The sequence below is a fragment of the Vibrio sp. PID23_8 genome, from assembly GCF_003584965.1.
Classification (GTDB): Bacteria; Pseudomonadota; Gammaproteobacteria; order Enterobacterales; family Vibrionaceae; genus Vibrio.
In genome coordinates, this window is sequence record NZ_LIXE01000001.1 from 230685 (window position 1) to 346027 (window position 115343).

The 115343-nt window shown below is 44.5% G+C and carries 98 protein-coding genes, 1 tRNA gene, 3 pseudogenes and 1 riboswitch (2 of these 103 cut by a window edge); of the genes and pseudogenes, 44 read left to right on the forward strand and 58 right to left on the reverse strand.

The genetic code is table 11. The features are described from left to right. Together AK966_RS01030 and lrp are read right to left on the reverse strand one after the other, a co-directional pair. Positions 1-220 carry the 5' portion of a DNA translocase FtsK 4TM domain-containing protein gene (locus tag AK966_RS01030; RefSeq protein ID WP_099080529.1) on the reverse strand. The gene continues 2912 nt to the left of window position 1, outside the view, so the window shows 220 of its 3132 coding nt (coding positions 1-220); the start codon lies at positions 218-220; its stop codon lies off the left edge, out of view. A gap of 153 nt (positions 221-373) precedes the next feature. Beyond that, complete coding sequence (lrp, locus tag AK966_RS01035; RefSeq protein ID WP_099080528.1) at positions 374-868, reverse strand: leucine-responsive transcriptional regulator Lrp; 495 nt, start codon at positions 866-868, stop codon at positions 374-376. 156 nt (positions 869-1024) lie between these two features. Here lrp and ald point away from each other — a divergent pair, with 156 nt between their 5' ends. Then, positions 1025-2149 (forward strand): alanine dehydrogenase, encoded by a 1125-nt coding sequence (ald, locus tag AK966_RS01040; RefSeq protein WP_099080527.1) that lies wholly within the window; start codon positions 1025-1027, stop codon positions 2147-2149. Between the two features lie 86 nt (positions 2150-2235). Here ald and AK966_RS01045 read toward each other — a convergent pair whose 3' ends face one another. Continuing rightward, positions 2236-3438, reverse strand: a complete 1203-nt coding sequence (locus tag AK966_RS01045) for a methyltransferase (RefSeq protein ID WP_119463375.1) — start codon at positions 3436-3438, stop codon at positions 2236-2238. 56 nt (positions 3439-3494) lie between these two features. Further along, positions 3495-4469, reverse strand: coding sequence for an HTH-type transcriptional regulator CysB (gene cysB, locus AK966_RS01050; protein ID WP_119463376.1), 975 nt, complete (start codon positions 4467-4469; stop codon positions 3495-3497). A gap of 344 nt (positions 4470-4813) precedes the next feature. Between cysB and AK966_RS01055 the strand changes: the two genes are divergently transcribed. The 4 genes from AK966_RS01055 to AK966_RS01070 all read left to right on the forward strand — a co-directional run bounded on the left by AK966_RS01055 (position 4814) and on the right by AK966_RS01070 (position 7634). After that, positions 4814-5578 carry a DNA repair protein gene (locus tag AK966_RS01055; RefSeq protein ID WP_119463377.1) on the forward strand — a complete coding sequence of 255 codons (765 nt, stop codon included), beginning with the start codon at positions 4814-4816 and terminating at the stop codon, positions 5576-5578. Positions 5579-5700: 122 nt separating this feature from the next. Then, positions 5701-6471 (forward strand): tRNA isopentenyl-2-thiomethyl-A-37 hydroxylase MiaE, encoded by a 771-nt coding sequence (miaE, locus tag AK966_RS01060; protein WP_099080523.1) that lies wholly within the window; start codon positions 5701-5703, stop codon positions 6469-6471. 69 nt (positions 6472-6540) lie between these two features. Continuing rightward, positions 6541-6807, forward strand: coding sequence for an IS6 family transposase (locus tag AK966_RS20035; protein WP_119463378.1), 267 nt, complete (start codon positions 6541-6543; stop codon positions 6805-6807). A gap of 287 nt (positions 6808-7094) precedes the next feature. Beyond that, positions 7095-7634, forward strand: coding sequence for a redoxin domain-containing protein (locus tag AK966_RS01070; protein WP_119463379.1), 540 nt, complete (start codon positions 7095-7097; stop codon positions 7632-7634). Between the two features lie 82 nt (positions 7635-7716). Here the strand turns inward: AK966_RS01070 and AK966_RS20385 are convergent, their stop codons facing one another. Continuing rightward, positions 7717-7851 carry a hypothetical protein gene (locus tag AK966_RS20385; RefSeq protein WP_409119913.1) on the reverse strand — a complete coding sequence of 45 codons (135 nt, stop codon included), beginning with the start codon at positions 7849-7851 and terminating at the stop codon, positions 7717-7719. A gap of 158 nt (positions 7852-8009) precedes the next feature. On the opposite strand from AK966_RS20385, the pseudogene AK966_RS01080 reads away from it, so the two are divergent. Continuing rightward, positions 8010-8312, forward strand: a pseudogene (locus AK966_RS01080) (integrase core domain-containing protein); the annotation flags it as partial. A 162-nt stretch (positions 8313-8474) separates the two neighbouring features. Here the strand turns inward: AK966_RS01080 and AK966_RS01085 are convergent. Further along, entirely contained in the window at positions 8475-10052 is a 1578-nt protein-coding gene (locus AK966_RS01085; protein WP_119463380.1) for a DNA cytosine methyltransferase, read from the reverse strand. 413 nt (positions 10053-10465) lie between these two features. Here AK966_RS01085 and AK966_RS01090 point away from each other — a divergent pair, with 413 nt between their 5' ends. Next, the gene (locus AK966_RS01090; protein WP_119463381.1) at positions 10466-11914 is read left to right on the forward strand and encodes an MvaI/BcnI family restriction endonuclease; all 1449 of its coding nucleotides are present in this window, start codon (positions 10466-10468) and stop codon (positions 11912-11914) included. A 10-nt stretch (positions 11915-11924) separates the two neighbouring features. Further along, entirely contained in the window at positions 11925-12608 is a 684-nt protein-coding gene (locus AK966_RS01095) for a hypothetical protein (protein WP_119463382.1), read from the forward strand. Positions 12609-13037: 429 nt separating this feature from the next. On the opposite strand, the gene AK966_RS01100 is transcribed toward AK966_RS01095, so the two are convergent. The 7 genes and pseudogenes from AK966_RS01100 to AK966_RS01130 all read right to left on the reverse strand — a co-directional run bounded on the left by AK966_RS01100 (position 13038) and on the right by AK966_RS01130 (position 26224). Then, the gene (locus AK966_RS01100) at positions 13038-15047 is read right to left on the reverse strand and encodes an AAA family ATPase (RefSeq protein ID WP_119463383.1); all 2010 of its coding nucleotides are present in this window, start codon (positions 15045-15047) and stop codon (positions 13038-13040) included. Continuing rightward, positions 15044-20497, reverse strand: coding sequence for a DEAD/DEAH box helicase (locus AK966_RS01105; protein ID WP_119463384.1), 5454 nt, complete (start codon positions 20495-20497; stop codon positions 15044-15046). The genes AK966_RS01100 and AK966_RS01105 overlap by 4 nt, the downstream gene beginning before the upstream one ends. Next, positions 20445-23474, reverse strand: a complete 3030-nt coding sequence (locus tag AK966_RS01110; RefSeq protein WP_119463385.1) for a hypothetical protein — start codon at positions 23472-23474, stop codon at positions 20445-20447. The genes AK966_RS01105 and AK966_RS01110 overlap by 53 nt, the downstream gene beginning before the upstream one ends. Before the next feature lie 465 nt (positions 23475-23939). Further along, on the reverse strand, positions 23940-24431 hold the full coding sequence (locus AK966_RS20390; protein WP_119463386.1) for a very short patch repair endonuclease: 492 nt from the start codon (positions 24429-24431) through the stop codon (positions 23940-23942). Positions 24432-24598: 167 nt separating this feature from the next. Beyond that, positions 24599-25039: pseudogene (locus AK966_RS01120) on the reverse strand (IS5 family transposase); the annotation flags it as partial. An 87-nt stretch (positions 25040-25126) separates the two neighbouring features. Then, positions 25127-25779 (reverse strand): annotated as a pseudogene (locus AK966_RS20040) (helix-turn-helix domain-containing protein); the annotation flags it as partial. A gap of 70 nt (positions 25780-25849) precedes the next feature. After that, positions 25850-26224 carry a hypothetical protein gene (locus AK966_RS01130; RefSeq protein WP_119463387.1) on the reverse strand — a complete coding sequence of 125 codons (375 nt, stop codon included), beginning with the start codon at positions 26222-26224 and terminating at the stop codon, positions 25850-25852. A 348-nt stretch (positions 26225-26572) separates the two neighbouring features. Here AK966_RS01130 and AK966_RS01135 point away from each other — a divergent pair, with 348 nt between their 5' ends. Both AK966_RS01135 and AK966_RS01140 read left to right on the forward strand, forming a co-directional pair. Further along, a complete protein-coding gene (locus AK966_RS01135) occupies positions 26573-27829 on the forward strand; it encodes a tyrosine-type recombinase/integrase (protein WP_119463388.1) in 1257 nt (418 codons plus the stop codon). A 117-nt stretch (positions 27830-27946) separates the two neighbouring features. Beyond that, on the forward strand, positions 27947-28330 hold the full coding sequence (locus AK966_RS01140; RefSeq protein WP_119463389.1) for an AlpA family transcriptional regulator: 384 nt from the start codon (positions 27947-27949) through the stop codon (positions 28328-28330). Between the two features lie 52 nt (positions 28331-28382). On the opposite strand, the gene AK966_RS01145 is transcribed toward AK966_RS01140, so the two are convergent. The 3 genes from AK966_RS01145 to AK966_RS01155 all read right to left on the reverse strand — a co-directional run bounded on the left by AK966_RS01145 (position 28383) and on the right by AK966_RS01155 (position 30599). After that, the gene (locus tag AK966_RS01145; protein ID WP_119463390.1) at positions 28383-29606 is read right to left on the reverse strand and encodes an integrase arm-type DNA-binding domain-containing protein; all 1224 of its coding nucleotides are present in this window, start codon (positions 29604-29606) and stop codon (positions 28383-28385) included. 312 nt (positions 29607-29918) lie between these two features. After that, positions 29919-30006, reverse strand: a tRNA-Ser gene (locus AK966_RS01150). A gap of 143 nt (positions 30007-30149) precedes the next feature. After that, positions 30150-30599: an L-alanine exporter AlaE gene (locus AK966_RS01155; RefSeq protein ID WP_099078650.1), complete on the reverse strand. Its 450-nt coding sequence runs from the start codon at positions 30597-30599 to the stop codon at positions 30150-30152. Between the two features lie 506 nt (positions 30600-31105). Here AK966_RS01155 and AK966_RS01160 point away from each other — a divergent pair. Then, positions 31106-31717 (forward strand): YecA family protein, encoded by a 612-nt coding sequence (locus AK966_RS01160; RefSeq protein WP_099078676.1) that lies wholly within the window; start codon positions 31106-31108, stop codon positions 31715-31717. A 126-nt stretch (positions 31718-31843) separates the two neighbouring features. Here the strand turns inward: AK966_RS01160 and AK966_RS01165 are convergent, their stop codons facing one another. The 17 genes from AK966_RS01165 to aspS form a co-directional block, all read right to left on the reverse strand. Beyond that, the gene (locus tag AK966_RS01165; protein WP_099078649.1) at positions 31844-32887 is read right to left on the reverse strand and encodes a potassium channel family protein; all 1044 of its coding nucleotides are present in this window, start codon (positions 32885-32887) and stop codon (positions 31844-31846) included. A 118-nt stretch (positions 32888-33005) separates the two neighbouring features. Next, positions 33006-34067 (reverse strand): quinolinate synthase NadA, encoded by a 1062-nt coding sequence (gene nadA / locus AK966_RS01170; protein ID WP_119463391.1) that lies wholly within the window; start codon positions 34065-34067, stop codon positions 33006-33008. A gap of 203 nt (positions 34068-34270) precedes the next feature. Beyond that, entirely contained in the window at positions 34271-35026 is a 756-nt protein-coding gene (gene ybgF, locus AK966_RS01175) for a tol-pal system protein YbgF (RefSeq protein ID WP_099078647.1), read from the reverse strand. A 15-nt stretch (positions 35027-35041) separates the two neighbouring features. Then, positions 35042-35563 (reverse strand): peptidoglycan-associated lipoprotein Pal, encoded by a 522-nt coding sequence (gene pal / locus AK966_RS01180; RefSeq protein WP_099078646.1) that lies wholly within the window; start codon positions 35561-35563, stop codon positions 35042-35044. Between the two features lie 33 nt (positions 35564-35596). Beyond that, entirely contained in the window at positions 35597-36949 is a 1353-nt protein-coding gene (gene tolB / locus AK966_RS01185; RefSeq protein ID WP_099078645.1) for a Tol-Pal system beta propeller repeat protein TolB, read from the reverse strand. A 13-nt stretch (positions 36950-36962) separates the two neighbouring features. Next, positions 36963-38030 carry a cell envelope integrity protein TolA gene (tolA, locus tag AK966_RS01190; RefSeq protein WP_119463392.1) on the reverse strand — a complete coding sequence of 356 codons (1068 nt, stop codon included), beginning with the start codon at positions 38028-38030 and terminating at the stop codon, positions 36963-36965. A 13-nt stretch (positions 38031-38043) separates the two neighbouring features. Beyond that, positions 38044-38487: a protein TolR gene (tolR, locus tag AK966_RS01195; RefSeq protein WP_099078643.1), complete on the reverse strand. Its 444-nt coding sequence runs from the start codon at positions 38485-38487 to the stop codon at positions 38044-38046. Between the two features lie 3 nt (positions 38488-38490). Then, entirely contained in the window at positions 38491-39189 is a 699-nt protein-coding gene (gene tolQ / locus AK966_RS01200) for a protein TolQ (RefSeq protein ID WP_099078642.1), read from the reverse strand. Then, on the reverse strand, positions 39179-39598 hold the full coding sequence (gene ybgC, locus AK966_RS01205) for a tol-pal system-associated acyl-CoA thioesterase (RefSeq protein ID WP_099078641.1): 420 nt from the start codon (positions 39596-39598) through the stop codon (positions 39179-39181). Before ybgC ends, tolQ begins: the two co-directional genes overlap by 11 nt. Positions 39599-39769: 171 nt before the next feature. Further along, positions 39770-40072, reverse strand: a complete 303-nt coding sequence (gene ybgE / locus AK966_RS01210; protein ID WP_099078640.1) for a cyd operon protein YbgE — start codon at positions 40070-40072, stop codon at positions 39770-39772. After that, positions 40065-40172, reverse strand: a complete 108-nt coding sequence (gene cydX / locus AK966_RS01215; protein ID WP_099078639.1) for a cytochrome bd-I oxidase subunit CydX — start codon at positions 40170-40172, stop codon at positions 40065-40067. Before cydX ends, ybgE begins: the two co-directional genes overlap by 8 nt. Before the next feature lie 12 nt (positions 40173-40184). After that, entirely contained in the window at positions 40185-41321 is a 1137-nt protein-coding gene (gene cydB / locus AK966_RS01220; RefSeq protein ID WP_099078638.1) for a cytochrome d ubiquinol oxidase subunit II, read from the reverse strand. A gap of 17 nt (positions 41322-41338) precedes the next feature. After that, positions 41339-42925 carry a cytochrome ubiquinol oxidase subunit I gene (gene cydA, locus AK966_RS01225; protein WP_099078637.1) on the reverse strand — a complete coding sequence of 529 codons (1587 nt, stop codon included), beginning with the start codon at positions 42923-42925 and terminating at the stop codon, positions 41339-41341. Positions 42926-43385: 460 nt separating this feature from the next. After that, positions 43386-44390: a Holliday junction branch migration DNA helicase RuvB gene (ruvB, locus tag AK966_RS01230; RefSeq protein WP_119463393.1), complete on the reverse strand. Its 1005-nt coding sequence runs from the start codon at positions 44388-44390 to the stop codon at positions 43386-43388. 21 nt (positions 44391-44411) lie between these two features. Then, the gene (gene ruvA, locus AK966_RS01235; protein WP_099078635.1) at positions 44412-45023 is read right to left on the reverse strand and encodes a Holliday junction branch migration protein RuvA; all 612 of its coding nucleotides are present in this window, start codon (positions 45021-45023) and stop codon (positions 44412-44414) included. 143 nt (positions 45024-45166) lie between these two features. Continuing rightward, the gene (gene ruvC, locus AK966_RS01240) at positions 45167-45688 is read right to left on the reverse strand and encodes a crossover junction endodeoxyribonuclease RuvC (RefSeq protein WP_099078634.1); all 522 of its coding nucleotides are present in this window, start codon (positions 45686-45688) and stop codon (positions 45167-45169) included. A gap of 174 nt (positions 45689-45862) precedes the next feature. Beyond that, positions 45863-47638, reverse strand: a complete 1776-nt coding sequence (aspS, locus tag AK966_RS01245) for an aspartate--tRNA ligase (protein ID WP_119463394.1) — start codon at positions 47636-47638, stop codon at positions 45863-45865. A 273-nt stretch (positions 47639-47911) separates the two neighbouring features. Between aspS and AK966_RS01250 the strand changes: the two genes are divergently transcribed. From AK966_RS01250 to AK966_RS19860, 7 genes are all read left to right on the forward strand, one after another. Next, complete coding sequence (locus tag AK966_RS01250) at positions 47912-48778, forward strand: DUF72 domain-containing protein (RefSeq protein WP_119463395.1); 867 nt, start codon at positions 47912-47914, stop codon at positions 48776-48778. Positions 48779-48882: 104 nt separating this feature from the next. Further along, the gene (cmoA, locus tag AK966_RS01255) at positions 48883-49620 is read left to right on the forward strand and encodes a carboxy-S-adenosyl-L-methionine synthase CmoA (protein ID WP_099078631.1); all 738 of its coding nucleotides are present in this window, start codon (positions 48883-48885) and stop codon (positions 49618-49620) included. Between the two features lie 67 nt (positions 49621-49687). Then, positions 49688-50659, forward strand: coding sequence for a tRNA 5-methoxyuridine(34)/uridine 5-oxyacetic acid(34) synthase CmoB (gene cmoB, locus AK966_RS01260; RefSeq protein ID WP_099078630.1), 972 nt, complete (start codon positions 49688-49690; stop codon positions 50657-50659). A 221-nt stretch (positions 50660-50880) separates the two neighbouring features. Beyond that, positions 50881-51627 carry an ATP-dependent zinc protease gene (locus AK966_RS01265; protein ID WP_119463396.1) on the forward strand — a complete coding sequence of 249 codons (747 nt, stop codon included), beginning with the start codon at positions 50881-50883 and terminating at the stop codon, positions 51625-51627. An 11-nt stretch (positions 51628-51638) separates the two neighbouring features. Further along, entirely contained in the window at positions 51639-53144 is a 1506-nt protein-coding gene (locus AK966_RS01270; RefSeq protein ID WP_099078628.1) for an inactive transglutaminase family protein, read from the forward strand. A 3-nt stretch (positions 53145-53147) separates the two neighbouring features. Then, positions 53148-54116 carry an alpha-L-glutamate ligase-like protein gene (locus AK966_RS01275; protein WP_099078627.1) on the forward strand — a complete coding sequence of 323 codons (969 nt, stop codon included), beginning with the start codon at positions 53148-53150 and terminating at the stop codon, positions 54114-54116. A 196-nt stretch (positions 54117-54312) separates the two neighbouring features. Next, entirely contained in the window at positions 54313-54465 is a 153-nt protein-coding gene (locus AK966_RS19860; RefSeq protein WP_182852552.1) for a hypothetical protein, read from the forward strand. A 121-nt stretch (positions 54466-54586) separates the two neighbouring features. Here AK966_RS19860 and mukB read toward each other — a convergent pair whose 3' ends face one another. From mukB to cmoM, 4 genes are read right to left on the reverse strand one after another with little or no spacing between them, the layout of a single operon-like run. Further along, a complete protein-coding gene (gene mukB / locus AK966_RS01280; protein WP_119463550.1) occupies positions 54587-59050 on the reverse strand; it encodes a chromosome partition protein MukB in 4464 nt (1487 codons plus the stop codon). A 2-nt stretch (positions 59051-59052) separates the two neighbouring features. Continuing rightward, a complete protein-coding gene (mukE, locus tag AK966_RS01285) occupies positions 59053-59778 on the reverse strand; it encodes a chromosome partition protein MukE (protein WP_172438072.1) in 726 nt (241 codons plus the stop codon). Further along, positions 59759-61096: a chromosome partition protein MukF gene (gene mukF / locus AK966_RS01290; RefSeq protein ID WP_119463397.1), complete on the reverse strand. Its 1338-nt coding sequence runs from the start codon at positions 61094-61096 to the stop codon at positions 59759-59761. The genes mukE and mukF overlap by 20 nt, the downstream gene beginning before the upstream one ends. A 2-nt stretch (positions 61097-61098) precedes the next feature. Next, positions 61099-61890, reverse strand: a complete 792-nt coding sequence (cmoM, locus tag AK966_RS01295; RefSeq protein WP_099078674.1) for a tRNA uridine 5-oxyacetic acid(34) methyltransferase CmoM — start codon at positions 61888-61890, stop codon at positions 61099-61101. Between the two features lie 114 nt (positions 61891-62004). Between cmoM and elyC the strand changes: the two genes are divergently transcribed. Beyond that, positions 62005-62790 (forward strand): envelope biogenesis factor ElyC, encoded by a 786-nt coding sequence (gene elyC / locus AK966_RS01300; protein WP_099078623.1) that lies wholly within the window; start codon positions 62005-62007, stop codon positions 62788-62790. Positions 62791-62860: 70 nt separating this feature from the next. Here elyC and torR read toward each other — a convergent pair whose 3' ends face one another. Next, complete coding sequence (gene torR / locus AK966_RS01305) at positions 62861-63574, reverse strand: two-component system response regulator TorR (protein ID WP_099078622.1); 714 nt, start codon at positions 63572-63574, stop codon at positions 62861-62863. A gap of 267 nt (positions 63575-63841) precedes the next feature. Here torR and torD point away from each other — a divergent pair, with 267 nt between their 5' ends. The 5 genes from torD to AK966_RS01330 all read left to right on the forward strand — a co-directional run bounded on the left by torD (position 63842) and on the right by AK966_RS01330 (position 68132). Then, positions 63842-64489, forward strand: a complete 648-nt coding sequence (gene torD / locus AK966_RS01310; protein ID WP_099078621.1) for a molecular chaperone TorD — start codon at positions 63842-63844, stop codon at positions 64487-64489. 434 nt (positions 64490-64923) lie between these two features. After that, on the forward strand, positions 64924-65928 hold the full coding sequence (purR, locus tag AK966_RS01315) for an HTH-type transcriptional repressor PurR (protein WP_099078620.1): 1005 nt from the start codon (positions 64924-64926) through the stop codon (positions 65926-65928). 279 nt (positions 65929-66207) lie between these two features. After that, positions 66208-66297: riboswitch (cyclic di-GMP riboswitch) on the forward strand. A gap of 116 nt (positions 66298-66413) precedes the next feature. Beyond that, the gene (locus AK966_RS01320; RefSeq protein WP_099078619.1) at positions 66414-67004 is read left to right on the forward strand and encodes a TfoX/Sxy family DNA transformation protein; all 591 of its coding nucleotides are present in this window, start codon (positions 66414-66416) and stop codon (positions 67002-67004) included. A gap of 118 nt (positions 67005-67122) precedes the next feature. Further along, positions 67123-67815 carry a TVP38/TMEM64 family protein gene (locus tag AK966_RS01325; RefSeq protein ID WP_099078618.1) on the forward strand — a complete coding sequence of 231 codons (693 nt, stop codon included), beginning with the start codon at positions 67123-67125 and terminating at the stop codon, positions 67813-67815. Continuing rightward, a complete protein-coding gene (locus AK966_RS01330; protein WP_099078617.1) occupies positions 67815-68132 on the forward strand; it encodes a DUF2007 domain-containing protein in 318 nt (105 codons plus the stop codon). Before AK966_RS01325 ends, AK966_RS01330 begins: the two co-directional genes overlap by 1 nt. Positions 68133-68166: 34 nt before the next feature. Here AK966_RS01330 and AK966_RS01335 read toward each other — a convergent pair whose 3' ends face one another. From AK966_RS01335 to topA, 4 genes are all read right to left on the reverse strand, one after another. Continuing rightward, positions 68167-68970: an alpha/beta fold hydrolase gene (locus tag AK966_RS01335; protein ID WP_099078616.1), complete on the reverse strand. Its 804-nt coding sequence runs from the start codon at positions 68968-68970 to the stop codon at positions 68167-68169. Positions 68971-69089: 119 nt separating this feature from the next. After that, a complete protein-coding gene (gene glgA / locus AK966_RS01340) occupies positions 69090-70547 on the reverse strand; it encodes a glycogen synthase GlgA (RefSeq protein ID WP_099078615.1) in 1458 nt (485 codons plus the stop codon). Then, positions 70537-71754 (reverse strand): glucose-1-phosphate adenylyltransferase, encoded by a 1218-nt coding sequence (gene glgC / locus AK966_RS01345; RefSeq protein ID WP_099078614.1) that lies wholly within the window; start codon positions 71752-71754, stop codon positions 70537-70539. Before glgC ends, glgA begins: the two co-directional genes overlap by 11 nt. Before the next feature lie 518 nt (positions 71755-72272). After that, entirely contained in the window at positions 72273-74903 is a 2631-nt protein-coding gene (topA, locus tag AK966_RS01350; protein ID WP_099078613.1) for a type I DNA topoisomerase, read from the reverse strand. A 552-nt stretch (positions 74904-75455) separates the two neighbouring features. On the opposite strand from topA, the gene AK966_RS01355 reads away from it, so the two are divergent. After that, positions 75456-75704, forward strand: coding sequence for a YciN family protein (locus AK966_RS01355; RefSeq protein WP_119463398.1), 249 nt, complete (start codon positions 75456-75458; stop codon positions 75702-75704). A gap of 65 nt (positions 75705-75769) precedes the next feature. On the opposite strand, the gene aroA is transcribed toward AK966_RS01355, so the two are convergent. After that, entirely contained in the window at positions 75770-77050 is a 1281-nt protein-coding gene (gene aroA, locus AK966_RS01360) for a 3-phosphoshikimate 1-carboxyvinyltransferase (protein WP_119463399.1), read from the reverse strand. Between the two features lie 160 nt (positions 77051-77210). Further along, on the reverse strand, positions 77211-77687 hold the full coding sequence (locus tag AK966_RS01365; protein WP_099078610.1) for a glycine zipper 2TM domain-containing protein: 477 nt from the start codon (positions 77685-77687) through the stop codon (positions 77211-77213). Between the two features lie 40 nt (positions 77688-77727). Here AK966_RS01365 and aat point away from each other — a divergent pair, with 40 nt between their 5' ends. The 3 genes from aat (at position 77728) to infA (ending at position 79435) form a co-directional block, all read left to right on the forward strand. Continuing rightward, complete coding sequence (aat, locus tag AK966_RS01370) at positions 77728-78438, forward strand: leucyl/phenylalanyl-tRNA--protein transferase (RefSeq protein ID WP_099078609.1); 711 nt, start codon at positions 77728-77730, stop codon at positions 78436-78438. After that, positions 78435-79136, forward strand: a complete 702-nt coding sequence (locus tag AK966_RS01375; RefSeq protein WP_099078608.1) for an arginyltransferase — start codon at positions 78435-78437, stop codon at positions 79134-79136. The genes aat and AK966_RS01375 overlap by 4 nt, the downstream gene beginning before the upstream one ends. Positions 79137-79216: 80 nt before the next feature. Then, the gene (infA, locus tag AK966_RS01380; protein WP_001040192.1) at positions 79217-79435 is read left to right on the forward strand and encodes a translation initiation factor IF-1; all 219 of its coding nucleotides are present in this window, start codon (positions 79217-79219) and stop codon (positions 79433-79435) included. Positions 79436-79851: 416 nt separating this feature from the next. Here infA and clpA read toward each other — a convergent pair whose 3' ends face one another. Both clpA and clpS read right to left on the reverse strand, forming a co-directional pair. Beyond that, positions 79852-82122 carry an ATP-dependent Clp protease ATP-binding subunit ClpA gene (clpA, locus tag AK966_RS01385; RefSeq protein WP_099078607.1) on the reverse strand — a complete coding sequence of 757 codons (2271 nt, stop codon included), beginning with the start codon at positions 82120-82122 and terminating at the stop codon, positions 79852-79854. A gap of 47 nt (positions 82123-82169) precedes the next feature. After that, positions 82170-82490, reverse strand: coding sequence for an ATP-dependent Clp protease adapter ClpS (clpS, locus tag AK966_RS01390; RefSeq protein WP_099078606.1), 321 nt, complete (start codon positions 82488-82490; stop codon positions 82170-82172). Between the two features lie 693 nt (positions 82491-83183). Here clpS and cspD point away from each other — a divergent pair. After that, complete coding sequence (cspD, locus tag AK966_RS01395; protein WP_172438071.1) at positions 83184-83402, forward strand: cold shock domain-containing protein CspD; 219 nt, start codon at positions 83184-83186, stop codon at positions 83400-83402. A gap of 316 nt (positions 83403-83718) precedes the next feature. On the opposite strand, the gene AK966_RS01400 is transcribed toward cspD, so the two are convergent. After that, a complete protein-coding gene (locus AK966_RS01400; protein ID WP_119463400.1) occupies positions 83719-85941 on the reverse strand; it encodes an NADP-dependent isocitrate dehydrogenase in 2223 nt (740 codons plus the stop codon). A gap of 359 nt (positions 85942-86300) precedes the next feature. On the opposite strand from AK966_RS01400, the gene AK966_RS01405 reads away from it, so the two are divergent. Then, positions 86301-87011, forward strand: coding sequence for a pseudouridine synthase (locus tag AK966_RS01405; RefSeq protein WP_119463401.1), 711 nt, complete (start codon positions 86301-86303; stop codon positions 87009-87011). A 109-nt stretch (positions 87012-87120) separates the two neighbouring features. Here AK966_RS01405 and AK966_RS01410 read toward each other — a convergent pair whose 3' ends face one another. After that, entirely contained in the window at positions 87121-88125 is a 1005-nt protein-coding gene (locus tag AK966_RS01410) for a porin (protein WP_119463402.1), read from the reverse strand. A 518-nt stretch (positions 88126-88643) separates the two neighbouring features. Between AK966_RS01410 and dinG the strand changes: the two genes are divergently transcribed. The 5 genes from dinG to xthA all read left to right on the forward strand — a co-directional run bounded on the left by dinG (position 88644) and on the right by xthA (position 93134). Then, positions 88644-90719 carry an ATP-dependent DNA helicase DinG gene (dinG, locus tag AK966_RS01415; RefSeq protein ID WP_119463403.1) on the forward strand — a complete coding sequence of 692 codons (2076 nt, stop codon included), beginning with the start codon at positions 88644-88646 and terminating at the stop codon, positions 90717-90719. Positions 90720-90733: 14 nt separating this feature from the next. Continuing rightward, the gene (locus AK966_RS01420) at positions 90734-91519 is read left to right on the forward strand and encodes a TSUP family transporter (RefSeq protein WP_099078600.1); all 786 of its coding nucleotides are present in this window, start codon (positions 90734-90736) and stop codon (positions 91517-91519) included. Further along, positions 91516-92061, forward strand: coding sequence for a primosomal replication protein (locus tag AK966_RS01425; protein ID WP_099078599.1), 546 nt, complete (start codon positions 91516-91518; stop codon positions 92059-92061). The genes AK966_RS01420 and AK966_RS01425 overlap by 4 nt, the downstream gene beginning before the upstream one ends. Then, a complete protein-coding gene (gene rsmS / locus AK966_RS01430; protein WP_099078598.1) occupies positions 92061-92228 on the forward strand; it encodes a pleiotropic regulatory protein RsmS in 168 nt (55 codons plus the stop codon). Before AK966_RS01425 ends, rsmS begins: the two co-directional genes overlap by 1 nt. 99 nt (positions 92229-92327) lie before the next feature. Beyond that, a complete protein-coding gene (gene xthA, locus AK966_RS01435) occupies positions 92328-93134 on the forward strand; it encodes an exodeoxyribonuclease III (protein ID WP_099078597.1) in 807 nt (268 codons plus the stop codon). A 79-nt stretch (positions 93135-93213) separates the two neighbouring features. On the opposite strand, the gene AK966_RS01440 is transcribed toward xthA, so the two are convergent. The 5 genes from AK966_RS01440 to AK966_RS01460 form a co-directional block, all read right to left on the reverse strand. After that, on the reverse strand, positions 93214-93891 hold the full coding sequence (locus AK966_RS01440; RefSeq protein ID WP_099078596.1) for an ABC transporter permease: 678 nt from the start codon (positions 93889-93891) through the stop codon (positions 93214-93216). Positions 93892-93894: 3 nt separating this feature from the next. Next, positions 93895-94635 (reverse strand): ABC transporter permease, encoded by a 741-nt coding sequence (locus AK966_RS01445; protein ID WP_099078595.1) that lies wholly within the window; start codon positions 94633-94635, stop codon positions 93895-93897. Positions 94636-94715: 80 nt separating this feature from the next. Further along, positions 94716-95486: an ABC transporter substrate-binding protein gene (locus AK966_RS01450; RefSeq protein WP_182852554.1), complete on the reverse strand. Its 771-nt coding sequence runs from the start codon at positions 95484-95486 to the stop codon at positions 94716-94718. A gap of 97 nt (positions 95487-95583) precedes the next feature. Beyond that, positions 95584-96354, reverse strand: a complete 771-nt coding sequence (locus AK966_RS01455) for an ABC transporter ATP-binding protein (protein WP_119463405.1) — start codon at positions 96352-96354, stop codon at positions 95584-95586. 260 nt (positions 96355-96614) lie between these two features. Further along, positions 96615-98099 (reverse strand): 54K polar flagellar sheath protein A, encoded by a 1485-nt coding sequence (locus AK966_RS01460; RefSeq protein WP_119463406.1) that lies wholly within the window; start codon positions 98097-98099, stop codon positions 96615-96617. A 461-nt stretch (positions 98100-98560) separates the two neighbouring features. On the opposite strand from AK966_RS01460, the gene AK966_RS01465 reads away from it, so the two are divergent. The 9 genes from AK966_RS01465 (at position 98561) to AK966_RS01510 (ending at position 111483) form a co-directional block, all read left to right on the forward strand. After that, complete coding sequence (locus AK966_RS01465) at positions 98561-100108, forward strand: DUF3360 family protein (RefSeq protein ID WP_119463407.1); 1548 nt, start codon at positions 98561-98563, stop codon at positions 100106-100108. 305 nt (positions 100109-100413) lie between these two features. After that, positions 100414-102690 carry a formate C-acetyltransferase gene (pflB, locus tag AK966_RS01470; RefSeq protein ID WP_099078590.1) on the forward strand — a complete coding sequence of 759 codons (2277 nt, stop codon included), beginning with the start codon at positions 100414-100416 and terminating at the stop codon, positions 102688-102690. 152 nt (positions 102691-102842) lie between these two features. Continuing rightward, complete coding sequence (locus AK966_RS01475) at positions 102843-103814, forward strand: lipid A deacylase LpxR family protein (protein ID WP_172438069.1); 972 nt, start codon at positions 102843-102845, stop codon at positions 103812-103814. Positions 103815-103969: 155 nt separating this feature from the next. Then, positions 103970-104710, forward strand: a complete 741-nt coding sequence (gene pflA / locus AK966_RS01480; RefSeq protein WP_099078588.1) for a pyruvate formate lyase 1-activating protein — start codon at positions 103970-103972, stop codon at positions 104708-104710. 99 nt (positions 104711-104809) lie between these two features. Then, the gene (locus tag AK966_RS01485) at positions 104810-105475 is read left to right on the forward strand and encodes an energy-coupling factor ABC transporter permease (RefSeq protein WP_099078587.1); all 666 of its coding nucleotides are present in this window, start codon (positions 104810-104812) and stop codon (positions 105473-105475) included. Positions 105476-105680: 205 nt separating this feature from the next. Continuing rightward, positions 105681-106181 carry a YfbU family protein gene (locus tag AK966_RS01490; RefSeq protein ID WP_099078586.1) on the forward strand — a complete coding sequence of 167 codons (501 nt, stop codon included), beginning with the start codon at positions 105681-105683 and terminating at the stop codon, positions 106179-106181. Positions 106182-106657: 476 nt separating this feature from the next. Next, complete coding sequence (locus AK966_RS01500; RefSeq protein ID WP_099078672.1) at positions 106658-108592, forward strand: PrkA family serine protein kinase; 1935 nt, start codon at positions 106658-106660, stop codon at positions 108590-108592. A 48-nt stretch (positions 108593-108640) separates the two neighbouring features. Continuing rightward, a complete protein-coding gene (locus AK966_RS01505) occupies positions 108641-109912 on the forward strand; it encodes a YeaH/YhbH family protein (RefSeq protein ID WP_099078671.1) in 1272 nt (423 codons plus the stop codon). A gap of 11 nt (positions 109913-109923) precedes the next feature. Then, positions 109924-111483, forward strand: a complete 1560-nt coding sequence (locus tag AK966_RS01510) for a SpoVR family protein (RefSeq protein WP_099078585.1) — start codon at positions 109924-109926, stop codon at positions 111481-111483. Positions 111484-111599: 116 nt separating this feature from the next. Here the strand turns inward: AK966_RS01510 and kdsB are convergent, their stop codons facing one another. The 5 genes in view from kdsB to AK966_RS01535 are tightly spaced (at most 31 nt apart) and all read right to left on the reverse strand, a layout consistent with a single transcriptional unit that may run on beyond the window. Continuing rightward, complete coding sequence (gene kdsB, locus AK966_RS01515; protein WP_119463408.1) at positions 111600-112358, reverse strand: 3-deoxy-manno-octulosonate cytidylyltransferase; 759 nt, start codon at positions 112356-112358, stop codon at positions 111600-111602. After that, positions 112358-112537, reverse strand: coding sequence for a Trm112 family protein (locus AK966_RS01520; protein ID WP_005378451.1), 180 nt, complete (start codon positions 112535-112537; stop codon positions 112358-112360). Before AK966_RS01520 ends, kdsB begins: the two co-directional genes overlap by 1 nt. After that, a complete protein-coding gene (gene lpxK, locus AK966_RS01525; RefSeq protein ID WP_119463409.1) occupies positions 112518-113525 on the reverse strand; it encodes a tetraacyldisaccharide 4'-kinase in 1008 nt (335 codons plus the stop codon). The genes AK966_RS01520 and lpxK overlap by 20 nt, the downstream gene beginning before the upstream one ends. 5 nt (positions 113526-113530) lie before the next feature. Beyond that, positions 113531-115279 carry a lipid A ABC transporter ATP-binding protein/permease MsbA gene (gene msbA, locus AK966_RS01530; protein ID WP_099078582.1) on the reverse strand — a complete coding sequence of 583 codons (1749 nt, stop codon included), beginning with the start codon at positions 115277-115279 and terminating at the stop codon, positions 113531-113533. A gap of 31 nt (positions 115280-115310) precedes the next feature. Next, positions 115311-115343 carry the end of a DNA internalization-related competence protein ComEC/Rec2 gene (locus tag AK966_RS01535; protein WP_119463410.1) on the reverse strand. Its footprint extends 2226 nt past the window's final position, so the window shows 33 of its 2259 coding nt (coding positions 2227-2259); its start codon lies beyond the right edge, outside the window; the stop codon is at positions 115311-115313.

Sequence of the window (115343 nt, forward strand, 5' to 3'; positions counted from 1 at the left end):
GACCACCAGCGTTATCAATTTCACCGCCCCAAGCAGTTTGAGACCAAGACGGATCGGCTGGGCTAAAAGTGAATAGTGCGACGGCAAGCAATACCGAGCTAAGAACGCCAACGATAAAGCAGCACTCTTTTAAACGTTGGAAGCCATTTAAACGTGAAGTCTGAGGCTCTTCACTTGTTTTGATGATGGTTTCGACTTTCTTTTCGTTCTCTTTGAACATAAATCAACTTGAGTATGGAAATGAATTAGGAATAAATAAAAACATGCCGAGCGGCACTAAGCCGCTCGGTAAATTGATTTAACCATATCAAAGAGAAAAACCCAATTACTCTATAGCGAAAGCGGAAGGATATTCCGCTTTCTTTGCAATAAATTAACGAGTTTTGATCACAAGCTGGTTAGATTGCTTCACTTCTTCCATTACTACGTAAGTACGTGTGTCATTAACACCTGGTAAACGCAGCAACGTATCACCTAATAGTCGGCGGTAAGCCCCCATATCTGATACACGGGTTTTAAGAAGATAGTCGAAATCACCTGACACAAGATGACACTCTTGAATGTCGTCTAGTTTTTGAACAGCCGCATTAAACTGTTCGAATACATCTGGCGCACCACGGTTAAGCGTAATCTCTACGAATACTAATAGTGATGCATCAAGAAACTGCGGGTTAAGTAGCGCAGTGTACCCTGTGATATAGCCTTGACGCTCTAAGCGACGCACACGCTCCAAACACGGCGTTGGAGAAAGTCCTACACGCTTAGAAAGCTCAACATTTGAAATACGACCATCTTTCTGCAACTCATTTAAGATATTGCGGTCGATACGGTCTAGTTCCTTGGACGGCTTTTTATAGTTGTCTGCCATTTTTTATTCCACCTTTTTACTTCCTTGCAAATAAATATACTACAACTTTTTAATATTTGGTGCCAAATTTTACAAATATGCAACTATACTAGTTGTTAATTCGACAATAACACCCTACAAACAGTTAATACAACCATTTTATGAAGAGGATACAGGATGATCATTGGCGTACCAAAGGAAATCAAAAACCACGAATACCGAGTGGGCATGATCCCAGCTAGCGTGAGAGAACTTATCTCACATGGTCACCAAGTTTTTGTTGAGACCAATGCTGGTGCCGGCATCGGTTTTTCAGACGATGATTACATCGCTGTAGGTGCATCCATTCTCCCTACTGCTGCTGACGTCTTCGCGCAAGCAGACATGATCGTAAAAGTAAAAGAACCTCAAGCTGTCGAAAGAGCAATGCTCCGCGAAGGACAGATTTTATTTACTTATTTACACCTTGCACCAGATTTTCCACAAACTGATGAGCTAATCAAGAGCAAAGCTGTCTGTATAGCATATGAGACTGTAACAGATAATATGGGTCGTTTGCCACTGTTGGCACCAATGTCAGAAGTGGCAGGTCGGATGTCTATCCAAGCTGGCGCGCAAACATTGGAAAAATCACACGGTGGCCGTGGTTTACTATTAGGTGGCGTCCCTGGTGTTGAGCCTGCGAAAGTCGTTGTTATTGGCGGAGGCGTCGTTGGCGCGAACGCCGCTCGTATGGCAGTCGGCCTTCGTGCAGATGTTACCATCCTAGACCGAAACGTTGATACGCTACGTAAACTTGACGAGGAATTCCAAGGCCGAGCTAAAGTGGTTTATTCTACTGAAGACGCGATCGAGAAGCACGTTCTGGAAGCCGATCTCGTGATTGGCGCAGTCCTTATCCCTGGCGCCGCAGCACCTAAACTGGTAACAAAAGCGCACATCGCGAAAATGAAGCCAGGCGCAGCAGTGGTTGACGTCGCAATCGACCAAGGTGGTTGTTTCGAAACGTCACATGCAACCACTCACGCAGAACCAACTTACGTGGTTGACGAAGTAGTACACTACTGTGTGGCGAACATGCCAGGTGCGGTTGCTCGCACTTCAACATTCGCCCTGAATAATGCAACACTGCCTTACATCGTGAAGCTAGCGAATAAGGGTTACCGTGAAGCCCTCCTTGACGACAAAGGCTTCTTGGAAGGTTTAAACGTTATCCACGGTAAAGTGACTTGTAAAGAAGTGGCTGAGAGCTTCGATCTAGAATACGTTGAGCCTGCACTAGGGATTGCAATGTTCAACTAATGACAAAATAGCTCATAAAATGTCACGTTTTGTTTACAAAAGCCCATCTTAGGATGGGTTTTTTATATAGAGCATTTAGCTATTAGTTATGCAAAAACCTTATAAGATGAAATTAAAATATTTCGAGGCGTGATCGATTTAGCGCAAAATTCTGCCAACCTGACACGATAACCACGTTCTTCAAGATAAAGTGCTTTGTCCAAAGCAAGCCAAACTTCTAGCGGTCGTTGAAACACTAACTGAACCAAACTCATTCGCTCCATCTGCCAGAAGCGTTGTTCAGCTAGCTTTTCAACCTCCTCAAAATCGATTGCTTGATTGAACTCGATCCCTTTTTGCTTCGCAGCCCAACGACATAAAGATTCGAAACCATCACTTAACTGAGACTTACGAATACTCGGCACTGGTTGGTAGCCCTCTAAGCCAAGCCATTGACGAGTAATTAAATCAAAACCAAGTCTAAACACCATTTCCTGCTGGCGATGACGACGCACGCGTTCACCACCCGTTACTGTTTGTTGCAAAGGAATACGTAGTTCTTGCTTAGAAAGCGTAAGTGAAGATGCTTTACCCAGCTCTGATAACGGCTGGTATTGCGCTTCTTGAATCAGATGATAGCAACACGGTGAAATCGTCATTGCTGCCACACCGCGTTCGCAGCCGTATTGCATTAAACGGACATGAAGATCACCACAGGCATGCAAAGCGACTGCGTGTTGGGTGGGCTTGAACACTGCTTTTGCTTTGGCATCAAACGCATCACCTTGAATAAAGGTCATCTTCCATTGCTGCTCATCGGCGGCTTGCTGCCCAGATTCACAGAGCGCTTGTTGAAACTCAAAACTTGTCACCGGCTGGTTAGTTTGTGTTGTTAAGATTCGGCCTAAATAGCCTTTACCGGAACACCATTCCAACCACTCTTCACCGTGATGGTGTTGAATCGCCGCCTCACCCATCGCGCTGATTTGCTCTAACTTACGGCCTGGGATCCCACTCTCTAGCCCCCGCTGAAGTTCGAGCCCGTTTAAAGACATCACTTCAAGATTGGCGTATTTATAAAGCGACTGGATACCGGGCAGAAACGCACTGATCTCAGCGAAAACCTGTTCTGGTTCAGCTTTAAGCTGTTCAATTTGAGAAGGGGAAAGACAGTCCAACCATTGGCAAAGCTCTGGGTGCATTTCTTGCCAAGGTAATGATGAACGCAAACTACATTTAAACGGCTCAAATCGCCATAACGATTGGTTTTCGATTAAGCAGTCATTAATGAATTGAAATTGCGTTTTCATAGTTCCCCCTACACTGAGAACCGGATTGTAGAGGGAATCAATACATGAATGAAGCGTTATCTGACTGGCAGCTCGATGTCTTTAAACATCTCTTCAATTTCAGAGTTGGACTTTAACGAGATCGCTTGCTCTACCACAGGGCGAGTTAGGTGCGGCGCAAAACGTTCCATAAAATCGAACATGTAAGAGCGAAGGAAAGTGCCTCGGCGGAAGCCAATACTGGTTGTACTTGCACCGAACAAGTGGCTTGCATCGATTGCAACCAAATCGCTATCTTGCTCTTCATCGACCGCCATGCTCGCAATCACGCCAACACCAATACCCATACGAACGTATGTTTTTATCACATCAGCATCGGTCGCCGTGAATACCACGCGTGGTGTTAGCCCTTCACGATTAAACGCCGTATCTAGCTCAGATCGGCCAGTAAAACCGAAGACATATGTCACTAACGAATAGCCCGCCAAATCATGAATCGTTATCGTATCCTTTTTCGCTAACGGATGATCTTTTGGTACCACGATGGAACGATTCCAGTGATAACAAGGCAGCATGATTGCATCTTGATAAAGGTGGAGAGCTTCTGTCGCAATGGCAAAATTGGCCGTGCCCTTTGCAATCGCTTCAGACATTTGTGATGGTGTACCTTGATGCATATGCAGAGACACTTTCGGGTAACGCACTGTAAAACCCTTAATCACATCTGGCAGAGCATAACGCGCTTGAGTATGCGTGGTAGAAATATTCAGCGTCCCCATCTCTGGATGAGTATGCTCTCCCGCTACTGCTTTAATGCTTTCCACTCGTGCCAGGACCTCTTGAGAGATTCGTATAATCTCTTCACCTGCAGGCGTTACCTGAGTTAAGTGCTTGCCACTTCGCTCAAAAACTTGAATGCCTAACTCATCTTCTAGCAAGCGAACTTGCTTACTGATCCCTGGTTGGGACGTATAAAGACTTTCTGCCGTGGCCGATACATTCAAGTTATGATTTACAACCTCAACGATATACTTCAGTTGTTGCAGCTTCATCGTAATCCCTTACTCATGTTGTCGAGATAAAACGTCATATTTACCGTGAAGTTAGGTGTACAACAACACACATCAAAACACTCACCGATATAATGATAAGTTATAACGTTTTCGAAACTAAATGAACAGTAATTTCTAACTTATAGCTCAATGCTATTGGACGAGCTCATTAACCACATATGCGCCTTTTGGTCATCCGTTTGCATCAATCTGGTGACCTTTTTTCGCTCTTTGCGCAACAAAACGTGTTTAAGACTAAATAATCAAATAAATATGGTGCCGAGCATGATAAGAATCATGTATTCTTCAACGCTAGCCGTAAAGTAACAAGCAGACACAAAGATATGAATATTGGTTTAATAATCGCTTTGGTAGCCATCCTATTGGTTTTGATCCTTGGCTATAATATTATGTTGCAGCACAAGGTAAAAGTAGAGACCGCGAAACGACAGGAATCCGCTCGCTATGTAGCACTGATTGACGGTACTGAAGAACTTATTAGTCACGCCCACCATATTCCTTTTAGCAAGGAGCTACTGCTGTGTCTCAATAACCGCATTTTAGACGCGCTAGAAAACATGCGAGATCTCGACCCAAGGAATAAACAATTGGTTCAGCGCGTGAGCAATATGAAACAACAAATTGAGCAACTTCAGGATAATGACCAAGGCGGAGAAAGTACCACTTTCAAATTACCAAGTAGTGATAAACAAGCCATCGTAATGCTTAAGTTGGTTAAGCGCTTGCGAGACACTATCCGTAATGAACACAATAAAGGTCGCCTTGATACGCAGACTTACGTTACTGAAAATGCACGCCTAGAAACCATACAAATTCGCATCAACATTGAGAACGTGATTAAGCGGGCTAATGACTCAATCGCTCGCGGCCAACCTGGTACGGCTCTGCAATTGCTCCGAAAAGGGATTGATGCGCTAAGCACCAAGAGTGACGCTTACTCAATTAAAGCAAAACAAAAGCTTGAAGAACTGCTAGGCGATTTAGACAAAAAACGCCAAGATAAAAGCGATGCGGAAAAGCAGCAGATTGTCGATAAAGAACGTGACAATGATATGGATGTGCTCTTCGGCGAAAAGAAAAAGTGGTAATATCCTCCACTAGTTTCCGATGAAAAGGCTGCTTTTGCAGCCTTTTTTCTATCCTACTTTTCTTTCAGTCTAAGACCTGAGTTGGATAAACCCATTTATAATGTAAAGTACCAGAAATAAAAATGATTAATCTCGATGCCTATCAGGATCTTCTTGCTCCAATTAACCGATTTTTGCAATGCAGCACCCCAGATGAATGGGTTGAGGAAGCAAAGAAGCCTGAAAACCTTCAAACCATTTTATTAGACCACCTACTGTGTGAACTCAAAGCGGGCCAGTCCGCCATGTTCTTAATCCGTAAGTACGCAGTCGACAAAGCCAGCTCACACACCCTACTCGATTGGTTCAAACCATACGAAGACTTTGCTTACCGTAAAACAGGATCGCTAGAGACATTAAAAGGTAAGAGCAATATTTCCAAGGCCATCATCGCCAAATCAGATTCACCATACAGCCAAGATCTGATTGATAAAATGGTATTGCTGATAAAAGAAGAGTTGCACCATTTTTACCAAGTATTAGAAATCATGGATAGTCGCGGCGTAGAATACAAAAACATCCCAGCAAGTCGCTATGCGAAGGGATTAATCTCGCACATGAAAACCCATGAGCCAGACACCTTAATCGATAAGCTCATCATCGGTGCGTATATTGAAGCGCGTTCTTGTGAGCGCTTTGCGAAGCTTGCACCACATATGGATGAAGACATCGCCAAGTTCTATGTTTCGTTGCTGCGTTCAGAAGCCCGTCACTACCAAGACTACTTGATTCTGGCAGAGCAAATCGCAGGGAAAGACATCAGCGAACGGGTGGCTTATTTTGGCCGCATAGAGGCGGATCTGATCGCCACGCCAGACCATGATTTCAAGTTCCATAGCGGCATTCCGATTTAAGGGAACTATCGAAAATAACGGTGATTTAGGTTAGATTTCGTCCAAAACTCACTAACAGTCTGTATTTTAATGTTTAAAGGCTGCCATTTTCCCTCTGAAGCTATTCGTTACTATCTCGCTTACAAGCTCAGATATCGAGAGATTGAAGAGATACAACTTGAGCACGGAGTGATGGTGGGCCATACCACCATTCACTGGTGGGTTACTAAATTAATGGGCGTATCTAGTGTGCCAACGGTGATTTTCAACAGAGAACATTATGTTTCTAGCGGACATCCAGTAGAAGGTTACCAACTGATCTTAACTGAGTTAATGGCTCAGGCGAATGAAGACTAGTAGGTTTTGGCTTTTGTTCTAATCATGTAACGGTTTCACACTATTTATCACAAGTAGACTGGATAAGCGGCTTGAACGCATGACCAAGAGCGATGCCAAATTCAATGCCGAGATGCCTTGGTTAAGCTTGTTCAAAGCACCTTTAAATTGTGCAAAACCCTTCTTCTCTCTCAGTGAAAAAGTATTTGATTACAAAGCTAGGTTACTAAAAGCATACTGGTTGCAACTTGTTTTTTAGTATCCTATCTTTTTTCTAATCAGTTGTGACTTCAATCCTAGGAGCCGAGATGACATACTCACAAAAACTCAAAGCGGGTGACACGTTCCCTACATTAGAGGCAACAAAGCTGGATGGAAGCAAAGTCAAGCTAGGCCAGCCTCAAGGTGATGCAACATGGCAAGCGGTGTTTGTCTATCGTGGTAAGCATTGCCCACTCTGCACTAAATATCTGAATGAAGTTGAGAACTATAAACAAGCATTTAGTGATTCAGGCGTTGATATTTTGGCGGTCTCTGGCGATTCAAAACAGCAATTAGAGCAGCATCTGGAAAAACTCGATATCAGCTTTCCAATCGCCTATGGTCTTACTGAGCAACAAATGAAGACGTTAGGGCTTTATATTTCTCTACCACGCTCTGAAGCCGAAACCGACCATAACTTTGCAGAGCCGGGGTTGTTTGTCGTCAATGAACACGGCAACTTACACGTGGTTGATCTATCCAATAACCCATTTGTAAGACCAGAACTCGGTGCACTGACCCGAGGTTTGGCATGGATTCGTAACCCAGAGAACCACTACCCTATCCGTGGCACGCTAGACTACTGAACCTCCAGTTCGAAAGACAACAAGGCAACCGTTTTGGTTGCCTTGTTACGTTACAGAGGGGAATTGATGGATGTTGCTCACACTATTTAAGCTGGACATTGTTGCTTTCAGACCATTTTCTCAACTCATCAAGAATCGTTAACGCACTGTGCCCAAACTCGGTGAGGTCGTTACTGACTACCAGTGGTTTTCCATTGAGCACACAATGTATTACCATTTTTTCACTTTCTAGTTCTTTTAAACGCTGGTCGCCATCTTCTTGCTTGCACGTGACATAAAACTGTTAACTACCGAAAAAAATCACATCGTATTCATAGGGTAACTTCTTAATAGTTAGCGGTATTTGCTAATCTTTTTAAGCAACTATATTCTTATGGCCCCGAATTTATCTCAACAACTCTGGCTGAGTGGGCGGACGAAAATAACGTACAGCTCGAATTCATTCGGCCAGGCAAGCCGACAGAGAACTCATATATTGAGCGCTTTAACCGAACTTATCGGACAGAAGTACTGGATATGTACGTGTTTAAAACACTGAGTGAAGTCCGAGATCTGACAGAAAACTGGATGAGGGAATACAACGATGAACGGCCTCATGACTCACTGGATGATCTGACTCCCTGGGAATATTTAGCAAGACACGAAAGCAGGAAAAACTCTAATTTAGAGTGCCACTAAAACAGGGAGGGTTACAGAAGCGTTCGCAGATGCCGTTCGTTTGTGGCGACATGTGCACAATGTTTGTTTTGGAATTGCTTTAATTGGGGCGTATTGAGAAGGGAATAGAGGTAAGTTAGGGAGAAATGATTAGGAGGGAAAATCCCTCCTAAAAAAGTAAAACTAGACAAGTAATGTTTGTATGCAATTACCAAGAGCTAAGCCAAGCAAAGGGGGAACAGCATTACCAACCTGAGTATATTGAGGTACCTCAAATTTACGCATTTGACCACCAGTAGTAACTTTTGAGCGGAATACAAAGTTATCAGGAAATGATTGTAATCTTGCCATCTCACGAACAGTTAATACTCGAAGTTCATTCTCATCATAGTGGCAAGCGTCGTCTGGTATCGATAACGCAGCTGGTGCTTGGGCATTAGCTACCAAGGCTTTTTGTGTCTGCTTTTTAGTCGGATGTGCTTTGAGATAGTCTATAAATTGCTGAACAGATTCAAATTGTTCCAATTGCCCATTTGTTTGACGAAATCTGTAATCGCGACATGTTTCCCACACACTTTCTGGAAGCTCTGTTGCATCCCCCTTAAGAACAGAGAAAATAGCTTTAGTTACTGAGCGATCATCAATGCTTTGTAAGATTTGATATAAGCGAAAACGTCTGCGAACAACTTCACCATTGCTTCGCAAATCGTGGTTTGCTAAAGAATTACGCAGAGGAAGACGGAAAAATGTATCGTTTAGTGTTCTGATGAACTGTGATTGTTCTGCTGGATTATTTTTCTTTAAGTCATCCAAAGCTTCACGAACAGTGACAGATTCAGCGTTTACTAGTGGCGCGAGGAATGATTCTCTAAACAGATGAATATGTTGTGCTTTCGTCGCATCAAAATAGTTCAGATGTCCAAACTCCAACGCACTACCTTTTTCTTCAACTAAGTTATAAAAATTTAGCGAAGGAGCGAATAGTTGTTCATTAGCGCTTCCAGTTTCGAAGCGAGTCGCAATATTTTGATAGTGGTCAAAACGCACCGCAATCATTATAAAACGAGGTCGGTTTTGAGGTATTCCAACTAACTTAGCATTAACGTGAAGGCATAAAGGAATGTAGCCAATAGAAGCAAATACTTTAGCTACTTCATACCAAGCATGAAAGCTATTGCCATCATCATCTTTGAAAGCTCTTAAGATGCCTGTCACGTTCTCTAGCATCGCGATTTTAGGTTGAGTGTGCTGTACAAATTTAGCGAACTCCCAAGGTAGAGTGTTTTTATCACAATCACGTCTACGTAATCCCGCCATACTAAAACTTTGACAAGGTGGCCCTCCAGAAACTAAATCAAGTCCACCTTCTGCGTCAAATCCACTCTTGAGGTTGGCAACCAGCGCTGAATCGTCGTCCATTAGACGATTTAACTCTACGATACTGCCGACGACAAGTTTACCTTCCAACTCTGCACTATCTTTAGGCAGGTCACTATATTTCTTTCTATCGATAGGTGGGAAAGTAAAAGGGTTCTCTCTTAATCTAGATTTCAGATCAGCGAAGTTACTGTTTAACCAAAGAACATTTCTTGGAAGCTCTTCATTTTGAGCTTGCTGCTCTAAATCTTCTCCAAAGAAGTTATAAGCGAAAGATTCGGCAGCCATTGGAGAAAGCTCGTTGGCCATTGTTAATTCGAAACCACTGTGCTCTAGCCCAAGAGATAAGCCACCACAGCCAGAAAATAGCTCTATATGATTCACAAGAAAAACCAGTCCTTAAAAATTGTAAAAGCGATTCTATTCAATCAGACGTCAAATGTCCAGGACTATTTTCTATAAGAGCGTTGACACATATTATCAATGTATTGTACCTTTCGTTAAAGGCTATCGAGAGTAGCTAACCGCATAAGTAAAGACCTTGTCTGGTCCTCTCTGTAGATAAATCAACATGTATGTTGGTGTTATTTGCAGTTGAGACAAACTCTAATAACTCCCCTCATTGTGATTCATCTACCTAGACATGTGTATAGGTGGTTTTCTCTCTGTGTCCTCCAAATGCCCGTGTCGCAAACGATGCTATCGATTTGGGCTACAAGGGGAGCCTCGAAGTAAAACGCCTAAGCGTCCCGTAATTGTTTTATTTACACAGATAAACATAGCTCGGGATCTACCCAATGAAGACTACACCCCAAAAGTCACTAATTTCTGTTAAAACAGCAAAAAAAGACGCCAAAGATAAAAAAAAGAAACTTGGAATCAAGCATGCTGAAGCGCTGGATATCGTAGCTAAAGAGCATGGTTTTGAAAACTGGAAAGCCTACCTAAAAGAAGCAACCGCTAATCAACAAGCACAAATTTCTATTCCATCACCTTCAACGACATTCGTTGAATACGAAGATGTAGAGATGAGTGAAGATGACTATGAAATCCTCGATAGCGAACGTGAGGATGACCTTTCATTTGAAGTAAAAAAGCGAGTATCTGCTAACAAAAAGCAGTTAACAAAAGTTGGTGTGGAATTCTCTATTTTCGAGCCAACAATGACAGGCTTAAACAAATCCATTCTTGATGCGACGCAACCTGTAAGAACTCACTTTGAGATTGAAAACTTCCACTTCTATTGGGAGCAAGGCCAAGGCCCAGAACATAAAGTGGTGCAAAAAGCTTATTTCGTCTCTGACAGTGCACTTACCCCTTCGAAAGCAAGCTTATATCGACCTAAAACAAAAAATGGTGATCCAAGAATGTGGTTTAGAGGGTTACCTAGTTTTGCTAAACCTGGAGACCAAGTCGCTATCGTAATTAAAGATGGTCATCCACATCTTTTAAATCTCAGCGAGATTGATATTGAAATTTCACTGACGAAAGAAACCTCCTTCGTAACTCAGTTCATTTCGAGTTTAAGAGTTGGCCCAACAGATACGGCAATGGAGTTGCTTGCGCTATTGAAAAAACTAGCAAAGGCACCTTATCCAGCGCAACGTAAAGGTGACACGGCAGTTGGTTATACATTAGAAACCAACCTCGGAATTACCGCTAACTCAAGTAAGCTCCCTGACTACAAAGGGATTGAAATCAAGTCTGGGCGAGGTGTTAAAACCCGAACAACACTTTTTGCTCAGGTAGCTGATTGGGAACTCAGTCCTTGCAAGAAAAGCGCAGAAATTCTGAACAAGTATGGTTATGAGCGTGACGATGACTTCAAGCTATACTGCACCATTTCAACGAAACAAGACAACCAGCAAGGGTTGAGCTTCATATACGACCAAGCGAAAGATGAATTGCAGGAGTGGTATAAAAAAACGGATTTAGTGGCTGTGTGGCCGGGCAAACTGCTACGTAGCCGATTGAAAGAAAAACATGCCGAAACATTCTGGGTAGAAGCTAAGAGTGAAGTCATTGATGGTGTTGAGCATTTTCAATTAGTGAAAGTCACCCATACAAAGTCTCCGATTATCAGTCAGTTAATGCCATTGATTCAATCTGGTGTTATTACCATGGACCACTTAATTAAGAGAAATGGTAAAACCAACAGAGTGAGTGAGAAAGGGCCGTTGTTCAAAATTCATAAGAGCAACCTGGACCTACTATTCCCTGAATCTGTTGTTTATTCATTGGTATAAGGAGTTGATCATGAAGCGTAATACTACCTATACCCGAGTAACAAACATTCCAGCGTCAGTGTACGAAGAAGCCAGACAACGCGCGATTGACAACCCAATTTATGAAAAGTCACATCGCAAAGAGGAAGCGAACAAGGTAGGGTGCCTTGGAGAAGTGATCGCAGAATATTGGATGCGCCAGAATGGTATTGAGTTTACAGCCCAGCTAGAGAAAAAAACACACGACTATAAGCTTAAAAATGGTAAAAGCTTTGATGTGAAAACCAAAGACAGAAGGTTCAGGCCTCGAATCAATTATGACTGCAGCGTTCCTGTGTATAACCACACTCATCAGAAGTCAGATTACTTTCTTTTCATCTCTCTAGAGAGAAATAAAGATGATTATTCACGTGATATTAGGCGCTTTCATACAGCCTACATTTTAGGTTGTATGATTTATGATGAGATTGACAGAGTCGGCATAAAATTTCTGGCAGAAGAGCAAGATGACCGTAACGGTACAGGATTTTGGACTGATTGCTTAAACGTAGAAATGTGGCAATTAATACCGATTAAAGAAACCATTGAGATTTTTAAAGGGCTTAGGGAACTACCATCTCAAGAGGTGGCTGTGAATGTTTATCAAATCAACAAAATGAAAGCACAATTAGCTAGGAAAGAGATTAAGGACATAATTTTTCCTGTAGGGTATTGAGGGTAAAAAAGCGGCATAATGCCGCTTTTTTCTTGTTTAGGTTAATAGGTAGCTTTATTTATTAAACCTAACATCTTAACTCTAACAGATATATACAAATCCCTCTCTACATAACCTTTAAAAAATGATTAAACGCTCATCCGTTCTAAGTAGTTAATCTCTTCTTGGGCATTCCTTGATGACAAATTTGAATTTTTGTTTACCCGTTTAACCAGAACTTCCGGTAGCTTCTCTAAAAGTGTCTTTCTCTGTCATGGATCGAAACTAATCTTAAATGCTTTAGCGAAGTCATATATTAATTTTACCATAACATCTAAATAAGGCAGGGTTCAGTTTTGTGGAGGAGCATTAAAAGATTCATTGGGACACCGGGAGTTAAGGTGGGCCGAAGTGAATAGGCCCACTGTTAATCTGGCAACTATCACAACTTTATTCAAATACACGACTAGGGCAACAATGTTGCCGAGGCTTGCCATTTATGGTGTCAACAAACTCTGATAGTCCATGAGAGATTTCCAGTAACTTTTTCGAGAAGTAGGATTGTTCGTTATAAAGAGTTACGACCAATGTATCGATAGGACGAGTCAACGGTATAACTACTTGTTGCCAAGCATATAGTTCAGCTACTTCATCAATTTCCTCGAACGCCAATTCTTGGCCTGAGGTCAACCCTTGCCCCTTTCTCCTTTGGAAACAGTACTCCCAATACTCATCAAGTCCGTCGAGGATGACAGTCCAACCTTCTAGACCCCTTGTGCTCGCATACTGAACAACCCTGAACTGCCGCTTCTGTCTGGGAAAATCTTTCCGCAATGTACCGTCGACACCGTCCCATACCTGAAAACCTTGTTCGGAAAAAACTTCGCTGATCCGGCTTACTTTCCTTCCCCCTACCTCCTTTACCATTGAAGGCGGGACGCAAAACAAGAAATCAATTTCATCATTGCCACTGTGCTTTGCAGAGTCGAGCAAGTTTTGGTGCAAGGCCATGTTGTTTGCATACGGGGTTAGCAATAGCTTCACTTTTCCCCCGCCAGCAAGGTTATTGGGCTCAACTTGCCACGGTAGCCTGTTGGCATTTGCAATAGCGTTGATGAAAACCGATAAGTTACGCTTCATCCGCAGGCATTTTTTGAGTGGGAGGAGTTTACGAGCTTCCTTGGGGACACCCCTACTCCATTCTGGCCGTTCGCCTCGGATCATCTGATCAATGCCATCAGCTATGCAAAAGTTTGTCGAACCATATAACTGTTTGACAAGTTCAACTTCTGCTTGTGGCCAATCTTGAGCTTCGTCAATGAAAATCAGGTCAAAATCGAACGTGTCGTCATCACTGTTTCGGACTGCATCGATATCCTCTTCAGTGATAGCTTTGCCCGTCAACATATCCAATGCCGTGGAGCAGTGTATCCCATAATTGTCTAAGAAATCATCCTCTGTTTGGTCGATGACTTCGAATTTGGTAAGCCACCTGTATATGAAAGACATTACCGTACTTACGACAACCCCACCTTGATCCGGGTCTGTAGGGATGCGGAGGAGCGTCAGGAGCCGCCGTATATCTGCCGCAAGTGCATGGTTATATGTCAGTACAACAGAACGTTTCCCTTCCTCATTGAATGCCTTCCAGGCTGCTTGCAAGAACATGATAGTTTTGCCAGTGCCTCCGTGCCCCCTTAAGCAAACCATTTTATTGCCTAGTTCACTGAAAAGGCTGGAGCTTTCCTTGGTAGTGGTCGTAATAAGGTCCATCCTGCGCCGGTCGAGCGCGCTCGGGACGACTAGGTTGAACAGGGGCGAATTTTGAATTTGCTTTAATGTCGTTTCATTGGTAACGGAACGTAATACATAGTTTTGGCCAATGTGCATTAGCTGGGTGGCTGCCGCAACAGCACTCAAGAAATCTTTTCCATCAAAACTACATCCTATGGCACCTGGAATCCTTATCCTGTGCAAGCCACGCATAAATAGACATCTGTGTACAAAAGTTTCATGGCCATGGTCCTTGAAATAGCCCGATAGGGCGTGGAGTTGCTTGATATTCTGGTCTGTTGCGCTTTTCTGCCCTTGCTTCGCTCCTCTGGTGTATGAAACTAGTATATTATCTCCATTGAATGCTACTTTAGACTCGTCATGGTCTTTTACCTCGACCGCTAGGACCAGATTCTCGACCTTTACTGGTTTATCGATCCTTTTACCATTTTTGTCTTTAAGCAAACGGGTAGGCTTGAAATACCGCTTGTCTCTAAAGTGGGCGCAAACAACCACATCGATATCAGATACACAGTATCCAGACAACTTCGCACTGGCGATAATTTTGACCAACTCTTCAGATGCTGGTGTTTTATCAATACCAGTAAACTGTTCCTTTAAAGCATTAGCGATCGCAATAGCGGCTTCGTATTCGCTTGTCCCACTTTCTCCAATAATTTCTATCATTCAAGCTCTCCAATTGCGGCCAGATAACGTGCCGGGCGCTGGGCAAACTCCCTGATATCCACGAACTTGACCGTTATACCGTCACCATACAGGGTCTTGAGCTCTAACTTGGCTTCTATTTGTCTTTCTGTCGCTAACCCTTCTCTGTGGTGCCAAAGGGGATGGCACAAGACATAAGCTTGCGAATTGCCAGTTGTAATTGCATATAATTCTCCGCAAGGAACCAGTTCAGCTGGTAAATCCACCCCCAGACAAAGGTCAACAAAGTTTTTCCCTATATGGTTAGCTAGGGCCAGCCAGCGCTCCTGATCCAGAGGAATACCTAAAACGAGCTCCGCCATGTCCAGAGCCAGTCGCCAGTCTAATAGGTGGTGCTCCATTCGGTTACCATAATTCCGCAAACAGTCAGGGCAGGATTGATCGCAGTCTGAATGCGAGGTACCTTCCCACTTGTCCTTCACCGTGCAGTAGTATGTGTGTAGGGCCTCTTTTAGCCTGCGTGTGTCGTAGAGCCGGTTTGCATACCCAGCGCCATTTTCGAGCGTATCTGCGAGGAAAACTAACTCGGTTTTGCAGTGTGCTACCTGATATGTTTGCCTACCAACCCTAAGTTCCGAGGGATCTATATCTAGGTAGGTTGCTGCTGCCATCCTCAGGAACTGGGCAAATGAGGCAATTGCCGTTCTGGTTGAATGTTGCTCTATATCTAGGGTGCCGTTGTTGCCCACCCCCTTAGCACCATCAATTAACATGCTGAGCACGTCGGTCTTGAAAACGGCACCGATAGCGCCGGTTTCGAATGGTACACCGGTGACATTCAGGTCGCGGATATTCTCGGCGTTCCTGTATAGGCTATCGTCCTTGACGATTGCCTTGCCGTGAGAATTAAAGAATTCAAACATCTTTCCACGGTTATCATTAATTAAACTGATTGGCTTATGGTTAGTCAGGGCGACCTTCATCGCACCAACAGAAACGTTTCCTTCAAAGGTGGGCTGGAATGCCAATTTCGGTGGGGAAATAGCAGGCCCCGGTTGCCTCTGCCCCGAATAGTCCTGTGGGTTACTAGAGCTGACAAAACCTTTTGGCTGAAACAGCTTAAATTCTTCGGTAGGCAGCGAGCAAACCCCGCATTCTTCGTGTATCCCCATTGCTATTGAGCCGCAGTCCGGGTCTGCACATTTGCTGAAAATCAGGGGTTTGCCCAGAGGTTCTGGATCCCAGGCAAACCCTTTGTATGTTTCTTTAAGCAAGCCAAAACCAACGGCGGTATATATTTGCTTATCCTTGGGAAGTTCAGCTCCAGGGGAAAAAGACCAAACGGCATGGTCAATTGGCCGGTCGCTTATCGAGGCATTGGAATAGTCTTTTGGGTAGCCGCTATACAATGCCCTAACTCTTGTAGGGAAGCCAAACATTGGCAGTACTCCTGCCGTGGCCAGTCGTTCACTGAGCTCATCCTGGATAAAGCTGCTATCACTGACAATAGTGGAAACACGTTCGCATAGACCGTGCCGGCAATAGCTGGCGAGTGCCTGCTTCTCGTCATCAGAAAGAAGGGTATAGCTTGTTAAACTTTCGCAGACCTCCTCTATTTCCTCAGAGGTATTAAGCCAGCGGCCGATCCGCTCTCGGTAACGCGTCTCCCACTCGTCCGTTAAACCGAAAGCCCCATGAGTGCTCGCTGCACTTGAGGTTGGTGCGTCTTCTTCAAGTTTCCTGAATGCTCGGCGTAACACTTCTGCTGCAGCAACTCGTTCGATAATTTCAATTCTCCGCAGGTCTAGGTATGGCTGGGGCGGTGTATCTCCAGTAATCCTCTCTGGGTGGTTGAAATAGTAATCATCGTGAGAGTTACCCTTACACAAGGTCATTGCATAAGAGAATGCCTGCCCTGCTCGCCCGGCACGGCCAACCCGTTGTTGGTAGTTGAATCGTTGGGGAGGCATATTTGCCATCATTACAATCTTCAGTGAGCCGATATCTACGCCAACTTCCATGGTGGTAGTAACGCTTAATACATCGATGGCCTGCGTCAGCTCACACTCTTTTTCTACCAAAGCCTTTTTGAAATGTCTTTGCCGCCGCCGTTGCTCTTCTAGAGGCTTGGTTTGCCCGGTTAATTCTTCCACCCGAAGGCGGTGTGCCTGTTCTTTTGCTACCCAACGATAATAGTTGTCTTCAATTCCTTGGGTTTCTATAAATTGCCGGGAGTCGCAGCTTGCGGTAATACAGGCATCGTACGGTTGGTTAAAGCTAACCGTTGAGCACTTACTGCATTGCCTTAGACGGTTATTGCTGTCACAAAGGTGCAACCGTATCGGTAGGTTGGCGTTAGTACTGCTCATTAACAGCCAGTTGCTGTTAATAATTTTCTGCCTCCTGAATGCTTGCCCAAATTTGTCTGCCAGCTCTTTGGCAGTGGACCCTACAGACGGAGAAATTTTCTCTAGATAGTCGAGGATTACTCTGGGCGCAGTTTCCCCATTCCGGGTCCGTTCTCCTTCGAAATAGCGTTTTTGCCCTAGCAGGCGGATAATGTTGGATGCTACTTCAATTGCTTTGTCCGGAGCAATTGGGCTAAGAGCTCTCTCCGGGATATCTGGTACGGCATAGGCAATTCCCATAGATTCGAGGCCTCGTCGTCCGCCGTCAAAGACCGCATTGATGAGCTCCCTTGTTAGTTCGCTTTTTAAAACACGCTTGAAATCAACAGCAGTTTCCGGTGGAACCTCTTCCCATAAGTTAGCCTGCGGAGGGGTATAAAACCGCCACCAAGGAACACCGTTTTCGGTTTGCAGTTTCACTTTGGTACCTGCAGGATTCACTCCAATGGCAACCAGAGCATTTTCGACCCTTGCTACAAGAGCCGGCCATGGCAATACGCCACTTTGCAGGTGATCCCGTTCATAGCTACAAAGTTCCGCTTCTTCTTCTTCACCGGTAATTCCGAGGGCTTTCATCTTGAAGGCGACATAAACGTCCGGGTGAGTCTTCTTCAATTCATCGATATATTTTTTTTCTTCGTCGTTGAGGTCATTGAGGCGGCCGAAAAATTCAATGACCTTCTCTATGGTAAAAGAGCTATTTTTAGTTAGGGTCTGAAAGAGCACCTGCCTAACGACGTCGCGGTAATGGTTTAGTTCTAGGCCAGCGGCTACGTCCGCTGCGTCATCCCGGCTATCGGTAAAAGAGATCATCTGGGCAGCCTTCCCATCTTCACCTAAGTGGGCAACCGAACGGTCGGCAATAAGCTGCGTAGTGACGTTTAGACCAGTTCTCAGCCCCCGGATGGGCGAATTTACATTTGATGAGAAAAAGTCTTTAAGTTCGCCCTGAAAACGTGTGGCCATGCAGCATGGGCACTTTTCCGGTAAGGCTGCGATCTGATTTGAATTATTTCTATTTGGAACTGAGTATGTATACATAGTCCCGGTAGGGGTTTCTCCAATGGCTTGGCTTAGGTACCCAAGCTTGGGGTCAAATATGGCATTTACAAAACGGAACGTTGTATCCTTATGGCCCCAATTACCAATTCCGCCGGCCTCGGCTTTGGGCCAATACCACATGTATTTCCCATATTGCCTTTGGAAGACAAGTTGGGGCTGTGTTCCTGAGAGTTCAGACTGCCCTGACTCAAGGAAGTACCCCTCCTCCATATTGGCCTCTTCGAGTGGGGAAGTGACATAGCCACCCAAATAAGCTTCGCCGCAGTCATTGCAATATAGCAGTTCTAACACCTGCCCACCGCACCCACACTTCAATGCCGGGTGCTTAAACAACTTACCGATCTTCCGCCCCGGGTACTGGTACTGGCCTTCTACTTGGTCACATTCAGGGTTGGAACAAGCCCACATGCCCTGTACCTGTCGTAGGAACATGTGTGCCCGGAATGCCGGCTGGGGCTCTTCATATGACTTTTGCTTTTCGGAGTCTGCGGCAATGAGCATGGCTTTCAGGGCTGTCTCGTCGTAACCCTTCCCAAATAAAACATCCCCGATATCCCTTAGCTTTACAGGAATGACCCTACCATCTTCCTGCTTGCCTGCTGCTATGCAAGCTGCTCCTAATGAATCTCTGGGGGAAAACTTGTCTATGAACTTCTCCGTTACCTTGTTGTTTCCAGCGATAACACTTTCAGCTAGTCCTAATACGCTTTCCTGTTCTAGTGGCAAGTTAGCCAGAGGTTGGCGGGGTTCGCCCCCGAAAATGGCAAAGGTCTCTTTGCTGACACCAAAGAACTGCTCAAGAAAAGAAAGGCCCTCTTCACCATCAAGCGATGCACTTGTCCCCAGACAGCGCAGTTGTGGCGAATCTGGGGTTAATCCCAATCTGTTTAATAAACTACGGATTACCAGAGCTACTTCTGAACCTTGAGTTCCCCGGTAACTATGTAGTTCATCAATGATTAGAGAAAAGTGATGGTCTTCTGACTCTGCTAACCATTCCTTTGTTTGTTCGAAGATAGGGTCTTCAAGATTCCTCATTAACATAACGTTCAGCATTGAAACGTTAGTAATGAGTATATCTGGAGGGGTTTCAATCATATCCCAGCGAGTTAACATTTCACCACAGCTTGGATTCGGAAACTGGCTACGGAGACTAATCTCCTTATCGCTTAAAACCTGAGCTTCCCTATCTATTTTAAGGAGTTCTTTCGCCGTATCTTCTATGCGTGCCTGGTCTTTTCGCTTTAACTCAGTTGGAGGGTAGTACATTCCGCCTGGTGTAGCCCCTGTGTATCGACCAAAATAGAATAAAGGGAACCCCTGGTTTTCACTCCCCCTTATTGCTGCCTGCCTAATACGGGAAACTTGATCCTCTACCAGTGCATTGGTTGGATAAAGCAACAACGCCCTGACTGCTGGTTTCCTTTGCGCCCTCTTATTATTCCTGACACCCTTCCACTTTTTCTCCTTGCCCCAGTCCGATTTCCACCAAGGATTAGGGCTTGATGCTGGTTTATCAAGTGCTTCTGCAACCAATCTGGTTAGTATTGGCAATAGGAAACTTTCTGTTTTTCCCGACCCTGTTCCTGATGTGACAACAACATTCCTTTTGGAAGCATTATTGGGAGCCAGAGAGCTCACTAGTGACTGTTTTTGATGTAGCCTGAGCTTAAAACTAGGATCTTGGCCAAAGACTATTTTTGCCAGTATTTTTGCAACCTCATAATCCAGCCCAAGTTCTTTGATGGCAGCTGATATTTCAACAGCTGAGGGATAGGAGAAAACCGGTTCAAGAAGCAAGTCCTGAACCGTAAGCCCTGGAGTTTCAAGCAATTCTCGGCGTTCCCGCATCAATGATTCATCGCGCATCCAGAAAGCAGTGTCATAGTATTTGTGGTATGCCTCGCTTACGTAGGAGACGATATCCAATGGGTCGGTTTGGATCATGTTATTTTCCGTATAATTTTTGCAGAAGGGTACCTGCGACAGATTTAGGTACATTGGTATAAATTAGTTCCCCACCTGCCTTCTCGGGTAGTAAACCCGAGCAGGCAACCAGAGCCCGCCGATACAAAGAGGGAGGTTGGCAACCAATCAGGCATTGGAATTCCGTCTTGTGGGGGTCATAACCAATCAATTTAAGGTTTGCAGAGGATGCCGACAGATACTTGGCAGCTTCGAATGGTAACGATTTAGCACTTCCATCGCTATCCACGTAAAAATATGTACGCCCCTTATAAGCTGTCCTATATGCTCCGGCCCCTACCAAGCCGCTTATTTTCCAACGGTTTGTTTTGGGATCGAATTTCTCTACCTTTCCGTCATCATGAACTGATATATCCCTGGCATCCCTGCACAAAGCTCTCATCGTTGGCAAGGAAGCTGCGATATCGTAAGCAGGAAAACATCTTACGTATACTGGTTGTCCATGAGGTGTACTGATGTGCTGTATAAGTGATTCAAGGTAGTCAGTGTCTAATGTATTAAGCTGCCAGCCCAACAAATCAGGGCCATCTGTTTGTTTGCACTTGAGAAACTCAAATTCGGAAAGAGCTTCTTTCAATGAATCGATTAATGTGTTGCACCTAAAGCCCGACAGGAATGAAAGACCGTTTTCGGTAATAACTAGTGTCGCGGGTGCAACAGACCACCGCCTAATCCTATTGGTTGCCGGCTCGGTTAAAATATCTATGTAACCTAAATCTGATAGGTTATGTGCCAGTTGGTATGTATGGAGAGGATCGCATACAAATCCCGAAGTAACCTTTTCAAAAGCACTCCATGTCCCGGCGCCAAGATAACAGAGCGCATCAACGATAGTATTGATATTGATAAATTGCTCTAGTCTCGGTGGGGAGGATTCAGGTACCAATGGTTTCACATCCGCTTTCCACTGGTGCCTCTGGTATTTCCTGTTCCTTATCCTGTTCATTCGAGGTTTCTTTACAAAAGCCTTGCTACCACAAGAACGGCATTGCATGAACCTTAAATCCTTAAACCTGTCCTCAGGCGTTTTCACAGCTTCGCAGTCCCAGTAGTGATAACCTCGCAAGATGCAAGATTCCTTTAAGCCTTGGTTTTCCTGCAAGTCATAAGTTACCTCTTGAGGTTCCTCCTCTCCGAAGCAGTTTATTTCATGTAAACCACAACTTACCTCTATGCTTTTTCTTGCCGGTACACCTAACGTCCAAAAACCCCTCATTATTGGGCTAGTTTCTGATTGGCCTGCAGTTTCCACACCATTCCCCTCCCAGTAATGTTTGTCCCGGTCTACATAGCGATACTCAATTACTGAATCTATAGAGAACTTTCGTGGTTTATCTGCAGTCCGGAACGCTATGTTTCGCTCGAAAACAGCTTTGCCTTCACTAATTGCCACGAGAGTCATGTTCGATGAAGAACCGATCGCTGCACTTTGTCTTTCCAGAAAATTTATTTCTTGCGGGTTTTCAATATTGCTACCAACAACCTCATCTTTAGGACCAAGACTATGCTTTCTCAACTCAACACCAAGCAACCCATCTGGCGTAGAAGCTATAACTTGCGGTGGTGAATTAGTATGCCAAATATTATGGTGTAACCAGACTCCTCCTTTTAGCTGAATCGTGTCCCCCATAGTTATAGGTACCAGACACTGTAGATTATTGTTAACGTCAGAAGGAGAAGATTTACGCAGCACCACACCTTCAAAGCAACACCAGTTGTCTGGTAGCTGTCCATGCGTATTGACTATAGAGTAACCCTCTTGGGCATGCTTTTTTAAAAAGCTCTCTACATTGCCTTTCCAATTATCATGGCATATGAGCATGTGCTCAGTGTACATCGTAACCTTTGCTACCTCCTTGAAGTAGGAACCCGCGTCGGTCCTCGCCAGGGGTATGATTGGTCTGGGGGTATTGCTGAAGAGCAAATTATTATTGGCCACCCTTAACTTAAATGGAGTGCTCAGAATCCCGTCGAGGTTCAGGCTTTCTATTGGCTCTAGATAGGCAAGGTCGGTACCTTCCAATAATTTCAAATTGTAATCATTGTTGCCGTCTGAGAATGTTTTTTGACCACCGGTGTCGGCCGGTTCTATAACTTCAACTGCACCCTGTGAGGAGTGACCAGCTGTAAGGTAAATTCGTATTCCTCTCTTTGGGAACCGATTTTTAACAGCAACCCAGTAGAGTTGCTTACAGGCACCATTCTGGGTGGATGACCTAGAGATACCATCATATGAACTTAACTCAAGCAGAGCAGCATTCGCTACCCTATCTCGTAAATCTTCTTGTTCCCATATTTTTTTAAGCCAGCTTGAAGGGGCGCTAGTTGCCATCCATTGGTGGAGGTACAACACCACATCATTGATACTCAGCCCTTCATGGTTCAATACTCCCATATCTTCAAACATAAAACGAAGCTGTTCGCGTTCAGCTTCCCTTATGAGCGACTGTGATACTGAATAGCTGACGAATTTCCACGCGTTGACCTGCCTAGCTGTCGGGATGCCATATTCATAGTCATTTTCAGTTAGCCAATTATTCAGTGCCTTCCAGAAATAAAGAGTAGTTTTCGCACAACTTCGGAGTCTGTTCTGGCGTGTTTGATCAGTTACGGAGAATAGTTCGAATAGCCTTTGGTAGTAATTTGTTGATGAATAGTGGCCATCTCGCTTCATGTGTTCTGCTGCCAAAGCTAAGCCGAGGAGCAAACCAGAAAATGGAGGGGGATTTTCCTTATCCGTTTCCCATTGGCGTAATTCGGAAAGGTGTGGGGCATAGATATCGTTACATATCCAGCATAAACTGTCGTAAACGACGGACCCTATATAAGCATCAATTTTGTCTTTATCACAACCCAATAATTCGCATAGCTGCTGTCTTTGTGCATCTTCTAGGTCAAGATACACTGGGCTGTCTTTGGACTTGCCATCAAAAAAAACTGTGTTTACAGCCTGATTAAGGCGTAGGTAATTTTCAAATCCTTCCGAGTGCATAGGAATCCCTTCTGGCACTGTACTAAATTATAAATAATAGCACCTAATGTCATATGCCACTGTGTTCACCTTCAAAAATATGGTTCGATTGGCATACCATACAGTATCCTTGCTCCTGAGCTAGATTGCGGCGCTTAATCCAGTGGAACTACATCAAGTAATCTCTGAACTCATGAAATACTTATTTCCATGTCCTCGAGACCAAATATGTCTAACTATTTATCTCGTATTCAGAGCCACTGGGACAACATACCGCTCTGTTAAATTCAGATCCAAACTACCAATGCGCAAGGGATAAGCCATTCAACACTGTAGCATCAAATAAAGTATGTGTAGCTGAGGTGTATCCATTTGAACAACACAACGATTGAGCGAATTTTTGTAGCCTGCATCTACGGAATGAATTGCCTACTGAGAAATAAAAAACTCACACGGAAGTGAATTAAATTTGATACAAAGCTTTTACTATCTACGCCCATTAAAGGGTGAACAACAACGGCAGCTTATATCAATACGAAGCAAAGGTAACGGTTCAGCGCCCACGAGCTCGCAAGAGTGAGCATTTCCGGCAAGCCAGCACTCTACAAAATCTAACAGGTCGTCGAGACTGAAATATCTGGGGGTTCTAACAGCACACTCCCAGATAGTCAGAACTCTCCAGCCATGATCCCTAAGCCACACGCGAGCCTCTTCGTCCCTCGCTCGGTTACGCTTGAACTTGGCCTGCCAGAATTGGGCGTTAGTTTTAGGAATATGAGCTATGGCACAGTTTTCATGGCAGTGCCAGAAACAGCCGTGGATAAATACCACAGCCTTGTATTTGGGGAACACTAAGTCTGGAGACCCTTTCAAGTTCCGTACATGCAGCCGATAACGGAGGCCCCGAGAAAAAATCAGCTTTCTCAGTCCAACCTCAAGCTTTGTGTCCTTGGATGGGAATTGTGACATATCGGGCATGGGACAGTACTCGTAGCAATTACCTTCTAAACTCTTTCAAATAAAGTATGGGGTAGAAAATCAAAGCCAACTAGTCTGCTCTTTTACAACGGCTGTCGGCTCTTGTATGCCCTTCACTCCGGATCAGGTGCTATTTCACCGTATCTAGTGAACCCAGCCATCTGACTACGCCAGACTCTACGCTTCCCGTCTGTACCATGCTTATTGACCTTCCATTCACCTTCGCCATAAACATTTAGACCAGTGGTATCAATCGCCAGATGTTGTATTGCTACTCTGGTTTTGGTTTTAAATAAAACCTCAACTTCCTTAGCTAGGCCACTTATACAGGTGTAATGCGGATTTACAAGCGGGATGTTAGCCAGTTTAAATAATGAGTCTATAAAACCTTGAAGCGCTCTGAATGGCATAGAGAAAACTCGTTTTACCATTAGTTCGGTAGTAATGGCTAAGTCGCTGAATCGGCGTGGTCTACCACGCTTGCCTTGTTTGTTTTGCTTCCACTCGGCGATCGCTTCCTCATCAATCCAAAGGGTCAGAGAGCCACGGTTTATGAGCGCTTTGTTGTACAGTTTCCAATTTGTTGTTTTGTAACGAGGTTGGAACATGACGCTACAACGCTTAATGGATGTAGCTGATCAGGTCGCAGCTTCTTGATTTAGTTCCATCGATTGAAGCAACAAAGCCTGCTCTAGTATGCGATTCTTACTGCGTTTGAGGGGTTTATTAATCAGCTTCAGACCCACCAGTCCTTCCTCAGCCATTATTTTCTGATAGGTGTAGAGATTGACGGGAGCAACCGAGGATATGGGCTGCTTGAGATATACTTCCCAACTGTTCAACTAGCTCTAACGCTTCTATTTCCCGCTGAACGTCTTTGCCGTATTCACTGCATAACGAGCTCCGCTATATCGAGCCGACAGTGACCAAAATAAGCATAGAATGTACCATCGAACTGACAACGGATTTCTACTTGTTGGTTTACGAACGAATAACGAACGAGCGAGTCGATGACGTACATCTTATTGTCAAAGCTGAACGTATGGTCTTGTCGTATCTTGCGATACTCTTTCTGCGCTCAGATTGTGTTGAGATCTAAATCATCAGGTAAACGCCTAAAGGCCGAGCGTAAGCTTTTACGTTTTTTGCCCAGTAATTGGGGATGAACTCCTCTAGTCAATGCCGATTTGCGCTTTCCATATCTGTGATCTTATGCAGTCGAAGTTCTGGTACTAGCCGATCTTGGAAGGTAAAGAAGGACTGCTCTATACACCCCTTATCTGGGGGAATTTGCGAAGATAATTCCTATCCCAAACTCCTCACAGGCTCGTTGCATTTGCGAAAAGTGGACTGCCACCGCCCTCCTACGCAAATGGCGTCCGTTCGTAACTAAAACAATAATCGAGAACAATTACTATCTATGGTCTCATGCGAGCCTTTGGACTTAGCCACCAGCGCTTTTTGAGAAAACTATCAAGCTTGGGCACATACATACCTGTAGCCCGCGGATGCCATGACGGGTCTTCTTCCTGCCTTTCTCTCAACCAATCGAGTAAAACAATGACTTCTTCATCAGACAATTCAGCTTTATTCCAAGCACTTTCCGCATCTAATACATCCATCCTCCTATGTTTAGGATAAGTTGAATAGAATCGTAAAAACTCCTCGTTCACAGCAGGCTCTGCTTTCACCGAAGCATCATCTGTTAATGGTTCAGCAATGCCATATGGCCTTTGCTCTGCTTGTTGTGTGGCATTGACCAATCCTTGTTGGTCATTTGAGTCTTTTTCCATGATCTTCTCCTTACAGATTTAAAATTCATGTTTCGTCACATCGCGTGATGTGCGTCGATGGACTCTTGTAATAAGTAGATGCGGATAGTTTTTAAAATCTGTTGAAACACAAAAAAAGACGATCATCACACCGAGCCCAAACACACTTGGGTCGTATATCTGTTTATATTTTACAATAAGCATTAGCTCTGTTCATGCGGCCTTCACCAAACCTAAACACATCCGTCCAGTCAAGCTATCAAAACACTATTTTCTCGAGAAATTACGCAAAAATATGACCCCGATAAGTTCCCGAATCTCTTTACGTGTACATATGTCAACGATCAAAACACAAAAAAAGGGAGCCTCATGTCTAAAAAAAATTTGCTTACTGCTATCACTATTAAAAATGCATCATGTCCTCCGGGGGGCAAATCACGACGGTTATACGATGGGGGTGGTCTCGCTTTAATGCTGTACCCGACTGGCCACAAGGTTTGGCATATGAGGATTAAAGGCTTGAACAGTAAAGAAACCATTCTAACTTTGGGCTCGCTTGATTCTGTCAGTCTGAAAGAAGCCAGAAAACTACGTGAGACACTGACTGAAGAAAGACACCAAGGCAAAGAACCGAAATATGTCCTAAATAAGATCCTTGGCAAAAGCTCGACAACTGTCGCTGAATTAATCGCTGAGTACCTGGAAGAAAAGCGTCCGACTTGGAAAGAAAATACTTATAAAAGTGAGCTTAACCGCGCGAAAAAATACCTCTTTAATGCATCTATCGGAGCGATACCTATTGCATCCTTTACTGCAGAGCCTGCTTACGACTTTGCAAGAGCCATGGATCGCCAAGGATATAAATCCCAACATCGAAAAGTAATTTCACTACTCAGTCGTGCTTTTTATATTGGAAAGTTGCGCTATGGAATTGATGAGATTGATTTCAGCGAAATTGGACACTTTCTCATCAGACATAAAACGAAAGCACATGCCTCTGTGGAGTTTGAAGAGCTCTCTGCTATTAACACACTTATAGCTAACTCAGATTGCTCATTACAAATAAAATTGATTTGGGATTATCTATTTTTAACATCACAGCGTGTTCAAGAAGCAACGCAAAATACTTGGGACAACGTCAACTTTGACGATATGACTATAACAATCCCAGCCTCGCTTTCAAAAAATGGTCTTAAAAACATTATTCCAATGTCATCCCAAGCTCAGCGAGTTTTGAAGCTAGCTAAGATCGTCTCGAATGGAAGTACTTATATTTTTCCTTCTCCTCGTTTGACTCTAAATCAACCGATTAGTAAAGATGCTTTAGGAAAACTGCTTCGAAGTAAGGGCCTAAAAGGGACAATGTCAGCACACGGTATTCGTTCTATTTTCAGTAGCGAAATGCACGAAGAGCTCGACATCACTGAATCATTTATCATCGAAATGATACTGTCTCACACAGATAAAGATCACATTCGAGAAATCTACAATCGCAGTAAGTTTATAAGCAAGCGTCGCGATGTCCTCGAGCGTTGGGGAAACATGTACGAAGAAATCACAAAAGATTGCAGCTGCACTGATGTTGTTGAAAATGAGCTCGTACGACTCAAACTTTTACCATCTTAGGAAAAGCAGCCTAACTTCTCCAATCCCATATCTGTTACCGAGCGCTAGCATGAGCTTTTGTGTCTAGCTCTCATTTATTTCACCACTCTCTTATTAATGAAATTGGAATTTATTGATATGTTCACAAAGCATCAAATTAGCGAAATATTGTCTATTTCGGAAGGAACGATAGCCAAGTTGCCGAACTTTCCCGAGAAAATTGACAGTCCATATCTAAGTAATCTGGTGCTCTACAAAAAAGACGACGTATTCACTTGGCTTTGTAACGTGATAAACACAAGAGAGGGTTGCAAACACTATCAAGGTGAAATTGAGAAAGAACGCGTGATCAGACTGTCAGAGCTGACCGGTATCTTAAACGTCTCCAAATCACATATTTACGCTCAAATAGAGAAAAGTAACTTGCCACGCCCTATCAAACTGGGCAAAAGGGCTTCCGGTTGGCTGTTGAGCGAAATCAACGACACTCTTTTGCAAAGTGGCTTAGACGAGATAGCCTAATAAAAACCAAGGGCACTATACCTGTAGTGCCCTTTACTTTACTTCATTTTGCTTACAACTCGATAGTTGAGTAACTTGTTAGACCATGCGTCAAGCCCACAATATGTTTGCTCCACCACTCTAGCGCACGTTTTCTTTTCTGAAAAAACTTATTGCGGTTATAGGCATCCCGAATACCATCTCTGTCGGTATGAGAAAGCAGCGCTTCTATAACTACCGACTCAAAGTCTGTGCGCTCATAGAGTGTTGTACTGCCGAGCGAACGCGTACCGTGGGATGTCATCTTCCCTCCCAGCCCCATCCTTTTAAAAGCAGCATTTACCGTCTCACTATGCACAGGCTTTCTTAGAGAGTTTCTTGAAGGAAATACGTACTCGCTGCCGCGACATAGATGCTTAGCAGCTTTCAGAATAGCGATAACCTCGGGTGTAAGAGGAATTTTATGCATTAACCTATTTTTCGCACGCTCCGCTGGCAAGTACCATATTTGCTCCTCAAAAGAGATTTCTTCCCAACGAGTACCGGTAGCTTCTTTAGAGCGAGTGAGCGTGTGCAATTGGAACTCGAAAAGCAACTTATTGGCGGGTCGCATCGTCGACTGTACGACCATGGTCAATAAGTCGGGCAACTCGCTGATATCAATACAAGCAAAATTACCCCGCTTGGGCTTCTCAAATACGTCAGCCATGCTACCTATCGGATTATGGTCAATGTATTCATTATTTACGGCATAGTTCATGAGCCGACGAAACAGCGCGATAGTACGAGTCACTGTCTCCAACTTCCCTTTCTTTTCCAGCGTTCGCATCGCATCAATCAGCATCGCAGCCTTGATTTCGGAAACCGGGATAGAGCCTAATTTAGGGTAAATATGTTTATTGAGCTTTTGCCGATAACCCTCAGCGGTTTTGTGCACAACGCGTGTAGCCGCTTTTTCTAGCCACATCTCACCTATTTGTTTAACCGTATTACTGGCGCTACGTTTTAATTCTATTTTGCGATTGCGCTGCACCACACTTGGATCTAAGCCTTGTGCTCTGAGTTTTCTAAATTCCGCTACGGTTTTGCGTGCATCCAACAACGTGATCTCTCGGTAGCGCCCTAGCCCTAGATTTGCATCCCGTCCGTCGGGCTTAACAAACCGAAATTGCCACGTTTTGGTTCCCGAGGCCCTCACAACCAGAGTCAGTCCATCACCGTCGCTGAATCTTTGAAAATCTTTGCCGTTTGTGACCTTGGCATTTTCAACAAATTTACTTGTTAACTTTCGCTTCATAGCCGCCTCATTTCTATCAAAAATGTATAACTTTTTCTGACTTCATTGAGCTCAATTTTCGTTATACGTTTTTTCGAAGAAACGAGATGTAAACCAAAACGTTACCGTATTCTAACTCGCCCTTTCGTTGTATACGTTTGGTATACGATTTCTCGAAAAAAATGTATAACGCTGTCGACTAGGAAAGTAAACTATACATTTTCTTATACATCAAATGCGTGGATTTAGTTGAGGCGTACGGACGTTAATGATGGGTAATTATTTGATTTATAAAACAAAAAAGACGTCCTAGGACGTCTTTTTGAGGGAATGTGGCGGTGAGTGAGAGATTCGAACTCTCGATACGTTGCCGTATACACACTTTCCAGGCGTGCTCCTTCAGCCACTCGGACAACTCACCGAATCAAATTGTGGTTAGCATCATTGGCTAACGAGGCGCTAATTTAATGATTATGTGCCTGATGGTCAAGGCTAAATATAAAAAAAACACCCTTTTTCGTTTGTTTGCTCATTATCTAGCTAAATTGAGCAAAAGTGGGACAATTACGCGCCTTGATAGTAACCCGGCACACGGAACCAACGACGGCACTGATCGAGGAAGTAGCCGTAAAGTACTCCCATGCCACAAGACACCACTGCATTACTAGCGACGGCAGTGATAATTTGCTCCGTTGATGCTCCAACGGCAAATAAGATACCTGCGTAAACCGGTGACTGGAACAATACATACGCCACTAAATCAGACACGTTTTTTATAACAGACGAAGGAGATACCTTTTTACCTTGCCGCAGCACCCAATCGCGGAACATGCCGTAAGGCCAAGCAATCGCGATGTTTACTGGAATAGACAATGTACGCGATGCTAGGGACTGTTCAAACGTCATACCCGAAATCAAAATTTCAATAACCATCCCAGTGATAAAACAAAACACCACCATAGCAAAAGTATCCGCTGCAGCATTACGAATACAAAATGGTCCACGCGACTTCATTTACAACCTCTAACATCAAACACCAACATACATGGCAAACAAAAGATAACTTACTACACCATAAGGCCTATGTAGTTGTTGAGACTATTAAATCACAAGTTATTCAGTTTAAATAACCAATTTAATTGTTAAGTTGTAAATTAATAACCACATTTAGCCATTAAGATAGAGAATCTCACCAGCACTAGCAAAATCAGCCATGAAACGGCCTAAAATAAAGCTTAAAAACGTAATTTTTTTACTTTCCAAATGAGTTAGCCAATGAAAACATGCAGATTGATGGCAGAATATATGGCCATAGTCATTCAAATAAGCACACTTATGCTAACCAGGAGATGAGATTCGGCGAAAACCGGCAGCCTAGATAATTGCAGAGACAGTGAAGCACTAGCTATCAGAGCAAGAGGGGGGATTTCCAAGTGAAGGGCTAATTTACATAAATCTAAACACCCCCTACCCTTTGGAGTCGCATAGGTATATCGATTTATGCCTGATTGATTGGTAAGATAAGCGCAATCAACCAATCCATTAACAAATGGTATTTTATTTTGAAACTACAAGATATTCTTTCTCTTCCAGAGCTTGACGGAAAACTACTAAACCTGGCGAAAACTCAGGGCTTCGTGACAGCGATGGCGTCAGCACCAAACGTATTGATGCCTCAAGAGTGGCTACCATTTCTGTGGGGCGGAGAAGAAACTGCGCCATTTTCTGATGGCGAGCAACTAGAACAATACATTGATGAGATCGTACAAATGTGGAACCAGGCACGTCCTGCGCTTCTTGACGGGTCTTGGCAGTGGCCTGAAGGTTGTACTTTGGATGAGCAAGACATTATTTCTGCAACCACTCGTGATTTCTGCGAGGGTGTGCTTCAAGGTTGGCAACTTGCTCGTGATGATTGGGAAACACTGATGCCGGAAGACAGCGAAGACAACGCGTTGCTTGGGGGGGTTCTTCTTTCTCTGACCATGCTTTACGATCCAGAAACCACCATCGCGGCACTTGCAGAACAAGGCATAGAAGGTTTAGAGCAATTTGAAGAGATCTTCAATGCAGTACCAATGATGCTTAGCGGTCTGACTCAGCGTGGTGTGACGCTCGCTGAAGATCAATAATCACAACTAAAAAGCTCTCCTAGGCCTAGGAGAGCTTTTTTTTGATCACGTTGAAATAAATGTGGAACGTAACACGCCATACCTTGCTTCACTAACCAACGGCCAACAGGTTGGCAACGATATGCATTATTTGTCTTTGTTCATGTCTGTCCAAGAGAAATCTTCAATACGCTCGTCTGCAATGTAAAACAACTTGGTATTGGCTGGTACTGCTGCCTCTAGATCAGGGTTCAGTTCGATACCATTTCCAAGATCAACCGCAATCAATGTGGCTTGATGACGCTGCTTAATAAATCCGAAGATCGTTTCTACGCTTGTCGGTGGTTGGTTTTCTGGATAAATCACTGAGTATTGCGTCATTCCTCGGGTCGAGGCTAACAGTTCTTGATGCAGCGCACTTGAGCCAGGGTCGACCGCCGCTTTTGCCAACATCTCTGCACCAACGGCGGGGATACACTCGGCTTTCGGACAATGCTGACTGAGCAATCGGCCTAGTGCTTCGTCTTTGAAGTAGGCGAGCAAGTGTGCGTCAGGATTCACGGAGGCACAATACAAAGCGGCCGAGAGGGTAATATCATCACTTAGGTTATCAACAATGATACAGTTGGCACTGGTGATGTTAGCGTTCTTCATCTCCTGCGCATCGGTGTAACTGTTCACCTTGATAAAACCAATCTCACCCGGTAATGGGTTTTCTATGTCTGAGCGGCTGCATAACACGATTGGGCGCTTGCCTTCCTCTTCATGCTGCAACATACGGATAAGGTGCATGGTACGTGCGCCATTCCAACCCAATAATACGATATGATTTTCCACTTTTACTCTCCGTTTACCCAATATCCCTGCTCGCCAATAATCAATCGCCCCTCCTGCTACTCGCCCTAAAATAGCAGCGAATAAACTCAAACCACCCGGGATAATAAACAACACGACTACCCACTTGCCAATATCAGTGACCGGTGAATGGTCACCATAACCCACCGTTGAAGCGGTGACCATTAAGTAGTAGATGAAGTTTGCGAAGTTATCCGTCAGTGCGCGCTCTCCAGCAAGAGCCAACAACAACCATGAGATGGTAATATAAGCGCCACTGATGACGAGAAGGTTTCGGTTGCTCAATTTGAAAAAATGGGTGCTTAACCACTTTTTCAGTACTAGCCACACTGCCATACGTTTCCGATTCCTTTCTAATTGCGATAACTAAATACTAACCCATTGATTGTAAGAAACAAAAAAACCAGCCATATTCGGCTGGTTTTTGAGATTTAACTTAACAATTTACAAATGCTTAAGCGTTGCCTTTCACTTGCATGTTGAGCTGCTCAGCGAAATCTAGCATACGGTTCAGTGGGATAAGCGATTTCACACGTAGTGCTTCATCCACGAAAATCTCATGCTCTTCACCACCTTCACTCAACGCTTTTTCAATTGCTTTAAGGCCGTTCATCGCCATCCAAGGACAGTGTGCACAGCTACGACATGTCGCACCTGCACCTGCAGTTGGTGCTTCAATCAATTCTTTTTCTGGAACAAGCTGCTGCATCTTAAAGAAGATGCCTTTGTCGGTTGCAACGATCATTTGCTGATGAGGCAACGCTTTCGCTGCTTTGATGAGTTGACTCGTCGAGCCCACAGCATCGGCAAGCTCAACCACACTAGCAGGGGACTCAGGGTGCACTAGTATTGCGGCGTCTGGATAAACGCTCTTCATCTTACGCAGCGCATCAGCCGAAAACTCATCGTGAACCACACACTCACCTTGCCATAGCAACATGTCTGCGCCAGTTTTGTTCGCAATATACGAGCCTAGGTGACGGTCAGGGCCCCAAATGATTGGTTTATCTTCTGCATCTAGGTGTTCAACGATTTCAAGAGCGATACTTGACGTTACGACCCAGTCAGCACGAGCTTTAACAGCCGCAGAAGTATTGGCGTATACAACAACGGTATGGTCAGGGTGCGCATCACAGAATTCGCTGAACTTGTCCGCCGGGCAACCAAGATCAAGTGAACATTCTGCATCTAATGTTGGCATTAGAATGTGTTTTTCAGGTGTTAAGATCTTTGCAGACTCGCCCATAAAGCGAACGCCAGCGATGATTAATGTGCTTGCTGGATGACGATTACCAAATTTCGCCATCTCTAACGAATCGCCAACAAAACCGCCCGTTTCCTCCGCCAATGCTTGGATCTCAGGATCGGTGTAGTAGTGCGCGATAAGTACCGCATCTTTCTCTTTAAGCAGTTTCTTAATACGCTCAATGTAAAACGTTTTTTCTTCTTCGCTTAATGGAATTGGTTTTGGTGGGAATGGGTAAACGGTATCAATTTTGTCTAGTATATGGCTCATTGCTCTTGCTCTACGCAACTTCCTTTAATCCGTACATTGTAACCTTGTTAATTTTTAAAAACCAACCCGTTACAAGAATTTCTGTCACCCTAACCTTATATCTTTGTTAGACATAACAATTCTTCCATTTACGGAAGGAACAGGGATCACAAGGTAACCCAACTAAGCAAAAAAGAGAGCGTAAGCTCTCTTTTTTATCAATACTATTTCAGCTTTGAACTGGCGACTTTGGCTGAAGCACTGCCAGCGTATTCGTCCACCACTTGCTGGTAGTATTTCTTCGCCTGCTCTGCATTGTTGTTACGTTCTGCGATATCGCCCAACTTAACTAATGCATCTGCACGTTTGTTTGAGTCTTTGTAAGAGACCACAGCGGCAAAGCTTTTTACCGCATCTTTATCTTGCTTCTTAGCAAAGTACAACTGGCCAAGCCAGTAGTGAGAGTTTGCTGAGTAAGTGGAATCCGGGTAGTCCTTTTGGAACTGTGTGAACGCTGCAATCGCACCCGCGTAGTCACGCTTTTTAAGAATAAGATCGACCGCGTTTTGATAAGCCGTTTGTTCATCGGCGTTCGATGTATACTTACCAACGGTTTCTGCTGGTTTACTCGGTTCCACTGGCGCAGTTTTCATTTCACCACGCAGGCGATCAAGCTCCACAAACAACTCACGTTGACGTTGCAACATTTGCTGCATTTCGTAGCTATTGCGCTCTAACTGACCACGAAGATCACTGATCTCTTGTGACATTTGGTCAATTTGCTCTTGCATTTGAAGCTGAACGCGGTTGCGATTTTGCAGCAAGCGCTCTAAACGCTCGATATCGGTTTCGGAAGAAGATCGAGTAGATAATGATGATGTGCTGTTGAGATCTGATACTGGGGCCGGTGCAGCGAACGCGAAGTTCGCTGCACTTGCCAGCAACGTAAGCGTAACAGCGCGCTTAGTGTTACTGAACATGAGGTTTACCTCGAATTAGTATACTAGGACCGCACGACGGTTCTTAGCGTAAACATCTTCAGATTGACCTAGAAGAAGTGGCTTCTCTTCACCGTAGCTAACGATAGCGATTTGATCAGCTTGAACACCTAGCGCTTGTAGGTAGTTTGCAACAGCTTGTGCACGACGCTCGCCTAGTGCGATGTTGTACTCAGGGGTACCGCGCTCATCGGCATGACCTTCGATAGTTACTTTAAGTGCTGGATTCTTGCTTAGGTAAGAAGCATGAGCCGCTAGCATCTCTTCATAATCGCCGGCAATGGTAGAGTTATCAAATGCGAAGTAGATAGTTTGAGTTTCACGTAGCGCTTGCTCTTTAAGTTCTTGCTCCGTAAGTTGACCATTTGGATCGATCGGAGTCACTACTGTCGTTTCTGTACTACCAGTGTTAGTTGCTGCACCAGTACTTGAAGCTGCGTCATCGCTTGAGCTACACGCAGTCATAGCCATTACAGGAATCGCGATTAGTAGTCCTTTGAGAACTTTGTTCAGTTGCATCTTATTTTCCTTCATTAAAAATCAAACTTGTTACTACAAAAACGGTGACCATGCTGGCGCTCTCACGCGCCCATTTGTTGCTGGTAATCTCGCTTTAAATCGACCATCAATTGACACCATCGATAGTACGTTTTTCTTATTGTAAATCGAGCTATAAATAACCATGCCACCATTTGGGGCAATACTCGGTGACTCATCAAGCAACGTTTTTGTTAATACCTCAAGCGCGCCTGTTTCCAAATCTTGTTTTGCCAAATTGAAACCTGAGTCACTGCGATTCACCATGACGAGGAATCGGCCATCTGGTGTAATTTGACCACCTAAGTTTTGACTGCCTTGCCACGTCAAACGGCTAGTCGAACCGCTGTCCAAATTTACTTGATAAATCTGTGGTTTACCACCCCTATCCGATGTGAAAATTAACGATTTACCATCAGGATACCAGAAAGGTTCGGTATTATTTGATCTGCCACTCGTAATTTGCGTCAACTTGCGAGTTTTTAGATCCAATGTGTACACCTGTAATGACCCCGTCTTTGACAGAACCAAAGCTAATTGGCTGCCGTCCGGCGAAAATCTTGGTGCGCCATTATGGCGAGGGTATGACGTTATTTTTTCACGTTCGCCAGTGTAAATGTTCATGATGAAAATTTCCGCCTGCCCATTCTGGAAGCTCACATAAGCAAGTTTTTGACCATCTGGCGACCATGCTGGCGACATCAGTGGCTGTTTAGAACGCAGCACCAAACGCTCGTTGTAACCGTCATAATCAGCAACACGCAATTGGTAAGGGAAGCGATCTTTATCGTCCACGACCACGTAAGCGATACGTGTCATAAACGCACCACGCTCACCGGTTAGCTGTTCATATACTAGGTCGGAAATACGATGAGCATACTCTCGCATACGCGGGCCTTCAAGGGTGGCCACCTTGTTGAACAACACGTGATCTTTAGACAGCACTAACTCACCATCCCCGCCTAACGCTTTGCTTTGTCCGCCTGTTAACTGACCACGCACAACGTCCACAAGCTGGTAATTCACCACGTAGTTACCTTGCTCATTTTTCGCAATTGATCCCGTCAGTAGCGCGTCAACACCTAAGTTTGTCCATGCATCAAAGTTCACCTCCGATTCATTAAACGGTGTCTGTGGCATTTTGTTCGTCGGTACTGGGCTGAATTTACCGCTACGTTGTAAATCGGAAGCAATTACAGCAGAAATATCGGTTGGAAGTGGTTCACTGCCTTCCCATTTAAATGGAACAACAGCAATGGGGCGTGCTGAATCAATACCATCGGTAATCACCAGCTCTAATGCAGCGTGAGCTACACTCGTAAGACTGCCAAGCAGTACAAACATTCCTAGTAAAAGGCGTTTAATCACGTCTCAGTTCCTTTTAGTCCAAAGCAACAGTTAAGTTGATATCTTTTAGTCTTTCATTGACCGCATCTTCTGACGATTTAGGGAAAGTCCCTACCTGCGCAATCGCACTTTTCGCCGCGGCACATACGCGAGAGTCGCCACCTAACACGGTAATGCCCGCCACCATCATGTCTGTTCCTGTAGGGAGCAGTCTGATGTTTACCCTACACTCTTTTCCCAACAGGTAGTCATCCTTAATCAACCTTTGCTGAATATTTTGAGTATAGATAGATGACATGCGAGAGAGCTCATCGTCAATAAAACGGTTACGTGCGGCACTGTTTTGACTCGCCTCACTTTCAAGGCCAGAAAAAATATCGTTCAGCGCCGCTTCTTGCTCTTTGCGTTCTCGTTCTAAGCGTTCAAGACGCTCATTTTCTTTGCGTGCTTTCTCAGCAGCCTCTTTGGCTGCCTTTTCTTTCGCGATGCGTTCTTGCTCGGCTTTTGCTGCAGCTTCACGTTCACGTTTCGCTTTCTCTTCCGCTTCTTTCGCGGCTTTTTCACGTGTAACACGCTCCTGCTCGGCTTTCGCTATCGCCGCTTCTTTGGCTAAACGCTCCTGCTCCGCTTTACGCACTGCCTCTTCTTTGGCTTTACGTTCGTTTTCCGCTTTTGCAGCTCGCACTTTCTCTTTACGAGTCCGTTCTTCTTCTGCCTTGCGTTCTTGTTCTTTCTTCTTGCGAGCAACTTCGGCTTCACGAGCGGCTTGCGCATCTTTTGCTTGCTGCTCTTTAAGCTTACGAATCTGTTCTTCTTCTGCTTTACGATTTTTTTCAAGCTGCTCAGCTTCGCGTCTTAGTTTATCAAGACGGTCTTGCTCCTTTTTGACCGCCTTTTCGCGTTGCTGACGAATCTCCTTCGCTTGTTGCTGAACAAGTTTTGGGTCAATCACGATGGCCTGAACCATCTGTCCTGTAGGCTCAGGCTTAGACATGGTAAAGTCTGTCCCCCAAAGCAGAGCCACAACAAGAATCGCATGCAAACCAACCGATATTGCTATCGGTTTGGCGTATTCTTTGGATTTCTTCTTGTTATCTTTCATAGATATTCGATGTCTATTCTCTGATATCAGTCATCAGACCCACTTTAGGAATGCCAGCACGACTTAACTCATCTAGTAGAATGACCACGTCGGCATACGGAGTTGCCGCATCACCACCAACTGCAACGGGAGAATCAGGTTTGATAGAACGTTCAGCTTTCACATGCACAATCACATCTTGCAATGACAGACCACGTTGCATCTCTTCATCATTCACGCTTAGGCCTAAATTACCGTCACGATCAATTTCAATAATGATGAAGCTACTGTCTGTATCACCTGCGAGTTCTTGCATGGATTCAGCGGTGGATGTTTTTGGAAGATCAACATCCACCCCTTGAGTGACAAATGGTGCGGTCGCCATGAAAATGATCAGCAATACAAGCATAACGTCGATATATGGAACAACGTTGATTTCTGCTGTCATTTTGCGCTTTTTAGGTTGGTAACCCGCCATGACTTATTCCTTACTTGCGCTGTCTCGACCCGCCATTGCTTGACGGTGCAAAATGCTGTGGAATTCTTCAGAGAAAGTGGCGTAGGTGTGCTCAAGCTTGCTCACTTTGTTGCTTAATCGGTTGTAAGCCATCACGGCAGGAATCGCGGCAAACAGGCCCATTGCTGTCGCGATAAGTGCTTCTGCGATACCTGGCGCAACCATCGAAAGGGTCGCTTGCTTTACCTCACCTAACGCGATAAATGCGTGCATGATCCCCCACACCGTACCAAACAGGCCGATGTATGGGCTGATAGAACCCACTGTTGCGAGAAAAGGTAAACTGGTCTCCAGTTCATCAACTTCACGAGCAACCGCAACACGCATTGCACGACCGGTGCCTTCCATGATGTAAGCAGGAGAGTTTGCGTTACTCTTACGTAAGCGGGCAAACTCAGTGAATCCTGCGTAGAAGATTTCTTCTGTCCCTTCAATGTCGTCTTTACGACCTTTCACTTTTTGATATAACTGAGAAAGGTCAGTGCCCGACCAAAACTTATCTTCAAACGACTCCGCACTTTTCGATGCCTGAGACAGTACTTTGCTGCGCTTAATGATCATTGCCCATGATGCGATTGACATACCTAGTAGGGTTAGCATCACAAGCTTTACCAACAGACTGGCCTGAAGAAAGAGGTCTAAAATGGAAATATCAGCAGTCACTATTTGTTAGCTCCGAATTTATCAATGATGGAATAGCTATTGGCTTCATTTTCTTATTATCGATACATGCTACCTTAACAATTGCCTTGCACAATGTTTTGCCTTCATCATTGACTAACTCTTGACAGAATTGCAGGGACGCACGTTTTATTTCTGACACTCGGGTTAGAACGGTCAAATGCTCGTCTAATCTAGCCCCTTGGTTGAAATCGATATCCATGTGTCGGACAACAAAGCCTATGTTTTGTTCCAATAACACATGTTGAGAAATGCCTTTTGCACGCAACATTTCAGTGCGTGCACGTTCAAAGAATTTTAAATAATTTGAGTGATATACAACGCCACCCGCATCGGTATCTTCATAATACACGGTGATCGGCCAGCGGAAGGGATTTGTTGTGCCTAGCAAGGGAGTTCCAATACATTCAATTCTTTAAAGCAATCACTATAACTGAAGCGGCCATAATTGGTACTAAGCTAATAGAATATTTTTGATTTTTGTAGAAAAAATAAAAGCCAAGCGAAGCGCTTGGCTTTTGTTCGATGATTTAGTAACCAACTGCATTGTTGAGTGTAACGTCTACATGAAATACAGTGCAGTCAGATAAATTAAGATAGCGAGTGAAAAATATGGGCTAAACAACACTTGCCAGTACCATTTTTTCGGCTTGAAGCCCACCCCATACACCATGCTTGAGCACATTGCCCAAATCATTGCCGGAACGATCACTGCGTTAAAGCCACCAATTGCTCGATGGTAAGCATCAGGATCCCACATCACCAATCCTACGTGCATCAAACCGAGGATTAGAGATAAGACTCTCAAGGGAGTCTTATCCATTGGGGCGTGTAACTTTGCTACCTTGTCAGCGAGATTACTCACTGTCTTCATCCATCATTTCTGTGTGCTCTAACCAAAGAGCATTGATGATACCGAATGCACAAGCAAGTAGTACACCTAGAATCCACGCGAAATACCACATAGTCAATGCCCCTTAGTAAAGTGAGTTTTTGTTTTCTTCAATGAACTTGTCATCAAGGCGACCAAACATCTTGTAGTAAGTCCAAGACGTGTAAGCAAGGATGATTGGAACCATGACAAACGCAACACCTGTCATTAGGTTTAACGTCAATTCCGATGATGTTGCATCCCACATCGTTAAGCTGTGGCTTGGTACAAGATCCGACGGCATGATGAATGGGAACATAGCAAAACCAGCAGTAAAGATGACACCGGCGTTACCAAGGCTTGAAGTCAAGAACGCCAAACCACACTTTTCTAGACGTGATGCCAACACAGCCAGCAGCGGCATTGCCATGCCTAATACCGGCGCAGCCCACAGTAGAGGGTAATTTTCAAAGTTCTTCATCCACGCACCTGCCTCACGAATCACTTCTTTATTCAGAGGGTTTGATGGTGCCGCTGTATCGATGCCACCCACAATTACGTAACCGTCGATATTTTGGATCCAGAAACCAGCCACAACAAAAGCAACCACTGTTAGTAGACCAGTAAGCTGAGCTACGTTACGAGCACGTGTGTGTACTTCGCCAGTGGTCTTCATTTGTAGCCAAGTCGCACCTTGCATCAGGATCATGAACAAGCTAACTAGGCCACATAGCAGAGCAAATGGGTTTAGTAGGCCAAAGAATGAACCGTGGTACGTTGGCATCAGGAAATCGTTCAACTGGAATGGTACACCTTGTAGAAGATTACCAAACGCCACACCAAAGATGATTGGTGGAACGAAGCCACTGATTGAGATACAAATATCCCAAGTATTACGCCATTTTTTGTCTTCAATTTTTGAACGGTAGTCCAAACCAATTGGACGTAGCCAAAGTGCAGCCAGAGTGAGGATCATCGCTAGGTAGAAACCTGAGAACGATGTCGCGTAAACCAAAGGCCAAGCGGCGAACAATGCACCACCAGCGGTGATAAGCCAAACTTGGTTACCATCCCAGTGCGGAGCAATTGAGTTAATCATGACACGACGTTGCGTGTCGTTTTTGCCGATAATAGGTACAAGCGCGCCCACACCCATATCGAAACCATCTGTAATTGCAAAACCAACTAGTAGAACACCGATCAGTACCCACCAGATGAGTCGCAAGATTTCGTAATCAAACATCTTGTTATCTCCTTGCTTTACGCTTCTACTTGGCGGCTAACTTTGTCTTCAACAGAGTCAGCATTTTGCTCGAAGTGGTAGCGGCCTGTTTTTAGGCTACTTGGACCTTTACGTGCGAATTTCACCATTAGGTATACTTCTGCAATCAGGAATACCGTGTAAAGCGCTAGAATTGCAAATAGTGACGTCCAGATTTGAGCCGCGGTCAGTGCTGACGCCGCGACGTAAACTGGCAGGATTTCACCTACAGCCCACGGCTGACGGCCGTATTCTGCAACAAACCAACCTGCTTCAATAGCAATCCAAGGTAGTGGAATACTGAATAGTGCGGCTTTAAGAACCCATTGTTTCTGTTCGATTTTCTGACGACATGTTTGAACGAATGCCGCACCAAATACGAATAGCATGATGAAGCCACACGCCACCATGATGCGGAACGACCAGAATAGAGGCCATACTGTCGGAATAGAATCATCCGCCGCAGCTTGGATTTGATCTTCAGTCGCATCAACAACATTGTCAGTGTAACGTTTTAGAAGTAGACCGTAACCTAGATCACCTTTCACTTCATCAAACGCTGTCATGTTCGCTTCAGACTTGTCGCCCGCACGCAGTTTCTCTAATAGCTCATACGCATACATACCAGTACGGATACGATCTACGTGGTCATCACGTAGCTCACGCAGGCCTGTTACTTGCTCATCGAATGAACGTGTCGCGATAATGCCCATTACGTAAGGGATCTTGATAGCGTAGTCCGTTTCCATTGTCTCTTGGTTTGGTAAACCAAACAGAGTAAACGCCGCCGGTGCTGGCTCTGTGTGCCATTCAGCTTCTACTGCCGCCAGTTTCACTTTTTGAACTTCACCAAGCTCGTAGCCTGATTCATCACCAAGGACGATGGTAGACAAGATTGCTGCCATACCAAAAGATGCAGCAATGGCAAATGAACGACGCGCGAATGCGATATCACGACCTTTAATTAGGTAGTATGAGCTAATACCAAGGATAAACATTGCACCACAGGTATAACCTGATGCCACAGTGTGAACAAATTTCACCTGTGCCACTGGGTTTAGCACCACGTCAGCAAAGCTCACCATTTCCATACGCATGGTTTCAAAATTGAACTCCGCACCCACTGGGTTTTGCATCCAACCGTTAGCGATAAGAATCCAAAGTGCAGAGAAGTTAGAGCCCAACGCAACCAGCCAGGTTACCGCCAAGTGCTGACGTTTAGATAGACGATCCCACCCGAAGAAGAATAGACCAACAAAAGTGGACTCCAGGAAGAAAGCGACCAAAGCTTCGATCGCCAGTGGCGCACCGAAGATGTCCCCTACATAGTGGGAGTAGTAAGACCAGTTCGTACCAAACTGGAATTCCATGGTAAGGCCAGTAGCCACACCAAGGGCAAAGTTAATACCAAAAAGCTTACCCCAGAACTTGGTCATGTCCTTGTAGATTTGCTTGTTCGTCATTACGTACATCGATTCCATAATGGCCAAAAGGAAGGCCATACCAAGGGTCAATGGTACGAATAGGAAGTGATACATCGCTGTCAGTGCAAACTGCAACCGCGATAGATCAACTACGTCAATCATGGTAACTCCTATGTGTCGGCTGAATGACACTCTCTACATATTGCAATCTATTTCCAGGTGTTATCCACACTTGAAAAGTGTTGAAATATCACAGCAAGTTGTTGCAAAAATGTGCTTCATTGGTTAGTTAATTGTTAAGCATCAGCTAATATAGCTAAGGCTAATATTACTTGTAAAAACAGATTGTTTCAAAAGGTTTATGGCGAGAAACCGCTTTGATGTGCATCAATATTTACGTGTCGAATTTGAATAAAAAACCATCACAATGATGCAGATCAAACGATATTTAGAGGACATGTTACGGATGAGTAATAAAGAGTAGAAATAACCAGGCTTTGAGGAACAGAGCATTAACAAGCTGCGAACTTTTCTTACCTATAACGCATGAAATAAAATACAACAAATGAGATATAGATCAAAATTTATCAAAGACTGAGCGCGTAACGCTCAGTTGTGAAATTTATTTTTCAATTCCGAAATGAAGATAAGCTCGATCCGTCGCTATTCGTCCGCGAGGGGTTCGTTGCAAATAGCCCTGTTGGATAAGATATGGCTCAAGTACATCTTCAATAGTGTCTTTCTCTTCACCAATTGCCGCGGCCATGTTATCTAGGCCAACAGGCCCACCGCCAAACTTCTCCATGATGGCTAACAGCAGTTTGCGGTCCATATAATCAAACCCTTTTGCGTCGACATCCAACATGTTTAGCGCTTTATCGGCGGTATCAGCACAAATATGACCGTTGCCTTTTACCTCTGCATAGTCTCGTACACGACGTAATAGGCGGTTTGCAATACGAGGCGTACCACGAGCACGGCGAGCCACTTCCAGAGCGCCCTCCGATTCCATAGAAAGACCAAGGCAGTTTGCACTGCGTTGAACGATATCTTGTAGATCGTTCACTTTGTAATATTCAAGGCGCTGTGTAATACCAAAACGATCACGCAATGGGGACGTTAGTGAGCCTGCACGAGTTGTCGCACCGATTAAAGTAAAAGGTGGCAAATCAATTTTAATTGAACGAGCGGCTGGCCCCTCCCCAATCATGATGTCTAACTGATAGTCCTCCATTGCTGGATACAATACCTCTTCAACCATTGGGCTAAGACGGTGGATCTCATCAATGAACAACACATCGTTTTCTTCAAGGTTCGTTAGCAGCGCAGCTAAGTCCCCGGCTTTTTCTAATACAGGACCAGAAGTGGTTCGAATGTTCACTTCCATCTCATTGGCAACGATGTTCGCAAGCGTGGTTTTACCCAAACCTGGAGGACCAAAAATCAAAAGGTGGTCGAGCGCTTCATTTCGCAGTTGAGCGGCTTTGATGAAAATTTCCATCTGATCGCGCACGTGGTCCTGACCTTGGTAATCCGCCAGCTTTTTAGGACGAATCGCACGGTCAATGACATCTTCATCACGAAACGAAGGATTTTCTGGCGCAATTAAACGATCGGCTTCAATCATATTGTTCCCTTGGACTTTCCGTTACACCATTGACTTTAGTGCGTCACGGATCAGTTGCTCACTGGTCATATCCGGTTTCGCGATCTGAGAAACCACTTTCGATGCTTGAGTCGGCTTGTAGCCTAGAGCAAGAAGCGCACTGATCGCCTCCTCTTCTGCATTATTCGACATCGCACCAGAGTCTGCAGGCGCTGCATCCGTAAATGGCGTAAACAAGTCACCGGCGCCCCAGCCTTTCAGGCGATCTTTCATTTCAACCACAAGGCGTTCTGCAGTTTTCTTACCGACACCAGGTAATTTCACCAGTGTAGAAATATCTTCACGCTCAACACACGATACAAACTGAGTTGCCGTCATGCCAGAAAGGATACCTAGACCTAGTTTAGGACCTACGCCGTTCGCTTTGATTACTTCACGGAAAAGTGCACGCTCTTTCACTGTGTTGAAACCGTAAAGCAATTGTGCGTCTTCACGCACAACAAAGTGAGTATAAATAATGGCTTCTTCGCCGACATTTGGCAGTTCGTAGAAACAGCTCATTGGCATCTGAACTTCATAACCAATGCCATTAACTTCAATTAAAACTTCAGGTGGTTGCTTTTCAAGCAGAGTGCCGCGAAGACGTCCAATCACTATAAATACTCTTTGGAAATGAATTTGCGACAGGATAATAAAGAACTGGATAGACATCCAGTTCTTTGTGCGGTGAATGGGTGTTTTTTGAGAGAAGGGAAGGTTGTAAAACCGTTGCGTGTGAGGCTGCGAAAGATGCTAATTTATCGATAGCGCCCTCTTCTCGCACTGGAGGCTTTACCAGCAAGGGCAACTAAGGTTTTATTGGTATTGGCATGACAAATCGCCACACCCAATGCATCTGCGGCATCGGCTTGTGGTTTAGCAGGCAGTTTTAACATGTGCTGAACCATATGCTGAACTTGTGTTTTATCTGCTCCACCAGTGCCCACCACGGCCTGTTTAATCAGTCTCGCGGCGTATTCATACACCGGAAGATCAGCGTTAACCGCCGCCACGATGGCACTGCCACGCGCTTGCCCAAGCTTAAGTGCAGAATCCGCATTCTTAGACATAAACACCTGTTCAATGGCAAACACATCTGGCTGAAATTGAGTAATGATCTCTGTGACACCTGCGTAGATTTGTTTCAGACGGCCAGGTAATTCTTTTTCAGACATACGAATACAACCGCTGCCCAAATATTGAAGGTGTCGGCCATTTTGGCGAATAACACCATAACCTGTGATACGGGAGCCCGGGTCAATTCCAAGAATGATTGACATGTAAATTCCTATTTAGAAACTATTCCCAAAGGACTTCAAGAGGAAGGATACTTAGCTTTGTCACTGAGTCTGGGATCTCGAGGTTACTTCGGGGGATCTCTTTCACTTAAACAAAAACTCCCGCGGGTGCGGGAGTTTTCTTTATTTATTCGATCGCATGACCTAAATCAGTGCTTATTCAGCGTCTTTCTTTGCCGCCGTTACTGCTATCGCCAGCTCTTCAAGAGCGGCTGGATTTGCAAGGCTTGGAGCATCAGTAAGTAAACACGCCGCTGCTGTTGTTTTAGGGAAAGCGATAACATCACGGATATTATCAGTACCACATAGCAGCATCACTAGGCGGTCTAGACCGAATGCAAGACCTGCGTGTGGAGGCGTACCAAATTTCAGTGCGTCTAATAGGAAGCCAAACTTCAGTTTTTGCTCGTCTGCATCGATACCTAGAATATCAAATACTGCAGCTTGCATTTCTGCGTTATGAATACGTACTGAACCACCGCCCACTTCGTAGCCGTTGATAACCATATCGTACGCATTTGAATTTGCTGATGCAGGGTTCGCTTTCAACTCTTCTGCGGTTAGGCCAAGAGGAGAAGTAAACGGGTGGTGCATCGCATGTAGGTTACCTTCGTCGTCTTCTTCAAACATTGGGAAGTCAACAACCCATAGCGGTTTCCAAGCAGACTTGTCAGTTAGCTCAAGGTCAGTACCTAACTTAAGACGCAGTGCGCCCATCGCTTCAGTCACAACGCGTTTGCTATCAGCACCGAATAGGATGATATCGCCAGTTTCAGCCTGTGTACGCTCAAGTAGCTGCGCCACTACTTCTTCGTTTAGAAATTTAGCCACTGGAGACTGGACACCTTCAAAGCCGGCTGCACGGTCGTTTACTTTCATCCATGCTAGGCCTTTCGCGCCGTAGATACCAACGAAGTTCGTGTACTCATCGATTTGCTTACGAGACAGTGCAGCCCCGCCTGGTACGCGGATCACGGCTACGCGACCTTTTTCATCGTTTGCAGGACCTGAGAATACTTTGAAATCAACATCTTTTAGGATGTCTGCCACGTCAACCAGCTCAAGTGGGTTGCGTAGGTCTGGCTTGTCACTGCCGAAACGACGTGCCGCTTCTTCAAATGACATCACTGGGAATTCGCCCAGATCAACATTTAATAGCTCTTGCCACATTTCACGGATCATCTGCTCCGTTTTTTCACGTACTTGATCAGCCGTCATGAATGACGTTTCGATATCGATCTGAGTGAATTCAGGTTGGCGGTCAGCACGCAGGTCTTCATCACGGAAACACTTAACGATTTGGTAGTAACGGTCAAAACCAGACATCATTAGCAGCTGTTTGAATAGCTGTGGTGACTGAGGAAGCGCGTAGAAGCTGCCTTTGTGAACACGGCTTGGTACTAGGTAGTCACGAGCCCCTTCTGGTGTCGCTTTCGTTAGTACAGGAGTTTCGATATCTAGGAAGCCGTTGTCATCTAGGAAACGACGAACAAAGCTAGACGCTTTAGCACGTAGCTTGATGCGGTCGCTCATTTCTGGGCGACGTAGGTCTAAGTAACGGTACTTCAGACGTTGCTCTTCAGAGTTCTTTTGGTTGAAGTCCAGAGGCAGAACGTCAGAGCGGTTAATGATTTCAAGACCTTTCGCAAGGATCTCAACTTCACCCGTTGTCATGTCTTTGTTTACTTGGCTTTCTGGACGAACGCGAATTTCACCAGTTAATTTGATACAGAATTCATTACGAAGTGTGTTAGCCACCTCATACGCATCTGCCATATCTGGATCAACAACTACCTGAACGATACCTTCGCGATCTCGCATATCAATAAAAATAAGACCGCCTAAATCACGACGACGGTTAACCCAGCCGCAAAGTTCTACAGTTTGTCCTGCAAGGGACTTGTTCAGGTGACCACAGTAATGGGTACGCATAATGAAATTCCCAATCTCTCAAATATTGTTAACTACGCTCTGTCAGCCTCATTGCCAAGCAGAGTAAAGATTTATTTATACGCTGAAAGCCTATGAAAATCGACCACTCAACATACAATTAATTGTGTTTTATCATTCACTGGTGCTTTTTAGTACAACAAATGTTCAAAACCACACCAAAACGAAAAAATTGCTGATGATTATAGCGTGAAAATACCTATTTCAGCAAAACTCTCGTAAAGTATCTTTCATCAGAAAAAGAGAAGATGAGCCATGGACATTTTACCCCTTCGACTTGGGCTGACCATGTGGTCGCACAACCAGTGGCAACAAAGCTTTTATGGCCGTGGAACGAAACCTGCTGAACGTTTAGAAAAATACGCACAGGTATTTCATACGGTGGAAGGCAACACCACCTTTTACGCCACACCAACGAGCAATACGGTGCTGAACTGGAAAGCCGCTACTCATGACAATTTTAAGTTCACATTCAAGCTTCCAAAGGCCATTACTCACGAGCAAATGCTAAGTGGCTGTGACGAGCAATTGCGAGACTTCATGAAGATGATGGAGCCGCTGCATGAGCGTGTTGGTCAGTGGACGATTCAACTGCCTGCTGCATTTGGACCAGAGCATCTCGGCCGGCTAAAAAAGTTCTGTTCCCGTTTCTCGCCAAACTTTCCACTCGGGGTTGAAGTTCGCAACATGGCGTTTTTCTCCAAGGGAGAAGAGGAACGAGAACTCAACCAATGGTTAGTAGAAAACGGTATTGACCGTATCATCATGGACAGTCGCCCCGTTTTTGCTGCAGAGCCTACCTCTGAAGCCGTCATTGATGCACACCAAAACAAACCTCGTGTTCCTGTCCATGCCATCGCAACGGCTAAGCATCCGTTGATTCGCTTTATTGGACACCCAGATATCGATGACAACTTGCGCTTTTTCGAACCTTGGCTAAAGAAGTTACCCATGTGGGTTGAACAAGGCATTCAGCCTTATTTAATGATCCACACGCCAGATAACGTACTGGCACCAGAACTTGCCGAAAAACTGTATAAACAGCTACAACTTAAGCTCTCGCTGCCGAATTTGACTGTATTCCCAGCGAATGATGGCAACTCGCAAATACAGATGTTTTAGATACGCTGATAATTAAGCAAATGACAGAGGCGCGAATTTCCCATAAAATACGCGCCTTTTTTGATGCCTGACGTTTCAGGCGGCTTGTATGCAGAGATTTGGTTATGAACCCTAAGAGCAATCCAGATACTATTTTTTCGGCTCCAATCGATAAAATTGGGGATTTCACGTTCGATGAACGCGTAGCGGAAGTGTTTCCTGACATGATTCAGCGATCGGTGCCGGGCTATAGCAATATTATTTCTGCAATCGGTATGCTGGCTGAACGTTTTGTTAAACCGCATTCAACTATATACGATTTAGGCTGTTCTTTAGGCGCTGCTACGCTTTCTATGCGTCGTCATATCAAACAAGAAGGTTGCCAAATCATCGCGGTAGACAACTCGCCTGCAATGGTTGAGCGCTGTAAGCTTCACGTAAACGCATACCGCAGTGACACACCAGTCAACGTCGTAGAAGCCGATATTCGTAATATCGAAATCGAAAATGCTTCCGTTGTGGTACTTAACTTCACACTTCAGTTTCTTTCACCAGAAGACCGCTATGCGTTGTTAGAAAAAATCTACGCAGGTCTGCGTCCTGGCGGCATTTTAATTTTGTCGGAAAAGTACGTATTTGAAGATGAAGTGTCGAATGAACTATTGATCGACCTACACCACGATTTCAAACGTGCAAATGGCTACAGCGAGCTAGAAATCAGTCAAAAGCGCAGCGCGATTGAAAATGTGATGCGCCCAGACTCAAAGAAAGACCACAAAGAGCGTTTTGCGAAAATTGGTTTCTCTAGCTATGACGTTTGGTTCCAATGCTTTAACTTTGGCTCAATGTTCGCTATCAAATAGGCCATTTCGCCTGTAAGAAAGATACGATTCATTACTTTTATATCATCAACTCAGCGATTAACTAACTATGTTTAACTTTGCAAATTTCTACCAATTCATTGCCCAAGACACACGTCTTCAACCTTGGTTGAATGTGTTACCACAGCAGCTGACGGACTGGCAAAATGCAGAGCACGGTGACTTTGGTCGCTGGTTGAAAGCACTGAACAAAATCCCAGCGGGCCAGCCAGAGCATGTGGATATCACAAGCTCCGTTACCATTTCAAACAACGAGCCAATGCACACGGGTGAACTGAAAAAGCTCGAAAGCTTACTGCGCACCTTCCACCCTTGGCGTAAAGGTCCATATCATGTTCACGGTATTCATATTGATACTGAATGGCGCAGTGACTGGAAATGGGACCGCGTGCTTCCGCATATTTCACCACTGAAGAATCGCAGTGTTCTTGATGTCGGTTGCGGTAATGGCTACCACATGTGGCGCATGTTAGGTGAAGGTGCTCGTCTTACTGTCGGTATCGATCCTTCTCACCTGTTCCTAATCCAGTTCGAAGCGATTCGTAAACTGATGGGCGATGACCAACGTGCACACCTACTGCCATTGGGCATTGAACAGCTACCGAAGTTAGAAGCCTTCGACACGGTGTTTAGCATGGGCGTGCTTTACCACCGCCGCTCTCCACTGGATCACTTAGTCCAACTAAAAGATCAGTTGGTATCTGGTGGTGAACTCGTGCTAGAAACACTTGTCATTGAAGGTGACGAGAACGCCGTTCTTGTTCCAACCTCTCGTTATGCGCAAATGCGTAACGTGTACTTCTTCCCTTCAGCGAAAGCTTTGAAAGTATGGCTAGAGCTGGTTGGCTTTGAAGATGTCCGCATCGTGGACGAGAACGTCACTTCGGTTGACGAACAACGCACAACGGATTGGATGACACACAATTCACTTCCAGATTACTTAGATCCTAACGATCCAACTAAAACCGTTGAAGGTTACCCTGCACCACGCCGTGCGGTGCTTGTGGCAACTAAGCCATAAATAATTGAGATTTCTGACAGTGTCTTAACTCACTCCCGCCTTTAAGACATTAACCTCTTTTTGAATCATATAAAGGATGCGAACAGCATCCTTTGTTTTTTTAGCTTTTCGTCACTAATCCTCACTCTTTGAGAGACTTCAAGAGATTCTTTGTTGTGAGCTTCTGTCGTTCTACGCTAAACTACTAAAAATAAACGACTTCATCCAATCCAAGGTTTTCAATGTTTACACGATTGACTCCGGTTGTTGCCATCGCCCTACTTTCAGGATGTACCCTTACGAAGGGCGAACAGTACCACCAAGAAACGTTAGCCGCTATTCAAGCCTCAGAAACGAATATCAATACTCGCATTTCCAATTTAGAGCTTCAAATCAGTAACCAATCCGATTACATCGATGGCCTTGAGGAGCAAGTCAACAAATTAGAAAGCAAACTCATTACCTTCCGTGATGATGCAATGGCTGAGATTAAAAAACCCAAAGACCCCATCATCGTTCAAGCACCAGCTCCTATTCAAGCGACCCCTACGAATGGCGTTGTGCTTGGCTCGATTGAACGAGTCACGATAGATTCAATCAAACAAACTTTTGATGCTCGTGTCGATACTGGTGCTGCAACCTCTTCATTAAATGCTGTCGACATCGAGGAATTCGAGAGAAACGGCAAAAACTGGGTTCGTTTCCACCTTGCAGACAGCACCAAGTCAGAAGAAGAAAAAAATACCTGGATTGAAGCACCCATTATTCGCTATGTGAAAATTCGACAAGCGACCACGGATGAACTTGAGCGTCGTGCCGTCGTAGAACTTTGGGTTCGAGTCGGAAATATCCATGAAAAAGCACAGTTTACGTTGGCAGATCGTTCTCAAATGAACCATCCTGTTTTGCTAGGAAGAGAATTTATGCGCGACATCGCAGTGGTTGATGTGAGCCGTAAGTACATTCAAACGGAAGAAGACCAAAAATAAAAAGGCAGATTATGACCTCGAGAATACCGTTTTACCTGTCAATCATCCTTTTGGTGGTTGCTGGCATTGCTTTGAGTGTTTTTAGACATGACAATTACGGCGTTCCTTGGACGCCAGGCGAAACTCGTCAAGTTTGGGACGTGGAAGCACGCATCGAATTTAACGCCAATGGTGGAGAAGTAAAAGCCTCTCTCGCGGCACCACACACCCAAAAAGGCTACACACTGATCGGTGAGTCTGCCTCTTCACCTGGCTATGGCGTCTCATACGTCGATTCCGATTCTGGTCGACGCGCTGAATGGTCTATTCGACAAGCCTCTGGGCCACAAACCATCTATTACAAAGCTCAGTTCTTAGTCGATCCACAAGCAAAAGTCACGCCTCAGCCGCCAACAGGTGACATTATTCCACCAACGCTATCAGCACCTCAGCAGGCTGCTGCAAATGCATTGATTGAACGCGCGATGAGTCGCTCGGCCGACAACGTAACGTTCGCCCGTGAGCTTATCAAAATACTCAATGACCCAGATAGCCAAAACGCCGCATTGATTCTTAACGATTTCAATCGTACCGATGCCCTCAGTAAACTCCTTTTAACGGCTGGTGTTCAAAGTAAGATTGTCGGTGTCATTGAGCTTGAAGATGGTCGTCGACGCCAAGCGATTCAACCAATGGTTCAAGTGTGGTCCGGAAGTGAGTGGGTACTATTCTCTCCAAACTCCGAACAAGCCGCATCTCAGCCTAATTTGCTCGTTTGGGATGAATCAAACGTCTCTTTACTAGATTTAGTCGGCGGTAAGAATAGCCAAGTCCATTTCTCGATGATTAAGCAAGAAGTGACACCTCAGCAAGCGACCAACAACAAAGTTGAAGCTGATGGGCTACTGAACCTCTCAATACACAGCTTGCCGCTAGAAGAGCAAGCGATGTTTAAGACCATCATGCTCATCCCTATCGGTGCACTGATTGTTGTATTCCTACGCGTCATCATCGGTCTTAAAACATCGGGTACGTTCATGCCAGTATTGATTGCGGTGGCCTTTGTTCAAACGCAGCTTATCACTGGTATTGTCGGCTTCTTGCTGATTGTCGGGACAGGTCTGATTATTCGAAGCTACCTATCTAGGCTGAACTTACTTTTGGTTGCACGGATATCCGCAGTCATCATCACCGTAATTATGATTATCTCGGTGTTTACCGTCGTGGCATTTAAGATTGGCCTAACAGAAGGTCTAACCATTACCTTCTTCCCTATGATTATCTTGTCATGGACTATCGAACGTATGTCGATTCTATGGGAAGAGGAAGGCGCAAAAGAAGTCGCCATGCAAGGTGGTGGTTCATTATTGACGGCGGTACTGGTTTACTTAGCAATGACGAACCCATACATCCAGCACCTAACATTTAATTTTATTGGCCTTCAGTTGATCGTATTGGCGGGTATTCTGCTACTTGGAACATACACTGGTTACCGTCTAACTGAGCTACGTCGTTTCAAACCATTAGCGGAGGACTAAACGATGTTTGAACGTTTTACTTCGCCAATGAAACTTCGCCATAAAGGCATAATGGGAATGAACAAGCGAAACCATAGCTATATTGGACGCTACAATGATCGTTCCAAATACCCTCTGGTGGACGACAAACTAAAAACCAAAATCATCGCAGAGGCCGCTGGGGCGACAGTCCCTGCCCTCATTGGTGTGATCAACAGTCAAGCTGAAGTGAAGACCATTCACAAAATGGTAGAGAACTGGCCGGGTTTCGTAATCAAGCCAGCACAAGGGAGTGGCGGTAAAGGTATTTTAGTGATTACTTCACACAAAGATGGGGTTTATACCAAACCATCTGGAGCAACGTGTAATAAAGAAGAAGTTGAGCGACACATCAGCAATGCACTTGCGGGACTCTTTTCTCTTGGTGGTAAGAATGATGTCGCTGTGGTTGAAAACTTAATTAAGTTCGACGACTGCTTCGATGGTTTCAGTTACGAAGGTGTGCCAGATGTACGTATTATCGTATTTAAGGGCTACCCAGTAATGGCAATGATGCGCTGTTCCACTTCGGCATCTGATGGTAAAGCGAACCTGCACCAAGGTGCGGTTGGCGTGGGCATTGATATCGCGACAGGAAAAGCGATACGAGCTGTTCAATTCGATCTGCCCGTCACGCACCACCCAGATACGGGGAAAGACTTATCAACACTACAAGTCCCTCATTGGGAACGTTTGTTAGAGCTTGCCTCAAGTGCTTGGGAAATGACTGGCCTGGGTTACATGGGCACTGACATGGTATTGGACAAAGAAGAAGGTCCAATGGTTCTGGAGTTAAATGCACGACCTGGCTTGGCGATTCAGATTGCAAATGGTGCAGGTCTACTCCCTCGTCTAAGACACATCGAGGCACTTGGCACACCTGCTGAGTACCCTAAGCCGAAAGAACGTGTTGCATACGCTGCAAAGCAATTCGGCGTCAAATCTCAGTTTTAATCTCTTAGCTAGCAGCTATTACGATGGTTGCTAGCTTACTTTTCATATTTGAACACTACTGCTCGGTTCTTAAGTAACACATTGCTTCTATCACGGCAATCGATGATCTCGCTGACAAATTAAACATCGAGCGTTTCTTTTTCCCCAGTGGTTTGATTTCATGCCATTCTCCCTTACTCACTCGCGAGGTTGGGCGATGCTAACAAAACAAACTAATAACAATGAAACTCCGCTTGTAGAGCGAGAGAGCGTTGACCAACACTTACAGCGTTTGTCAGAAATCTCAGTTCAAGCACTTGATAAGCTTACTGAAATGATCGAAATAGAAAACGGCCTTTCAGAAGAGTAGCACTTACATTTTACGGTTAAGTGCAAACGAAAAAGCCGAGACTGTTGTCCTACAGTCTCGGCTTATTTTATTCGCGATTAAACGTCCGTGGTAACGAACGCATTAACTCAAGTCAACATGACTAAACTTCTAACTCTTCAATCATTTGTTGAACTTCACTCTTCGGTTTTTCCGTTTGGCCAAAACCACGCAGACCAACCACGTGCACGTGCTCGTGGTCTTTAAACACCTTACGTACCAGTTTATAGGTCGTCCCTTTCTCAGGGCTGATGTTTTCCGGTGCCGCGATAAGAAGCTGCATATCCAGACGGTCACAAAGTTCGAACAGCGTCGAGATAGACTTCGCATCCAAACGCGCTGCCTCATCAAGGAACAACAGACGGCATGGCACAATGTCTTTGCTGCGTAGACGGCGTGATTCTTCTTCCCAGCTCTGAACGACCATCAATAGGATTGACTGACCTGTACCGATCGCCTCACCCGTTGATAGAGCACCAGATTCTGCCTGTAACCAGCCTTCAGAACCACGGTTAACTTCCACACTTAGCTCAAGGTAGTTACGGTAATCCAGTAGCTCTTCACCTAGAACCTGAGGAGAACGTTGCCCCATATCGATATGTGGATTCACGCGTTGGAACATTTTCGCCATTGCTTCAGAGAAGGTAAAGCGAGTCGACTCAAACAGATCTTTATGCTGCTCTTGTTGCGTCGCTAGACCGTTAAGTAGCACTTCGTGGGTTTCGCGGATTTTCACGTTTAGACGTACCCCCTTAACCTGACCAAACGAGATATTTGACAAGCCTTGGTTCAGCATACGGATACGGTTTTGCTCACGCTGAATCGTCTTCTTGATGATACTTGCTACTGACTCAGAACTGATCGCTAGACGGTTTTCACGTTGTGTGAGTTCTTCCGTTAGACGCGCTAGCTCAACTTCCATCTCTTCGATCGCTTCAACTGGGTCATCTGTGCGGATGATGTCCTGACGAATACGCTCACGAAGGTGTTGGTAAACCGCAATGTAGAACAGAACTTTACGCTCTGGGCGTGCATTGTCTTCTGATAGACGCAGCGCGTCACGCAAATCATCATTGTTCGCAACCGCTAAACGCAGTGCACCCAGTGATTTATCCGACATGGAACGAAGTTCGCTCGCTGACATGTAAGCCAGTTCACGCTTGTGTAGGCGGCGCTCAACATCGTTCTCACGCGCGAGACGAAGTACCGAACACCAGCCTGCTTTCGCCGCAACGACAAAGGTACGAATTTCAACGTACTCTTTTTGAACTTTCTTCAGACGCTTCGCTAAGCCTTTCATCTCAAGCTCGGTCGCTGTGATCGTGCGTTCGTGTTCACTCTTACGGCTGCGAGACGTATGTAGACGCTCATGCAGTTCGTCACGACGACGCATTGCACGCTCTTCTGCACCTTCATCGGCGTTAACGCCAAACTCTTGCAGCTCTTGTTTGAACTCTTGAACCGTTTCCAGTTTCGCTTGGTGCGAACTCTTCAGAGACGCCAATACTTGGTTGTATTGGTTCATTTGACCTTGCGACTGTTTCAACTCTTCACGAGCGTGTGCGCGCATCTGCTCCGCTTGAGCCAGTTTCACTTTTAGCTGCTCGCTCAGTTCGCTGCTCTTGTTCAGCAAGTCGACTGAATCTGAGTAAGCGAAGTAGTGACGACGTTCAACCAGATCCGCCAGCGCAAAGATTTGCTTCTTAAGATCTTGCAGCTGTTCGTCTGCCGCTTTGTATTCCGCTTCTAGTGCATCAAATTGCTCTGGGTCCGTATCGAGGGCAACCGCGACTTTTTCCAGTTCCGCCACCGCTTTCGCGTGGTTATTTAGGAAAGCTTTTGCTTCTGAAAGTTGAGCAATTTTCTCTTCCAACTCGTCAAAGCGTGCTTGCAACGACTCATCTTCAATCAACGCCATGTTTGGTGCTAGCTTATCTAGGGAAGACAACGCCTGCTTAGTAGTTTGAAGTTGAGAACGTTGCTGCTGCTCTTTTGCATCCAGATCAGCCAGTACGCGAGCGATTTGGTTGCGCTTGTCGCGAATCGTTGCCAGTGCTTGCTCTGGATCTGCTTCGAACGCCACTTGAATATGGCTTGCCACAAACTGGTTGAACGCTTGGTATAGGCGCTGCATTTTTTGTGAATCGAACGCCGCTTTCGCGTGCTTCTCTACCACTTCTTCACGTTCGTTACGCAGTAGCTCTAAACGCTGCTCTCGTGCTGCACGACCAAACAATGGGATTTCTGGCAAGCGAGAGTAACGCATTTGGCGATCGTTCATGCGAACACAAACCGCGCCTTCTAGCTCTTCTGCGTCGAATGAGCTGTCATCAAAGGCATCGATGTCACCTTCAATGATGTACAAGTCTTCTGGACAATCGTCTAGCTCTACCAGTTTCTCTTCGATACCAGAGAGATCAGAAACGACGATAGCGTGACGAGCCGGACCGTACATCGCACTGAAGTAAGGCGCGTCATCAATTGTGATGTCATCGTAGATCTCAGACAGCAACACGCCGCCCAGTGTATCTGCCAAGCCCTTCAGGCGAGGGTCGTTTGAACCACCTGGAGAAGCAAGACGCTCGATTTCACCTTCAAGCTGACTGCGACGCTCTGCCAGTTTGTCTTTCGCCAGAGAAAGGGTTTTCTCTTGCTCAAGCACCACTTGCATTTGGCTCATGACCGATTGGCTATCTTCTAGCTCAGCGCCACTTTGCTCACGCAGTTTTTCTAGCGCATCGTTTGCCGCAATCCACGTTGGTGCAATCGCTTCTAGCTTGTTGATTTCCGCAGCGGCATCTTGCTCTAGACGACGCTGTTCGCTACGTTGCTCACGCACGTCTTCCTGCGCCATTTCTAGCGAGTCGATTTGCATCGCGTGACGCTCACGTTCTTGTTCAAACGTGATTTCGTCAGTCAGTTCAATATGAAACTGCTTTTGGTATTCGTTGACTAGCTCGCGCGCTTGACGTTGCTGGTTAAGGCTACGCTCAAGGTCACGGTGCTGTGCACGCCATTGTTGTTCGTTTTGCGCAACTTGCTGAGATTCACGCGTTTTCGCAATCGCAGTTTTCGCATGTTCAGACGCGTCTTTGCGCTCAACTTGACCAACGATGCTTTGTACCAGTTTAAGCGCTGTTTCAAACTGCTCTGCCGCTGCAGAAGACATGTCCAGTTTGTGCTTAACCGATAGCAACGCGTTAGTGCTTTCTGATTCTTTGCTCTTAAGTTCAGACACAAGTGCTTGCGCTGATTCTGCCGTTAAGCTGTCATCGCCAAGTAGTTGCTTCGCTTTTTCCAGCGCTTGGACCGCTTGTTGGTATTGAAGTGCGCGAGTTTGCTGAACGTCGAGCGCTTGTTGGTAGTCCGCCAGTTGCGTCTTAAGGCTATCCACCTCTTCTTCCGCAACGGTTGCTTGCTCTTCGACCATCATCACGCGTTCTTGCGCTTCTTCTACCACCATCATCTGCTCTTCAAGACGCTCACTCAGCTCTTCAAGATCTTCTTGGTAGCGTTCGATCTTCTCTTGCTGACGCAGTGCGTTTTGCACCAACTGCAGGTGATCCGAAGCCGCTTGGTAGTCTTGCTCTAACGCAGATTCTGACTCAATCAGCAGTTCGAGCTCTTCTTGAACGCGATTAAGCAGGTTGTTTTGCTCAACTAAGGTTTCACGAGAACCGAACAGCTCTGAACGCAATGACAACGTTTTATCCAGCTTGTTACGACGATCGTTCGCATGGCGCATGTAGTCCGCTGCCACGTAGTTGGTCGACTCTGTGATCAAGTGTTTGAACAAGTCACGGTCTGTTTGCGTGGTTTTGATCGCTTCTAGCGTCATGCGGTTTTCACGCAGTGCCGATTCCATATCTTGAAATGCTTTCTTCACGCCGCCGTTTTGTGGCAGAAGGTAGTCACGTAGCGAACGCGTAATCGCACTTGAAATACCACCGTAAAGCGATGCTTCGATCAGGCGGTAAAATTTAGAGCGGTCACCAGAGTTACGCAGTTTCTTCGGAATCACACCGAATTCGAACATCTGCGAGTGGTAATCCACAATAGAAGAGAAGGCTTTGAATTGAACACCTTCAAATTCTGCGATGGACTCTTTTACTTCGTTGATTTGACGTACACGAGCTTGCGTCGCAGATACGCTTTCAACCAAGATATCCGTTGGCTTTACATGGCTTGGGAGACCTTGGATAACAAACGGTTTAATGTCTACTTTCTTATCACGACCCGCAACTTGCTGCAGTTTTACTGCAAACAATAGGCGTTGGTTGCGTGAGTTCACTACGTCTAGCGCCGCGTAACACGCGCCCGGTTGTAACTTACCGTATAGGCCTTTGTCGCGAGACGATTGGCTGCTGCCTGCTTCTGTGGTATTACGGAAGTGCAGTAGCGTTTGGTCAGGAATCAATGCGGTGATGAACGCCGCCATTGTGGTTGATTTACCTGCACCGTTACCACCTGATAGGGTGGTTACCAGACCATCAATGTCAAACGTACGGGCAAAGAAGCCGTTCCAGTTGACCATGGTCAGCGATTGATATTTACCGCGTTCAATCATGCTCATGCTTCACCCTCTTCTGCTGTTTCTTCTTGGGCATGGTCGTCTTGGCCTTCTTCAGACAGTAGGCTGCCTTGACTTGGTTCTTTGGTGTGCACCACGGCTTCACCGTCACGGATCAGACGCAGCTGCGCTTCACGCATATCATCGCCTACACGTACATCGGCACCAAAACGGAACACCGCTTCACTGATGCTGAACTTACCGGTTTCACCGATGTTTATGATCATGCCTAGACGACGCAGACGACGAAGTGACGTGCGTACTTTTTCAAACAGCTTTTCTTTATCAAGGTCTGAACCGGTTGCACGATTGGTCACCAACTTCATCAGCTTGTTCTCATCTGCCAGTGCAAGCAGCTCGTCGTACAGCTCTTGGTTGGTGAAGATACCTTCATGTGCTAGGCGCTCTGGGCTTAGGTAAAGGAAACACAGTACCTTACCCACCAGCATATCCAGCTCAGAAAGGACACTACGGCCAATCAGAGACGTTGAACGAGGGCGAAGGTAAAAGAAACCTTCTGGCGCTTTTACCAACTCAGTGTTGTAGCGCTGGTAGAAAGAAGAAAGCTCAAGTTCGAAATCCGACAACAACGCGTGATTGTCTAGATCTTCACTTGAGATATGACGCCCTGCTCGTAGCATGCTATCTAGCGCTGGGAACAGAGGGTTAGAAATTGCTTTTGCCAGATTCTCTGACATGTATTCATTAGTATCGGTCGATGACATTCGCTTGTACCTTTGCCCCAAATTCGTTGATTGCTTTCCAGTCTGGTTGAACGGCTTGATAGTCCGATTCCGAGTAACCCAGACGAACCGCCTGATCGACAACAATTCGTGCTAAATCAAAGTGATGAGTTCTTGGGTGTTGTGCGAGGTAGTCTCGCAAAACCACACTCAAATCGATTGGTGCGCCTTGGTCTTTATGCGCTTTCAGCATGTTACCAATACGCTCTGACAACTCATCATTGACTTGTTGAAACTCTTCGTATTCCACTTCCATCGGAACTTGGCCTGTTACCTCGTCATCACGTAGCACCAGAGCTTCATCACGAAGATCGGAAAGCCTTTCTGCATCTGCAAAAGTCAGATACCAAGGCATATCAAAGTAATCTTTTATTGATTGACGCAGACGCGAACTGAACGCACGGTTCTTATCCATATCAATCGCGGTACGGATGAACTTGTGTACGTGTCGGTCGTAACCAATCCAAAGGTCGATCGCCTGTTGGCCCCAGCTGGTGATTCGATCTAGCTTCATTTGTAGGCTAAATAGGGCCTCTTCAATAAACTCCAGCTCAGAATCACCATAGACAATTTCTTGGATGTCGAGGATCTGAGTTTGCAGTTCATCACTGGCGGCTTGCAGCGTATCTTGAAGTTCACGCAGCGTGCTGGAAGTTTCAGACAGTAGTGCTTCACAGTTGTTGATTGCTTCACGCCAGTCTTTGTTCAGCAGATCCGCAATCTGTAGCTTCACAGATTGCTGCTGTTCATCCATCACACGTTGGTTAAGATCAATTTGATCGAAAATTTCGCCTACAGAGTATTTCAATACGCCGTAGACATTTTTTTGCCAATGGCCTGGCGTACCGCCTTTCTGTGCTGCTTCAATCGCTTTCGCCATTTCATCCGCTACCATCGACAGCTGAATGGAAAGACGCAGTTTCGAGAACTCACGATGACGCACATAGTAGTCAGTGATGCCTATCGCTAATGGCGACAAGCGGTAAATACTGGCTCCGTCAGTGAGTTCACTGACGAAACGGCTAATAAGGCGCTGCTTAACCATCTCGTTGATGGCATTATTTGCACGGAAAGCCGAGGCTTCACCGGTTTCATCAAAAAGTCGAGTGACGATGGCAAATGCGTCGTGCAATTCACCTTCACCCAATTCTTCATCGAACCTTTCATTACTCAATACGGCGATGGCAATCAAAAACGCCAATCGCTCAGTGGTCAGGTTCAACGAGAAATCGTGCTGCTTTACCCAGCCAACCAACTCATCGATTGGTTGCTCTGCAGCATTGAGAGTCATCTCACTCATTGTTATTCCTGTTTATCGTTCTTCTTAGCCCACACGTGAATATAGCGGCCTAATGAGAGGTATGGCTCTTGTCGACAAAGTTGTTTTTCTAGCGCCAACACATCTTCAAACTCGTAATCGCCCATGTATTGCATATTGCCTATGTAATCACTGAATGAACGAATACCAGACTTTCCACAAATGCTAAAACCAGAGTCTTCTATCCATTGATAGACATCCTCAGGCTTTAGACCTTTCTGTGGCTGTAATTTAAATCTCTTCCGATGGGGCATGCCGTCTAATACATGTGGAATATTACCGCATACCACATTTTTATAGACTAAGCCGTGGTGGTTATAGAACATTACCGAAGCAATGCCTCCCGGTTTTACTTGTTCCAATACTGTTTCGAGAGCGGCTTTAGGATCAACCAACCACTCCATCACTGCATGGAACATAACAAGATCCACCTGCGCTTCCATATGCTCGCCAATGGACTGGACAGGTGAATGAATCAGGCGATACTGCTCAAGCAAACCATTTTTTTCAATATCCTGTTTCGCTAGTTGCAGCATTTCCGAAGATAGATCACATAAAGCAACGTGATGTCCGAGCTTAGCAAGCTTTTGCGACATTTGTGCCAACCCACCGCCTGCATCAAGTACATCAAGAGCTTGCTGGTCAGCGCCTAATTCACTTAGAATCTGTAGAAAATCTTCCCATACAATGATTTGCCGAATCTCCCCTTTATCGGAGCCGTAAATATTTTTTGCAAATTTGTGGGCGATATCGTCGAAATTGCGGTCTTCTGTCACTTCTGCTGAGTTATCATAACGGATTGTGCCGCTATTCTGGCACAAGGAAAGCAGGAATAAAGAGGGTCAACCTCATTTTTATTATCAATTGATGTTTTTTCGGACTATTTATGTATGTTTGAGCTGAAAAAAGTAGTGACCGCTCTGGTCATGCCCTTGCCCGCACTGCTACTGATAGGGTTATTAGGTCTTGCGCTTATCAGTTTTACCACCAAACGCAAAACAGGATGTTTTGTTGTTCTTCTCTCTTTTGTCGGTATTTTCCTAGCGGCCTTCCAACCACTATCAACGAAACTCTTGATGCCATTAGAGCGAGAGTATAAAGCGTTTTTACCGTCATCTGAAACCGTAGACTACGTTATGGTATTAGGTAATAACCATGTCGTCGATGATGAGATCCCACCCACTTCTCAATTAAGTCGTACCGCGCTGATGCGTTTAACTGAAGGTATCCGTATTTTGCGTATGTACCCAGGAGCAAAGCTGATTCTGTCTGGTTACGCTGGCGGGTCTGAGATAAGTCACGCCCGTATGATGGCCAACGTTGCTCTGGCACTCGGTGTGGCTAAACCTGATATCATTTTATTAGAGGACGCAAAAGACACCTGGGAAGAAGCGCGACAAGCGGCTGCGTTTGTGAAACAGAAAGAAGTGGTTTTAGTGACCTCTGCTAGCCACATGAAACGGGCTCTGTATGAGTTCAATGCGGCAGGAATCAAGCCAACCCCAGCCGCTACGAACTATCTTGCTATCGATGAAATTCATCAACCTTGGCATAAATACTCACCAAAAGCACAATACTTGGAACAAACTGAAATTTATTGGCATGAATACCTTGGTGGTTTATGGCAAAAACTGCGTGACACAGTTGGGCAAACCCCAATGGTTGCAAGCCAATAAATCGAGTAAGTAAGAATCACAAGATAGAAAAAAGGAGAGCCCATGCTCTCCTTTTTCTTTACGACTTAGCTTAGTCACCTGCAAACATGTAGCCTTCACCATGGACGGTCACAAAAATTTGTGGGTTCTTCGGATCAAACTCCATCTTAGCGCGCATACGTCGAATTAATACATCGATAGTACGATCGTTTGGCGCATCCACTCGGTGGCTGATCATATTCAAAATACGTTCTCGGCTTAATACCTGATTTGGATATGAAGACAAGGCAACCAAAAGCTCATATTCAGCTTTGGTCAGTTTCACTGGCTCACCGTTGCGACTTAGCGCACGACGCTGGATGTCAAATGTCCACTCGCCAAAACGTACAATGTGTTCTTCATTGCTTTCTTTTTCTGCTTTTTGAGAGCCATTGCGAGCAGCAGAGATGCGCCACAATAAGTTCTTAACTCGAACCAATAATTCCCTTAGTTCAAAAGGCTTTGTCACATAATCGTCTGCGCCCATTTCTAGGCCAACGATTTTGTCAATGCTATCCGTGCGTCCTGTCACTAATATGATGCCGATGTCTGACTGGCTGCGTAATTCACGCGTAAGCATAAGACCATCTTCACCGGGCAAGTTAATATCCAACATGATAAGATCAACGTCACCATCTTGAAGCACCTCGCGCATTTCTGCGCCACTTTCTGCTTCACTGACTTTGTAACCTTCATTTTGGAAATAGCCCGCAAGCTTACTGCGAGTTACAACATCATCTTCTACGACCAATACGTGATAGCTCATTTACACCACTTTCTGTCTTCTTTATATTCCAAGACGTATTCTATTCATAACTAGTAACATTTCTAGTCATAGATACATAAAAAAGCAAGATTTTGCGATTTTATTGATTCAAAGCAAGCTTATTTGTAGCCATTAACAAAAGAGCATATTCTTCCACAAGGCATCATAATTATAGTTACTGCTATTCATTTTAATTGTTTACACTTAAGGAAATATTCTCAAGTGACTTCAAGATGCCGTTTTAAGAGCATCATTCAGGAGCAAAAAATGCAAGAAGTGAAAGCTTTTAATGAAAAACGTGCCGAAATTTACTGGTGGTTTTCTAGCCTGTTCGCCAAAGAACTGACCGAAAAAGAACTAGAGACTTATCATAGTGTTGAAATTCGAAGCTTTTTAGCTGGTTTAGGTGAAAATAAATCCCTTAAACCAGCCGTAGACTCGCTTGTGGACGCTTTAAACCGCTTACAAGATCGTGAAGATGCCCAATTAGAACTTGCCGCAGACTTTTGTGAACTTTTCCTTAAAACAGAAAAACATGGCGCCCTTCCATACGCATCGATGTATATTGGTAAATCTGGACTGTTAAACGACAAGCCAGCAGAAGAAATGGAAAAACTGATGGCCGATTTTGGTGTTCAAGTGGACGTAAATCTCAAAGAGCCCGCAGACCATTTAGCCGTTGAGTTAGACTTTTTGGGTAACATGATCATCCGCTCTAACGAACTCGAGCAAGAAAAGCATATGGAAGAAGCATTCACCAAACAGAACGATTTCATTCAGCAACAGCTGTTAACTTGGTTACCGCCATTTGCTGCCAAGTGTAAACAATTCGATGAATTTGGCTTCTATGTTAGCGTTGCACAACTATTAATTGCATTTTGTAAACTGGACAGCAATTACCTTCTTGGTGAATAATTGCCGCCTATTTTGGGGAGTTCAGAGCTCCTTATTTGTTCGTTCAGTTTTAGTCTGGCGTAGAAAAGCCTTTTCATTTCGCAGTTAAAATGTGACTTGAAATACACAAAACCACAGCTGAAAACATTGCCAGCGTGCTCGCATCAGTCTAAAATGTGAACGCAAACGATTAAATATGATTTATATGTAAACCGCTGAAATATAGCGGTTTTTGTGTTTTATTAACATCATTGCTGATCCATTCCTTATTGTAACTAAAAGGAATAATACTCTCAGCAACGAATGTTGCTACAAACCTTTATTATACCGATTTCGGAACAACCACTGCCTGAACTATTGAGTACTACTTTCCTCATAACACTCGGTTTGCGCAGATACTAAGCGTAAGGTTGTATTCACTACGGTATTAAGTAGCTCGATACAGGACATCATTTATGGCCACTATAAAAGACGTTGCTCGCTTAGCCGGCGTTTCTACCACAACAGTTTCGCACGTAATTAATAAAACGCGCTTTGTTGCAGAAACAACCCAAGAAAAAGTAATGAAAGCAGTTGATGAACTAAATTACGCGCCAAGTGCTGTTGCCCGCAGCTTAAAGTGTAACTCAACCCGTACTATCGGCATGTTGGTAACACAATCAACAAACCTATTCTTCTCTGAAGTTATTGACGGTGTTGAAAGCTACTGTTACCGCCAAGGATACACACTGATCCTATGTAATACTGGTGGTATCTATGAGAAGCAACGTGACTATATTCGAATGCTGGCAGAAAAGCGTGTTGATGGCATTTTAGTGATGTGCTCGGATTTAACCGAAGAGCTACAAGAAATGCTGGATCGCCATGCTGATATACCAAAAGTTGTCATGGACTGGGGCCCAGAAAGCTCAAAGGCGGATAAGATCATCGACAACTCTGAAGAAGGTGGTTACCTAGCAACGAAGTTCCTGATTGACAATGGTCACACCGATATTGCATGCCTAAGCGGTCACTTTGATAAAGCAGCATGTAAAGAGCGTATTTCTGGTTTTCGACGTGCAATGGCTGAAGCAAAGCTACCAGTAAACGAAGAGTTAATTCTCGAAGGTAACTTCGAGTGTGATACGGCAGTACTTGCTGCAGACAACATTACGGCAATGGATAAACGCCCTACTGCGGTATTCTGTTTTAACGATACCATGGCATTAGGCTTAATGAGCCGTCTACAACAAAATGGCATAAAAATCCCTGATGATATCTCAGTGATTGGCTATGACAATATTGAGCTTGCGGAGTTCTTCTCGCCTCCTCTAACGACTATTCACCAACCAAAAAGACGTGTTGGTAAGAATGCGTTCGAGATTTTACTAGAGCGAATCAAAGACAAAGAACACGAAAAACGCATTTTTGAAATGCAGCCTGAGATTGTGGTTCGTAACACCGTTAAGAAATTGAACTAACTCCCCCTCAAGTTTATAAAGCGCTCTTCGGAGTGCTTTTTTTATTTCGTAAAATAAAATTTTTTAAGCATTTCACATTACTTATATAATCAAAAGCTAAGATAAATTGCTGTTTTAACTAACTTGTTGCCCATTTCCTACATCAAGCTTTTGTATGGCAAGTAGACATTTCAAAATATGAAATTAGACACATTAAGATGGCACCATTAGTTGAATAGAGATCACACTTTAGTGTTTGAAACGTGATGTTAATGCAATATACGAAGTATTCTCCTCTTGTCACGCACAGGGCAAACCATTCGAAAGGATGGGACGCAAAGCCTCCGGCCTTAACCACTAAATATAGTGAAAGGTAGCGGGGTTACCGATGGCAAATATGCATTAAGTGAGTTTACCCTTTAATGACATTGTGTCTGCATGCATTTGCTAATCTCTCGGACCTGATTTTTGGTGGCGTAATATTAATTACACCGAGATAACACACCATGGATAAACCGATACTCAAAGACTCAATGAAGCTGTTTGAGGCACTTGGTACGATCAAGTCGCGCTCAATGTTTGGTGGCTTCGGGCTTTTCGCTGATGAAACGATGTTTGCACTCGTTGTGAACAATCAACTTCATATTCGAGGAGACCAAAAAACTTCATCTGACTTCGAGACTCAAGGATTAAAACCGTACGTCTACAAGAAACGTGGATTCCCCGTAGTGACGAAATACTATGCTATTTCTGATGATTTGTGGGAATCTACTGACCGCTTGATTGATGTTGCTAAGCTATCTCTAGAGACGGCTAAGCAAGAAAAAAAGCAACAAGCGAGCACTAAGCCAAACCGTTTGAAAGATCTTCCTAATCTACGCTTAGCGACTGAACGCATGCTAAAGAAAGCAGGCATCGATTCCGTCGAAGAGCTAGAAGATGAAGGTGCCTTAAATGCTTACAAAGCAATTCAAGATACGCATACCTCTACGGTAAGTATTGAGTTGCTGTGGGCGTTAGAAGGGGCAATCAACGGTACGCATTGGAGCGTTGTGCCTCAGTCTCGTAGAGAAGAGTTGATGTTCGCGCTTTCATAACGCGCGATTCAGCATGACATTGAGTAAAAACCGCAGTTTTGATACTGCGGTTTTTTTTTGAAATTTTTTCTTCTTCCATTCTGTCTTATTATCTAAGCTGCGAAATGGAGTAACGACAATGAATAAAAAACTGATTTTAGGTCTGTTCCTACTTGCGACGGTCATCTTTCTAGGGGTGAGCTTCAGCCAATATTTAACGTTAGAAAACGCAAAAGCACAGCAAGAGGCTTTGAATACGTTTATTAACCAGAACTTCGCTTTCGCTGCAGCGACGTATTTCTTTGCCTACATCGCAATTACGGCGTTCTCGATCCCTGGCGCCGCTGTTGTTACTCTGCTTGGTGCTGCTCTATTCGGTTTCTGGGCTAGCTTATTACTGGTTTCTTTTGCCAGCACCATAGGTGCTACCATCGCCTTCTTAAGTAGCCGCTATCTATTGCGTGAGTGGGTGCAAAGTAAGTTTGGCAATAAGCTAAGTGCTATTAACCATGGTGTTGAAAAAGACGGGGCATTTTACCTATTTTCACTGCGCCTCATTCCCGTGTTCCCCTTTTTCTTAATCAATCTACTGATGGGCTTAACGCCAATGACGGTGGTTCGATTCTACTTAACCAGTCAAGTTGGTATGCTGCCAGGAACGGCCGTCTATCTCAATGCAGGTACTCAACTCGCAACCATAGATAGTCTGTCCGGCATTATGTCTCCAGCAGTATTGGCGTCATTTGCATTGCTTGGGTTATTCCCTATCATCGCAAAATGGGTCATGAATAAAATCCGGCCAGTTCAGGGGCAACCGAATGGAAACGTTTAATGAAGATATATATCGCTCAAAACCCCACTGAAGCCCACATCGTCTGTGAACTACTCAAAACGGAACACATTGTTTGTGAAGTGCGAGGTGAAAACCTGTTTGGTTTAAAAGGTGAGCTGCCATTTGGTGATGATACTGACCCGTATATTTGGCTTTTACATCCAGAGCAAAAGCTGAAAGCCTCAGTGATACTTGAAGAGTATCGCAAACAAGCAGAACCAACTTATCTAGATTGGCAGTGCCCGCAGTGCTTAGAGCAAAATGAAGGGCAGTTTGGAGCTTGCTGGCACTGCGGATATCAAATAGGGGAACCATAACGGTTCCCCTACTCTTTTGTCCCTTCAGCTGAGATTAAGCCGTTAGGCGCTGCTGCTTAATAAACTCTATTGAGTGTTGGTTAAAATCGTCAGGTCGTTCTACGTTGCATACATGACCACAGTTTGGGATCTCCCGCAACGAACTCAGCTTGTGGGCTGCTACCATCTCTTTTACGGGCTTGATAAACATATAATCCCGATCTCCCATCAAATAAAGCGTCGGAATCGGCAGTTCTTTATCTTTGAAATATCTCATTAGTGGGTTCACATCGGTGGCTAAAATGAACCAACGTTTAAACTCTTTTTGACACAACTTCTTCGCTTCACGAATAAATAGGTGGCGAGATTCACGCTGGTTCTTTTGTGGCATCACGACATAAGCAAACAACTTGTACAACCACATGTAGGGCAAAATATGTTTACCAAGATTACCTAACGTCACCAAAATTTGTGAACGTGTGTTTAATCGCGTCACGGCCCCACCTAACACCATCGAACACACACGCTCAGAAGCAAGCTCTGCTAAATTCCGTACAATGATGGTCCCAAGTGACATGCCGACAAAATGTGCCGATTGGATTTTTAAATGATCCAAAACTTTCAAAATATCTTGCGTCACGGCAGTAAAGGTATAACGGCTTGTGATCAGCTCTTTAAGTAATTGGTTTGACTTTCCATGTCCTCGAAGGTCAATCAACAGCAAATTAAAGTGCTGTTTATACGCTTTGATTTGTTTAAACCATATTGAAGAACTGCCACCAGCACCATGTACGAAAACGACCCACTCGTTGCTAGTAGGGTGCAGATAGGTTTTGTGGAACAAGATTGGCTGAGTCATGCGTCAGTGATCAACAGTCGTAGTAAACAAAGGAGTAAATCCTACCACATTCCATCACTAACGAGAAAATTAAGGCACCATAATCGGTGCCTTAGATTACAGTTATTTAAGATTTTGCATCAATTTAACGCAGCGCGATACAATTGCAGATATTCTTCTGCCGCTTTGCGCCAACAAAAATCTTTTTGCATTGCATAGAGCTGAACACGTCTCACTTCTTTGATGTTTTGTGCATAGAGCAATAAAGCTCTTAACATCGTGAGCAATAATGCTTGTGGTGTCGGCCCATCAAACACAAAACCAGTTGCGTCTAATGGATCCGCATCGTAATCGTTAACACTATCTTTTAGACCACCGACACCACGAACAATTGGCAGTGTACCGTAAGCCATGCTGTAGATTTGGTTTAAGCCACAAGGTTCAAACTCCGATGGCATCAAGAAGAAATCAGAACCAGCTTCAACCAAATGCGCTAACTCATTATCGTAGGCTTCGACAAACACAAATTTGTTGGCAAATAGTGCCGCGACGTCACGTAATTGTGCTGCAAATATAGGATCACCTGTTCCCACCACAACCAATTGGACATCGTGTTTGAGAAAGTCAGCTAATGCAGGAAGAAGGTAATGTACCCCTTTCTGTTGCGTCAAACGACAGACCATACCAAACATAGCGCAATCCGACGTTTCAAGCCCTAGCTTCTCTTGCAGTGCCTTTTTACAAGCGTTCTTACCTCGAACCATACTCTGACGATTGGATTTGTAGTGTAGTGGCAAATTAGGATCAGTTTCTGGATTCCAAGCGCTATAATCACAACCATTGAGAATACCAACCAAGTCCTCAGAACGTTGCTGGAACTCCCATGCCATACCATGGCTACCAAGTTCCGTTTTCAATTCCTCAGCGTAGGTTGGACTGACTGCATTGATTTTATCTGCGCTCATTACCCCCGCTTTTAGCATCGTAATGTGCGTGGTGCTTACGGCGGCATCCGGCTCGTTACGGCTATGGAATTCCGGCAAACATTGAACGTCGTCATAGCTGAATACGCCTTTAAATACTGCGTTATGAATTGAGAGAACACTACGGGTATGTGCAAAAAAAGGGTCCGATCCATATCGATGTTTGAGCAAAAACGGAACGAGTCCAGTATGCCAATCATTCGCGTGTACAATATCTGGTTGAAAGCCAAGTTTTGGCAACATATCCAGACACGCAGCGCTAAAGAAAGCAAACCGCTCACCGTTATCCGTATACGCTTGGTTATTTTCCGCATACATGGATGGGCGGTTAAAATACGGCTGGCAGTCAATCAAGTAAACGGGATTATCCCCAACCGTGAGCTTAAGGACTCGATAATCAGTGTGAGGCCAACTTGTTAACTTGGTTTCTAAAAGCGTTTCCGCTTCTGATAATTGCTCAATACCATGGTAAGCAGGAATGGTAATCCGTACATCTTGCTGAAGATTCTGCAAAGCTTCCGGTAGTGCCTTGGCTACATCAGCCAAGCCACCACTTTTGATCAGCCCTTCGACTTCAGACGCTACAAACAGTACCGACAAATTGTTAGTAGCCAACACTTGCTCCTTTAGGAATAACAACGATGCCATCATCTGATACATGGAAGTGTTTTTTATCTTCTTGTAGGTTCACTCCAATTTGAGTACCCGGTGCGATGTCAGCGTTTTTATCAATAATCACACGACGCAACACACAACCTTCACCAACTTTTACGTCACCAAGTAAAATGGATTCGCTAATGTCACAAGCTGAAGCGATGTTGCTACGGAAACCTAGCACCGATTTCTCAATACGAGAGCCGCGCACGTAGCTGCCGTTGCACACTAAACTATCGATAATCTGGACACGACCATTATCAGAATCTGTGAACGTGGCTGGTGGCAATGGTGGATAGTAAGTGTGCAGTGGCCACTTGCGATTGTATAGCGAGAATGGCGCGTCTTTTTTAAGCAGATCCATATGAGCTTGCCAGTAGGCATCAATCGTACCAACATCACGCCAGTAAACTTCTTCCTTTTCACCAGTAATGCGGTTAGTGCTGAAGTCATACACGAAAACATCACCACGTGGGAACATTTTAGGAATGATGTCTTTGCCAAAATCGTGCGAGGACGCTTCATCGTCGGCATCTTCAATCAACTCTGCAAATAGCGTCTGTGCTTCAAAGATGTAATTACCCATAGAGACGAGTGCATGCTCAGGGTCGCCAGGAATAGACTTCGGATTTTCTGGCTTTTCTTCAAAGCCAATCATGCGCCCTTCACTATCTACTTCAATAACACCAAATTGGGACGCTTCTGAAAGTGGCATGCGCAATGCGGAAACCGTTAAAGAAGCTTCTTTTTCTTTATGGAAAGCCAACATCTGTTTGATGTCCATTTTGTAGATGTGGTCTGAACCGAAGATACATACCTGCTCAGGTTCCGCCAACTCCATAAAACGTAGATTTTGATAAATAGCATCTGCCGTACCTTCATACCAACGCTTACCCGTACGCATTTGAGCAGGAATTGGATCGATGAATCGATCGGTAATGCCGTTGATGTTCCAACCTTTCTTCATATGATGGAACAAAGATTGAGATTTGAATTGAGTCAATACGTAAATGCGCATCAAGTCAGCATTCACGAAGTTATTCAGTGCGAAATCGATCAATCGGTAACTTCCGCCAAAAGGGACCGACGGTTTACTACGGGACTCCGTTAAAGGTCTCAAACGAGAGCCTTCACCGCCAGCAAGAATCATTCCCAATACACCAGCCATTCGTTGTTCTCCATATAGTTATAGCTTGGAAGTAATGTTTGTTTGATATGAGCAAGACTCGGGGAGTCAAACAAACACGCTAGCATATTCGCGCTGATGAGCTTCTTTGAACTCTTGCAGCACGAACAAAATAAAGCTATTGCACATCCTAGTACGCACACGCCGTCGTTATTCATTATTTTGACGCGATACAACCGCATACCGGTGCATTATCTGTCTCATAAATTAACGAACTGGAATAAAATTACAATTTAAAATACGCCATTCTGTGTCGCGTACATTGCTTACTTACTCAGGACGCTACGTAGATCACAACAACACCTGTAACGAACTACATTCCGTAAACAATTTACAAACCTAATAACCACACAAGCGCAGTTTTACGACAGAATACGTTGAAAGGATGACCATTCAATGAACATGAAAGGAGGTTTAGAAAAGAATCTAATTGACAAAATTAACAAAAAACACAAAACAAAAAGGCAGCGAATTCGCTGCCTTTGTTCGAGTAATCTTAATTACGCTTTTGCTTTTTTGCGCTTATCCGTAACTTCCCAATTACCGTCAATGTACAATGCCGTCCAACCACTAGGCTTACCGTTATCTTCAGTACGAACGTAATTTTCTTTACTCTTGCGACTAAAGCGAACCACCGCAGGTCGACCATCTGGATCAGCAGCTGGCGCCTTCGTTAGGTACTTAAACTTCTCAGGCAGACGCTCTTCAAAACGCGCCAGTTCAGAGACTAACGGTGCTCGTGTTTCACGAGATTTCGGGAAGTTACTTGCGGCCATGAATAAGCCCGAAGCACCATCACGAAGCACAAAGTATGCATCTGAGTTTTCACATGGCAGTTCTGGGAAATGAACTGGATCTTCTTTTGGTGGTGCAACTTCACCATTCTTCAAAATCTTACGAGTGTTCTTACAGGTTTCACTCGTACAATCCATGTATTTACCAAAACGGCCATTCTTAAGCACCATGTCAGACCCACACTTGTCACATTCAACAACAGGACCATCGTAGCCTTTTACTTTGAACTCACCATGCTCAACAATGTAGCCTTCACAATTCGGGTTGTTACCACAAACGTGCATCTTACGCTTATCATCAATGAGGTACGCATCCATCGCCGTTTCACAAATTGGACAACGCTTCTTAGCACGCAGTGCGGCCGTTTCAACGTCTTCTTCTAGAACGTTGATAATGCCTTCTTCATCACCAAGGTTAATGGTTGTCTTACAACGCTCTTTCGGTGGTAATGCATAACCTGAACAACCTAGGAACACACCGGTCGACGCAGTACGAATACCCATTGGGCGACCACATGTCGGACATTCAATGTCTGTCATCACAATGTGATTCAGCTTCATCCCACCTTCCGTCTCGTCTTGCTCTGCTTTCTCAAGATCACCCGTGAAGTCTGTGAAGAAGTTATCCAGAACGGCTTTCCACTTCACCTTGCCTTCTGCGATTTGGTCAAGTTTCTGCTCCATACGAGCAGTAAAGTCGTAGTTCATAAGATCGTTAAAACTGTCATCTAGGCGGTCAGTCACGATTTCGCCCATTTTCTCAGCGTAGAAGCGACGCTGCTCTACTTTTACGTAACCACGATCTTGGATCGTAGAAATGATCGATGCATAAGTTGATGGGCGGCCAATGCCGCGCTTCTCAAGTTCTTTAACCAACGCCGCTTCTGTGAAACGTGCTGGTGGCTTAGTAAAGTGCTGCTTAGGCTCTAGTGAATCTAGGTCTAGCTTGTCACCGAGTTGCACAGCAGGAAGAATTGTATCTTCGTTTTTACCCATTGGGCGTTGAACTCGAGTCCAACCATCAAACTTTAGAATACGACCTTTCGCTTTTAGCGTGTATTCCGCTGCTTTTACACTGATCGTTGTTGAATCGTACTCTGCTGGCGTCATCTGACACGCCACGAACTGATTCCAGATCAACGCATAAAGTTTGTGGGCGTCCGCATCAACACCTTGTATATCTTCTGCTTTCACAGCGACATCGGAAGGACGAATCGCTTCGTGCGCTTCTTGTGCACCCTCTTTGCTGCCGTATATAAGCGGTTTAGCAGGAAGATACTTGTCACCAAACTCAGAGCCGATGAATCCACGAACGGCATCTACCGCTTCCGCACTCAAGTTAGTTGAGTCGGTACGCATATAGGTGATGTAACCCGCTTCATACAAACGCTGCGCCAGCATCATCGTCTTCTTAACGCCGTACCCAAGACGAGTACTTGCCGCTTGTTGAAGTGTTGAAGTGATGTATGGTGCAGACGGCTTACTCTTCGTTGGGCGGTCTTCACGCTTACATACTTCGTAGCTCGCTTTTTCTAGAACAGAAAGCGCTGCTTTGGTCTCTATCTCGTTAACAGGCTTAAACACAACGCCATCTTTTTGTGCAACAAGAAGTTTGAATGCAGTCTTTTCTTTGGTGTGCGTATTTGCATTGATATCCCAGAACTCTTCTGGAATGAAAGCATTGATTTCACGCTCACGCTCAACCAATAGCTTGACCGCAACCGACTGTACACGTCCTGCAGACAGACCACGTGCGACTTTCTTCCATAGCAATGGAGAGACCATGAAACCGACTACGCGGTCCATGAAGCGACGTGCTTGCTGGGCGTTAACGCCATCCATGTTCAACTCTCCTGGAGTCTGGAAAGCCTGCTGGATTGCGTTCTTAGTAATCTCGTTAAAGACGACTCGTTTGTATCGCTCTTCATCGCCACCGATGATCTCACGAAGGTGCCATGCGATTGCTTCCCCCTCGCGGTCCAAATCGGTTGCGAGGTAAACATAATCAGCGTCTTTGGCTAATTTTTGTAGTTCGCTTACGACTTTTTCTTTGCCTGGAAGAATTTGGTAATTCGCATCCCAGTCATGGTATGGATTAATCCCCATTTTTTTGATCAGGGATTTGCGGTCTTTCTCTTTTTTGACGCGCGCTTTCTCTTCCGGGCTCATTCCTTTGGTAGAAATGGCAGCGGCTTTTTTCTCACCAGTGCTTTGACCGGCCGTTGGCAGATCACGCACGTGACCAACACTAGACTTAACAATAAAGTCTTTACCAAGGTATTTATTTATCGTCTTAGCCTTGGCTGGTGACTCCACTATAACGAGCGATTTACCCATAACTGACTCTAACGTCCTTCGTGATAATGCGGGCAAAAACTTCCAAAGGAAGCCATCCGCATAATGTTCTATTTCATTGCTTCTTTTTTTACTATTGTGCGAGATGAAAAGAAGATCAACTGCTTTTTTGAAATTCAGATCCGATTGGTTGACAATTCATCGTCTTTATACTCAGACGAGGTGGGATTCTGCAAAAGGTCTTGAGCAGCATATACTAAGCAGGCAAAGTTTAACGCCGCCAGTCGAATGCAATAATTTTAGTCTCTCATCACAAAATAAATTCATACGCTCTCCAGAACCTAGCCTAAGATTATCTGAGCAGAATGACCACGAATGAATTTATAAATCTTTGTTCGATTCTTTCATCGATGACGATTAGCTCATAACGGGCCCTCTTATAACAGATTTCACCATGCCATCCCATGATAATTATGGGTATACACAAGTGACTTCAAGATAGAGGATTCTGCGCACTGCCACTGAGCCTAGCACCTTGAAGTTACTTGGGTATATAATTCTCTCACTTGAGTTTCATTGAACGACGAGAACGTTATGTCTGACAGAAAACGAATTGAAGAATTCGAACTTCTTTTAATCGCTAACCAAATCATCCAAGAACACGACGACTACATCGAAGGAATGCGTGCCACAAGCGTGGAAGAAAAAGACGATGTTTTGGTATTTAAAGGTGAGTATTTCCTCGACGAGAAAGGCCTGCCAACCTCGAAAACAACGGCGGTATTCAATATGTTTAAATACCTGGCGCACCACCTTTCAAAAGAATTCACGCTAGATAAATAAACACATAAAAATCCAAGAAAAAAGCCAGAGTTAAACTCTGGCTTTTTTTGTAAATTCAGACCTAATTAACAGCTTAATGCTTTAAACTTGTCGAAATAATCCGGGAAGGTCTTTGATGTGCACTTAGGGTCGTTAATCGTTACGGGCGTATCGCTAAGCGCCACCAGCGAAAAACACATCGCCATACGGTGATCATCGTAAGTATCAATCGCAGCATGCGTCAGTTGAGGTACCGGCTTCACAATAATATAGTCCTGCCCCTCTTCTACTTCCGCACCCACTTTACGCAATTCTGTTGCCATCGCAGCAAGGCGGTCAGTCTCTTTAACGCGCCAGTTATACACGTTGCGAATCGCAGTTGTACCTTCAGCAAAGAGCGCTGTTGTCGCTATCGTCATCGCTGCATCAGGGATATGGTTATAGTCCATATCGATACCTTTAAGCTGACCAACGCGAGCAATCACATAATCATCGCCCCACTCAATCTCTGCGCCCATTTTTTCTAGTGCGTCAGCAAATTGAATGTCTCCCTGAATACTGTTTTTACCAATACCAGTGACTTTCACTTCTCCGCCCTTGATTGCAGCGGCAGCCAAGAAGTAAGACGCAGACGAGGCGTCACCTTCAACTAAGAAATCACCAGGGGCAATATAATGTTGACCAGAAGGAATCACAAATTCTTGGTAATCGTTGTTGATAACCTCAACGCCAAACTGCTTCATAATGTGCAGCGTAATATCAATATACGGTTTGGATACCAGGTCACCTTCGATTTCGATGCGGATTTCACCATCGGCTAATGGAGCAGACATCAAAAATGCGGTTAAGAATTGGCTTGAGATAGAGCCATCAATCGACACCGAACCAGACTTAAGGCCAGTACCTATGATTTTTAACGGTGGGTAATGTTCGTTTTCTAAATACTCGATGCTGGCCCCCGCTTTCTGCAACGCTGTTACAAGGTGACCGATCGGGCGCTCCTTCATGCGAGGCTCGCCTGTCAGTACATATTCACCTTCGCCTAGGCAAAGCGCAGCAGCCAATGGACGCATTGCTGTACCTGCGTTACCAAGAAATAACTCTACTGGCTCAGCGACAGAAAATGGACGACCAAGACCTTCTACAACACACTCTGTTTTGTCTTCAGACAATTGATATTGAACACCAAGCTTAGTCAGAGCATTCAACATATGGCGAATATCATCACTATCGAGAAGGTTGGTCAAACGAGTCGTGCCCTTTGCCAGTGCGGCAAGCAATAGGGCTCGATTGGAAACACTTTTTGATCCAGGAAGATTCACTTCCCCTTGAATTTTATTGATGGGTTGTAACGTTAGGCTTTCCATTAAAAGTTGATAATCCTTTGTACTCTCACTTCGCGTTTTTTGAGAGCTAAACAATTCTTCGTGGATTCAGACTAACGAAAAAACCACCACAAAACCAGAGCAAATCCATGCTAATTTTTGAATAATTAGTCACCCTTACTCTTATCATGCAAACGGTGGCCTAATAAGCGATGTCGACCCTAACGCCATCATCAAAGTACAATATACGAACATCATCACCCCGGTTAAATAGCATGTTTTTGTCGACGTCTTGAATCACATTAATAAGCTTGTTGCCTTCGACTTTAATCAATAGTTCAACCAGTTTATATTCCACCGTGTATAGATCATTACTTCGATTCTGTACAACGGTGGCCCCTGCAATGGCGCCGACTGCCGTAGCCACTTCTTTACCCGTACCACCACCAAACTGATTCCCCACAAGGCCGCCAATGGTGGCACCTAGCAACGTCTTCCAACCATTATTTTTTGATTGCATCACTTCTTGTTGGGTAATGAAACGCACTGATTTAACTTTACCATAAACCACTTCATTGACTGGCTTTGCTACATTTCTTTCATAAGCCGCATTGGCGAAAAAGGGCAAAAACAGTATGAACCATGCCCATTGTTTTACGCTAGGTCTTGCTTCATTCATAATAAGCTCCTAAAGGCTCTAATGTTGGTAAGCTCTTCTTATGGCAATCTATTTAACTGAACTTGATGATACGTACAACTTCCCTTCACCGTATGAAGCATTAAGTGAACCAAATGGTTTATTAGCATTCGGTGGTGATCTCAACCCCGATCGAATATTAGCAGGGTACCATCAAGGCATATTTCCTTGGTACGGCCCTGGAGAACCCATTTTATGGTGGAGTCCATCACCGCGTGCCGTTTTCGACCCGATGACATTTAAACCTTCTAAAAGCTTGATTAAATTTCAACGTAAACATCAGTATAAAGTAACATTAAACCACGCAACTAAGCAGGTAATTCAACGGTGCTCTTCGACACGATCCCCCGAAGAAACGTGGCTCAATGAGAGTATGCAAGCCGCTTACACAGCGCTGGCTAATAATGGTCACTGCCACTCAGTTGAAGTATGGCAGGACAATGAGTTGGTCGGTGGTCTCTATGGCATCAGTGTTGGCCAACTTTTTTGCGGTGAGTCGATGTTTAGCTTAAAAAGCAACGCTTCCAAAATAGCGTTGTGGTACTTATGCGATCATTTGGCATCACATCAAGGACAAATGATTGACTGCCAAGTAATGAACCCACACCTCAAATCGCTTGGAGCGTATGAAATCGAACGTGACGATTTCATAGATAAGCTACTATCTTTAAGGAATAAAAAGACCGCTTTGGGAACTTTTACACCACAGACTTTGCAGGACTCTGTATCATGAGCACGGATCTTCAGCACATTCGTATTGGATTAACTCAAAACCATTCTTGTAGTTACTTACCCGAACGACAAGAACGCGTTGCCGTGGCTCTTGATTCCAATTTACATACCGAGCAAAACTATCAAATATTGATGGCAAATGGCTTTCGCCGCAGTGGGAATACGATCTATAAACCACATTGTGAACACTGTAACGCATGCCAACCGATAAGAGTTTCTATCGCTGACTTTGTCGCATCTAAAAGCCAGAGACGTTTGTTAAATAATGCCTCACTTTTACGTTGGGAAATGAAAGCAGATCTCGATGATAACTGGTTTAAGCTATACAGCCGATACATTACTAAACGACACCAAAAGGGCACTATGTATCCACCACGAGAAGATGAGTTCACACGCTTTGCGAAAACGAGTTGGCTAGAGACAGGCTTTCTTCATATATACGATGAATCAAACCGATTGCTCGCTGTCGCTGTCACTGACATTATGAATAAGTGTGCTAGTGCGTTTTATACGTTTTTCGATCCCGACTCTTCGCTCTCTCTCGGTACGTTAGCAGTACTTTACCAAATCAAATATTGCTTGCAGACAAGTAAACACTGGCTATATTTGGGATATCAGATCGATGAATGTCCAGCGATGAACTATAAAACACGCTTTCAGCGTCACCAAAGGCTAGTAAATCAGCGTTGGCAAGGGTAGAATACGCTCCAACTTTACATAATTACTATTTAGCGGCAGAATAGGCGCGCTAATATTGCCTAATTTCTAAAGAGGATTAAATGGCTAAAGAAGACGTAATTGAGATGCAAGGCACTGTGCTTGACACTCTACCAAACACTATGTTCCGCGTTGAACTTGAAAACGGTCACGTTGTGACTGCACACATCTCTGGTAAGATGCGTAAGAACTACATCCGTATTCTTACTGGTGATAAAGTAACTGTAGAGATGACTCCATACGACCTATCTAAAGGTCGCATCGTCTTCCGCGCTCGTTAATCTTAGATTTTCGGATGCAATAAAAAACGGAGCCTACGCTCCGTTTTTTATTGTCTTTGATTCACTACAATAATCATGATGCTTGTTGGCTCAACACTAACACGTGTCTTACTCGAAGCGGCTATCTTGCCAGATCAACAAACTAAGCTCTTCCCTGTTCAATAAGACTCATAATAGGTTCGAACTTTTCATCCTACCTTACTAACTCGAGAGCATTTTGCTTACATCCAAGTAAAAGCACACTCAGTGCGCCAATAAAAAGATCATGCATTCGCTCTCCAAGAAAGAATCGAACTTTCGCAAACTCCCTATGGAGTAAGAATAAATGACGACTAAAGGGTTCAGCAGGAAGATTAAATAAACAAAAAAAGCGTGCGACTAAGCGCACGCTTTTTCAGCTATTTAAAGCAGTTGCTTCAGTGAAGCGCCGCTTCTTTCTCACTTAAGTACTCAAACTCAAGTTTATCTTTCACCAACGTCACTTTCACAGTGCCGCCATCAACCAACGAGCCGAACAACAGTTCATTCGCAAGTGGCTTCTTAAGCTGCTCTTGAATAACGCGGCCCATAGGACGAGCGCCCATTGCCTTATCGTATCCTTTATGAGCTAACCAATGGCGTGCATCTTGTGATACTTCCATCGACACACCTCGAGCATCAAGTTGAACCTGAAGCTCGACAATGAACTTATCAACCACTTGATGAATAACGCTTTCATCTAGGCTATTAAACCAAATGATATTGTCGAGACGATTACGAAACTCTGGCGTAAATACTTTTTTGATTTCCGCCATGGCATCGTGACTATTATCTTGCTGAATCAAACCAATTGATTTCTTCTCTGTTTCAGCGACACCCGCATTAGTGGTCATGACAAGGATGACGTTACGGAAATCCGCTTTACGGCCATTATTGTCCGTTAGCGTACCATTATCCATCACTTGCAGTAGTAAGTTGAAAATATCTGGATGCGCTTTTTCAATCTCATCAAGTAGAACAACCGAATGAGGGTGTTTGAGAACCGCATCAGTGAGTAAACCGCCTTGATCGTAACCAACGTAACCTGGCGGCGCACCAATCAAGCGACTCACAGAGTGACGTTCACCATACTCAGACATATCAAAACGAAGAAGCTCGATACCAAGTAGTTTGGACAACTGAACCGTGACTTCTGTTTTACCTACCCCCGTAGGGCCGGCAAATAAGAATGATCCGACAGGTTTATTATCAACACCCAGACCTGCACGTGACAACTTGATAGCTTCTGACAGTGCATCAATAGCATTGTCTTGACCAAACACCAGCATCTTCATCTTGTCATCTAAGTTTCTCAAGATGTCTTTGTCCGACGATGACACTGATTTCTCTGGGATACGAGCCATCCTAGCAACCATCGCTTCGATGTCTGCTACGCCAACCGTTTTCTTACGACGACTCGCTGGAGCCAGACGACTGCGAGCGCCAGCCTCATCAATGACATCAATCGCTTTATCTGGTAAATGACGCTCGTTGATGTACTTCGCCGACAGTTCAACCGCAGCACGTAGCGCTTTATTGGTGTAACGCACTTCATGGTGGGCTTCGTACTTCGGCTTTAAACCCATCAGAATCTTTGTAGTGTCATCCAATGAAGGCTCAACAACGTCAATTTTTTGGAAACGGCGAGACAATGCGCGCTCTTTTTCAAAAATGTTGCTGTACTCTTGGTATGTTGTTGAGCCGATGCAACGTAACTTACCGCTACTTAGTAGTGGCTTAATTAGGTTAGCGGCATCGACCTGACCACCAGAAGCAGCACCTGCACCAATGATGGTGTGAATTTCATCGATGAATAGGATCGCATCCTCTTCTTTTTCTAACTGTTTCAAAATTGTCTTGAAACGTTTCTCGAAGTCACCACGATATTTGGTGCCCGCCAATAACGAACCAATATCAAGTGAGTAAATCACACTATCTTGAATGACTTCTGGTACTTGGCCTTCTACGATTCGCCAAGCCAGACCTTCCGCAATGGCCGTTTTACCCACACCCGCTTCACCGACGAGCAACGGGTTATTCTTACGGCGACGGCAAAGTACTTGAATGGTACGCTCAAGCTCTTTATCTCGGCCTATCAGAGGGTCAATATTACCGGCTTTCGCCACTTGGTTAAGGTTGGTAGCAAAGCTCTCTAAGCGCTCATCTGAATTCGTCTCTTCCGGGCTGTCAGAACCGAACGAGTCCGATGAAGATGGATCTTCACTTGAGCCTGAAGCTTTCGTAATACCATGGGAGATAAAATTCACGATATCCAAGCGCGAAATGTCATTCTTCTTAAGCAGGTAGGCGGCATGAGACTCTTGTTCGCTAAATATCGCGACTAAGACGTTTGCACCAGTCACTTCATTGCGCCCAGAAGACTGAACATGGAATACCGCACGCTGAAGCACACGCTGAAAACTCAAGGTAGGTTGGGTTTCTCGTGTCTCATCACTTTGCGGGATCAACGGCGTTGTTTGATCAATGAAAATATCGAGTTCGTTACGCAAAGCATCAAGGTCCGCTTTGCAGGCTAATAAGGCTTCCTTGGCTGCATCATTTTCCAACAATGCGAGTAGGAGGTGTTCGACAGTCATGAACTCGTGACGTTTATCTCGTGCACGAGCGAATGCACCGTTAAGGCTTGACTCTAGTTCTTTATTTAGCATAAGTACCTCCCGAAAGAACAACTTGGTTGCTCGAGCAAGTCTTCTTGTTACGCTTGCTCCATCGTACATAGTAGCGGATGTTCATTTTCCCTTGAGTACATCGTCACTTGCGCTACTTTAGTTTCAGCAATTTCTGCGCTGTATGTCCCACAAATTGCCTTTCCTTCATAGTGAACCTTAAGCATGATTTGCGTTGCTTTATCAAGATCATGAGAAAAGAATCGCTCAAGTACCTCTATGACGAAATCCATAGGTGTGTAGTCATCATTATTGAGTACAACGTTGTATAGCTTCGGCGGCTGAACTTTTGTACTTTCTCGCTCCAGAAGATCAGAGTCTGGAGTCACCCATTCAAAATTTTTACTCATGGCAATTCAAAGATATCTTATCAAAGGGTTGATGTTTTCGACCTATAAAAACAATCTACCATAAGCATGCCGAGTGGTGTAGTGAGATAAGGCACCTAAATGGACTTTGATAGATAAAAAGTTGCGCCCTCATATAGAGACTAATGCACCTCTTACACTGGTGCAAATAAAGATTTTGGTCTTCAAACCGTCAGAGGCATCCCCTAATAATGGTATTGTTGCATGCAATGCATTTACCCTATCACTACGTTAATGCAAAGTAAGAGATCACAGTTATCAATTAAATTTATGCTTTCTATCACCGAAATTTCACTTTTTATTCATTTAGTAGATTCCACTAAGTTGTGCAGCTTGATCAGTATGCGCCTTCAGCATATTCAAATCATACAGTCTTTTTAACTAACCCCACGCCTCTGACCGACAAACCGTTTGCAAAGTTGTTAATCTTAAGTGAGATTTGTTTTAAAATACGACTTTGATTGTTGCATTTCACTATTGACTGCTGAGATTCATTGACTAAAGTGGAAAGTGTTGATGCATAAATCGTCATTTAAGACTGCCTTTCTTTGGGACAAAGTCTTAGATGGAACGCTCAACTCGACGTGTATTAGTGAGAACTAATAATGATACCAAGCTAAAGGTATGGCTTGGAGTAGTAAAAACATCAGTAAAATGCATGAGGGATGTAAAAGCATGGCTACAGGTACAGTAAAGTGGTTTAACAATGCCAAAGGATTTGGGTTTATCTGTTCAGATGAAGAGGAAGGAGATATCTTTGCCCACTACTCGACTATCCAAATGGACGGTTATCGTACACTGAAAGCAGGCCAACAAGTCTCATACGAGATTGAAAAAGGCCCAAAAGGTTCACACGCGAGTAGCGTTGTGCCAATAGAGAGCCAAGCCAAATAACTATATCAATCTAAATAAGTAATTGATCATTCTTGCTAGTTAAAATCGCTGATAGTTTCGGTATAGATTTTGTAAGTAATTAGAATAACGAGTTACTGCAATCTATGTCTTGCTCTAAGCTATTTTTCCGGCGCAATAAAGTGACCTGTTATTGATCTAGATTGGTATTAGAGCGCTCAATCAGACAAACCCTTCGCTCTCATTAATTTAGGCTAGTTATAGCACTGACTTTATGAAGAGGAAAATAAACCCGCTAAAGAGCGGGTTTATAGTTTATCAGCACTAAAACACGCCACCGAAGTGGCGTAAACTTAGATTATTTGATGATAGCGTTCAGAGTTGCACTTGGGCGCATTAGTGCCGCTGTCACTTCATCATCGAGTGAGTAGTAACCACCTAGTTCACCTTTCACCCCTTGAGCAGAGTTCAACTCAGAAATGATTGCGTCTTCTTGCTCTTCAAGCGCTTTTGCAACTGGCGCAAACTCAGCAGCAAGTTCTGAATCAACAGATTGCTCTGCAAGTGCTTTAGCCCAATAAGAAGCAAGGTAATAGTGACTACCACGGTTATCTAACTCACCTACCTTGCGTGAAGGCGATTTGTTATTATCCAAGAATTCACCCGTTGCTTTATCCAGTGCATCAGCGAGAACCTGCGCCTTTACATTCCCCGTCACAGCGCTTAGGTGTTCTAACGAAGCCGCTAACGCTAAAAACTCACCTAAAGAATCCCAACGAAGGTGATTTTCTTTCTCAACTTGTTGGACGTGTTTAGGTGCAGAACCACCTGCGCCCGTTTCAAACAAACCACCGCCGTTCATTAGCGGAACGATAGACAGCATCTTCGCAGATGTACCTAACTCTAGGATTGGGAACAAGTCAGTTAGATAGTCACGCAATACGTTACCCGTTACCGAAATAGTATCTAGACCTTCTTTAATACGCTCTAATGAGAACTTACATGCATCAACTGGTGCAAGGATTTTGATCTCTAAACCCGCCGTATCATGCTCAGGTAGGTATGCATGAACTTTCTTGATAAGCTCCGCATCGTGCGCACGATTTTCATCGAGCCAGAATACGGCCGGAGCACCTGTTGCGCGTGCACGCGTTACCGCTAGTTTCACCCAGTCTTGAATTGGCGCATCTTTCACCTGGCACATACGGAAGATGTCACCCTCTTCTACCGCCTGCTCAAGTAGTACGGTACCAGAAGCATCAACCACACGTACGGTGCCTGCGACATCTAGAATGAATGTCTTGTCATGTGAACCGTACTCTTCTGCTTTTTGAGCCATTAGACCAACGTTTGGTACGCTTCCCATTGTTGTTGGGTCAAATGCACCGTGCTCTTTACAGAAGTCGATTACCGCTTGGTAAATACCAGCGTAGCTACGATCCGGAATCATCGCTTTGGTGTCTTTCTGCTTACCATCCGGCCCCCACATTTGGCCAGATGAGCGAAGCATGGCTGGCATCGATGCGTCAACGATGATGTCACTTGGTACATGAAGGTTGGTAATCCCGCGATCTGAATCCACCATCGCTAGCTCTGGCTGCGTCTCGTATACCGCTAAAATAGCGGCTTCGATTTCAGATTTTTGCTCTGTCGGTAGTGATTCAATTTTTGCGTAAACATCGCCGATACCGTTGTTTACATCCACACCGAGTTCTTCAAATAGTTTGCCGTACTTAGCAAAAACATCTTTATAGTAAACCTTAACAGCATGACCGAAGATCACTGGATCAGAAACCTTCATCATGGTCGCTTTCATGTGTAGAGAAAGCAGAACGTCTTGCTGTTTCGCTTCTTCGATTTCTTTTTCAAAGAATGCAACCAGTGCTTCCTTGTTCATCACTGAACAATCAATCACTTCTTTATCTTGTAGAGGGAACGCAGCTTTTAGTTGTTTTACTGAACCGTCTGCAGCGACGAATTCAATTTTAACGTCAGTCGCACCAGAAACGGTTGTCGACTTTTCACTGCCAAAGAAGTCGTGGTCAGTCATGCTTGATACGTGAGATTGAGAATCTGCTGACCATGCACCCATTGAGTGTGGATTTTTCTTCGCGTAATTCTTCACGGAAAGTGGCGCACGACGATCTGAGTTACCTTCACGGAGTACTGGGTTTACCGCACTGCCTTTAATTTTGTCGTAAGTCGCTTTGATGGCTTCTTCTTCGTAAGTATTTGGCTCTTCTGGATAGTTCGGTAAATCGTAACCTTTTGCCTGGAGTTCTTTAATCGCCGCTTTTAGCTGAGGAATAGAAGCAGAGATGTTAGGAAGCTTGATAATATTTGCTTCAGGAGTCTTAGCCATCTCACCAAGCTCTGCTAGTGCATCACCAATACGTTGCTCTTGTTTTAAATGCTCTGGGAAGTTCGCAATAATACGACCCGCTAATGAAATATCACGAGTATCTACGTTGATGCCAGACGAAGCGGTAAACGATTGAATGATTGGCAGTAATGAATAGGTTGCTAGCGCTGGGGCTTCATCAGTGATTGTGTAGATAATGGTAGGTTTTTCTGTAGGCATGAAATTTCCCTATTTTTCACTCAACTAAGCTGATAACTCAGCCACTGAGTTTGTTGAATTGACGCATTGCTTAACGTTAGTAGTGCATTTCTCCTCACCAACGCAAAATGCGGTTCGCACTCTTTCTTATATTTGACTCTATATCCATGAGTGCACTTTGTGCCAAGCGCACTTTCAGCTGTATTTCTAACAGAAATCCATCACTGAAAGCGACTTAGCTATATCATTAAACAAATAACACGAAATAGTCTATTATTCTGTGCGCTTTTGTTAGTTTTAGGCGCGAAAATGATAGCGGATATCAGGAAAACATAAAACTTTCAAACACAGTTCATTTACAATTTTGCAAGGTAGTTAACATGTCATCTCGCACGGGCCATGAAAAAGGTCGTCGTAGTCACCCATCTAAACCGGGGCATTTTAAACGCTCGGCAAAGCCAAGCAACGCCACAGGACAAGGTCAAAAAAGACAAAATCGCCTAAGCCGCTCGTCATCAATAGCAAAACCTAGAATTGCCCCAGAAGATCGTAAAGTGATCATTTTCAATAAACCTTATGACACATTGAGCCAGTTTACCGATGGTGAGGGCCGTAAAACGCTTGCCGATTACATACCAGTGAAAGATGTTTACGCTGCTGGTCGGCTCGATCGTGACAGTGAGGGGCTAATGGTGCTCACTAATGATGGCATCTTACAAGCCAAACTGACGCAACCGACATCAAAATCACCAAAGACCTATTGGGTGCAAGTGGATGGGGCTCCTCAAGAAGAAGACTTAGAGAAATTACGTAAAGGCGTGGAGCTTAAAGATGGTATGACGCTGCCTGCCAAAGTAGAGGTTATGTCAACGCCGGACATCTGGGACAGAAATCCACCCGTACGTTTTCGCGCTAACATCCCAACCACGTGGTTAGCCATTACCATTATCGAGGGACGAAACCGTCAAGTTAGGCGCATGACCGCTCATATAGGCTTCCCTACCCTACGCTTAGTACGCTACTCCATGGGCGGGATTGTGCTGGATGATCTACAACCTGGTGAGTGGAGAGAGATCCATTTAGCTCACTAAACGAAACCGCTATTAAACCGGCTCCTCTGAGCTGAATACATCAAAAATTATCTAAAAAAAGAGCGCATCATGGATGCGCTCTCTTCTTTCATATTTGAGTGACTAACTATTAGAAGTAGTAGAAAGCCGCTGCGAATACGTAAGTTTCCTTATCAACTGATTTATCACCAGAGTCTAGGATTTGTTTCACGTCGATACCCATGTCCGCATTTTGACCTAGCTTGTAAGTCATCGCGATGTTCATGTAAGACTGATCTTTGTCTGCTTCGTTGTTTTCTTCAGCAGTGTTTGCTGCATAGCCAGCAGCCAACGTCATCAGGTCATTTACTGGGTAGCCAGCAGATAGGTAGTAACCAGTGTTTTTCTTATCAGTTGTATTTGATACTAGGTTAGCACCACCTTCTTCAATCCAGAAGTTTGCACCTAGCATCACTGCGCCTAGGTCAACGTTACCAGTTACTGTGTAAACATCGTAGTCATGTTCATCACGAGTTTCGTAACCAGCGTAGATATTGAACATGTCTTGCTCAAGACCGATGTAACCATTCACACCTTTGTCTGCAGCACGGTGAGATGCACTAGTTTCAAAGTAAGACACACCGTAAGCGAAACCAGAAGTCGCACCTTGGAACTTAACTACGTTGTATGCGTCAGAAGCGTCGCCTGCAGATGCACCGAATTCGTAAGTGAAGTCACCAGCGCCGTCAACTTTATCTAGTGCCGTGTCGTTTTCCCAACCGAAAGACGCAACACCGTAGCCAGTGTCGAAACCGATCCATGCTTTATCTACGTCTGTTGCTGGACCAGATTCAATACCAGTAATATCTTCTGACTTAGTGCTGTAGTTCATCTCTAGGTCAACTTCAAGGTAACCTAGTAGACGGTTGTTTCGGTAGTTTACTGCAACTGTTACAGCAGTTGCCCAATCATCGTAAAGCGCTTTTGTTTCAGTATCGTAGTAACCACCAACACCTAGCGCACCTTCTACCACAAACTGCTCTTTTTGCATTGGGTCAAACTCAAATACAGGCTTGCTGTTTTGAGATGTTGTTTCTACTGCGAATGCAGACGTAGAGATGCTCGCTACAGCAAGCGCTAATAGAGTCTTTTTCATAATAATTCCACTGCCTTTTCTTAGTTTGGGATATCCTTGTCCGATTCCCTTCTTTTATATTTTTGAAACCGCTTATTATCGAAACGTAACAATGCTTGGTCTGCAAAATCTGAGCGTTAGAGTGCAAAAGATTATTCTGTCTGTCAAACTTTCTAAACTTTATCATCAAAAAAAGTAAAAATTGAATAAAAACAGACATTTACACAGTTTCATTGTCATTTTTTGATGAATATCTAAACAACAACCTTGTCTCTTAACCAACTAAACAACCATTACCGAGCAGCTTAAAATCTCTATCTTCGATTATTTACCAGACAATAAATAGATAAATACACCTATTAACATGTAAATATCAGATTATTATGTTAATAAACGAGAGCGAGCATCCTTCTTTAGTTTAGGTTTAGTTTTTTTTTGTGAACAAGATCTCTATTCCTTACAAAAGCATTCCATTTCGCGAACTACTGTACAACTAGTGATGTGTGCTACTATGCGGCTCCAACGCATTTGAGGCCCGTATGCTAACCAGTAACATTCAGAAATCGATTCGAACTAGCTACCAGAATCTGCAAGCACAACTCGACAACTTTGTCCCGAGAAGAGCTCAAAACTACTTAGTTGCGGAAATAGCGAAAACGCTATGCGGGCAATACCATAAGTCCAATCGTCTTCTGGTGGCTGAAGCCGGAACCGGGATCGGCAAATCACTGTCATACTTGATGGCCGCCATCCCTGTTGCGGTTTATAACAACCGAAAAGTGGTCATTTCAACGGCGACAGTGGCGTTGCAAGAACAACTAGTAAACAAAGATTTGCCGCTATTTCGTCGCATCACTGATCGAGAGTTCTCATTTATTCTCGCTAAAGGTCGCCAACGTTACTGCTGCGCTGAAAAACTGGCTGCAGCATGTGGCGTCGATGGTGGCCAACTTGCCATGTTTGAAACTAAACCGAAGAAGAAAGACATCGAGTTGTTGGAAACCATGTATCGGTCCCTTGCGCAAGGTAAGTGGGATGGCGACCGTGATTCCTGGCCAAAATCCATCGATGACCAACTCTGGCAGCTGATCGTGAGTGATAAGCATAGCTGCAATAATAGCTTGCCGACTCACCGTGGGTGCCCTTTCCAAAAAGCACGTGCGGAACTAGACAAAAACGACGTGATCATCGCCAACCATTCTCTTGTAATGGCAGATGCGGATCTCGGTGGTGGCGTGATCTTGCCTGAACCGGAAAACACCATTTATGTGTTCGATGAGGCGCATCACTTGCCTCACGTTGCTCGCGATCATGCGTCTGCATCCGCTAGCTTAAAAGGCGCGGCAGCGTGGTTAGAGAAACTGAATCAATCCACCAGTAAGTTTTCTTCACTGGCGGATGAAAAGCGCGTGGGTCGATTTCGAAATGATTTACAAGAGTCCGTACAGGAACTGATCCCCGCGTTAAGCCAATTAACCAAGCAGTTTGACCCTGCACAATTTGATGATGGCATATGTCGCTTTGAGCATGGAGAACTACCAAACTGGTTAGAGAACCAATCCAAAGAATTGAAACAACTCAGTAAGAAAGCGAACCAAAGCGTAGCCAAAATCGCAGACTTAATTGCCGAACGCGTAAAAGATGGCGAACTTTCATCAAAGTTAGCAGAGCCTGCTTTGGCTGAATTGGGCTTTTATATTCAGCGTTTAGAGAACCTCGCTCAAGTTTGGCGCTTAATGGCTGAGCCCACTCGCGACAAAGGCGCACCTTTGGCTCGTTGGTTAGAGAAACACCCCGATCGTGAAGGCGATTATATAGTGAGTGTGTCTCCACTTGAGATTGGGTGGCAGTTGGATCAACAAATTTGGAGTCGCTGTATTGGTGCCGTTTTGGTTTCTGCCACAATGCGCGCACTAAACTCTTTTCAGTATTTCTGTCACCAAGTTGGGGTGGATGCGAAACCGGAGTCTGGCACACAATTTTTGGCGCTGGCCTCTCCGTTTGATTACCAAAACCAAGCAGAGTTGCTTATCCCAGCAATGCAGTACGAACCGCAAGCACCTCAGTTTACTGAATATCTTATTGAGATTTTGCCTAAGTATTTAGAAGACAACAAAGCAAACTTAGTATTATTCTCCTCATATTGGCAGATGAACCAAGTCGCAGACGCATTAAATGCGGACTTCATCAAACGCGGGTGGGCGCTACAAGTTCAGGGAGAGAGTTCTCGTGCAGAGATTCTAAAAAAACATAAAAAGCTCATTGATAAACAAAAGACCAGCATCCTATTTGGTACTGGAAGCTTCTCTGAAGGGCTCGATTTACCTGGGGAGTTGTTAGAGAACTTGATCATCACCAAAATTCCTTTCGGTGTGCCTACTTCACCGGTAGAGCAGGCGCATTCTGAATATATCGAGAAAAAAGGCGGTAACCCATTTATGCAGATCACCGTCCCCGATGCAAGTAAAAAGCTGATTCAGAGTGTTGGTCGTTTACTGCGTAAAGAGCGTGATTCTGGTAGAGTGACCATTCTTGACAGACGCTTAGTAACCAAACGCTACGGACAAGCACTCATTGACTCGCTGCCACCGTTTAAACGCAAAATAGAATATTAGAAGAAAAACCATTTATGGAAATGATTGAGCCAACCATGCTGTTGGTGTTGGCGCTTGTCGCTTTTGTTGCAGGGTTTATCGATGCTGTGGCAGGTGGAGGGGGGATGCTTACTGTGCCTGCCCTACTTTCTTTGGGGCTTCCTCCACATGTTGCTTTAGGGACAAATAAGTTGGCCGCTTCATTTGCTTCTTCTACTGCTGCTTTTACTTATTACAAAAAGCGCCTCTTTAAGCCACAATGCTGGGGCCGTGCATTTATTGCCACATTAATTGGTGCAACACTCGGTACACTTTTTGTGGATGCGATTAGCACAGAGTGGTTAGAAAAAGTATTACCGCTCATTATACTGGGTGCCGCTATGTATACCGTATTCCACAAAGCCCCCAACTCCACACACCAAAGCCCTACACCAGAACCGTGTCCATTGCTAAACAAAAAGCAGTACATGCAAGGTCTAACCATTGGGTTTTATGATGGTCTTGCTGGGCCGGGCACCGGTGCATTCTGGACAGTCAGTTCTATGGCGTTATATCGGTTGAATATTTTGCTTGCGTCAGGCTTGGCTAAAGCGATGAACTTCACCAGTAACTTCACTTCTCTTATCACTTTTGCGGTTTTAGGTCATATTAACTGGGTGCTAGGCTTAACCATGGGCGTGTGTTTAATGGCAGGGGCCTTTGTTGGTGCGCACTCTGCGATTCGATTCGGCTCTAAGTTTATTCGCCCAGTATTTGTTACTGTGGTTAGCGCACTTGCTATAAAATTGGCATATGACGCATGGTTTGTAGGTCTGACATGAACATTAATCAACTTTCAGAAAAACTAGAACAGATGTCCAAACAAGCCGCAACGCTTGACCGCCAGCGAGGTGAACATCATGTTCCACTTTTTGACGAGCGCTTGTTCCACTGCCGCTCTCGCTTACTCGTGCCTTGCGTAAAAGAAGCAAACTCGACACTGGATGCGATCATCCGGGAGCAGAACGAAGGCAAATTGACAACGTTGCGTGCCGAGTACCTTACTGAGCGATTAGTTGCGCAAATTAGTGCTATCCAACGTGAAATATCCACCACTAAAATTCGTAAGAACGAAATTAAGCATAGTAGTCACTTCCGCAAGCCTATCAATGTGCTTTATCAAGAGCTCGCTCAACACCAAGAATGGGCTCGCCGCTTAAGAGAAATGGTGTTGGAAAAGGAACGTGCGGTAGAAATAGCACCAAGCTTTATGCGTTCAGAGGCGCAGAAGGCCCTCATTGCCACAGAACAGCGATTAGAGCGCTGTCAAGCAGCGCTGCTGAAACTCGAAAATCAAATTACTCATAGGGAAAAACATCAGTAATGTCTGACCAACCAATATCACCACTTGATAGTGCGCCTGAAGAAGTCAAACTGGCCGTTGATCTTATCTATTTATTGGAAACAAACAAAATTGATCCTGCAACCGCACTTAAAGCGCTCGAAATCGTAAAAAATGACTTAGAAAACAAGCTTGTTTCAAACAAGTAGAACTGACTATTTAGAGTGACAACCTAACAGCGCTCTTATTCTTAGGCCAATTTTCAATGGTAATCTCTGACCAAACCATCCCCTTGAGAAGGATAAATAATGAAAGTAATCAGCTTTAACATTAATGGACTCCGCGCGCGTCTTCACCAGCTTCAAGCCATTATCGATAAGCATCAACCTGACGTTATCGGTCTGCAGGAAATCAAAGTTCATGACGAAGCCTTCCCTATCGAAGATGTCGAAGCAATGGGGTACAACGTTTACTTTCATGGCCAGAAAGCGCACTACGGTGTGGCGATGCTATGTAAACAAGAGCCAATCAGCGTGCAGAAGGGCTTTCCTACTGACAATGAAGAACATCAAAAACGCATGATCATGGCAACGTTTGCAGATGAAAACGGCGAGAAGGTGACAGTACTCAACGGTTACTTCCCGCAAGGTGACAATATCGCTCACGAAACCAAATATCCATACAAGCGCCAGTTCTACAAAGATCTAATGAGCTACCTAAACGGTCACCACTCCAATGATGAACAACTGATCGTAATGGGAGACATCAACATCAGCCCTATTGATGCCGATATCGGTATCGGAGAACCAAACCGGAAACGTTGGTTGAAAACGGGCAAATGTTCATTCCAGCCAGAAGAACGCGAGTGGTTACAAACACTTCTGGATTGGGGCTTTGAAGATACTTTCCGTACTTTACACCCAGAAGTCAATGATCGCTTCTCATGGTTCGATTACCGCTCTCGAGGTTTTGATGACAACCGTGGTCTTCGTATTGACGTGATTTTGGCAACGCCATCTCTTGCTAACAAATGTATCGAGTCAGACGTTGATTACGAACTACGAGGAATCGAAAAGCCGTCTGACCATGCTCCTATCTGGTCGACCTTCAAATAGCCCCTGACCTTTCACCAACGATAAAAAGAGCGCACATTGGCGCTCTTTTTATCGTTAGTATCAACCTAGTGATAAACTTTTAGCTTAATGGTCTTAGATACGCCAAGAAACGTTTCTCTGCCATTTTAAAGCACCACAGAATAATAAACGTCAACGCCATGTAGAACAGACCTGCCGTCAAGAATGACTCAAATGGCGCATAATATCTTGAGTTTACTAAGCGAGCAGCGCCAGTCAAATCCATAATGGTGATGATGCCGGCAACCGCACTACCGTGTAGCATGAAGATCACCTCATTCGAATACGCAGGTAAAGCACGGCGTAATGCGCTTGGTAAGATGATACGACGATAAGTCATAAACGGGCTCATGCCATAAGCTTTCGCGGCTTCCACTTCCCCTTTTGGTAAGCCATTGATCGCACCACGAATAATTTCCGCTGTGTAAGCTGAAGTATTAAGAACGAAAGCCACTAGCGCACAAAACCATGCATTCTCCCAAAGGGTGTCTTTTACTGGGAAGAATTGGTCCATACCGTAGTAAATGAGGTACAGCTGCACTAATAGAGGAGTCCCACGGAAAAAGTAAATAAACGTCCAAGATGGAAGACTTAATGCGTAATTGGTACTGTTACGTGCTACCGCAAGTGGAATCGACACGCCCAAACCAATCACAAGTGCTAAAGAAACCAACCATACTGTCGTCCACAATCCATCTAGGTAGACCGGGAAGCTTTCAACAATCAATGAAAAATCCATGGTTTACCTCGCGTGAATGCTGAATTTACGTTCCACAAGCTTAAGCAAGCCCGTAGAGACACTAGTAAAGAACAAGAAGATAATTGCAACTGCCATATAAAAGGTAAATGGCATCTTTGTTGTACCAGCGGCTAATGAGCTGATACGCACCATATCTTCAAGACCAATGATCGACACGAGTGCAGTCGTTTTTAGTAATACCAACCAGTTATTGCCAAAACCAGGAAGTGCATGTCGGATCATTTGAGGTAAGAGGATTCTTCTGAATGACATGATCGAGCTCATTCCATACGCTTTTGCCGCTTCTAACTCGCCTTTATCTACCGCCATAATCGCACCGCGAAATGTCTCTGCCATATAAGCACCAAAGATAAAACCGATGGTTAGTACACCCGCAATAAATGGGCTGACATCAATATAATCAGGTAAATAAGAGGTCCACTCATGATTAGGATCACTTGCTGTGAACCAATCATTGAGTGTTTCATTGATAGAATAAAGACTGTTGTTTAATAGAATTTGACCACCGAAGAAGATCAACATCATCAGAACCAAGTCTGGGATGCCACGAATAATGGTGGTGTATAGCGTCGCCATTGCTCTCGCCCACTTGTAAGGAGCAAGCTTTGCTAATGCGCCAAGCATGCCAAGAACGACAGCCAAAATCAGAGAAAGTACAGCGACTTCGATGGTTACTAACGCCCCTTTTAAGATCGAGGCTTCATATCCTTGTAAATCCAGCATAGGTGAGTTCCTAATCCCTAAAACTCAAAATCGGCCGTTAGCGACTTCTAGGAACAAGCCAACGGCCGCTTAATTACGACTTAATCGCCGTATACATCGTAGTTGAAGTATTTACCTGCGATTTCTTGATAAACACCTTTTTCACGTAGTGCAACGATAGCTGCATCCAGTTTCTTCGTTAGGTCTTTGTCCTGTTTACGAACCGCAATACCCATACCTTCACCAAACCATTTAGGATCAGTCAAAGACGGACCAACAAATTCATACGCTTCGCCACCAGCTTTGTTGATAACACCTTCTTCTAGCGCTGATGCATCACCCAGTACCGCAGCGATACGACCATTCGCAAGATCTAGGTAAGCTTCATCAAATGAACCGTAGCGAACGATTTCTACGTCGTCGCCGTAATTGTCAGTCAAATACTTGTCGTGTGTAGTCGCACGTTGAACACCAATTTTGACATCTTTCAGGTTATCAAAGTCTAAACCTGCGCCTTTCTTAGCGATGAATTTGTTTGGAATTTGTGCGTATTTACCAGTGAAATCCACTTTCTTCTTACGCTCTTCAGTGATCGACATTGCCGCAATGATCGCGTCATACTTACGTGCTAGCAGAGAAGGAATAATACCATCCCAGTCTTGAGCAACGATTTGACACTTAACCTTCATTTCTTCACAAAGAGCGTTCGCCATATCTACGTCGAAGCCTTTGATTGAACCATCGGTCTCGGTCCAGCTAAATGGAGGGTAAGCGCCTTCAATACCAAAGCGAACGGTTTTCCATTCTTTCGCTTGAGCGACACCAGACACTGCCGTTGCAGCAAGCGTTGCTGCTAATAGCCACTTTTTCATTTCCATACTCCTGTGATTGCTATTTTATTTGGTTTTGTTTGTTGTGCGTGCTTGGGAGGCAAGTGAATGCCGCCCACAAAAATTAGGGGCTGTTTACCTAATAAATGGATGAAATAAATTGCTGTAATCGTTGTGAATCCGGGTTAGTAAAAAGTTTCGCTGGGTCTCCCTGCTCCTCAACCAAACCTTGATGTAGAAACATAACATGATTCGATACGTCACGCGCGAACGCCATTTCATGGGTCACAACCAACATGGTTCGCCCTTCTTCTGCCAAATCTCTCATTACCCCTAAGACTTCCCCAACGAGTTCTGGGTCAAGTGCCGAAGTGGGTTCATCAAAAAGCATAACTTCAGGATCAACCGCCAAAGCACGAGCAATGGCGGCGCGCTGCTGCTGACCGCCAGATAGATGCCCTGGGTAGTAGTCTTTGCGTTCGTATAGCCCGACTTTCTTCAGTAGGACCTCTGCGTTTTCAATTGCCTGTGCTTTAGGAACACCAAGAACATGGACCGGTGCTTCTATCACATTCTCTAACACCGTGAGGTGTGACCATAAATTAAAGCCTTGAAACACCATCGCCAAGCGAGAACGAATACGTTGCACCTGCTTTTCGTTTGCAGGCACAGACTCACCCGCGCGGTTGTTCTTCATTTGGATAAGTTCACCATTCACCCAAATTTCACCCGCGGTCGGTGTTTCTAATAAGTTGATACATCTAAGGAAGGTACTCTTACCAGAACCAGAAGAGCCAATGATGGAGATAACATCCCCTTTATGAGCGGAAAGAGAAATACCCTTTAGGACTTCATTTTTCCCAAATGTTTTGTGCAGGTTTTTAATATCTAGCGCTGGTACATCATTCATGCGCCTTACTCCCTGTGTTTTTTGTCACTGCAATAAGGGACTCCGCCCTCTTTGAATGGGAACAAATTATCACCACTAAACTAAAGTTGCAACAAATCATTAACCTAAAATCATTGCATAGATAAGCGATAATTGCATTTTAATATTCAATATTTAGCTAAATATTCTTCTCTATGCGCATAGTAGGTGTTAAAAAGCCCCTCAAGTGAGGGGCTAAGAGAAATACAAAAGTGTTAATTGAAACTTACTTTAAGCCATTGCTAATTAAAGCGGCTGACTACCAGTGAGTTTGAAGTACGTAGGGCGACCTCGTTTTCCAAGCCTTCTTTTTCTGTAGTAATGATGCCATCCAAGTCTGCATCTAGCTCGGGCTCTGACGCAGCACCGTTAGAAAAGAAGCTCATGAACATCTTAGAGTCGAGATCGCTATCTTCTCTCAACACCACTGCAGTACGGTTGAAGTTATTCGAAGCTGAAACTTTCAAACCATTTATAACTGATGTAGGAAAATTGTAATAGTGCAACTCCGGAACAACGACTGCATCACTGTCGCTCTTAGTGAAAATTCGGTGCGTTATTTTATAATCGCTAGAAGCAGCAAAGTAAGCTACACGAGTAAAGCCTTCTGTAGAAGACGTCAACCCCATGTCCAAATCAATCATCGACTCTGCGCTTCCTTGTGCCGATACACGTGGTTTAGCATTTGGTAGGCTATCTATATTTAAGTAAGAACTCGGATCGGCATCAATATCCCATCCTTCAGAAATAGTTTCGTTAAGTAGCGATTCCCAACCATTTGCTTGGTTCTCAGAGAACGCCATATAAGCCCACGTTTCTTTATTAGTTGAGCTAGGGCGTTGGTAATCTCTTGCCGTTGTGTCTAACTCTAACGCATCGTATACAAAGCCATTGACAACAAAACCGATGTGGAGTGAGTCATAAGTATAATTAGAAGACGAGTAAATACTGGACGTATTATCTGCCCTTACCAATGCGATTTCATCAGTTCCCCATGAACCAATTCCATACTGGTAAAGAGCCTTGTTGTTTGAGCCAGGTTCATACTGGAACAACGCAGTAGGTTCACCTTGTATCCCCTCCAACTCATCCGTAGGCAACATATCTGGGTTTGCAGATGTGAAAGTATCAGTTTGAGAGACAAAATTATAATCTCCACCTCCTGATTCCGCATTTCGGTAATCCAAGTTAGTGAACTTATCGCTGACTAAATTACCGCCAGTGAAACATTTATTCAAAGAATCTCGGTTAAGAGCAAAAGTGACATTACGTAGTTTTTTGTCTTGTAAGAACTCTTTTGAAAACGTATTTACCCGAGCTTCTCTACCATTAAACTCTATCGCTTGAAATGTTACAAAACCACCATCAGGAATATCTTCAAGATAGAATTTAAAACTATCCGTAATCGGTTTAATGATATCGCCAGAAACTTTACCATCAGCATCAGAGTAGTAACCAATAACATAGTTAGTGACCTGCTCTTTAGAAGCAGCACTGTAGGTTAAAACCGTTTTATCACCATTTAGAACAGTTTTACGGTCATACACAGTACAACCTTTCGTGATAGCGTCACTTTCAGTCAGTGTCGCTGGTATGGCAAAATCAAAAGTAAACGCGGTTCTCGGTGCACCGCCGCCGCCACCACCGCCACCACCACCGCCACCACCGCAACCGACCATAAGTCCTGAAATGATTGCCACTAACGGCAGCACATTAAGCTGTTTCATGTCTTCTTCCTAAACTGAGCGGCAATGATTAGCCAAAAAATCGTCTTTGCTCGAAATCAAGCAAGAATGAAGCCAGCTTTTCGTACCATCTATGAATGGCATCAATAAGTTCAATTGAGCATTATTTCCGCAAAACAAAGTCTAATTTTATGCAACTTGTGTAATCGAATTACACACTAAACCACCAAGTTGTTCGCATGCCAGACACTTTCTGTAGTTTTCTTTCACATCCTTTCTTAAAGTGATCTAAATCAATCACCCCAAAGGGCTATCTTGCTAGACTCCGCCCTAATGATGAGGAATTTTTTGTGCCTTAACACAACAGGTTATTAGCTATGCTTAGGCACGTGGTATATGTGCAACAAAAAAACTAATATATAGCTAGCATAGGAAGTACCGCAGGACGCGGGTTTTAATATTCAATTCAGAATTAATAATTTTTCAAAATATATGAGGAATCTATGTCAGACGCAGTAAATAAAGCGCACTCTGATTCAGATATCGAGACGAAAAGCTATCAAGAGCTTCATCGTCCATCTTCTGAGTTCGCAAGCCGTTCAGACTACCTAGATCACGAACTGCAAATCATGAAACCACGCCGCTACGCATTGAACTTGCCAGGTCGTGATTTCCGTTTTGAGCTTGAAGACCTTGTTCCTGCACTTGCTGGTACTATCGGTATTATCGCGATGTATTCTGCGGTAATGATGTCTTGGGCTGAAGGTCTTACAGCTGCATGGGATCACGTTAGCTTAGGCAAAGAGTTTGCTATCGAAGTTGCACGTGTAGAAATGCTTATCCCTGCATTCCTTTTCTGTGTACTTGCTTCTGGTTTTATTAACCCTAAAGCCAACCTTGCCGGTAACCACGGTCCAATGATCCCTCTAATTGGCACCATCGCTCTCGCGGGTGCTCACCCTCTTGCATTGGCAATCTTGATCGGTGTATTCGGTCTTATACTGAGTTTCCTAAAAGGTGGTTCCAAACTGGTGAACCTCACCTCTGAAGGTACCGCCGGTGGCTTGCTTATCTTCTTAGGCTTAACGGGTACGATGAGCCAAATCACCTCAATTCAGGAGTGGGCTGTTGGCCTTCAATCTGACACGGTAGCTGCAGGTAGCATGGGTTACGTTGGTCTTATCGTTCTTGCGGTAACGATCGTACTGTACGCTTACCTTGCAAAAGTAAACAAGCGTTGGCTTGCAATCCCTGTGTGTGCGTTCACCGGTCTATCAATTGCGCTCGTTCTAGGTGCCGGTTTTGACATTAAATTCGTCACTGAAACCGGTCTACCTAACCTAAACCCAGTTTACTGGTGGGGCAGCACTGAAGAAGGTTGGATGCTAGGTTTGCCTAACGTCGAACACTTCATCGCGTCGCTACCATTTGCAATCCTTGCGGTAGCAATGTGGTCACCAGACTTCCTAGGTCACCGTATCTTCCAAGAACTTAACTACCCTAAAAAGACTGAAAAAGTACTGATGGACGTAGATGACACGATGACGATGTGTTCTATCCGTCAAATGGTTGGTACTGCGGTAGGTGGCGGTAATATCACCTCATCTTGGGGGACGTACATGATCCCTGCAGCTATTGCTAAACGCCCAATCCCTGCAGGTTCAATCCTACTAGGCTTGATCGTTATGGTTGTTGCTATCCTTGGCTTCCCAATGGACGTTGCGGTATGGCCACCGGTAATGCGCGTCGCTCTGCTAGTCGGTGTATCTCTACCTCTTCTTGAAGCGGGTATGCAGATGGTTAAAGATTCGAAAGATTCACAAGCAGCGGGCATCTGTATCTTCGGTTCAGCGGTTGTTAACCCTGTACTGGCTTGGGCACTAACGATGCTTCTTGATAACAACGGTCTAATTGGTGACAAAGAGCGTGCTTCACGTCTATCGTTTGTCGATAAGATTGTTATCCCTGTTGGCGTTCTAGCTATCTGTTTGGTCGCGATGCTTGCGGTTGGCATGCTGGAAGCTCAGTTCGGTATTCCTGCTCTACTGTAAGCTTATTGCTCAACTTTGATATGGGTAGCGCTTGTCGCTACCCAATTTTTATCGATTATTTTTAGTGTTTATTGATTTAGTTTAAGGTTTGCAAAAAAAGTTTAGTATAGTCTGAAGTTGTTGTATGATAGAACCCACATTAAATGCAGTGACAATATTTATAGTTTTATGACCCAAACTATCTTATTTAAGACTATAAATATTGTTATTCATTAAGAGTGTACTGTTCTCCAGGTAACGTTGGAGATAGCTGGCTCAACGGCGAAACCAGTACGTGTTTTTTCTACTAAAAAGGTAGGTATGTCATGGCAGAGCAATTTGCTAAAGCTTGGGAAGGTTTTGTTGCGGGTGAGTGGCAAAACGAAGTTAACGTTCGTGATTTCATCCAAAAGAACTACGCCCCATATGAAGGCGACGAATCTTTCCTAGTTTCTGAAGGTACTGAAGCAACCAACACGCTTTGGGCTAAAGTAATGGAAGGCATCAAAATTGAGAACGCGACTAAAGCACCACTTGATTTCGATACTGACGTTATCTCTACCATCACTGCTCACGATGCAGGCTACATCGAAAAAGATCTAGAAATTATCGTTGGTCTACAAACAGAAAAACCACTTAAGCGTGCAATCATCCCTAACGGTGGTGTACGCATGGTTGAAGGTTCTTGCAAAGCATACGGTGAAACTCTTGACCCTATGATTTCAAAAATCTACTCAGAATACCGTAAAACTCACAACGCTGGTGTTTTCGATATCTACACTCCTGATATCCTAGCTTGTCGTAAATCTGGTGTACTGACTGGTCTTCCAGATGCATACGGTCGTGGTCGTATCATCGGTGACTACCGTCGTGTTGCACTATACGGTATCGACTTCCTAATGAAGGACAAGCTAGCTCAATTCAAATCTCTTCAAGAGCGTTTTGAGAACGGCGAAGATCTAACTGCAACGATGCAACTTCGTGAAGAAATTGCAGAGCAACACCGTGCTCTAGGTCAAATCAAGCAAATGGCTGCTAAGTACGGCTTTGATATTTCTGAGCCAGCTCAAACTGCTCAAGAAGCTATCCAGTGGACTTACTTCGGCTACCTAGCTGCTGTTAAATCACAAAACGGTGCTGCAATGTCTCTAGGTCGTACTTCGACTTTCCTAGACATCTTCATCGAGCGTGATATCGCTGCTGGCAAGATCACTGAAGAACAAGCTCAAGAAATGATCGACCACTTCGTAATGAAGCTACGTATGGTTCGTTTCCTACGTACTCCTGAGTACGATGAGCTATTCTCTGGCGACCCAATCTGGGCTACAGAATCAATGGGTGGTATGGGTATCGACGGTCGTACACTAGTGACACGTACAAACTTCCGTTTCCTAAACTCTCTATACACTATGGGTCCTTCTCCAGAGCCAAACATCACTGTACTTTGGTCTGAGCAGCTACCTGAAGGCTTCAAACGTTTCTGTGCGAAAGTGTCTATCGATACTTCTTCTATCCAGTACGAAAACGATGATCTAATGCGTCCTGACCTACAATCTGACGACTACGCAATTGCATGTTGTGTATCTCCAATGATCGTTGGTAAGCAAATGCAGTTCTTTGGTGCGCGTGCTAACCTTGCTAAAACGATGCTTTACGCAATCAACGGTGGCGTTGATGAGAAGCTAAAAATGCAGGTTGGTCCTAAGTCTGAAGCAATCACTGACGAAGTTCTAAACTACGACGACGTGATGGCTCGCCTAGACACATTCATGGATTGGCTAGCGAAGCAATACGTGACTGCGCTAAACAGCATCCACTACATGCACGACAAATACAGCTACGAAGCGTCTCTAATGGCTCTTCATGACCGTGACGTTCGTCGTACTATGGCATGTGGTATCGCAGGTCTATCTGTTGCAGCTGACTCACTATCAGCAATCAAATTCGCAACAGTTAAACCAATCCGCGACGAAGATGGCATTGCAATCGACTTCGAAATCGAAGGCGATTACCCTAAATTCGGTAACAACGACGCACGCGTTGATGACATCGCATGTGAACTTGTTTCTACGTTTATGGGCAAAATCCGTAAACTTAAGATGTACCGTGATGCAATCCCAACTCAGTCTATCCTTACTATCACTTCAAACGTTGTGTACGGTAAGAAAACAGGTAACACTCCAGACGGTCGTCGTGCTGGTGCTCCTTTCGCTCCTGGTGCAAACCCAATGCACGGTCGTGATGAGAAAGGTGCCGTAGCATCACTAACTTCTGTAGGTAAACTACCGTTTGCTGACGCTCAAGATGGTATCTCTTACACCTTCTCTATCGTGCCAAACGCACTAGGTAAGGATGAAAATGCACAACGTTCTAACCTTGCTGGTCTAATGGATGGTTACTTCCACCACGAAGCGGGCATCGAAGGTGGTCAACACCTTAACGTGAACGTTCTTAACCGCGCAACGCTAGAAGACGCAGTTAAGCACCCTGAGAAATACCCTCAGCTAACAATCCGTGTATCTGGTTACGCTGTTCGCTTTAACTCTCTAACTGCAGAGCAACAAGCTGACGTAATCGCACGTACATTCACTGAGTCTCTATAAGACCGGTTGAATTAACACGTTAATTAATACAACAAAGGCCGATGCTGGAAAGCATCGGCCTTTTTTTGTATACACCTCTCGAGTTGTGACATTGCTTAGGATTTTGTTCGCAATCTTCCGTATTATGCGAAAAAAGCTAGCAAATGAAGTATATGAAGCTCAATAAATTAATTGCCCTCGCCTTGCTTTCACCAACTGCGATTGCCTCTACGAAATCCACAGTCTCTTTTGTTTTAGATAACGATGGCATCTTTGGTGTTGATCAGGACTACACTAACGGTGTTTTTCTTTCTTATACCACCGCACAACTCGCGCAAGATAGCGAATGGAAGTGGTTCACCCTTAATAGCCAGCCTAACGTTGACAAAGTAGAATTGGTATTAGGCCACAAAATGTGGACCCCTAGTGATATTGAAGCCGACTACCCTCTTGCTGATGATCGCCCCTACGCCGGCTATCTCCATACAGAAATCAACTATATTTCCCTCACAGCAGATCAAGCCGTTCGTTATAACTTCACCATTGGTGCAACAGGTGAAAGCTCTCTTTCCGGCAAAGCCCAAGATATTGTCCATGGAATAACAGGCTCAACCGACCCGCAAGGTTGGGAGTATCAAATTGATGACGAAATCGCGTTTAGTGTTGGCTACCGTGCATTTAACAAATTAATGCGCAGTGAAGGCAAAGATATTCAGTGGGAAATCACCAATGTGAATGACTTCAATGTCGGTAACTTTCGTAGCGACATCTCGCAAGGTGTCATGTTCCGTTGGGGGAGCAACTTAGCCAATAGCCTAGGGGCTGCCAACATCAGTGTTGAAAGCCCATTTTCAGCCAGTATGTTAGCCAAAAGCACGTCGAGCTGGTTTCTGTATACGGGCTTTGAAGGACGCTATCGATTCAACGACATCACTATCGAGGGTGACCGTTCAGGTATCCCTGAGCCAACCGAGCCTTATGACGTCACACTGCAAAACTGGCAAGCCAGTGCCGTTACGGGCGCCGCTTGGTACAACCAACACTTTGGTGCAAGCTTAACTTTCACTATCAAAACACCTGATTATAAACAAGCGCAAACGGATGTTTATGGCACTGGTTCTTTCTCATTATTCGCTTTCTTTTAGTTGAGTACCTATCTATCCAGATAGCCCGGTGTGTGAGCTCTCATTCGCCGCTTTCTGGACTCACGATCTAAGCAACCAAAACTCTCTAAGACTGTTTTAACCCTGCAATTTGTAATAAAATGACAGGCATAATCTATTAGAAATGAGAGCAAAAGATGTCAACAACTGGTCGTATTCACTCATTTGAGTCATGTGGTACCGTAGATGGACCTGGTATTCGCTTTATCGTCTTCTTGCAAGGTTGTTTAATGCGTTGTAAGTACTGCCACAATCGTGATACTTGGGATACACATGACGGAAAAGATGTCACGGTTGAAGAAATTATTGCCGAAGCAAAAACCTACCGTCACTTCATGAATGCGTCCGGTGGCGGCATCACTTGTTCTGGCGGTGAAGCGATGCTTCAACCTGAATTTGTTCGAGATTTCTTCCGCGCGGCACAAGCCGAAGGCATTCACACTTGCCTAGACACAAACGGCTATATCCGCAAGCACACTGACGTTGTGGATGAAGTTCTGGATGCGACCGATCTGGTTATGCTTGACCTAAAGCACATGAAAGATGAGATTCATCAGGACTTTATAGGTGTGTCTAACCGTCGTGTTTTGGATTTTGCTCGCTATCTACATAAGCGCGGCCAAAAGACTTGGATTCGTTACGTCGTTGTTCCTGGTTACACTGATGAGCCTGAAGCGGCGCACATGCTTGGTGAGTTTATCAAAGACATGGATAACATCGAGAAGGTTGAGCTGTTGCCTTACCACAAGTTAGGCGCACACAAATGGGAAGCTCTGGGGCTTGAATACCCGTTAGAAGGGGTAAATCCACCGCCAAAAGAGACGATGGATGAAATTCAATCGATTCTTTCTCAATATCACTCGAACGTGAAGTACTAATTCAAATTAGGCAAATAAAAGCATCAATACCAGCGCAGTCGCTGGTATTTTTCTATGGTAAGCAGAGCGCTCTAGTATCTTAAGTAGGGAAAATGAGACATGGATTGGTTTAATTTAGTTTCAACTATCGTTGTCATTTGGGTCGTTACGGCGTTTTGTGTGTCCGATTTTCGCAAAGTCGTTTGGCCCAAAATGGTACAAGAGAAGCCTTTTCAGCACTTAGTCTTTACTACCTTATTTTTGTTAATTGTTCTGTGGTCTGCGCAAGCTAGCGTAAAAGAAGGTTTGCAAATTCACTTTCTCGCAATCACAACGCTGACCATGATGTATGGCTGGCGCATGGCTTTCTTGCTGTGTATTCTAGCAATGCTTGCTAATCATCTGCTGCATGATACTCCATTGCTTATGCTGCCAACTTCGCTTGTATTGTCTGCCCTCATTCCCATATTGATTAGCCAGCTTGTTTTCATTCTCAGCTATCAATTCCTACCAAGAAATATATTCGTTTTCATTTTTGTCGCTGGCTTCTTCAATGGGGCAATCACAGGTAGCTTACATTTGCTAGGCAACGCCTTTTACCACCTCTATATCGGCCACTACGACTGGCAAACTATCTTAGATAACTACTTTGCTTTTGTTCCTCTACTTGCCTTCCCTGAAGGGATGCTTAACGGCATGGCATTAGCGGTACTGAGCGTTTTCAAACCTGAATGGTTAAGGGCTTTCTCCGACAGAGACTATATTTACAATCACTACCACAAGTAAATCACTTGTTACCCGACGCAATGTCAAAGCTTCCCCATCTGAGTGTGACCTCATCAAACCTGTTAACAAGTTACTTTAAATGAATCAAATTCGACAATTATTGCCTTTTTTCATATTAAATATGTATTGAGATCATGTTTCATCAATGTATGAAGCGTTAACCTAAGCACATTAAAAATGTATTAGATTATTTAGTGAGGTCACCATGGAAATGTCAAACGCTCAACGTTTGATCCTATCAAACCAGTACAACCTAATGTCTCAACTGGATCCACATAACGCTCCTAAATACAAGCGCCTACAGACTATCGTCGAGCGAGGTTATGAGCTACAAATGCGTGAGTTGAACAAAAATTTTGGCTGTATTACAGAAACAGAATGTCGTGAAATCATCGACATCATGGAAATGTATCATGCAATGCAAGAATCAAATAAGATGCTTGATGATGAAGAGCAAGGCAAGGTTGATCAGCGTCGCTTACAGTTCTTAGGTTTTGACATTGCAACCGAAGCTCAACAAGTGCATTACACACGCTTCCTTGTCGATTCAGAAGGTCTGTACCCTCAATTTGATAAAGCAGACCACCACTTCAATAGCCAGATGCCGATGTTAGAAAAATACCGCCGAATGCTGAGAACATGGCGCAACTGCCCTCGCCAATATCACCTTTGTGCAAATGAAATGGCGCAAATTTTTAGCGCATAATTGCCCAAGCAACGGATAAGGGGAGCATTAGCTCTCCTTTTATTTGCTAAGCGTCTCCCCCCTCCCCCATATTCCTCTTTCCCCATACTGCCATCGACTCACAATCAACCTAAGTCGAACTCTCACGGCAAATTATTGATTTGGCTGCAACTCATTCACAGGATAAATTCCTCCTGCTATCACAGCCTGACTCACAACCCACTTCAGCAATAAATTCATAATTGTTAAGCAAAATTGCAAATCCCCGACTAGGCTTAGAGATAGAAAGGGAGTGATTGAAAGGTCTCTATTCATCACACTTCGTTGCAGTGATAATTACCCATAAAGCAAAATCTTTGATGTTGTCTATTATGCTGTTAGCACAAACTAAACGAGATAACCGGGTGTATTACTGTGTACAACGAAGGCCAAATGTAATGGCAGAGAAACCTGCTTCAACGTTCGTCGGTAGACTGACTATTAAAGGGGAAAGCGACATGAGTATTTTCGACCACTATCAATCAAGATATGAAGCTTCAAAAGATGAAGAGATGTCGTTGCAGGATTTCTTATCCCTGTGTAAAGACGACAAAAGCGCATATGCCAACGCGGCAGAACGATTGCTGATGGCAATTGGGGAGCCCAAAGTCATTGATACAGCTCTCGATCCTAGGCTGAGTCGCATTTTCTCGAATCGAGTCATATCACGTTATGAAACATTTAAAGATTTCTATGGTATGGAAGATGCCATAGAACAAATCGTCTCTTATTTAAAACATGCTGCACAAGGCTTAGAAGAACGTAAACAGATTCTATACCTCCTTGGTCCAGTGGGCGGTGGTAAGTCGTCGTTAGCTGAAAAACTCAAGGCTTTAATGGAAAAAATGCCGATCTATGTACTAAGTGCAAATGGCGAGCGTAGTCCCGTTAATGACCATCCATTCTGCCTATTCAATGCAATAGAAGACGGTGAAATTCTTAAAAAAGAATATGGCATCGAAAAGCGTTACCTACGCTCGATCATGTCACCATGGGCAGCGAAACGCTTACATGAATTTGGTGGAGATATCACTAAGTTCAAAGTATTGAAAGTACGCCCATCCATCCTAGATCAAGTTGGTATCGCCAAAACTGAGCCAGGTGATGAGAACAATCAGGACATCTCATCATTGGTTGGTAAAGTTGACATCCGCCAGCTAGAACATTTCTCCCAAGATGATCCAGACGCGTACAGCTACTCTGGCGCGCTTTGTAAGGCGAACCAGGGCTTGATGGAATTCGTGGAGATGTTTAAAGCCCCAATCAAAGTGCTTCATCCTCTTTTGACGGCAACGCAGGAAGGTAACTTCAATGGCACTGAAGGGCTATCCGCGATTCCATTCGACGGTATGATTCTGGCTCACTCAAACGAGTCTGAGTGGCAAACGTTCCGCAACAACAAAAACAATGAAGCGTTCCTCGACCGGGTCTACATTGTAAAAGTACCTTACTGTCTACGCGTATCTGAAGAAGTGAAGATCTATCAAAAACTGCTTGAAAACAGTGAGCTTTCTAAAGCACCTTGTTCACCAAGCACACTCGAGACTTTAGCTCAGTTCAGTATTCTTTCACGACTTAAAGAGCCTGAAAACTCTTCGATTTTCTCAAAAATGCGGGTCTATGATGGGGAAACACTAAAAGATACCGATCCAAAAGCGAAGAGCTACCAAGAGTACCGCGACTACGCAGGTGTCGACGAAGGCATGAAGGGTCTATCAACGCGTTTCGCGTTTAAGATATTATCTCGCGTGTTTAACTTCGATCAAACAGAAGTCGCGGCGAACCCGGTTCACCTCTTCTACGTTATTGAACAACAGGTAGAGCGTGAACAATTCCCATCTGAACTCGCAGAAAAGTACCTCGAATTCTTGAAAGGTTACCTAGTACCTCGCTATGTAGAATTTATTGGCAAAGAAATTCAAACGGCTTATTTAGAGTCGTACTCTGAATATGGTCAAAACATCTTTGACCGCTATGTAAGTTACGCAGATTTTTGGATTCAAGACCAAGAGTATCGAGATCCAGAAACTGGCCAACTGTTTGACCGCGGATCTCTTAATTCCGAGTTAGAAAAAATCGAAAAGACCGCTGGCATTTCAAATCCAAAAGATTTCCGAAACGAAATCGTCAACTTTGTGCTTCGTGCGAAAGCGAATAACAATGGTCAAAATCCTGTTTGGACTAGCTACGAAAAACTGCGCACAGTGATTGAGAAGAAAATGTTCTCCAATACAGAAGAACTACTTCCGGTTATCTCATTTAATGCGAAAACCTCTTCTGAAGATCAGAAGAAACACGACGACTTTGTCGCTCGCATGATGGAAAAAGGCTATACCGAGAAACAGGTTCGCCTACTTTCTGAGTGGTACCTACGAGTACGTAAGTCATCCTAACCCAGCGAATGAGTTAGGTCGCTTGTGAAACATGAAGAGGGCTATTTCATGGCGCAATTTATAGACCGCAGGCTCAATGGTAAGAATAAGAGCGCTGTTAATCGACAGCGCTTCTTGAAACGCCATAAAGAGCAGATCAAAGAGTCGGTAGCAGACGCAGTGAATCGACGCTCGATTACGAATACGGAAACGGGCGAAGACGTCTCAATACCACACAAAGACATTAACGAACCCATGTTCCATCAGGGTAAAGGTGGGATGCGTGAGCGTGTGCATCCGGGCAACGACCAATTTACCACTGGTGACAAGATCGAGCGTCCGAAAGGCGGTGGTCAGGGCGGCGGGGCTGGTGAAGGCAATGCTAGTCCTGACGGTGAAGGCCAAGACGAGTTCGTATTCCAAATATCGAAAGATGAATATCTCGACATCTTGTTTGAGGATCTTGAACTGCCAAACTTAGAGAAAAATCAGATTGCCAAAATTACCGAATGGAAAACACATCGAGCAGGCTTCCAAACTGCGGGGATTCCATCGAATATCGCCATTATCCGTTCACTACAGCAATCACTGGCGCGACGAACCGCAATGACTGCGGGCAAAAAACGCCTTTTGCATGAGCTTGAAGTGGAGCTCACTCGTATCGAACATATCGAGCCAGCTCAAAAGCTCGAAGAGAATCGGTTAAGAAAAGAAATCGCAGAGCTTCGTAAAAAAATAGATAATGTGCCATTCATCGATACATTCGACTTACGTTTTAAGAACTACGAAAAACGCCCGGTTCCATCAAGTCAGGCCGTGATGTTCTGTTTAATGGACGTTTCAGGCTCCATGGATCAAGCGACGAAAGACATCGCTAAGCGTTTTTATGTACTTCTATACCTATTCTTAACCAGAACTTATGAGAACGTTGAGGTGGTGTATATTCGCCACCATACTCAAGCGAAAGAAGTCGATGAGCATGAGTTTTTTTACTCACAAGAAACCGGGGGTACCATTGTATCTAGCGCACTCAAACTGATGGATGAAATTGTCAAAGACCGCTACCCAGTTGGTCAGTGGAATATCTATGCCGCGCAAGCATCCGATGGCGATAACTGGGCTGACGATTCCCCAAGGTGTCGTGATTTATTGGTCAATCGCTTATTACCCAATTGCCAATATTATTCGTATATCGAAATCACTCGACGATCACACCAAACACTATGGCATGAATATGAAAAGCTGACAGAAGCATTTCCAAACTTCGCCATGAAAAACATTCGCTCTGTGGAGGATATCTTCCCAGTCTTCCGTGAACTATTCCAAAAAGAAACGGCGTAAGGAGGCTAGCGATGAATACCGCAACGAACAACCTCTCGAGGGAGGCCGCAAATAAGCGAAGAGACAACATGCTACCAGATGGGCCAGATTGGACGTTCGCCCTTCTGGAGCGTTACCACAAAGAAATCAAACGTGTTGCTGAGTTTTACCGTCTCGACACTTACCCTAACCAAATTGAGGTCATCACTTCAGAACAGATGATGGATGCCTATTCCAGTATCGGTATGCCTATTAACTATAACCACTGGTCATTTGGTAAAAAATTCATTCAAACAGAACAGAACTATAAGCATGGGCAAATGGGGCTAGCGTATGAAATCGTGATCAATTCCAACCCATGTATCGCCTATCTGATGGAAGAGAATACCATCACTATGCAAGCCTTGGTTATTGCTCACGCTTGTTATGGACATAACTCTTTTTTCAAGGGCAACTACTTGTTCCAAACTTGGACGGATGCAAGCTCAATTATCGATTATTTGCTGTTTGCGAAGAAGTATATTGCAGAGTGTGAAGAGCGTTATGGCGTCAAAGAAGTAGAGCAGCTGCTTGATTCCTGTCATGCGTTAATGAACTTTGGTGTAGACCGTTATAAACGCCCGGAAAAGATTTCTATTAACGAAGAAAAAGCACGCCAGGAAGAACGTGAAGCCTATCTACAGTCTCAAGTTAACGATTTGTGGCGAACGGTACCGCAAGCAAAAACAAAAGACGAAGATATTAAGGTTCGCTTTCCTACTGAGCCTCAGGAGAATTTGCTCTATTTCTTCGAAAAGCATGCGCCCCTACTTGAACCTTGGCAACGAGAGATCGTCCGTATCGTTAGAAAAGTGAGTCAGTACTTCTACCCTCAGAAACAGACTCAAGTGATGAATGAAGGCTGGGCAACATTCTGGCATTACACCATTCTGAATCACCTCTATGATGAAGGCATCGTTTCAGAAAAGTTCATTTTGGAGTTTCTGCATAGCCACACGAGCGTGGTAGCACAACCACCATACAACAGCCCTTATTTCAACGGCATCAACCCTTATGCGCTCGGTTTTGCGATGTTCCGAGACATTAAACGCATTTGTGAAGAGCCGACGGACGAGGATAAAGAGTGGTTCCCCGACCTCGCAGGTTCTGACTGGTTAGACGCCCTGCACTTTGCAATGCACAACTTCAAAGATGAAAGCTTCATCAGTCAGTACCTATCGCCAAAATTGATGCGCGATTTCAAACTGTTTGCTATCAACGACGATGACCGTAAGAACTACATTGAAGTTGCTGCCATTCATGATGAAATGGGTTACAAACGCATCAGAGAAACACTGGCTGCGCAGTACAATTTGGCAAACTTAGAGCCAAACATTCAGGTATTTAATGTCGACGTCCGTGGTGACCGTTCATTGACTCTTCAATATGTACCCCATAACCGCATCCCTCTAGCGAAAAGCTATGAAGAGGTATTGAAGCACGTTTATCGATTGTGGGGCTTTGACGTTATTTTAGAGGAGATCAAGGATACAGGACATAGAGAAATCCTTTCTACCTGTCCTAAACGAAATCAGTACGAAACAAATATCTAAAGGGCTTTCGCACAAACCGATACGCTTGATCCTAAAACCAACTTAGAAGATGACACTAAAAAACAAAAGGCTCCTAATAACATAGGAGCCTTTTATCGTTAGCATTTTATCAATAGCTATTGCGCTTGCTTAGCCACGATGGCCCTTACGGTGTCGAGATCTTCTTGAGTATCTACACCGGCTGCTGGCGCATCTTTTGCTACCGCAACGTGAATTTTCTGACCATACCAAAGCACTCGAAGTTGCTCTAAACACTCGATTTGTTCAATGGCACTTGGCGCCCAATTTACGTAGGTATTAATGAAACCTGCTCGATACGCATAGATGCCGATATGACGCATCAGAGGATTAGCAATCGTCTTCTCTTGCTTGGCGAAGTTATCGCGATCCCAAGGGATGGTCGCACGACTGAAGTACATCGCGTAGCCACGTTCATCAGCCACCACTTTAACGGCGTTTGGATTGAAAACTTCATCTTCTGACTCAATTTCAACCGCCAATGTAGCCATCGGAGCATCACAGCCTGCTAAATTATCCGCCACTTGACGAATAATAGATGGCGGGATTAATGGCTCATCACCCTGAACGTTAACTATGATGTGATCCTCAGGGATCGCCATCTTTTCTACCACTTCCGCTAAACGTTCCGTGCCAGACTCGTGGTTTGGTGATGTCATGCAAACCTTGCCACCAAACTGTTCTGCCGCTGCAGATACACGCTCATCGTCAGTGGCGATAATCACATCAGCTGCACCTGCTTGCAATGATTGCTCGTAAACCCACTGAATCATTGGCTTACCACCAATGTCTGCCAATGGTTTGCCAGGTAAACGGCTAGATGAGTAACGCGCTGGAATAACAACCGTAAAAGACATTAACGTCCCTCGTCCATGCTCATGGTTCTTGCTTCAGGCTCAAGCAGAACAGGAATACCCTCTTTGATTGGGTAAGCAAGGCGATCCAATTTGCAGATCAACTCTTGATTATCTTTATCGTACGTCAGCTTACCTTTGCACACAGGGCAAGCTACAATCTCAAGCAGACGGTGATCCATAAGTCGCTTTAACCTCTTTTATTCGTTTTAAAATTCGCTCTGCATCCGTTGGTTCGAACTGAGCAGAAACAGGCAGATACCACCAATTGTCTTGCGCATAACTCTCGCATTTAACGGCATCTTTTTCTGTCATAATCACATTCGCCCCTTGTTGGGCCAATGTTTCTAATTCTTGTTGATCAAAGTCCTGGTGATCAGCAAACCCCTTGGTGACTTTGACATCCGCATTCATAACGTTAAGTGTATGAAAAAATCGTGGTGGGTGCCCAATGCCGGCAAACGCCACTATATCTTTCAACTTTGTAACATCCACTTGCTGTTTGGTCTTTAGATTGATGGCGTTCGATGGCGCAAGAGACATCGCAATTTCACCATGCTGCGCATGACCACCATTCGTAATGATGAAATCCACGCTTTCAAGCCGCTCCACCCCTTCTCGCAACGGGCCTAGCGGAATCAAACTTTCGTTTCCAAAGCGTCGGTTGCCATCGACAATCACAAGCTCAATGTCACGCTCTAGCGCATAATGCTGAAGACCGTCATCTGTGATGATGATATCAACCCCGGTATCAAGCAAAGCCTTTACGGCATTCGCACGTACGGGGTCAACAGCCACTTGCGCCCCCGTTCTGCGATAAATAAGCTTTGGTTCATCACCACAATGCTGGGCTGGCGTATTCGCATCTAAAATGAGTGGGTATTGCAAAGCTTTTGCGCCATAACCACGAGACACCACGCCTGGCTTGTAGCCAAGTCTTTTCAGTTGTTCCACCAGCCATACTACAACTGGTGTTTTACCATTACCACCTGCTGTAATGTTACCCACCACCACAATAGGTACTGGCGCTTTATAAGCTTGTTTTTTACCTGATTGATATTGCCGGCGTTTGAATTTGCTGATCGCGCCAAACAACAGACTTAGTGGCCACAAAAGTGGCCAAAAAAGGTATTTGAAAGGGTGGTTTTCAAACCAGATTTTCTCAATCACAGTGCTTAACCACCAAACTGAATGCGGTGAAGCTGCGCATAGGCACCATCTTTTGCAATCAAATCAGCGTGTGTACCGCGCTCAACAATAGCACCCTCATCCACAACCAAAATTTCATCTGCTTTTTCAATGGTCGACAGACGGTGGGCAATAACGAGAACCGTCTTATCTTTTTGCAGCTCATCTAATGCGGATTGAATTGCACGTTCAGATTCCGTATCCAGTGCCGAAGTGGCCTCATCAAGGATGAGAACTGGTGCATCACGCAACAGCGCTCGAGCGATCGCCACACGTTGGCGCTGACCACCAGAAAGACTGGCACCATTTTCACCAATCATGGTGTCGAGACCCTTTTCCATTTTACTGATAAATTCCATTGAGTGGGCTAAGGTAGCCGCCCTTTCAATGTCTTCAGTTGTATACTTAGCTTCTGTTGCGTAAGCGATGTTATTGGCAATCGTATCGTTAAACAAATGAACATTCTGAGAAACCAATGCAAATTGCTCACGCAGGTTCTTCAGCTCGTAATCCCGAATATCATGACCATCAAGAGTAATAGATCCATCACTCACATCGTAGAATCGGTTGAACAGGTTCGCAATGGTACTCTTACCTGAGCCTGAACGACCAACTAACGCGACGGTTTTTCCACGAGGAATATCAAAGCTGATGTTCTCAAGCGCAGGTTTTTCCGCACCCACATAGGTAAAGCTTACGTTTTTTACCGATACGTCACCTTTCGCGCGCTCAACGGTAAATTTACCTTCGTTCTTCTCTGGCTCTAGATCGACTAACGCAAATAAAGTTTGGCTTGCGGCCATACCACGTTGGAACTGTGACGTGACGCTAGTTAGTGCTTTAAGTGGGCGCATCAAGCCAAACATCGCCGAGAACACCACCGTGAAAGTACCTGGCGTCAATTGTTCTTTAATCGAATCGATGCTTGCTAGGTACAAAACAACCACAATCGCGATAGATGCAATCATCTGAATGATAGGGTTAGCTGCAGCCTGAGCGGTCACCAACTTCATACTTTGCTGACGCATTTGATTGCTCACTTTCTCGAAACGTTTGCCTTCGATATCCTGACCACCGTAACTCAATACAACTTTGTGACCTTTCAGCATTTGCTCTGCCGATGCCGTCACATTACCCATCATGGTTTGCATATTCTTGGAGATCTTTCTGAATCGCTTCGAAACAACACCAATCCCCCAAGCGACCAAAGGCGCGACTGCAAATAGAACTAACGATAATTGCCAGCTATTATAAAACATCAGTACCAATAGACCGATAATACTTGCACCTTCGCGGACAATGCTCACTAGCGCCTGGCTGGTCGCTGCAGACACTTGCTCAGAGTCATAAGTAATACGGGACAGCAAATTACCTGTTTTTTCCTTATCAAAGTAGGAAACTGGCATGTGCATGAAATGGTTAAACACCATTCGACGAACCAGCATAACCACATTGCCGGATACCCAACTCAAACAGTAGGTAGAGACAAAACCACTCACACCACGAATAAACATCATGGCGAAAACGATCAGAGGAAGCGTACGCAAAAAGTCTGATTCCGCATTACCAAAACCTTCATCAAGAAGCGGTTTTAGAAGTGAAATCATATAGGTATCTGAAATAGCATTAATCACTAATGCTATGATGGCAACGATCAGACCTGATTTGTAAAGGCGAATAAATTGCCAAAGACGCTTAAACGTCGCCCAGGTCGTTTCATCAGTATTTATCGACATAGAAGTGCTTTATTTTCTTACATTAAGACTCTTATTCTACCCCCTTACGCAGCATCTGCCTATA

Bases quoted from the DNA above. Each gene is read 5' to 3' on its own strand.
- AK966_RS01275 (WP_099078627.1), top strand. From the start codon at position 53,148: ATGTTTGAACGTTTTACTTCGCCAATGAAACTTCGCCATAAAGGCATA.
- ybgF (WP_099078647.1), bottom strand. From the start codon at position 35,026: ATGTTCAGTAACACTAAGCGCGCTGTTACGCTTACGTTGCTGGCAAGT.
- mukE (WP_172438072.1), bottom strand. From the start codon at position 59,778: ATGTCATCGACCGATACTAATGAATACATGTCAGAGAATCTGGCAAAA.
- AK966_RS01510 (WP_099078585.1), top strand. From the start codon at position 109,924: ATGAATACCGCAACGAACAACCTCTCGAGGGAGGCCGCAAATAAGCGA.
- AK966_RS01325 (WP_099078618.1), top strand. From the start codon at position 67,123: ATGAATAAAAAACTGATTTTAGGTCTGTTCCTACTTGCGACGGTCATC.
- AK966_RS01425 (WP_099078599.1), top strand. From the start codon at position 91,516: ATGAACATTAATCAACTTTCAGAAAAACTAGAACAGATGTCCAAACAA.
- AK966_RS01100 (WP_119463383.1), bottom strand. From the start codon at position 15,047: ATGATAGAAATTATTGGAGAAAGTGGGACAAGCGAATACGAAGCCGCT.
- AK966_RS01520 (WP_005378451.1), bottom strand. From the start codon at position 112,537: ATGGATCACCGTCTGCTTGAGATTGTAGCTTGCCCTGTGTGCAAAGGT.
- cysB (WP_119463376.1), bottom strand. From the start codon at position 4,469: ATGAAGCTGCAACAACTGAAGTATATCGTTGAGGTTGTAAATCATAAC.
- miaE (WP_099080523.1), top strand. From the start codon at position 5,701: ATGATTAATCTCGATGCCTATCAGGATCTTCTTGCTCCAATTAACCGA.
- AK966_RS01270 (WP_099078628.1), top strand. From the start codon at position 51,639: ATGACCTCGAGAATACCGTTTTACCTGTCAATCATCCTTTTGGTGGTT.
- AK966_RS01440 (WP_099078596.1), bottom strand. From the start codon at position 93,891: ATGGATTTTTCATTGATTGTTGAAAGCTTCCCGGTCTACCTAGATGGA.
- AK966_RS01155 (WP_099078650.1), bottom strand. From the start codon at position 30,599: ATGAAGTCGCGTGGACCATTTTGTATTCGTAATGCTGCAGCGGATACT.
- ruvB (WP_119463393.1), bottom strand. From the start codon at position 44,390: ATGATTGAAGCCGATCGTTTAATTGCGCCAGAAAATCCTTCGTTTCGT.
- clpA (WP_099078607.1), bottom strand. From the start codon at position 82,122: ATGCTAAATAAAGAACTAGAGTCAAGCCTTAACGGTGCATTCGCTCGT.
- AK966_RS01500 (WP_099078672.1), top strand. From the start codon at position 106,658: ATGAGTATTTTCGACCACTATCAATCAAGATATGAAGCTTCAAAAGAT.
- AK966_RS01095 (WP_119463382.1), top strand. From the start codon at position 11,925: ATGAAGCGTAATACTACCTATACCCGAGTAACAAACATTCCAGCGTCA.
- tolA (WP_119463392.1), bottom strand. From the start codon at position 38,030: ATGAAAGATAACAAGAAGAAATCCAAAGAATACGCCAAACCGATAGCA.
- ald (WP_099080527.1), top strand. From the start codon at position 1,025: ATGATCATTGGCGTACCAAAGGAAATCAAAAACCACGAATACCGAGTG.
- AK966_RS01110 (WP_119463385.1), bottom strand. From the start codon at position 23,474: ATGCACTCGGAAGGATTTGAAAATTACCTACGCCTTAATCAGGCTGTA.
- AK966_RS01165 (WP_099078649.1), bottom strand. From the start codon at position 32,887: ATGGCAGTGTGGCTAGTACTGAAAAAGTGGTTAAGCACCCATTTTTTC.
- cydX (WP_099078639.1), bottom strand. From the start codon at position 40,172: ATGTGGTATTTCGCGTGGATTCTAGGTGTACTACTTGCTTGTGCATTC.
- AK966_RS01465 (WP_119463407.1), top strand. From the start codon at position 98,561: ATGTCAGACGCAGTAAATAAAGCGCACTCTGATTCAGATATCGAGACG.
- cmoB (WP_099078630.1), top strand. From the start codon at position 49,688: ATGTTTAACTTTGCAAATTTCTACCAATTCATTGCCCAAGACACACGT.
- AK966_RS01420 (WP_099078600.1), top strand. From the start codon at position 90,734: ATGGAAATGATTGAGCCAACCATGCTGTTGGTGTTGGCGCTTGTCGCT.
- AK966_RS01335 (WP_099078616.1), bottom strand. From the start codon at position 68,970: ATGACTCAGCCAATCTTGTTCCACAAAACCTATCTGCACCCTACTAGC.
- torR (WP_099078622.1), bottom strand. From the start codon at position 63,574: ATGAGCTATCACGTATTGGTCGTAGAAGATGATGTTGTAACTCGCAGT.
- aspS (WP_119463394.1), bottom strand. From the start codon at position 47,638: ATGCGTACCCATTACTGTGGTCACCTGAACAAGTCCCTTGCAGGACAA.
- AK966_RS01490 (WP_099078586.1), top strand. From the start codon at position 105,681: ATGGAAATGTCAAACGCTCAACGTTTGATCCTATCAAACCAGTACAAC.
- cmoA (WP_099078631.1), top strand. From the start codon at position 48,883: ATGAACCCTAAGAGCAATCCAGATACTATTTTTTCGGCTCCAATCGAT.
- torD (WP_099078621.1), top strand. From the start codon at position 63,842: ATGCAAGAAGTGAAAGCTTTTAATGAAAAACGTGCCGAAATTTACTGG.
- cydA (WP_099078637.1), bottom strand. From the start codon at position 42,925: ATGATTGACGTAGTTGATCTATCGCGGTTGCAGTTTGCACTGACAGCG.
- AK966_RS01320 (WP_099078619.1), top strand. From the start codon at position 66,414: ATGGATAAACCGATACTCAAAGACTCAATGAAGCTGTTTGAGGCACTT.
- rsmS (WP_099078598.1), top strand. From the start codon at position 92,061: ATGTCTGACCAACCAATATCACCACTTGATAGTGCGCCTGAAGAAGTC.
- AK966_RS01055 (WP_119463377.1), top strand. From the start codon at position 4,814: ATGAATATTGGTTTAATAATCGCTTTGGTAGCCATCCTATTGGTTTTG.
- AK966_RS01090 (WP_119463381.1), top strand. From the start codon at position 10,466: ATGAAGACTACACCCCAAAAGTCACTAATTTCTGTTAAAACAGCAAAA.
- AK966_RS19860 (WP_182852552.1), top strand. From the start codon at position 54,313: ATGCTAACAAAACAAACTAATAACAATGAAACTCCGCTTGTAGAGCGA.
- AK966_RS01135 (WP_119463388.1), top strand. From the start codon at position 26,573: ATGTCTAAAAAAAATTTGCTTACTGCTATCACTATTAAAAATGCATCA.
- ruvC (WP_099078634.1), bottom strand. From the start codon at position 45,688: ATGTCAATCATTCTTGGAATTGACCCGGGCTCCCGTATCACAGGTTAT.
- elyC (WP_099078623.1), top strand. From the start codon at position 62,005: ATGTTTGAGCTGAAAAAAGTAGTGACCGCTCTGGTCATGCCCTTGCCC.
- pal (WP_099078646.1), bottom strand. From the start codon at position 35,563: ATGCAACTGAACAAAGTTCTCAAAGGACTACTAATCGCGATTCCTGTA.
- AK966_RS01045 (WP_119463375.1), bottom strand. From the start codon at position 3,438: ATGAAAACGCAATTTCAATTCATTAATGACTGCTTAATCGAAAACCAA.
- AK966_RS01140 (WP_119463389.1), top strand. From the start codon at position 27,947: ATGTTCACAAAGCATCAAATTAGCGAAATATTGTCTATTTCGGAAGGA.
- infA (WP_001040192.1), top strand. From the start codon at position 79,217: ATGGCTAAAGAAGACGTAATTGAGATGCAAGGCACTGTGCTTGACACT.
- AK966_RS01445 (WP_099078595.1), bottom strand. From the start codon at position 94,635: ATGCTGGATTTACAAGGATATGAAGCCTCGATCTTAAAAGGGGCGTTA.
- AK966_RS01375 (WP_099078608.1), top strand. From the start codon at position 78,435: ATGAGCACGGATCTTCAGCACATTCGTATTGGATTAACTCAAAACCAT.
- kdsB (WP_119463408.1), bottom strand. From the start codon at position 112,358: ATGTCTTTTACGGTTGTTATTCCAGCGCGTTACTCATCTAGCCGTTTA.
- tolR (WP_099078643.1), bottom strand. From the start codon at position 38,487: ATGGCGGGTTACCAACCTAAAAAGCGCAAAATGACAGCAGAAATCAAC.
- AK966_RS01475 (WP_172438069.1), top strand. From the start codon at position 102,843: ATGAAGCTCAATAAATTAATTGCCCTCGCCTTGCTTTCACCAACTGCG.
- pflA (WP_099078588.1), top strand. From the start codon at position 103,970: ATGTCAACAACTGGTCGTATTCACTCATTTGAGTCATGTGGTACCGTA.
- AK966_RS01460 (WP_119463406.1), bottom strand. From the start codon at position 98,099: ATGAAACAGCTTAATGTGCTGCCGTTAGTGGCAATCATTTCAGGACTT.
- cspD (WP_172438071.1), top strand. From the start codon at position 83,184: ATGGCTACAGGTACAGTAAAGTGGTTTAACAATGCCAAAGGATTTGGG.
- AK966_RS20390 (WP_119463386.1), bottom strand. From the start codon at position 24,431: ATGCCCGATATGTCACAATTCCCATCCAAGGACACAAAGCTTGAGGTT.
- AK966_RS01105 (WP_119463384.1), bottom strand. From the start codon at position 20,497: ATGTACCTAAATCTGTCGCAGGTACCCTTCTGCAAAAATTATACGGAA.
- AK966_RS01400 (WP_119463400.1), bottom strand. From the start codon at position 85,941: ATGCCTACAGAAAAACCTACCATTATCTACACAATCACTGATGAAGCC.
- AK966_RS01070 (WP_119463379.1), top strand. From the start codon at position 7,095: ATGACATACTCACAAAAACTCAAAGCGGGTGACACGTTCCCTACATTA.
- AK966_RS01130 (WP_119463387.1), bottom strand. From the start codon at position 26,224: ATGGAAAAAGACTCAAATGACCAACAAGGATTGGTCAATGCCACACAA.
- mukF (WP_119463397.1), bottom strand. From the start codon at position 61,096: ATGAGTGAGATGACTCTCAATGCTGCAGAGCAACCAATCGATGAGTTG.
- AK966_RS01505 (WP_099078671.1), top strand. From the start codon at position 108,641: ATGGCGCAATTTATAGACCGCAGGCTCAATGGTAAGAATAAGAGCGCT.
- AK966_RS20035 (WP_119463378.1), top strand. From the start codon at position 6,541: ATGTTTAAAGGCTGCCATTTTCCCTCTGAAGCTATTCGTTACTATCTC.
- mukB (WP_119463550.1), bottom strand. From the start codon at position 59,050: ATGATTGAACGCGGTAAATATCAATCGCTGACCATGGTCAACTGGAAC.
- msbA (WP_099078582.1), bottom strand. From the start codon at position 115,279: ATGTCGATAAATACTGATGAAACGACCTGGGCGACGTTTAAGCGTCTT.
- glgC (WP_099078614.1), bottom strand. From the start codon at position 71,754: ATGGCTGGTGTATTGGGAATGATTCTTGCTGGCGGTGAAGGCTCTCGT.
- AK966_RS01450 (WP_182852554.1), bottom strand. From the start codon at position 95,486: ATGAAAAAGTGGCTATTAGCAGCAACGCTTGCTGCAACGGCAGTGTCT.
- aroA (WP_119463399.1), bottom strand. From the start codon at position 77,050: ATGGAAAGCCTAACGTTACAACCCATCAATAAAATTCAAGGGGAAGTG.
- clpS (WP_099078606.1), bottom strand. From the start codon at position 82,490: ATGAGTAAAAATTTTGAATGGGTGACTCCAGACTCTGATCTTCTGGAG.
- purR (WP_099078620.1), top strand. From the start codon at position 64,924: ATGGCCACTATAAAAGACGTTGCTCGCTTAGCCGGCGTTTCTACCACA.
- lrp (WP_099080528.1), bottom strand. From the start codon at position 868: ATGGCAGACAACTATAAAAAGCCGTCCAAGGAACTAGACCGTATCGAC.
- AK966_RS01410 (WP_119463402.1), bottom strand. From the start codon at position 88,125: ATGAAAAAGACTCTATTAGCGCTTGCTGTAGCGAGCATCTCTACGTCT.
- AK966_RS01330 (WP_099078617.1), top strand. From the start codon at position 67,815: ATGAAGATATATATCGCTCAAAACCCCACTGAAGCCCACATCGTCTGT.
- AK966_RS01365 (WP_099078610.1), bottom strand. From the start codon at position 77,687: ATGAATGAAGCAAGACCTAGCGTAAAACAATGGGCATGGTTCATACTG.
- aat (WP_099078609.1), top strand. From the start codon at position 77,728: ATGGCAATCTATTTAACTGAACTTGATGATACGTACAACTTCCCTTCA.
- pflB (WP_099078590.1), top strand. From the start codon at position 100,414: ATGGCAGAGCAATTTGCTAAAGCTTGGGAAGGTTTTGTTGCGGGTGAG.
- AK966_RS01405 (WP_119463401.1), top strand. From the start codon at position 86,301: ATGTCATCTCGCACGGGCCATGAAAAAGGTCGTCGTAGTCACCCATCT.
- AK966_RS01455 (WP_119463405.1), bottom strand. From the start codon at position 96,354: ATGAATGATGTACCAGCGCTAGATATTAAAAACCTGCACAAAACATTT.
- nadA (WP_119463391.1), bottom strand. From the start codon at position 34,067: ATGAGCCATATACTAGACAAAATTGATACCGTTTACCCATTCCCACCA.
- AK966_RS01250 (WP_119463395.1), top strand. From the start codon at position 47,912: ATGGACATTTTACCCCTTCGACTTGGGCTGACCATGTGGTCGCACAAC.
- AK966_RS01145 (WP_119463390.1), bottom strand. From the start codon at position 29,606: ATGAAGCGAAAGTTAACAAGTAAATTTGTTGAAAATGCCAAGGTCACA.
- AK966_RS20385 (WP_409119913.1), bottom strand. From the start codon at position 7,851: ATGGTAATACATTGTGTGCTCAATGGAAAACCACTGGTAGTCAGTAAC.
- cydB (WP_099078638.1), bottom strand. From the start codon at position 41,321: ATGTTTGATTACGAAATCTTGCGACTCATCTGGTGGGTACTGATCGGT.
- AK966_RS01265 (WP_119463396.1), top strand. From the start codon at position 50,881: ATGTTTACACGATTGACTCCGGTTGTTGCCATCGCCCTACTTTCAGGA.
- xthA (WP_099078597.1), top strand. From the start codon at position 92,328: ATGAAAGTAATCAGCTTTAACATTAATGGACTCCGCGCGCGTCTTCAC.
- topA (WP_099078613.1), bottom strand. From the start codon at position 74,903: ATGGGTAAATCGCTCGTTATAGTGGAGTCACCAGCCAAGGCTAAGACG.
- AK966_RS01355 (WP_119463398.1), top strand. From the start codon at position 75,456: ATGTCTGACAGAAAACGAATTGAAGAATTCGAACTTCTTTTAATCGCT.
- dinG (WP_119463403.1), top strand. From the start codon at position 88,644: ATGCTAACCAGTAACATTCAGAAATCGATTCGAACTAGCTACCAGAAT.
- AK966_RS01485 (WP_099078587.1), top strand. From the start codon at position 104,810: ATGGATTGGTTTAATTTAGTTTCAACTATCGTTGTCATTTGGGTCGTT.